A 115,343-nucleotide genomic window follows, 5' to 3' on the forward strand; every position below is an offset into this window, starting at 1 on the left:
AGCTGATATTATCAGCGGATATTTCGTTCCCTTTGTTCTATTGATTGCAGGTATAACTTTTCTGGTTTGGTTTTTGCTGGGGTACGGCTTCACCTTTTCCCTGACAATGATGATCTCTGTTCTCGTTATCGCCTGCCCCTGTGCTCTCGGTCTGGCAACACCAACGGCTATAATGGTTGGAACAGGTCGAGGAGCGGAAATGGGAATTCTGTTTAAGAGCGGTGAGGCTCTTGAAATGACCCACAAAGTGAATGCTATCGTGTTCGATAAAACCGGGACGATAACCGAGGGTAAACCTAAATTACTTGATATTGTACCTTTGAATGGCTTCGATAAGGCTAAAGTACTAAAACTCGCTGCAAGTATGGGTGTTAAAAGTTCACATCCGCTGGATAAAGCTGTTGTCGAGGCTTATAAAGGTAATCTGCACAAAGTAGAAGATTTTGAGGCTATTCCAGGAAAAGGGATAGTTGCCAGGGTTAATGGGAAAGAGGTAAAGATTGGCAGCGTAAAATTTAATAAATCAAATACCAGAGAACTCGCTGACATCATCAAAAAGTTATCTGATGATGGGAAAACGCCTGTAGTTGTCACTTATGACGGTAGAGTAATCGGGGTACTTGGAATAGCAGATGTAATCAAACCTACTTCCAGAGAAGCTATAAGAAAGCTCAAAGAAAGAGGAACCAAAACCTTTATGGTTACGGGTGACAACAAAAGGACAGCACTCGCTATTGCACGTGAGGTAGGATTAGATGATGTGATGGCTGAGGTACTGCCTGAAAACAAAGCTTCCGTGATTAAGAAGCTGAAGAGCGAGGGCTACATAGTCGGAATGGTTGGTGATGGAATAAACGATTCGCCGGCTCTTGTAGAAGCAGATGTTGGAATTGCAATAGGTTCTGGTACCGATGTTGCAATAGAATCTGCGGATGTTGTTCTGATGAAGGACGACCTGAACGACGTTGTAAACGCGATAAAACTCTCAGATGCCACGATTAAGAACATCAAACAGAATCTTTTTTGGGCATTTTTTTACAACATAATAGGGATCCCCATAGCTGCAGGCGTTTTTTACATGATCTTCGGTCTAAAACTGAACCCGATGATCGCTGGAGCGGCTATGGCCTTTTCAAGTGTGAGCGTAGTTATGAATGCCTTGAGGTTAAAAAGAGTGAAGCTTGACTAGAATGATTCTCAACTCGAAAACACGGAGGTGTTAAAATGAAAGTTTTTATTGATGGAATGACCTGTAATCATTGTAAAATTAGAGTTGAAAAAGCCCTTGCAGAAATAGAAGGAATCAAAAGAGCGGTAGTAAATCTTGAAGGGGGCTTTGCCGTAGTCGAAACAGAAAAAGATATTCCAGTGGAAGTGTTGAAAGAAGTAATTGAGAACACAGGTTACACTTTTGTAAGGATTGAAAATTAAAAAAAGTTCTTCCTGATATTGGGGGTAAAATTATGGATTATTCAAAGCACGAACATCCAAAGCATTTTAAGGCACTTAAGGTTCTAAAAACTGCGCGTGGACAGATTGACGGCATCATTAAGATGATTGAAGAAGAGCGGTATTGTGTTGATATTTCCACCCAGTTGCTCGCGGTTATTGCGCTTTTAAAACGTGCTAACATTGAGATAATTAATAAGCACGTTGAAACCTGTGTTAGAGAAGCTGTTGAATCTGGAGAGGTGGAGGAAAAACTCGAAGAGCTTGAAATGCTCATGAAGTACATAGGAAAAACTTTCTGATTAATTGGAGCAACATAGGAGTAAAAACTAACGCTGAGATATTCAGCGTTAGTTTTTTATAAGGTTTATTAGTTTAGTGTGAGATGTGGTAGAGTAAGATTGAAAAAATTCAAGTAATTGCAGAAAAATTCAAAGGGAGTGGTAGAAGTGGATGTGAAGATCAGAGCGATGGAAAGGGAGGATTACCCTGCTTGGTATGAAATCAGGAACCTTCCGAAAGTTTGCGCCAACACTATGTCCATTCCTTACATATCTATGGAAAACGCAAAAAAGTATGTCGAACTCGATCTCGAAAACAGGGAAACAAGAACCCTGGTAGCTGAAGTAGACGGCAAAGTTGTCGGTTTTGCCAGCATTCATTTTATGAAAGGAAGACGGCGCCATATTGCCGGAATCGGTATGATGGTCCATGACGACTTTCACGGAAAAGGTATAGGTACCAAATTAATGGAGGCACTGATCGATCTTGCAGATAATTGGTACAATATACGCCGAATCCAGCTCGAGGTTTATGTGGACAACGAGCCTGCGATAAAACTTTACAAGAAATTCGGGTTTGAAATAGAGGGAAGGTTAAGAGACTTCTCTTTCCGAAATGGTGAATATATAGACGCTTACATAATGTCAAGGATAAAGAAAGATTGTGACTAAACACCGGTAGGGGTATAAACCTCTGTTGGGGAATGAACGGGGGTGTTTTTATGGCGAAACTGATGAGAGTAATAAACAGAGATCAATGCATTGGTTGTTATAGCTGCATGTACGCCTGTTCGAGAACATGGCAGCAAGTTATAACCGTTGAAAAAGCTGCTTTGAGGGTTAAAAATTACCCCGGTGTGGAAGGGGCGTTTTCGGTGAGGATATGCTACGGGTGTGAAAATCCCGATTGTGCAACGGCTTGCCCCACTAAAGCTCTCACCCCGAGAAAAGGCGGAGGAGTCGTTCTGGACAGCGAAAAATGTATCCACTGCGGGAAATGTATCGAAGCATGTGTTCCGGGAGCGCTGCAATGGGATACAGAGTTTGAAATTCCAATAGTGTGCCGTCATTGTGGCGTTTGCGCTTCTTACTGCCCGAACGATGTTCTCGCCCTTGTGGAGGTGGGAGAATGAGACGCTTCTACATGCTCGATATTGACCTGACAGATAATAAATGGGAAACTGTTGATGTTACCGAATTGTTCGAAGAATGGCTTGGTGGAACAGGCGTTGCAACGAAATTGCTCGTTGATTCCTGCCCTCCAAATGTGGATCCTCTTTCTCCTGAAGCTCCTGTAATATTTGCGATAGGCCCTTTAAACAACATGTTTCCTGTCATCACAAAAACCGTGTGCCTCTTTAAGTCACCCCTCACAGGTAATCTTGGTGAATCTCACGCTGGCGGGAGGCTCGGGTTGTCTCTCTACGAAGCCGGTTATCATGTTTTACGCATTCGTGGTAAAGCAAAAGAACCCTCTTACATAGTCATAGAGAACGATCGGGTAAAGCTTAAACAGGCCTATTCTTTAAAGGGAATGTCTGCACTGGCAACGGAAAGAGTTCTCAGAGATAGGGAGCATGGTATAGGAAAACGCTCTATTATCAGGATTGGCCCGGCGGGTGAAAGGCTTTCCCCCATTGCCTGTGTTACAGTTGATTCTTCGAGGCATTTTGGAAGACTCGGGCTTGGAGCTGTTCTCGGATCTAAAAATATAAAGGCACTCGTTATATCCGGGAATAAATACTGGAAGTTAACTGACAGGAAGCGCTACAACGCACTTTATCACAGGATATACAAGCAAGTTGTGGAATCAGAGGCGATGGCCAAATACCATGATCTAGGTACCGCAATGAACGTTGTCCCACTCAGCAAAATAAACGGACTACCAACACGAAACTTCTCTCAAGGTTTTTTCGAGGGTGCCGATAAGATCTCGGGCGAAGCTTTTGCAGAAAAGCATCTGGCACAGCAAATAGCCTGTGCGGGCTGTCAGATAGGTTGTATCCACATAGCAACATTCAGAGAAGCCTTTGACGAGAGGCACCATATGTATAAAACCTTGAAAGTATCATATGACCACGAATTGGTTTTTTCCTGGGGTTCCAATCTTTCAATAAATTCTACGGAGATGATCCTGAAGCTTCTACAATTTGTTGAAAAACAGGGATGGGACGCTATAAGCATGGGTGTAACCCTCGCATGGGCAACTGATGCTTTTCAACACGGCGTGATAAATGGAACACATACACTTGGTGAAATTTTGAATTTCGGTGATGGTGAAACCTATCTAAGAGTGTTAACCAGAATTGCACGGTCAGAAAATGAGTTTTATTCAGATCTAGAAAAGGGAGCCGCCTTTTGCTCACAGAAATACGGTTCCGCTGAGAACGCCATAGTATTTGGAAAAAACGAAGCTCCGGGATACATAACCGGCGTGAATGCTTTCCTGGGATACGCAACAGGTGTCAGACACTCTCATCTTGATAGCGCCGGATATTCCATCGACCAGAAAATGATTAATTCACCGGTTACCTTCGAAGAGCAGATTGAAGCTCTTTATAAAGAAGCACTCTGGAGAACCATCTTTAACTCCCTTGTCGGTTGTCTTTTTGCAAGAAAGATTTATGACAGAGAAACTATTCTTGAAGCTCTCGAGAGTGTCGGGATCGAAGGTTGGGATAAAGAAAGGATGGATATACTGTCTCATAAGATTCACGGATTGAAATATAAATTCAAATTGGATAACGGCTTCGATTTTGAAAGTCTAAGGTTGCCGAGGAAGCTGGCCGGTGTTTATACAACGACAGGCAAGTTAAGCGAAGAGGCATTTAATAAAGGGATAGCAATGTATCACTCTTTTGTTGAGAAAGATATAGAAATGGTAAGCTGAATATGAAACTCTAAAAAACAATAAGGACCCGGTAAGGGTCCTTATTTCTTATTATGCTTATTATTTTACTCAATTCCCGCGTATTCTTTTAAGGTGTCCAGGAATACGGGTGAAAGAACAATTCTCGTAAGAACCTTCTCTGCTTCCATTCTGAGATTTTTCATTCTTGGGTCATTCGTTGCTCTTTTAAGTAATTCCATTTTTTCTTGGGGTGGCAAGTCCCTGAAATTTTTGAGCCTTTCTTGAATGTATGGTGCATCTTTCAATGGCTTTTCTCTTAGCCCGTTTATGAACATTTCGCGAAATTGTGGGGAATTTCTCAGTCTGTCAAATACTCTATCTCTTGCCATTCGCATAAGTTTTTCCATTTGAGTCACCGTTAGGTTGTCTTTGATGACCTTTTGAGCGCCTTTAAGTGTTTCGAAGGTTTCACGGTTGTTTGCAATGAGTTTTTCTCTCAGTTTTTCGATAGCAGCGGTATCATCTTCGAGCATAGCCTTTTTCAGTTCGAGAAGAAGCTCTTCTTTTTGCTTCAAAAGAGAATCCAATTTCTCTCTCACTTCCGTGAGACCTTCAAAGATCTTCGTCGCTTGTTCTTTTGTTAATTCCATTTGTTTGAACACTTCGATAATTCTGATGCTTGCTTGTAGCTTGATGAGCTCCACTCTTTGAGCAATGTCACCATTAGCCGGTGGAACCGCAAAGGACATACCTACAAGAAGAACCGCAAACAACAAAAACGCAAGTGTCTTCTTCATAATTCAACCCCTCCTTTTTTGGAATCACACTGTTATGATTCGTTGAGAAAAAAGGAGGTTTAGATTCTAATAATTTTCTAATTTTTTGGAATAACTATAAAGGAGATAACGCTTCAGGATTGTTGGGGGTCTTCTTCGTTTTTTTTATCTTCATCTTCTTGATCTTGTTCTTTCAACACTGATCGGTAAATAAGATATCTTACATACATAGCAAAACCAATGATTATGATGCTCAAAAGAACAAGCAACCAGCGCCCGGTGAAAAATGAGCCAACGAGCGATAGGGTAAGGATGAAAACGAAGGGAAAATATATGAGGTCGAACAGCTTTCTCAGATTTTTCACTGTCAATCACCTACCATTTCCGTTTACAATCTCTGCTATCTTATCCCTCTAAGTAGATACTTCCATTTGACGCTACATTGACGTATAAGATTAAATCATCTAATTCAACAGATTTCGCCATGATGGTAACATCATCGTGAATGAATGAGAACTCTTCGGTAGGTACAAAGTGGACTCTACCAAAACGCATGTAAAGTTCGGTGATATGTGATCCTGTTACGGGTCTTCCAATGGTGGCAGAAACGCCGCGAAGAAAAAGGTACTCGAGTTCCTCGGGGGTTGGGAATCTTTTATCCAGAAACAAAACCTCATTTTCTACGGTTCCCAGGACAACTATCTCCTGTGACAGGTCAACCAGAGGCGCTCCCTCCAGTTTTTCATATTTTGCAAACAATTCAAGAGAGGTGCAGGTAAAACAAAAAGCTTTTCCAGCGTAAGATATAAGATCCGAAGGCTTCAGGAGCCTTAGAATTTTTCGGGATACAGGGTATTTTATTCTGACGGTAGGTTTTGTCAATATTCTCGCTCCCTCAGAGATCATTATTCGCTACAAAGTTCTCTAAAGAATCTATCATCGTCTGGATAGCTTTAAAATAATAATGGTAGAAATGTTCAAGATTCTTCAACCAGTAGGTTGAAGCGATCAGCGGGATTTCAAACACCGTTGCTGCGGGTTTTGCAAGCTTCATATCCGGTGTGATACTTGATGGTTTCAGTGTATCGTATTTTTCAATTAATTTCGTTCTCACAAACCTTGATAGTTCTATGATCGTTGAGATATCAATCTCTTTTCTTAGTCGTGGAATACCAAAAATTATCTTTACCCTATCCTGATACGGAAAGATAAAACTATCGCCCCATTTGAACTGTATCCATCTGCGAAAGGTTTTGACGTATATGTCGTAGAGTTCATCATCTATTTCTTTTGCCAGGCGCAGGTATCCTTTACCGGAAATCGAATCCTTTAGAATCTCTCTTTTCAGCAACCGCTCATTTCCTAAATATGAGATGAAATACAACCTTAGAGGTGCCTGAAGGATTGTTCTGACAATCTTTAGCTCCGTGGATTCTGGAAAAAGGTTACGATAGAGTTCCATGAGGGGTTCTGATACCTTTGATTCTTCTACTCGATAAATGGAACTTGTGGTTTCATAAGGCGATGTTGAAGAAATCGCAAAAAATCCCCTTCCTTCTGAATCCACAAAAAGTGAAAGTACCGGGAACATTTCAAGTTCGTCCTGTACTATCGTGGTGAGGAAATGCCCAAAACTCGTTTCGAGCACATCTTCCTTGTTTTTTAACAACTTGGCTTCTTCTTTGAACTCGAGTTCAAGTTCTACGTAGTACTTTTCTAAAATACCTTTGATTGACTCTGGTCCTTCGAACAATATCATCTTAATACCACCACCGATGAACGACCATAAACTTCTTTTGCTTCTTCCACAAATTCTTTATTACACTGCCTGGATAAAACGAAAAGAACCTTGCGCTTTACCAGAGGCAAATCAGTGTAACCATCGGTGAAAACTATGATACCTTCAGGTCTCAGGTTTTCCTGGGCGTAATCGATGGCTGGTTGTAGGTCAGTTTCACCGCGCCCTATGAGTTTCAAATCTTTCCACATTCCTTTACCGTATTTCATTACAGATTGCACGGTTTCATCTACCTGAACAAGCCAGATCCGCGAATCCGTCAATCTTGTGACAATATCTATTTCACTGAAAAAGGCATTGAATTCGTCTTCAATTATGCTTCCGCTGGTATCGAGAACGACAACAATTTTTGCCGCGTAATCGTTTCGCCACCCCGGTTGATCGTCGTATCTTCTATTTGGTCTCAAAGGGGTTCGATATCTTCCAACGTGTACCGATGAACCAAAGAATCGTCTGATCATCGTTCGCCAATCGAGTATTGGCCTATCGAGGAATAAAGTTACAACATGCTCCAGGCCTTCAGGAAGACCGTCTTTTGCCTTTCTGTAGGTTTCCGCAACAACGTTATTCAACAATTCCTGAACGAATTCTTTTGGGAGCTCGAAGTTTCCGAAGTCCTCGTGAGAATCGGTTTTTTCAAGGTTGGTCTCTATGAGCTCGAGGTCTATCGTTTTATTCTTTTTCATGAATTCTACTGCCCAATCGTGGTAATATTCAGCGGTTTGGTTTGGTAGAAATGCCGGTGGAGCAATGAACATTCTCTCATTATCTGTTCCGCACCCTTCCATCAAAAGTTCATCAAGGGGAAGGCTGAAAGCGTCGAGAACGGGTATGAATTGATTTATAGCTGCGTCCATGCATAAGTCCCAGAGTAGTCTGTCTCTTTTTTCCTTTACCGGTATCAAAATGTGGCCGTTGACTATATGAAGGGCCTCATGTTCAAGCAAGGCAACAACAAGTTCTAACGGTTTGTCTCTTAGTACTTCCGGATTGTACAGAAGTTGTAGATTACCTCTCGATGAAACCCTGAGCTTGAATGTCCTGACGGTGGAACTCCGAACTCTTTCTATAAATAAAAACAAATAGTTGTAAAAGGGACTTCTTCTTCCCAGCTCTATGACCGCTTCTTCGACGATATCCCTTCTAAACAAATCAATTCTCCCTCTTTTCAAGATAGTTGAGGACATCGGAATCTGTTGCCAGTTCTTCCAGTAAATTCTCAAAAAAGACTCTTTTTAAACCCTTTTCGTTTTCGAGTTGATAAGCGATGTGCCTTATTATGGCGAAGAAAGAATCTCTCGGAATAACCTTGCTCAACTTGAGGAGGTTAGAAGCTATCCTTGGTACACGTTCAAAGTATTCCTGAACCGCTTTATCATCGAGTTCAGATAGGAACTTCGTCAGTCTCGATACCATCGCGCTTACACCTGAAATATCCAGAGAAGACAATCGATTTAGCAATGGTTCGTCTAACTCAAGAAGAATCTCTTCTGCTTTGGGTAGCAGCTGTTTTCCACTTATCTGATCGATGAACGTTCTCGCTGCTTCTGGGCCGAGAATTCCGGCTGCAAGTACGTAACCGTATTTCTTGAGATCTTCAGAGCTAAAGGTTTTTAAAACCCTGCCGAGTTTATACCAGCTTCTTGGACTGGGACGAAGCTCCAGCCTCATGGAGACTATTGTATCCCTTGATAAAAATTCAGGATATTCCTTTATGAACTCATTGATTTCATTCGGAACTCCAACCTTTTTTGCCCATTCTATCCATTCCGTCGGTGTAGGTGTGATTTCAAGATGGAAAAAGCGAGACATGAAGGCAGGGTCGGTTATCAATTCGACCTGGTCGTATTCTTCATCTGGCGGGTTTGCCGCTGCCATTATCCAGCAACCCTCCGGAAGGAGATGATTGTGTATCCTTCTATCTATAAGAAGCTGCATGATAGCGTTTCTTATAGATCTATGTGCCCTGTTTATTTCATCTATCATAAGAATGACATTTCCATTTTCCGGCCACCAATCAGGTTTGAGGAAAACAGTTTTATTTTCATCTCGTGCAGGAAGACCTATCAGGTCTCCAGGCTCCATTTGTGAGATAACAAGTATTATGAGCTCTCTACCAGTTTCCTCCGCTATCTCCCTTGCAAGATCTGTTTTTCCGACACCGAAGTGCCCCCATACGAGAGGTATTTCTCCGGCCTCCATTATCTTTTTGCTCAGATATTTTACCTCTTCGACTCTCAAATCTATCCCTCCAGGAATTGCCAATGTACTTCTAAAAACTAGCTTAATTTTACTGCAAAACAGTGCTCTAATCCTCATTATAGCACAAGATTTTTAACGACCACCATGCGCTTGTTACCCACAGGGTAACGGGAATAAGCACCCCAAAGAAGATCTTCATTTGAGGTGTTTCTGGAATCCTCAAGAATTTGAGAAAGGTTCCCAGACCATCCGTAACATATAAAGTTAAAGGAAGGGATGTAAAAAGAGGTATGACACTGCTGAACAGAAAAGAAACAATAGCTCCTGTTATGGTGAGAGCTTTGAACACATTCTTGCTTTCGCCTGTCCCGTGGTGTTTTTCGAGTGTTCCTCCAACAAGGGAGAGTACAAAAATTGTAGGAATCATGAAAGGTGTGAACAGCCTCAGGAAGTTGCTTATGCTTGGAATTTTGATCGTAAGGTACTGATAGATGCCAAAGACAATTAGCGAATAAATGAAAGTTATAATCAATGCTTTTGCCAGTACCGGTTTTATGCCCTTTCGCGGCAGTGCTGCATTATAATCGCCAACCTGCCTTTCGAAGGCAGAAATGGCCGTTGAGGAGATCGTTGTGTAGTTGCATATGAGGAAGATCAGCAGGCTCAAAAGCTGCAGTATCCCTCCTCCCCTTAACAAAGACGGATTTGTCAGAACTATCGCTGGAATAAAAAAGGTTGGATACAAAAAGGCGAAAGCCAGCTTTGGCTCCCTAAGGATTAAAAGCAGATCCTTTCTGAGAAATGCCAAGAAAGGCAAAGGCATGTACAATCCTCTGAATCCTCTGCGGTATTTCTCCCCTGTGAACTTGACCACAAACGATTCAGGGTCTTTCTGTATAGCGCAATATTCAGGAGCTCTAAAGCTCTAAATACCAATCCGGTGTATGCAAGAAACAGTATCCGTTCTTTTAATCCCCGGTTAACGCGTTCACGAAGGGAGACCAGGGCAGGTGTTTTTGGGCAACGAGTGTCTGGAGATTCTTCAATTTCTCAGCAACTTCCAGAGGCTGGGCAATATCTATCGCTGAAAAGTCCATCAATCTCAAGGTAAAGACGAAGGCAAGGAGGGTGATCCCCGTCATGAGGGTTGATATCACCTTCATAAAACGTCCCCTGGCTATGAAAACGATCCCGAATGATATCATTGTGGCTATTGCGAAGATGAAGAGGATATATATCAGGAGAAGCATGACGGAGATCCAGAAACGTGTCCCAACAAAACCGAGCCCATAGAGAGCACTCAAGAACACGGGGACGAATAGAGTTATCGGTAATCCACCGGTTGCAAGGACTTCCAGCAACTGTACCTTAAAGATCGTTGTTGATTTCACGGGTGTCGTTCTGAGGAACTGAAGGCGTTCTGAAAAAAACAGGTTCGATATGGTAACAGGAAGTTCGCTTCCCAGCATGATGATGAATATGATTGAGGACAAAAACGAGATGATAATGCGCTCAAAATCAATCCCGGCAAGCTCATCGAGTTGCCCGGAAAGACCGGCAATTTTCTGAAAGCTGGGTATAAACACCTCTGTCAAGTAAAAGAGAAAGGGGACAGCAAGAAAAACTAAAAGAGCAAAAGTTGTTATAATTACTGCGAGCCCTTTTATTCCGTAGCGGGATAGCATATGGAATTTTTCCTTTGATCTCCACTTTATAAGAGAAAGAAAGATTTTCATACTTTAATTTTACCCGAGGTACAGAATATGTGGATTATAATTTTGCTCTTTGGAATCACTTTAGTGGTTGCTCTTTTAGTTAAAGGTTATCAGGAGCCGGATGAAGAAACTGATCTTGCCGATTTGGGCACGTTCGATATAACATTTTCACCCCACGCACTGAAACGAATAAAGGAAAGAGAGATCAATCCTGAGGAGATAATAAAACTCCTGAAGGATAAAGATTCTCATGCTGAAATAGAAGCAGGTGGAAGGATAAAAGTGACAAACGGAGATTTGACCGTTATAATTACCAAGAACGGATCATCGCTTTACGTACTCACAGTCTTTTGGGAAGAGACAAAATAGTGTTAAATCACTGAATTTACTGGTGGGAGGTTTGTTATGAAGAATTTTTTTGGGCCTGTGTTGCTGTTTTTGGTTTTGCTCTTTGCTTCCTGTCATCCAATTGATAACCCAATTGACGGTGATGGCCTGATTCTTTTTGACGAAGGTCACGCCCAGACAGCCGGGAATGCTGATTGGGTGATCGACGGAGGATATTCGGAATTCGCGGATGCCCTCAAAGAAAAAGGGTATTCAGTTGAAAGTACCGATGATCCTTTTGATTATTCCACACTTGCACGTTATGATGTCGTTATTATCCCTGAGCCCAATATCCGATTTAGCTCTGATGAAATAAGTGCGCTGAAACGATACGTTGAAAATGGTGGAAGTGTCTTCTTCATTGGAAACCATAGCGGAGCAGACAGGAATAATGACGGCTGGGATCCGGTTGAGATCTTCAATGAGGTTGTTAATGATGATTTTGGATTTAGATTTGACAGCAATACCGTCAGCGAGGACCCAATTGAAGATATTTTAGTAACACCGATTACTTACGGTGTGAATGCAGTAGGAATGTGGGCTGGCAGTACCATAACCATTATCAATGATTCAAAGGTCCATGTTGCTATTAGGGCTTATGAGAAGCCTTATGTTGTTTATGGTTATTACGGAAGCGGAAAATTTGTAGCGATTGGTGACAGCTCGCCCTTTGACGATGGGGATGGCGATCCCGGAGACAATCTCTACGATAATTGGTATGATTATGATGATAGCGTTCTGGCTGTGAATATCGTTGATTGGTTGAGCAAGTAAGGGAAAAACTGTTTTGTGAAAGAGTTTAGTCAACGAGAGAGAATAATTATGTATGTAGCATTTAGTTTATGTGGCAGCACTGTCTGCAATAAAAAGGTGTAATATTTTAAAAACCATCCCAAATTCGTAGTAGAAGAAATAAAAGCATACTAAAATAATTCAGTTAAAAAGGGGATTTCCGAAGAGTAGCGTCACGGCGCTAAAAGATGGAAAACAAAGGTGATGGATATAATATATTTGAAAGTGTTGCTAAACGGAGTATAATAGATTAAGAGTCACATGATTTTGATGAATTCTTACGAGTTGCGATTCAATCCCTGACTTTGTTTTTCAAGGAATTTATGCTTGACGAAAAGAGTTTAACCATACCACATAGAGGGGGGGAAATTAGGTGAAAAGGATTTACTTGATTTTGGCTCTTTTGGTTGTTTTAGTACTTTCGAGTTGTATGCTTTTCAAGAATGATCCACCACTTATTTCACTTCACAGTACAGTTACGGAGGGGCAGGAAATTGCTCCAAAGACGATGGTTAGTTTTTCCTGGTCAGTATTGGATTCCGCAGACGATCCCCTTACGGTTAAATTTACCCTGAAAAAAGATGGCGAAGTGATTTTAGAAGAAGCGGGGATCAATGAAAAAACCGTGGCTATAGAAGAAGAAGGGCATTATACGGTTGTAATAACTGCTAACGACGGAAAGAATGTAACCACTGAAGAATTGAACTTTAAAGCAACGAACCTGGTCACGGAGCTTTATCAGTCAGACAGTGGCCTCATATATTTAGACAGGAATCAATGGTTTGATTATGCTGAAGATGCTGAAGGTGACATCTTAATTCGTTTTTACAAGGCAGAGGTTGATGAAACGGGAGAGGGTACCTATACTCGCATAAGATTGAACCTGGTTGATACGGACGGAGATGGATTGGGAGATGCCTGGGAAGAAATACCGAATGATCGTCCGGATCTGCAAGACTGGATTTCTTGCCCAGCAACTCTCACAGCATACGATACAACCTGGCAATTCTATCAGTTGATGTACGGTGAGGATTTCATACGCTGTAGATATTATGGAACCAGCGGTACTTATCAAGGTTACGTGTTAGTGGACACTTTAGCAGAGGTTGGGTTCGAACTTGGAGTCCCCTATTCAAGGTATATTTACATGGATACCCCATATGGTCCCATTGGGGATTATAAAGGGTTCATGTTGAGGGAGAGGTATGATTCGGATTCAAAACCTGTTTTTAGTATTGAAGCCACACCTACCAGTGTCTCTACCGGTGCTACATTCACAGTGAAGGTCGTTGGGAAAAATGTAGCGGATTTTGCAAAGCTTTATGATACAAGGTACATGCAGCTTTCCCTCTGGAAGGATAGTGGAATAACGCTCGAGAGCGTTGATTTTAGCGACTTTATGGATGGTTTTGCCGATGTTTCCGCATACAATGTTAACGACAACTCAGTAACCCTTTATAAAGGTTTTACCGTTGATAAGGATGAACCGGAAGAAGCCTCGGATGTTTTTGCTGTTTTGACCTTTAAAGTCAACGATGACTTTGATGGTTCCGAGATTTCCCTTGGCTTGGCGTATGAAGGTTGGTGGACAGGTTATGGCGATTATGTTGACCTGCCCAATCCGATTTTTAGGGATAAAGACAACAAAGCGCTTGATGGGTTCGTAATTGACTACGTTCCGGTAACAGTAAGCGTTGAGTCAGCGGACTAAGGGGGTGAAGACATGAGGCGAACAATTCTTTTGCTTATCGTGGTGTTGGCTATTGTTTCAATAGGATTGGCTGATTTGAAGTCCGAGGCTTCTGCTAACCAGTCAATCATAAACGAGTCGATTAGATCCGCTGGCCTATTGTGGAATGCAGGGCTTAGCGAGGAATTTATAGAGAAATACGAGGCCTTTAACCTAAACAGCCTCGAGGAATTGTTTTCTAGACTCAGCGGATATGTATTCCTTCCTGGCGAGGTTCAGTTGAAAATAGATGAATATGTCAAAAAAATCTATGAGCAGGGGTTAAAAGGAAAGGTCACAATCGATGGCATGACCACGACCGATGATCTGATAATGGCTTCATACGTGTTCTTGCAACCTGAAACAGTGCCAGATGATACTTTTTACAGGATTGAGCCTGTAAGGGATCAGTACTATCATGGCAGTTGTTGGGCTTTCGCGACGTCTGGTTCCTTTGAAAGCGCTAGAGCCGTACAGGAGCTCGGTGAAATAGACGGGAATGCCGACAACATTTTTGATTACTCCGAGCGATGGTGTGCTTATCATAACATCGACTGGGATGTTTATTATGCTACTGGATACGAATATGTGCAGGACAGGAACAGCCTTGAGGGCGGTAATAGTTACTTCGCTATGTATAATGCTGTAAGATATGGAATGATGGAAGAACAGTATGCCCCATATTCCGAAGTTTTTATGGTTACTGACGAGGTTATACCGCTGCCTCCATCAGCGTACGGTGCTCCCAGAGTGAGGTCGTCCAAGACAATAATGATCCCGAGCGCCTATACTTTCAAGGACTTAGGGTATACATACGAGCAATATCTTGACATTATCCAGCTAGCAATTGCAGAGTACGGTTCCCTTGCTGTATCATTTTATGTCCCTTCTGATCTTTACTATTATGAAAAGGGCATTTACACCCCTTCTCCAGGAGCATACAACACCGGAGGACATGCGGTAACGTTGGTTGGTTGGGCAAAAGCGGAAGATCTGGACGATATAGTTCTGGCGGGCAAGATAAACCCTGATGCAGCACCTGTTATCGAAGAAGAGATCGAGTCTTATGAATATTATGATCCTACGTTAGATGCTACATTTGTCGCTGATATGTTCTGGATAATCAAAAACTCCTGGGGCTATTCCTGGGGGGATGGCGGCTACTTTGTTGTTCCTGTTATCACTGAAGAACAATATAATAGTGAAGAAATAGGTTGGTGGCAGATAGAATCCCGTTCAATGTTTGTCCCTGTGTTTGATACCCTTGAGGAACACGCTGCCGATGATCTTGATATCAATGGAGACGGGGTCGTTAATCTTCAGGACTTCAGTGCACTGGTTAATTACATCGGTAGCGAAGATGAGGAAATAATAGCCAAATGTGACCTTTCTTACCCGAAAGATGGAGTAATAAACGGTGAAGATGTGGCTGCCTGGATATATCTTTACAACAATAGATAAGGCAGATTTGTAGCAGATAAAGCGGAACCTTTTTATAAAGGTTCCGCTTTTTTGCTATTTTGTATTAATGCATCATCGATACTTATTCTTGTTTTGAAATCAGGTATCTATCTTGGCTTTCGTGTTCTTCCCTCTTCTGACCTGTTGAATAAAAAATACCAGGGAACCCACAACGATCACAAAATGATAAGTCAACAACCTCCAGAGGGTAACGCTTATAGCTATAAGATCTTTGGGGACAGCGTCTTTCAGCATGAAAAAAAGCCCTGCTTCGAGCGCGCCGCTCGCACCGGGGGTCGGTACATAAAAAGCCACAAGAAACAGCAGCTCCTGGACCCCCCAAACATCAAGAAAAGAAGCCGTTACAGGTTTTCCAGAGGTCTTTGATAGCCCGATGATGAGGAAATACAGGATGAATTTGAAAACCATGCTGAAAAGAATAGCGAGCCCAACATCCACGAACATGTAGTGAGGGCCTTTGCGCCAGATGAAATGCATGTAATAGTTAAATTCCTCAAAGTTTTTAAGCAGTCTCTCGCGAACTTCGTCGGGTTCGCAGTTCAGCCACTTCGCAAATAACTTACGTAAAAACTTTGGTTTTACAAGAAGATCTACGAGTCTTGTGAGAAGTTTCCGGGAATAAGAGAGAGTAGTCAACAACACCAAAAGGGCAAAGGTAAAAAAAGCACCCAGAAAAGCAAGAATTCCAATTCCTGGTATATTCAAAAAACTTCTCCAGTATTTAGGAAGAAAGAAGATCGCCAGGGTAAGTATGGCTATATTTGTCATAACATAACGTGAGACGATTACAGCCGCGGCTGTTGTAACGTCTATGCCTTTTTTGGTTAAATCGTATATCTGGAATGGCTGCCCACCAGCAGCGAAGGGAGTTATGTTGTTGAAGTACTGCATGAGGAGATTGTTAGTGAAAGCATATGAATATTTGAATTTTATTCCAAAGGCTCTGAGAAGCAGAAGGGTTCTGAGGGCGTTTATAGACAATGCTATCAAATACAACAGAAGTGCGCCAAGGATCCACTGAAACGGAAGCTTCAGGAAAAGAGAAAGATCCAGTTCTTCTCCTGTAAGAGCCAATATAGCTAAAATAACGATAACACTTATAAGAATCGCGTAGACTATATTCTTTGATGAGGCTTGCCGTTTAACTCCCTTTTCTTTCATACATGCTCCTTTTGGCATTTTTTTGCTTTGAAATTATAACATGCCAACTATTTTTCGCTTTTTAGTGTTTCCAGTACGTGAGGTCATTACCACCGAATATTTTGAAAACGATTTTTCATTCAATACCCGATTTTAAATAATGGCAAGGGATTTTTGGATAATATGGGATAATCAACGTCATTGAGTGAATATTGGTTTTGTAAACGTTTGACACGCTTTCGATTCTGTTGATAGAAATTGTGCAAAGTGGGTGAGATGCACGCTAAAGTAATTAGTTTTAGTAATTGGTTAGTTACTATAAAAGGAATTGATAATAGAGCATTTCTTTTTAGTTTTATTAATGGGCGTTAGGTAAATTTTGAAATGCTCTGATTATTTTAATTTAAAGCCTCCCTATGGTATACTTTCAGCTAAAATACGGCAAAGATTAGCCACTATCTATTGGGGAGGTGTTGTTGTGAGAAGACTAGTTGTAGTATTGTTGATTTTATCCATGGGGATTATATCGCTTGGGGCGATCAAGATAGGGGTTGTCTTGCCGATGACAGGCGGGATTGCCGCTTTTGGAAGAATGGTCTGGGAAGGAGTAGAGATTGCACGTGAATTGTTTCCTACCGCTCTTGGACAGGAAATAGAGCTTGTGTTGCTTGACAATCGTAGTGACAAGGTTGAAGCTGCCAACGCCGTAAGGCGTGCAATTGAACACGAAAAAGTGCTGGCAATTCTTGGGGAAATTGCGAGTTCTCACACTCTGGCTGGAGGGGCTGTTGCTGAAGAAAAACGTACTCCGATGGTTTCACCTTCTTCGACCAATCCTCTTGTGACCTCAGGGAAAAAGTATGTTTCTCGTGTGTGTTTTATCGATCCATTCCAGGGTTGGGCTGCAGCCAAACTCGCTTTTGAAAATCTTGATGCGAGAAACGTTGCGATCTTCATGGATGTTGAACAGGACTATGCTGTTGGTCTGGCAAACTTCTTCAAAAAGACCTTCCTTGAACTTGGAGGCACTGTTTTCTTCGAATACTACAAAACTGGAGACCAGGATTTCTCTGCACAGGTGTATGACGCTCTTATGAGAGGTGCCGATGCTTTCTTCATTCCCGGGTACTACCAGGAGATTGCACTTATAGCTATTCAGGCAAGGCAACTGGGTTTCTACGGTCCGCTCGTAACCGGTGACGGTGCGGATGCTCCCGAAACTATCTCCATCGGTGGAGATGCTGTCAATGGTCTTTACTTCACAACCCATTACCATCCAGATAGTCCAGCTGTTACAGAAAATGCCAAGCTCTTCTTAGAAAAGTTCAGAGAAAAGTATGGAAAAGAACCGGCAGCTCTCAGTGCTCTTGGTTTTGATGCGTACATGGTTATAAGGGATGCCATAATCAGGGCTGGATCTCTCGATAAAGATGCTATCGCGGAAGAAATAAGAAAAACGAAGAACTTCCCGGGAGCTACCGGAATCATCAACATCGATTCCAACGGGGATGCGGTAAAATCTGTGGCAATAGTAAAAATAGAAGACGGCAAATTCAAGTACGAGACCACTATAAATCCATAACATGATTTAAGAGAGGGAATGCACATTCTTCCCTCTCTTTTCCCGTTTTTCTTTTCTTTTTTTTCACTTCATCTTTCTTCTGTGATGTTCGGAGGTGGACTTTTTGGATTGGAGGACATTATTGCAGAATTTTGTTAACGGTTTGAGTCTGGGTTCACTGTATGCACTTATAGCGATCGGCTATACTATGGTTTATGGTATTTTAAGGTTGATAAACTTCGCCCATGGCGATGTTTTCATGATGTCTGTTTATTTCGCTTTCTATTTCGTTACTATCGGAAAGCTTCCATGGTGGCTTTCATTTGCTTTGGCGATTCTTGGAGCGGCTCTGTTGGGATTTGCTATAGACAGAGTTGCATATAAACCTATAAGAAATGCACCTCGTGTTTCAGCACTTATAACAGCAATTGGTGTATCGTTTTTTCTTGAAAGTCTGGCGGTAGTTGTATTTTCCGGTATTCCTAAATCTTTCCGCAATATCTATCCGAATTTTCTGAACAAAATGATAATTATAGGTGGCCATGAAGAAATCAAGTACGGAAGAAAGGTCATAATGGGAGGATTGCGTTTTCCTCTGGTTTCTCTGGTCACATTGATCATAACAGGAATAATACTGGTAATTCTGTGGTGGATAATTTACAGGACAAAAATAGGAATGGCAATGAGAGCAGTTTCAGTTGATATTCCTACAACAGCTCTCATGGGAATAAATGTAGATAATGTTATTGGATTTACTTTTGCTTTTGGCTCAGCATTAGCGGCAATAGGAGGACTGCTCTGGGCTAGCCGATACCCGCAGATCTGGCCGTATATGGGCTTTATGCCAGGATTGAAAGCTTTCATTGCAGCCGTTTTCGGTGGTATTGGCTCCATTCAGGGAGCTGTAATTGGTGGATTGCTATTGGGGTTAACAGAGATAATGTTGGTGGGGATCTTCCCGAGCCTGGCTGGTTATAGAGATGCGTTCGCTTTTTTCATACTCATCATTATTCTTTCTTTGAAACCCAATGGTTTACTGGGTAAGAAAATTATCGTAAAGGTGTGATGTCAGTGAGATTATCTAAGAGAGTTAACTTAATACTGACGATAACATTTTTGCTTTTCATCGCTCTTTTGCTTTACCTGGCCGACGGGAATCTTAACACCTATTATGTAAGGATTATCTCTCTCATTGGTATATACGGAATAATGGCGGTTAGCCTGACTTTAATCAATGGAATCACAGGTATTTTTTCACTGGGACATGCCGGATTTATGGCCATCGGTGCCTACACTTCTGCGCTGTTGACCATGTCCGTACAACAAAAAGAAATGACTTTCATTCTAGATAAGCTCATCTGGCCGTTCAATTCGATACAGATCCCATTTCTTCCGGCAACGTTGATCGGCGGACTTGTAGCTGCTGGTTTTGCTTTCTTAATTGGATGGCCGTCTCTTAGGTTGTCCGGAGATTACCTTGCGATCACAACATTAGGATTCAGCGAAATAATAAGGATCCTGGCACTCAACCTGAGATCTGTAACAAATGGTGCTCTCGGGCTTAAGGGTATTCCAACCTACACCAACGTGTGGTGGGCCTGGGGCTGGTTATTTGTTACGGTGTTGTTCATAGCTAGCTTGGTCAACAGTAGTTATGGAAGAGCATTGAAGGCAATACGTGAAGATCGTGTCGCAGCTGAATCGATGGGGATAAACGTTTTCAGGCATCAGTTAATGGCCTTTGTCGTAGGAGGATTTTTTGCCGGTATTGCGGGTTCTCTTTATGCCCACTGGTTATCCACAATTGATCCCAGAACAACCACAATAGGAGTCCTACTGACTTTCAACGCTTTGATAATGATAGTTATAGGCGGTCTCGGCAGTATAAGTGGTGCCATCATTGGTGCAGCTCTTTTCGCTTTCCTGACCGAGTGGCTGAGATTCCTAGAGGAATCTATAAAGATTTTCTCATTCGAATTCTCCGGTATTCCTGGCATGAGAATGCTGGTACTTTCGGCTCTCTTCGTAATCGTGATGATCTTCTGGCCACGCGGCATAATGGGAAAAAATGAGTTGACATGGAATAATCTGTACAACTGGATCTTTAGAAAAAAGGGTGAAGCCAATGAGTAAACTGTTAGAACTTAATCACGTAACCATGAAGTTTGGTGGGCTTGTTGCCGTAAATGATTTCGATAATTACATTGAAGAAGGAGAAATTCTCGGCTTGATTGGCCCCAATGGTGCAGGAAAAACAACTGTGTTCAATGTGATCACAGGTGTTTATGTTCCAACAGAAGGGCGAATAATCTTTAATGGTGTGGATATCACACCTTTTAAGCCTCACCAGATCACGCATCTTGGCATTGCTAGAACGTTCCAGAACATAAGGTTGTTTGAAGAAATGACCGTTCTGGAAAATGTTATGGTGGCCCAGCATCACGAGCTTGCTACGACAGATGCTGAAAAATTGTTGCGGCAAGCAGGTAGGGAACCTTACGGTGCTGGTGGGATGTGGTTCTGGAAAGCTGTTTTGAGATTGGGTTATCTAGACAAAGAAAAAAGCATAATGAAAAAATCAATGGAGCTCTTAGAACGGATGGGATTGGCGGAATTTGCAAACGAAAAAGCGAGTTCTCTTCCATACGGTGCACAACGGCTTTTGGAAATTGCAAGGGCTTTAGCAACTGATGCAAAACTTCTCTTGCTGGACGAGCCTGCCGCCGGAATGAATCCATCCGAAAGTCATGATTTGATGAATATGATCCGGAAAATCCGGGACGAATTTGGTGTTACTATTTTCCTTATAGAACATGATATGAAAGTCGTCATGGGATTGTGTGAACGTATTTTAGTCATGGATTACGGAAAACTCATCGCAAACGGAACACCCGAAGAGGTTCAGAAGAATCCGAAAGTAATAGAGGCTTATCTCGGGGAGGAATGGCAGAATGTCGGAACGTGATTTCTTATTGACAATAGAAGATCTCAGGGTAAACTATGGAGCAATAAAAGCTTTGAAAGGTATAAGCCTCAACGTTCCCCAAGGGAAAATAGTTACATTGATCGGTGCAAATGGTGCGGGAAAAACAACCACGCTTTCGGCTATTAGTGGCTTAGTGAAAGCTGCATCTGGAAAAATTACTTTTAACGGCGAAGATATAACCAATCTTCCACCTCACGAAATTAACCACAGAGGAATTTCGTTAGTTCCTGAAGGCAGGAGAATATTCCCAAATCTGACGGTACGGGAAAATCTCCTCATGGGAGCCTACAACAGAAAAGACAAAGATGAAGTCCAGAAAAGTATGCAATGGGTATTCGACTTATTTCCCCGTTTGAAAGAACGTATAAACCAGCTTGGTGGAACGCTTTCAGGCGGTGAACAGCAAATGTTGGCCATAAGCAGGGCTTTGATGTCAAAACCAAAGCTCCTCATGATGGATGAACCATCTCTTGGCCTTGCTCCCATGCTGGTAATGGAGGTTTTTGAAGTCATAAAAAAGATAAACGAAGATGGCGGAACAATTCTCCTAATTGAACAGAACGCAGCTGGAGCACTCAAGGTTTCTCATTATGGCTACGTTCTCGAAACAGGAAGGATAACGCTTGAAGGCCCTTCAAAAGAGCTTTTAGCTAACGAAGAGGTTAAAAACGCTTATTTAGGAATTTGAGCTTAAAACACTTGAGAGGGTTGAAGATATGCGTATAGGCATAATTGGTGTAGGAAACATTGGAAGTATCCTTGCCAGAAAGATTCATAATAGATTTTCAATGGACGTGGGAATGCTTTTTCTGTGCGACCGTTTTCCCGAAAAACTCAGGGATTTTGCCGATAATGATAAAGTTAAAATCTCTGACGACCCAGAGAAAGTTTGTGAACAGTCGGATGTGATATTTCTTGCCGTCAAACCTCAAGACGCAGATAACTTGCTATCACAGATAGCAAGCATAGACTTTTCGGAAAAAGCGGTTGTGAGCACGATGACGGGAATTTCCGTGTCGACAATTCAGAAAGCGTTGGATGCAAAAAACGTCGCCAGAATTATGCCAAATATCCCAATAGATATAGGAAAAGGTGTAATCGCGCTTTATTTTTCTGATTCCTTTGAGAAAGCCAGAAGGGAACTCATTCTTAAACTTTTGGACCCTCTTGGTACAGTTATTACCGTAAACGAGAAAGATTTTCCGGCTGTTACGGCGTTGAGTGGTAGCGGCCCGGCGTTCATTTTTGTTATTATAGAGGCATTGATTGACGTTGGGCTGAAAATGGGGCTTTCGTATGATACTTCTAGAGCACTGATTCTTGATATGATTCTCGGCTCGGTAGAGCTGTTAAAAGTGAAAGGGAACCATCCTGGTGAGTTCAGGCACATAGTGACTTCTCCCGGAGGGACAACGATCGAAGGGATCTATTCTTTGGAGCGTGAAGGTCTCAGGGGTACGATTATGAAAGTCCTTTTTGACACCTACTCTCGAGCTATCGATATAAGTAAGAAGGCTTCAGGTGTAGATAATACATAATTTTTTTCATTTTTCGGACTATTTCCTGTATAATTTCTAATATCCTTGCGCTATTTTCATGGTGCCCTTGTCTTCTGTTTAATAAGAAGATAAGGGCACCAAGATTTCAGGCAAATGTTTCTAATATCCTTCCGTAACTACAAAATTTAGGTTAATAGGAAAAGATTCTTAGAAATGAACGGTAAAACTCGCTCTTGTAATAAAAGCATACTTGAGTAGATATTCTTAGTTCAATAGTATGGTAGAATTTTGGTGTGACATTAAGTCATGTCATCCACGGTTTGTTCTCAATTTAGGAGTCTATTTCGTATTTTTTAACATATAAAAACGATGAACTACTTCTTTTCTTATTTTAACTGGGAAGTAGTAGGGTTTATTTGCCTAAAAAACATTATGTATGCTTGAAGCATACAACTTTTTATGTCTGATATTATGTATAATGATATTGATTGGTGGTGAAGTGTTTTGGTAAGCTTTGTGTACGGTGTGATCATAGGATTTGTATTTGCGTTTATTGGGTACGTGAAAAATCACTTCACAAAAAAGCTTCTGGACGTTAATTATTCAGACGATGTTGATTACTCTGTTGTGGCTGTCATTGCCGCAAAGAATGAAGAAAGTGTTATAGAAAATACCGTTCGCAATTTGTTGACTAATTCCCCCCGATCTTTTCGGGTAATTGTTGTTGACGATAAATCCACGGATTCCACATATAAAATCCTGAGCGAGTTGTCAAGGGAATTTCCAAATTTGACCGTTGTTCGTAACACTGGTGCTCCAGGTAAATCTGAAGCTTTGAATGTTGCTCTTGATCTGGTCAAAGAGGATATTGTACTTTTCCTTGATGCTGACGCGCGTGTGGATTGGGATTTTATTAAGGAGTATTCCAAACTCTTCCGCTCCCCTGAAATTAATGTTGTATTCACAGACTTCGAATCATATAATCAATCACGTACCCTGGCAGTTATTCTCCAGGATCTTTATTTTTCCTTTATAAAAGCATTCGTATATTCTGGACTGTTTTCACCAACGATCTTCATGAACAGCGGCGTTTTCATCAGGAGAAAGGTTTTCGATATTGTTGGAAAGTTCGATCCACAAACTCTCGTGGATGATTTTGATTTAGCTCTTAGGCTCTGGAAGAGGAAACTCAAAGTGAAATTCGTCAGAGGCAAAAGGTGCAAGATACAGTATGCTTTCAGACTACAAGATTTATTCAAACAACACTGTCGCTGGTACATTGGGGGCATCAAAAAAATCTTTGAACAGTTCTCTGAGGGTTACTATCTCGGTATTATAGCGATAGTAGCAATTGGAGCATTTGTGCTTTTTCCTATTTTGATGCTTGTATTAGCATACTTGCTAAAGGCTGATTATCTACTCAGCACAGTTATGCCGTTGTTCTGGGGCATTTTATACTCAAGTTCTTTGTTCAGCTATCTTTTCCACGATGGCCACAGGCCAAAAGAAATACTTATTAACACCATTATAGGTGTTCCTGTAATGTACGCTTTCTTCCAAATCGCTATTCTGGTTTCTTTTGTCAGGTCTTTTGAAAAGAAATCTACGTGGTATAAGGTCAAGCGAGAAAAGATATGAAGGCCATGGGTTTACTTAAGGGTGTGTGAAAAAATGGCTCCATTGATTACGATAATCGTACCGGTCTTCAACGAAGAATTCTTTTTGGAAGATACATTGAGATCAATTCGGGCACAAAGCTTCAAAAATTACGAGCTCATCGTTGTTGACAATGGCAGTACCGACAAAAGTCCTGAGATTGCGAAAAAGTACGCTGATAAGGTGGTATTTGAAGAGCGAAAAGGCTCTATCTATGCAATGCATAAGGGATTCGAAATGGCGGCTGGAGATATAATAACCAGCTGTGATGCTGATACGCTTTATCCAAATAATTGGTTGGCAAAAATGGTTCAAGCCTTTCAAAAAGACAAAGTTGTGGCAGTATACGGCCCCATGGCTTTTAGAGAGAATGGACCGGTTTTAAGAAGGCTTACTGTATTCAGTTACTGTTTGCTTAATGGACTTTCAAATCTCGCAGGTGTAAGTTTGTCAGGTGCGGCAAATCTTGGGATTAGAAAAGATGCGTATTTTGCTGTTGGCGGTTACAAATTGAATAGCAAAGTCGCTTCCCAGGATTTTATTCTTGTAAAAAAACTCAAAAAAATAGGCAAAGTCAAATTTTGTCCTTCTATGATATGTTACACTTCGAATCGGCGCTATACAAAGGTAAACTTCATGCACGGGCTCAAAGAAGCCTTTAGGTTATGGCTTGATGTGGCTCTCAACAGAAACAAGATTACCTATGACAATTATTATGATGAAGATTACTACAAGAAAAAGGAGAAACGATGAAAAAGAAGAACTCTTCCTTGCCCATTAGAGGAATGTTCGCTGGTATTGCTATAAGCATCATTATATTACTGGTTATACAAAAGATTTTTGGAGCCAAAATTGATTCTAGCTTACTAAAAAGTTCCTGGCCTATAGTTGTTGCTGCAATTTCTCTACTTTTCCTGAGTTTGGGCGTACCAGCTCTAAGATTGCTCCTTCTCCTGAAAAGTTTGAATGAGCGTTTGTCTTATTTTAGATCGTACAGGAGTACAATCTTAAGCTTGTTTTTTAGTGCTATTACCCCATTCGCTGCAGGTGGGCAACCATTTCAAATTTATGATTTAACAAAGGCTGGAATCAATGTTTCGCATGCATTGGCTGCCGTAATCTCACAGTACCTGATATCAAATTTCTCCACAGCTTTCCTGGCTGTTCTTCTATTACCACGTTATCTCAGTTACTTTGCTAAGCTAGAAACCACTGGTACAATATTTGCTTTTGGCATTGCTATAACGATTACTGTTGGAATATTCTTTACCTTTCTAGCTCTTTCAAGAAACCTGCTAATAAAATTTTTGAATTTTATTTCACATCGAAAGTTCTTACTCACTGTAATTGGAAAGTTGGCTAAAAAAGACAAAGAAACTATCGTGGGTGTTATCCGTGAGAAGTTTGAAAGATACAACGCTGGAATGCAAAACATTTGGTCTAAGAAACCTTTAACGCTTGTAATTGACTTCTTCTTAGCCCTGGGTTACCTGTTGATAAATTACAGTATTTTTTATGTAACCGTGGTTGGTATTTTGATGAATAAAGGTCAAAACTTCAATTTCTCTCTAATTGATAGTATAGCCGTGCAAACGCTTTTGAGCTTTGTAGTTTACTATATTCCTACCCCGGGATCGAGCGGAGGTTTTGAATCCGGGATGTTTGTTATGCTAAAGGGTATGCTTCCAAACCAATCACTGATTATCGCTATTTCAATCTGGAGATTTGTTACCTATCACTTTCTGATTCTGGTTGGGCTTATAAACTTTTTGCTGAGCTTTGGCCAAAAAGGCCAGAAGGAGTTGAACTAAACATGATCAAAAAACTATTACTTTCTCCAGTATATGAAATTATCTGGTTGTTTTAGTCTGGAATTATACTCTTCATTCTTCCTATGATCGCAAAGTCAAGATCTAAAGGAAAACTTCCGGAACCTCCCTTCATAATGTGCGTGACCCACGTTGGTAACTTTGACCCATTATTTGTTGTACGAACATCAAAACGTTACAGAGCAAAGGCTTTGTATCAAGTAGATGGACCATACCCGTTAGTGAGATTCCTTTACAAGGCATTTTGGCGATTTAGAGTTTCTCAAGATCCAAAGATAAAACAGACTCTGAACAAGAAAACCATACGGGACGTGATCCTGTATCTTAAAAAAGGTGGTACTGTCATGATATTTCCAGAAGGTTACTGGAACTGGGAAAAAAGACTTTACCCCGGAGTAGCTGTTGTTGCCCATAGAGCAAATGTACCGATCGTACCCGTTGGAATAGAGAATGGATATGTTTTCAGACCTGAACTTGATCATGAACCACCTCTAAAAGCCGTGAAACGTGTTATCAAAGATTACCGCAAACGTGGAACCATTACGGTCCATTTTGGTGAACCAATATATCCTGATCCGCTAAAAGAAGAAAAAGAAGATGTTGATCGAATGATGAAACTGATAGAGAGAAAATTCGGTGAGTACTACAATAGCTTCTATGACATGGAAGGCCCAAAGTGGATAGGATAACCTGTCCTCGTTTCGCAAAAAAACGGGTGGTATGACCACCCGTTCTTTAGCAGCTTGAATTTTTATCAGAGTTTGTATTTTCTCAACAGGTCATCGAGGGCTTCTCTAAGAAGCGAAGATTCCGTTCTATTGAGCATTTTTGCCAATTTCGAGAGTCCATCGAGTTGAGACTTAAAATAATAATTGGATTTTAAGACCATTTTTTGTTCTCTTTCCATAGGTGCGAAGACTATCTGGTTCAATTTCTCCTTGGCTTTTCGCATTCCTTCTGAAAGGAGATTGAGTAATTTTTCTATTGACGAAGCGTTCCTTGGGTATTCCCCTACGGATCCGGAAACGGTGAAAGTGATCTCTTTTCCATTACATTTAACCTTCCCATCCTCGATAATCTGCCTTATTTCCTGTATTTCCATGAACAGATTTTCAAGGGAGTATTCAGTAGAGTATACGAAAAATTCGTCACCAAAACGTACAAAAGATACCTTTTCTGGAAGATTTTGTTTCAGGATTTCTCCAAAAAATTTCAGTATTTTGTCTCCACACTCACGCCCGAATTTCTCGTTTAGGGGCCCGAAGTTGTCTATGTCCAGATTTCCGATGGTGAGGCGCCCTCCTCTGGCTGCCTGTTCGAGTTCGAGTTTCCATTCATCAAAAGTCATAAAAACACCTCTTTATATATAGATATATGTACATATATCAATATACATATCCAATATTTCCGATTCAGTTCATTTGTGTAAATTTGGGGTGAACTTAGTATTTATAGCAAAAAAGACAGGGGAGCCAAACGGCTCCCCTGTCTTTTTTTATTAAGATTTAATACAGGTTACAGTACCGGTATATATCGAACGTATGGAACGTATATCGTGATTTTTTGACCCGGGTATATAAGATCAGGATTTTCGATCCAGGGATTCCATCTGAGAATGTCTTTAACGCTTACTCCATAGATCTTGGCAATCTTGCTGAGCGTATCACCGTAGGTGACTTCGTGAACCTTTTCAACGACGACGTGCCAATTGTTATCTGTTTGTGCCTCCACGACTTCGTGCTCCATTACATAATCCGCTATGAGTTCGGCAACTTCCATCATAACTTCTCTTACCACGGGTTTCCCTTTGAACATGGTGTAGCCACCGCCACCACCTGCTCTGTAATTGTTGAGAACGATTTCGTATTCGGCTTCCATATCGATGGGTTTACCCTGGAATGTCAGTTCTACGATTCTGTCACCGACGGGCCTGTTGACGGCTATCGTGTAGTTTATGCCTTCCCACATGTCGTAGTTATAATGCCTTGGTTTGGGATCAACCCATGATTGGTTGACTTTTATTTGGTCATCTTCGAAAACGAAGTAATCTGCGCTCTTTTCAAGGGCATCTTTTATGTCTTTACCCTTAACCCTTAGAACTTTCAATGTATTTGGATATATGTACACCGCGTTAATGTCTCTCAGTGTTATTGGGCCTTCTTTCCAGCCTTTTATATCGTTGTTGAAGAGAGCGGAAGAAGAGATCGGGGCACCGCTGTAGTACATCTGGACTCTATTGATGAATTCTATCAATGGGTTATCTGCAAGACGTGCTATTAAAGGATCATCAATGTAGAAATCACCTTTTGCAAGTCCCACCGGCTGGTCGAGCCATTTCTGTACTTTGTCTTCGTAGGGCTGAACGAGTTCGAGAACTTCCTGATCGGCGTCAACAGTCTTTGAGCTGAGAAGTTCTACCTTTTTATCCACTACTTCCCATTTTCCGTTGGAATCGTCGAGAACGATGTCAATCTTACCGAGGGCTTTCCCCCAGTTTCTTGGCTGGGTAACAGCCACACCGTTGATGATTTCAGCTATTGATCTGTGCTGATGTCCGGTGAGAAGAGCATCGATTCCGGGCACTTCTTCGATCAACTGGTAGCCCTGATTTTCGCCAGTTAGTTCCTCTGTTGGTTCGCCCGTTTTTGGATCGCGTTCCAGTCCACCATGATAGCCAACTATCACCACATCGACGCCTTCCTCTTCCCTGAGGATTTTAACGTATTTTTTCGCTACTTCCACAGGATCAAGGAAATCCAGCTCAGCGATATTCTTCGGATCTTCCCAGTTAGGAATAAACTTTGTAGTCAATCCCAGAATCCCGACCTTTACACCGTCAACTTCAGTGATCAGATACGGCTTGAAATAAGGTTCTTCGGTCCCTTTTTTGACTATATTGGCACTCAGGAATGGGAAGTTAGCTTCTGAAACAGCCTTGTTTAGAATATTCATGCCGTAGTTGAATTCGTGGTTCCCGAGTATGCTGCATTGATACCCCATGTAATTCATAACAAGAACCATAGGGTCTACCGGTTCGTTATCGATACGAGCGTGGTAATACTCTAAAGGAGTTCCCTGAATCAGATCGCCTGTGTCGATGAGAAGAATGTTTGGATTTTCAGCTTTAACTGCTCTCACGAGGCTTTGAATCTTTCCAAGCCCGACGTAGTAAGGTTTATTGGTAGCGTAGTTGATGGGAAAGATGTTTCCGTGCAAGTCACTGGTGTGCAAGATTGTTAGAGTGACGGTTTTGGCCAGCATCGACAAAGCGAGCAGGAGTATTAAAAATACCAAAAAGGTTTTCCTCATACTTATTCCCCCTTGTCAATTTTTTTGACAACAGTATATTATACAAATTTACGGTTTAGCAGCAAAGTTTTGTGAAAAACGCTGTGTTACAGAATGGTTTCATTCGTGATGTACGACTTTTTTTATTGGAAGTTAGATGTTATAATTTCCTTCGCTGCCGCATTTTGTGTCTTCGATAAGTTCGCTATTTTGCTTGAACACTGCGTTATCTACCCTTTTCTTCACCTTGGGAACCGCTCCGTCCGAAAGGAGGAGTTTTTTGTGCGTGGTCTAGCAATTGCCAGAGCCTCTTTCTTGCGGAACCAGGTTTACCTGTTGAATCACGTCGCTGCCAACATCGGAAGTTTTGTTTTTGGCTATATCTTCGTCTGTATATGGAAAGCCGTTCTTGGCGATTCACCCGAAGCCTCGACCATGATTACTTACGTTATGGTCAACCAATCTGCACTCTGGGTAACCATGTTTCTTCCGCGCGGTGCTTTTTTAATCCGTAAGGTTTACGATGGAACGATCGTGTTCGACCTCATTCGACCCTATGGCCTGATGTACCAGAGTTTCTTTGAAGTTCTTGGGCATATCGTTTATAACTTTGTTTTCAGATCATTGCCCATTTATCTCCTGGGAGTAACGTTACTTGGCGTGAAGTTTCCGGATGCAGGAAGGATAATTCCTTATATGGTATCGGTTTCCAATGCCTTTGTAATCTCATTTTTCATGAACTATTTTGTGGGCTTATGGATGGTCAAATTTCTTAACTACACAGCTGCTCAGGGAATGTACTACTTTTTTATGAACCTTTTCGGAGGATATTTTTTACCAGCACAGTACTATCCAGCATTCCTGAGAAAGATAATGCCGTTGCTCCCTTTCGCCTCAACAAGCTATATACCGGGAAGTGTTTATCTTGGAAAAATTGATCCCATTAAGGCTTTTGGGATCCAGTGGTTCTGGATACTCACGTTGGGGCTTACAGCTTTTGGACTTACCGAGCTTATAAAAAAAGAAATCAGGATCCAGGGGGGATAAAATGGGTGTATTCAAAGCTCTTCTTGTTGCAAGTTTGAAATCTCAAATCGAATACCGCGTCAATTTTTACGTTGATATGATCGTAAGCGGGCTCGCGATGTTCAGTGATTTTCTCATAATTGCGTTTATGATGCTTACCTTTAAAGATATGGGAGGATGGTCACTTTCCGAAGTAGCAATTATCTACTCGATCGTAGAAGCTGGTTGGGGGATCTTTAGAATTTTTGGAGACGGCATCCTTCGTTTCCAGGATTTGATCATCACCGGACGTTTTGATGCTATTCTTGTCAGGCCGATTTCAACGATCAAACAACTTATTCTCCAGCGAATAGAACTAAGACGAATGGGCGATATTATTCAGGCTGTGGGTCTCGGTGCATTTGGAATCACGTACGCTGGTATGTGGAATGTTAGATTCATTCTGTGGTATATCGTCCTGGTAGCTTTTTCAGCAGTTATTCATTTCTGCATCAATCTATTACTCGCAACGGTAGCTTTCTGGTCAGTTAGGAATGAAGATATCAGGGTTGTGGCTTTTTATTCTACAAAAGCGGCGGCAGCTTATCCGATAAGTATCTACGGCCCTTTTCTGAGAAATATACTTACCTTTGTTATTCCATTGGCAACCATTGCTTATTATCCTCTCGCCTATTTGTTGCACAAAACGAACGACATCTTTGCTCTCTTTGCCCCATTTATTACGGTTTCCGTGCTCGTCCCTGTAACATTTCTACTCTGGGGAACCGGAGTAAAACATTACACCAGCACGGGAACGTAGCGGTTACACAGGAGGTGATCATTATGGATGATTTTATTGAAGTGAAAGAGCTACAAAAAAATTACACGGTTTATGAAAGAACAGGACTGAAAAGGAAGAAAAGAATAGTTAGAGCATTGAGAAATGTAGATTTTACCGTAAAACGCGGAGAATTCCTCGGCTATATCGGTCCAAATGGTGCCGGAAAGTCAACTACAATCAAAATTTTGACCGGGATCATGGTTCCGGATCATGGAACGGTTAGGGTAGATAAATGGTGTCCCTGGAAAAACAGAAAAGAGTATGTGAAAAACATAGGGGTTGTTTTCGGCCAAAAAACGCAGATGTGGTGGGATCTTCCGGTAAAGGACACCTATACTTTGTTGAAAGCGCTTTACAAAGTTCCTGACGATAAATATAGGAAGCATATTAAATATCTTATTGAGAGGCTGCACCTATCTGAAATCTTGAATCAACCAGTCAGGCAGCTCAGTTTAGGACAGCGTATGCGTGCGGAGCTCGCGGCAGCAATGATCCACGATCCAGATATTTTGTTTCTCGATGAACCGACAATCGGCCTGGATGTTGTTTCCAAACATAGAGTTCAGGATTTTTTAATGGAGCTAAACAGGCAAGGGAAGACAATATTCCTCACCACCCATGATCTGAAAGATATAGAGACCCTTTGCAACGAAATTTTGATCATAAACCACGGTACCCTCATTTACAAAGGAAAAGTCCCCGGATTGAAGGCGCTCACAGACATTCCGACAGTTATCAGGGCTACATTAAAAGAGTCCTACAAAAAAGTTTCCTCAGAAAGCCTTAGGTTCCTATCTGAGATAGGTGGAACATATCATCAGGAAAGGGACGAGATCGTTGTAAAACTACATAATAAAGAACGTCCTGGTGAAATTGCAAAGAGACTTTTTCAGAAGTTTGAGATTGAAGATTTCCGGGTGGAAGAACCTGATATAGAAGAGATCATAAAAGCCATTTACAGACAAAATTAGAAGGCAAAAAAACAGGTGGGGGGTGCCCACCTGTTTTTTATTATGTTTTCTATTTCTCAATCCTCAAGTTCTTCTACCAACGGTTTCTGTGATTTCGAGTTAGCAATAGCTTTTGCAGATTCATAAATCATCCAGGCGGTAATGAGCAATGTGACAACTGAGATGAATATCAGCAGCCAGTTCTGGGTTGCGATAAATTTATTCAGGTTGTAGAAGGTTGCCCATATTGTCATCGTCAGCATGAACACCATTGGAATAAGAGTAACGTAGAAAGGTCTCTTCTTCTTTGCGAGATAAACCGTTGCAATCATAAGAGCAAGACCGGCGAGAAGCTGGTTAAGAGCACCAAAGAGTGGCCAGAGTATGAGAGCACCCTTACCACCGGGCTTCAAGAAAGCGAGGACTGCTGCTGCAAAAACTACCACAAATGTTGCAACGTATCTATTGTCAAAGGGTTTGATAGTTTTACCTTTGCGGTTTTTCAAAAGTTCCTGCAACGAAAATCTCTGAATCCTCGTAGCTGAATCGAGAGTTGTCCCAGCAAAGGAGACGATGAAGACCGCCATGATGGAAGCGGCCAGATCTCTAGGTATACCGAGAGAAGCCATAAGGTTGGCAGATCCATCAACAACGGCCGCAAGCTTTGCACCAAGCCCACTCGCGCTCGCCCAGCTTGCATATCTTTCAGTGAATACCTGAGCGCCTCCTGACATACCGAGTCCGGCTGTAACGGCTATGATAACGAGTGTGGCAAGAACGCCTTCCAGAATCATTCCGCCGTACCCAACAGCCAGCGTATCCGTCTCTTTGTCAACCTGTTTTACCGTTGTTCCTGAAGCAGCCAGACTGTGGAATCCAGAAATCGCTCCACATGCGATAGTTATAAATAGCATTGGGAGTATTGGCGGGGCATCCGGGACGCTATTGAATGCAGGAGCCACTATGGTTGGGTGTGCCACAAATACGCCAGCCGTTAAGAGCCCCATAGCTATTAAGAGTTCGTGGGAGTTTATGTAATCCCTTGGCTGTAAGAGCCAGTGAACGGGAAGTGTCGAGGCTATGAAAACGTATACGAAGAGTATCAACGACCATGTGATAACGGATGATCCTGCTATTGGAGGAACCGTTATCGGGAGATACAGACCTATCCAGATCGTAACATACATGGCTATTATTGCTATGATTGACCATACGACATCGCTCTTGCCTTTTTTGTAAATCATGTAGGAAAGGAGCAAAGCTATGGGAATTTCCATCCAGACGGGGAATACTGATGCCGGGTACATGTTAAAAAGTATACCCATTATCATGGCGAATATGGCTATAACGATCCACAGCAAGAACTGGATGAGTATGAGGAATACAACAGCTGTTCGATTGCTTATGAGCCCTCTTGTGAGTTCGCCTATGGTTTTCCCCTCATGCCTTGCAGAGATTACAAGGGCTGAGAAATCATGAACAGCTCCCATGAAGATCGAACCAAAGAAAACCCAGATAAAAGCTGGAACCCATCCCCAGATAACACCTATTGCGGGGCCAACTATCGGACCGGTACCGGCAATGGTTGTGAAGTGGTGCCCGAGTATAATATGACGCTTTGTGGGAACGTAATCGACCCCATCTTCGTACTTGTGGGAAGGCATCACGTTTTTGTTGTTTAGTTTGAAGATCTTGTTTCCTATCCATCTGCCGTAGGTGTTGTAGGCGATGATATACCCAACAAACGTGAGTATAGCCAGAAACAATGAGTTCATAAGCTCTCCTCCTCCATTGAGATTAGTAAACCCGCAATCTTAATTTTATTAATTGAATTTGTGAACGATCAATTCTTTTGGAGCAAAAGGCGCAGATTTTGGAGTGAAAGGCGGGCTAGAGGTGGAGGAGCTTCTTAATCTTACTTTTGTAGTTCTTTCCTATCGGGATTTCCTTTCCATTGGAAAGAGTGAGAAAGTATGAACGGCTTCCTGGCCATGAGGAGAAACGTCTAACTTTTTTTAGGTTTACAATAAATGACTTATGTACTCTTGCAAAAAAAGATGGAAGACTTGATTCTAATTCTGAGAGATTGTAACGATAAACTTCAAGCTCATCTTCTTTCGTGTGGAGATAAACTTTTTTATCCATAGACTCGAAATAGAAAATCTCTTCAAGATCAACCATCTCAAGAAGATTATCTTCTTTCACCGGAACTTTTTCCAGCACTCCCTCTTTAGCCAGAACCTTTTCGATGCGTTCAACTGTTACCGCGAACCTTTCCGGACTTACCGGTTTCATCAGGTAATCCACTGCATCAACTTCAAAAGCATCGAGAGCATATTCATCATAGGCAGATATGAAAACGACAAGGACCTTTTCTTCAAGTCGATTCAACAGTTCAACAAATTCAACTCCATTGAATCCAGGAAGCTGGATATCGAGAAAAACAACATTCGGTTTTTTTGTTTTAATTATGTCCAGGGCCTCTTCCGCCGAAGAAGCTTCGCCCATCACTTCAATATTTTGATAATCTTCGATAAGCTCGATAATTGCTTTCCTGGCGATTATTTCATCGTCGACAACGATAGCTTTTATATTCATAAGCTTTTGGCGTTTAGATTTTCAATTTCAAAACTCGGAGAAATAAACGCCTATGCCTCCCTTCTTCAAGCATACTTAGCTTATTTCACTAACCTTTTTCTTTGCCAGTGATTCCGGTATTCTTATCGTTATGGTCGTCCCTTTCATTGGTTTGCTATTAACTTCCAAATGGGCTTTTTCTCCGTACAGGTTAGACAATCTTTCCCTTATCAATTTTAACCCAATACCTGTTTGAAGCTTATTTTCATTTTCTATACCCTTTCCTGTGTCGAATATCAAGATCTCGACATTCCTTGATTTAACTTTCACACTGATTCTTACGAATAGCTTTTTGTTTGGTATCATGCCGTGCTTGATCGAGTTCTCTACTATCGGTTGGATTGTAAAAGGTGGAATCCAAAATGGTTCTTTGAGGTCCTTTTCCATTTTGAAGTCCAAAAGCTCGCCAAAACGGATTTTCATGAGTTGCAGGTAATTTCTTACAAAAGAGAGTTCGTCGTCCAGAGGAACGAAGGTTCTCTTTTCGCGAAGTGTATATCTCATCATTTCTGAGAGTTTTAGGATCATTTCTCTGGCTTTTTCTGAATCGTGCCTGGTTAGGTAAGCCAGAGCATTGAGTATGTTGAAAAGGAAATGAGGATCTGTTTTGGCTACAAGTTGCCTGTAACGCGCTTCCGCGTTGTCTCTGGCTTCTTTGCTGGTTTTTGAAAGTTCGAGTTCAAGAGAAAGTATCTGTCCAAGGCCCTTTGCAAAGGTTATCTCGTACTTCTCTATGTCATTTTCCTTTGTTTTGTATAACTTCAACGTTCCAATAGTCTCGCCATTTGTGAATTTTATGGGAATGAGAATGCCTCTGAACAGGGGACAGTTTTTATGACTGCAACCAATACCTGAACGGTGTTTTATTAGTCTAGCTTTACCTTTTTGAATGGTTAGTCTTGTGGATTCTGTGAGATTTGGATTTCCCGGGGTGTGGTGATCTTCGCCGGCGCCAACGTGACTCAGGATTTTTTCTCTTGTTGTGAGCGCTACAGCGTCAAAACTTGTCAATTTCTTTATCGTTTCACATATCTGTCTTGCTGTGGTCTCATTGAGTCCTTTATCTATAAGACCTATCGTGTTCTCTACTATTTTGAACATCGATTGAGTGGTTTCTTCGGTTACATTCTCTTTTTCTATTTGGAGGTTTCTGAATATGAGTGAAAGCAATAAGACGCCGATTGAATTTCCTAAAACCATTGGAAGCAAAACAGTGGTCACTATGTCTGCGGCAATGTCTTTTGGGAAGGTTACCAGATAAACAAAGCCAAGGTGTAAAAATTCCATTCCAATTGTCAAGGGAACCACAAACTGAGGACGTAGAAGCTTCGGCCCGAAGAGTTTTCGTGAAAAACCTGTTAGAACACCAACCATGATGGTTGCTAATGAACACGATATCCCGGTAACTCCTCCAAGGGTCATCCTGTGAAGTCCAGCGATAAGGCCGCTTATAGTTCCGGATATCGGCCCGCCTATGACTGCTGCGATTATAACCCCCATATCTCGATAGTTTGTTATAGCCGTTTTATACTCTATTCCGAGAAAGGTTCCTATGATACCGAGAACTCCCCCAAGAATTCCTATAAAAATGGTTGATTGTGGTTTGGAACGTATGATTAGGTGTCTTTGAGAGAAAGAAAAAGTGAAAATAATATAGATGGTCATGGTGATTATGGCTACTCTCTCAATCAGGATGAAAGCGATGTTTTCAAACATACTCTCCCCCTAAACCGGATCTCCACTCATGCCTCTGTATCCAAATTCGTCGCTGGCTATGATAAACACCTTTTGTCCTGAGGCTTTGAGTTTTTTAAAAAGTTTCTTTGCTTCCTTTCTGGGGTTCTCAACGACTTTAACATCGCAATAGAGAAGTTCTTTGATGAATTCTGTCGCCGCTCCTACAGGTTCCCTGCTAACGAAGAAAATAAATTTTGTTGAAAACCCTTTTTCAAAGTAGTCTTTGATAGCTCTAAAATCTTCAACTCCCGCTAATCGCCCATAAATTATTGCAACCTGGTACTCTGCCACTTTATCTCCTCCGTTTGGTTCAGCAAGAACAAATTTATTATACACTAGCTGTAATTTGAACCTTTATCGCGTATCATTATTTCTCATTTGCGTTACTTTAAGTGCCAAGAAAGATTATCCCTCTTTTTTGAGTAGATTTATTTTTGACGCAACGTTCCCTTTTCGAGTAGATTTTTTATGAGGCAATTCGGTTTCTTGACTTTTATGGAAGAAAAGTAGTATAATAAATGTAGCAATTTAGATGTGTTATAAATTGTAACAAACAAAATTGGAGGTGAGTTTATATGGAAGAAAGAATCCCATTGATAGGTGAAAAATTTCCGGAACTAAAAGTCCAAACAACACATGGAGTTATGAAGCTTCCGGACGCTTTCAAAGGCAAATGGTTCATTCTCTTCAGCCATCCTGCTGATTTTACACCGGTTTGTACGACCGAATTTGTTGCTTTCCAAAAGCGATACGATGAGTTCAAAAAGCTAAACACTGAATTAATAGGTTTGAGCATTGACCAGGTGTTCTCCCACATTAAATGGGTTGAATGGATCAAGGACAATCTTAATGTAGAGATTAAATTCCCTGTAATCGCTGATGATACTGGTAAAGTTGCTTCCAAGCTTGGGCTAATCCATCCCGGAAAAGGGACGAATACTGTCAGGGCTGTTTTTATCGTTGATCCAGAAGGAACCATCCGTGCTATACTTTACTACCCGCAGGAGCTTGGCAGAAACGTTGACGAAATCTTAAGAATGATCAAAGGATTCCAGGTTTCTGACGATAAGGGCGTTGCTATTCCTGCAAATTGGCCCAACAACGAGCTTATTGGTGATGAGGTTATTATTCCACCTGCAAGCGACATGGAAACTGCAGAAAAGAGAAAAGAAGAATATCAGTGCTTCGATTGGTGGTTTTGCCACAAAAAAGTTGATTAATTGACTTCAATTGCCCCCTATATCAAAAAGCACAGTTAAGGCGAGGATTTATTCCTCGCCTTTTCTATTTCTTAACCTGTTGTATTTTTCCTTAAATTCCGAAAGGACCTTTTCAAATTCCAGAATATGGGAAGCAGCTTCATCGAGAAACATCATTCCAGAATCTGTTATACGGTAAATCTTTTTTGCTGGACCGGGGGCAGAAGTATCCCAATCGGCAATTACAAAACCATTCATTTCCAGTTCTGCAAGCAGACGGTAGAGATTCCCCATGTTACTGATTCCCTGTTTTGCCAGGCCAAGTTCTCTAAGCCTTTCGGATAATTCGTAGCCGTGGCCCGGTTTCTCTGCTATTAAAAGTAGTAAAAAGGCACTTTGCCACCAGCGCCACATTCCTCTACCTCTGCCAAAACCTCTACCAAAACCAGGCATATACATCACCCCTAAGTTTATCCGGGTATAAAATAACTGGGTTGGAATCTAAGGATCCCAACCCAATTATACATGGGTTCATCTTACTATTCAGCTCTAAGTTTTCTTATAGCAGCTTCAGCTGCAGTTATAATTGGATATACAGTGGGAGCAGATGTCAAAAGTGGATGGGTGCCTATCTGCATGGTTACCAGGTCGTTAGCCGTAACTCCCATTTGTAAGCCAAGTCCAAGAATATTTATCATTTCGCCTACACTCTTTCCACCAGCTATCTGTGCACCAAGCAGTATTCCACTCTCCTTTGAGAAGATCAACATTACATAAAGGCTGCTTTTATCTGGAAGTGTACCAGGATGCCTATCTATGCTTTTTGCCTCTCCAACTACACATTCGAAACCTTCCTCGCAGGCCGTTTTGTATGTCATTCCAGCAGCCCCAAGCGTCAATCCTTCGACCGAGGTTGAGAATACTCCCAGATTTCCATGATTCTCTCTCACAACTTTAAGGGTGTAAAGATTCGCTCCAGCAACTCTTGCGTCAAATGCAGCTGTAGATGCCAGCATGAGTTTACTTGGCTTTCTGGTGAAGAAATCCTTGTGTTCCGCACAATCTCCGACAGCGAAAACATCTTTAACGCTGGTTCTCATGTATTCATCCACCCAGATGGAACCACTGTATCCGAGATGGATAGGAAGCTTCTTCACAAGTTCAGTATTCGGTTTGTACCCCACAGCAAAAATGACCATGTCTGTTGAGAGTTTTTCACCACTGGAAAGTTCAACCCCTTCGACCTTATCTGTTCCAAGAATCTTTGTTACAAGGGTTTCGGTCATCACAACGACATTTTTTTCCTTAAGATTTTCTTCCATCAACTTGCCAAAAGATTCGTCGAAAGCGGCAGGAAGGAGATGAGGCTTAGCTTCAATTATCGTAACTTTCTTTCCCATCTTTCTGATTTCATCGCCAACTTCGACGCCGATGAATCCTCCGCCAATGATTATTACATTATGCGCTTTCTTAGCCGCTTCATAAACCTTCTCTATCTCTTCTTTATTCTTTGGAACTGCGTAAACACCGCTTAATTCCGCTCCTTCTATTTTTGGGATAACCGGTATGGAACCAGTAGCGAAAACAAGTTTGTCATACTGGACGCTTTCACCTGACGCTGTTTCAACTATTTTGGCTTCGAAATCTACGCTGGTAACCTCCGCAGTCATGAATTCCACACCGAGGTTTTCTGCGGGTTTGGTTCCCATTATGTTGCCGTCAACCGAACCTATGGTACCAAAAATGTACGGAATACCGCAGGGAACAAGTCCGACTTTTTCTTTTCTGATTATCAGGATTTCTTTGTCTGGATAGGTTTTCTTTGCTGTTGTTGCAGTAACAAGCCCGGCGGGGCCTCCACCGATTATGATAACGTCCCTTTTCATCGAAGTTATCCCTCCTTTATGAATCTGTAGAATACAGTTCCATTGTAGACAATCTTTTTTACGTGACCAAGGCTTTCGAACTCTCTCAGGAATTGTTCGCTGTTAATTTTCCTTTGTTCCAAAAAACTGCATATATCACTTTTTGACATTGGATGGCGCTTTATAATCTCCAGAAGAGCACTTTCAGCATCACTCTCGGGAGAAACGAATTTTCCGGGAGCACCTTTTTCAATGCTTATAGCATTGAATAACTCTCGTGCCTGTTTTATCGTTACCTCATCGGGCTTTTCAACCCATGGTTCTGCTGGAGGGCGTAGCGGAACATTGACATACACCCTATCAGGTTTTAGTCTTGCGATTCGCTCAGTTAATCTTTCTAATTGCTCTTTAGAGTCATTAAGCCCCTTTACAAGCATGACCTCGAGCCATACTTCACCCGGGAATAAATTTCTTAATTCAAGAAGGCCTTTATAAACCTCCTCGAAACTCAATTTGCCGAAGGGCCTGTTAATGCGCTTGAAGCTTTCGTCATCCCAGGCATCAAGAGTGGGCATTATAATATCCGCTTGTCTGACTTCATTTCTTACATTTTCATCGTAAAATAAAGAGCCGTTGGTAATGACCACAACGGGTTTTTTTGATAATCTCTTTATCCCGGATATTATGATATCTATGGGTCTATACAACAACGGCTCTCCTTCCGAAACGAGGGTTATAACATCATATTCGTTCTCATTGTGTACTTTTAAAAATTCTTCGAGTTCACCCAAAATTTCGTTTGTAGGATAAAAGCTCTGTCTTGTGTTACACACCTTCGTGGTTCTTCCAAGTTGACAGTAAACACAGGAATAATTGCAGACCTTGAAAGGAACGGTGCTCACACCGAGGGATCTTCCCAGTCTTCGTGAAGGGACGATTCCATAAACATGTCTCGAATTCTTATTTCTGGCGTTGGGGTGGTTCATATGGCTCCGCCTCGCCCCCGACCAATTCCTCTTCCAAATCCGCGTCCCATGCTGCGGCCTCGGCCCCGTCCTCCTCCGCCTATTCCTCTTCCACGTAGAAAGGGGTTTTCAGAATTGGGATGGATTGCGTTTTTGGGGCATACATCAAAACACTTTCCGCAGCGCGTACAGACGGAATTGTCTATCACGGCTTTTCTGTCTTTCATTTTAATTGCGTTCTCAACCGGGCAAGCCTGTACACAAAGGCCGCACCCGATACAATCGTTTTCTTTAACCCACGGCATTGAACTACCTCCTCATCCATGGGAAGGCCCGGGAGTTTCAAGTGCTGAGAGATCACCGTTCATGGCGCTTTCTATGTTCTCCCTGGCTGTTCCCTCCTTAGCGAGCAGAACCTTCATTCCAACCTGTTTCAAAGCGGAAAAAGCATTTTGACCGACATTTTTCGCTATGAGGACTTCGGCTCCTTTGCTTGCCAGAGTTTCAACCATTTTTGGTCCGGCACCGTGAGCCTGAGTTCCTTCATTTTCGAAAAATTCCGCTTCTTCTGTATCTGAATCGTATATAACGAAAAAGGCTGCTCTTGCGAATCTATCATCAACCTCCGCATCAAGGCTCTTATCTTTAACTGGCAAAGCGTACTTCATCTTCTATTCACCTCCAGGTTCTAAAGAATCAATGATTATGGAACTTCTTATCAGGTTCATAATTAACACTTTTCAACTGCCCTTCAAGATAACCATCAATAATTTCTTTTAGAGAACCACTTGCGCCTGTCAACACTTCAACACCAAAACTGCTGAAAAAAGCTTTAGCTCTAGCACCCATTCCCCGAGCTATAAGAACTTTCGCACCCTTTCGATAAATATACTCGGGAATCTCACCTGGTCCATGATCTTCAAATGGATTGGGTTCAATTTCCACTGAAGAAATTTTATTGTCTTCAACTTTTACAAAAGCAAAGTATGGAGCATGCCCGAAATGTTCAGAAATCTTGGCTTCAAGACAAGCATCATTCATTACAGGAACGGCAATAATCACAGTTCCACCTCCTAACTAAGTTGATCTTTGATTTTTTTGTATATCTCCCTTATTGCTTTGGCGGCTTTTGAATTTTCGTTAATAACTACGGGTTCCGCTTTTATAGTCGCTTCACGTACCATGGGATCGAAAGGTATTTTCCCAAGAATCTCAATGTTTTCTTTTTTGCACCAGTCAATAATCTCCTGGGTCTTATCCAGGTTGAGGTCAAATTTGTTTATCACGATCCCAAATTTCCTTCTAAAATGACGGACAGTTTGAACAATTCTGTCGAGATCATGGAGCCCTGAGACTGTAGGTTCCGCAACAATAACAACGTAATTCGCTCCAGTAATAGAAGAGGTAGCGGCACATCCGATACCTGGGGAGCCATCTATTATGATCGTTTCCCTTTTCTCATCTTCTGCAGCCTTCAAGGCCAATTTTCTTACTTCGGCTATCAATCCACCGGAGGTTTCTTCCCCGGGATCGAGTAGTGCATGGCTTAACGGAAGATCATCGACTTTCGAAAGGTAATAAACACCAGAACGGTTGTCATTTAAGGAGATTGCATTTATCGGGCAGGTGAGAACGCATGCTCCACAACCTTCACAGGCGTATGGATCCACAGAATAAGGATTTCCAGGTCTTATGGCATCGAAGCGGCAGGTTCGTTCGCATATGCCGCAAGCAATACAAGTATCATTTATTTCAGCTTTTTTCCCGCCGATATACTCATGAATTTCAAGTGTTTCTGGTTTCATAAGAAGATGAAGGTTCGGCGCGTCCACATCACAATCAGCCATTACATGATTATCGAAAAGATATGAAAGCGAACCTGAAAGAGTCGTCTTCCCCGTTCCACCTTTTCCGCTGACGATGGCTATTTGCTTCATTTCTTCATCACTCCGGTTATGTTATCAAAGAGTTTTTCGAAGCGTATAAACCACTCAGGATCTTCTTTTGTAAAGAGAAGTCCGCGAGAGTAGCATTCTGCTATATCTCTATCAAAGGGAATCCTTTCTAAAACTGGAATGTCTTTTTCTTTTGCGAATTTCTCTACTTCAGTGTAATCATCAGATGCTCTATTTACTATGATTCCCATGGGAATTTTCATTTCTTTCACAACATCTACCGCCAGTCTTAGATCGTGCAGTCCAAAAGGAGTTGCTTCGGTTACCATAAGGGCAAAATCTGCACCACGCAGTGTTTCAACAACAGGACAGGAAGTTCCTGGGGGTGCATCGATAATCGTTATCCGGGAACCATCTATATGTTTTTTCAACTGACGTATAACCCTGACACCAGAAGGTTCTCCTATATTCAACAATCCCATTCCAAAGGATAGGTTTTCATCTACTTTACCCAGTTTAACAACACCTATTTCTTTTGGTACTTCATATATTGCTTTGGTTGGACATATTATCGAACAGGCGCCGCAACCGTGACAAAGGCTGTCAAAAACCATTACCCCTGTTTTGAAAACGGATATAGCGCCGAATTGACAGACTCTGGCACATTCACCACATAGCGTGCATTTATCTTTATTCACCTTTGGAAGCAAAAGAAGGACCTGCTCCTCATGTTCGAACTTTACTTCGAAGAAAAGATGGGAATTCGGCTCTTCTACGTCAGCGTCAAGAAGCTGGACCGGCGTTGCTCTTGAAAGAGTCCATGCTAGATTTGTTGCTATGGTAGTTTTTCCTGTTCCACCCTTTCCACTGAGCACAGCTATTACCAAGATTCAACCCTCCTAAAAAAGATGATTAGAGGTAAACTCTTCATACAAAGAAAGAGGCCTCGATGAACTTTGCATGATCCATAACAATGGTTTATAGCACAGCTATTGGAGGCCTCTTTCAAGCCATGAATATTTTGTCTAAAAAATTACCACCATCCACGGCCCCAACCTCTACCGAAACCATAGCCTCTTCCGAAACCAGCTCCTCTACCGTACCATCCGTGTCTCCAGGCCAGACCGGGTCCTCTGAGCCCTGTCCATCCGTAGCGCGGTGCATTAGGGTTGAACCATACAGAACTTCTTAAAGGAGAAAAGCCTCTACCGGGGTAAAATCTTGTCGAGCACCAACCAAGTCCACGTCCGGTCATTGGACCGTATCCCATGGGGCCAGTTCCATCACCAAAGGGCATTTTTTCACCTCCCTTGATTCTGGAGTTCTTTTAGCTTTTTTTCAACTTCAGCTAATTCTTCTTCAAGGAATGCTTTGTATTCCATTAACATCTGCTCTTCTTCCTTAGGATCGGGTCCCCAGGGGCCATAAAGGTCATATACAGGACCGCGGAAATAATCACGCTCGAGTCCATAATCATATCCATAACCACCATAACCCCAACCGGCCATTCTACCGTAACCTCTGCCGTAGCCTCTGCCAAAACCGCGTCCATAGCCTCTGCCATAACCTCTTCCGAAACCATTTGGCATATAATTCACCTCCTTGAATTGTATCATATATATATGTTGTCTACATATATAATACTACGATACCCTTCTTGATGTCAAGGAGCGTTTTGGAGATCATAAAACATGGCGCTCGCGAGGCTGTCAGATTGTAAAACGACGCGAACCGCAAGCGGTTGTTGCGAACTCTTTCAGAGTTGTTTCGAACCACTACGTGGTTGCTACGAACTGCTTCGCAGCGATAAAAACCGTTGTAGGTTGTGGGTTGTAGGTTGTGCGTAAGAATCGAGAGAAAACGCGGACCGTACCATCTTCTCACAAAACAGTCATTCTGGAGATGTTCCATCCAGAATCTTGTTTTCAGGACCGGATCCTGAATCAAATTCAGGATGACGAGCAAGATTTGCGAGGTTGTAATAAATCGCTGTTTTTCATTGTGGGCTAGAACATTTTCCGCCCTTTGTGGTTACTATGATTTGCTATTGGTCGTTTTACCTTCTCGGGTTCTCGATTCTCGGCTCTCGAGTTTTATACAGCATGCTGTGCCCTTTTTATACCAGCGACATAGTCACTTCAAGCCTCGAGGCTATCAACTAACAACTAGCAACTGACAACGGCTTTTCTTGAACTCTCGGATTCTTAGCCCTCGAAGAAATTATGATGTAAAATTGAAAATGACGGAAAGAATTGAGAATTTTTGATCGATTTGTTTATCGAGCTTTCTAGTGTTAAAATGGCACAATGAAAAGAGATTTTGAAATCGGGAGGAGATATCAATGGTTGTTACAGTGATGGTTGAAATTCCCAAAGGTAGCAGAAACAAGTATGAATATGACAAAGAAAAGAAAATGATTCGATTCGATAGAACTCTTTTCTCATCTGTTCATTATCCAGCTGACTATGGGTTCATTTGCGATACGCTTGCGTTAGATGGAGATCCGCTTGATGCCATGGTTCTTGTTTCAGAACCAACCTTCCCCGGGTGCATTATAGATGTAGTCCCAGTTGGTGTTTTCAAGATGTGGGACGAAAAAGGAACTGATGAAAAGATATTATGTGTTCCCGTGAAAGATCCTCTCTGGAATCATATTGAGAATCTAGAGCAAGTTCCGCCACACCTCCTTAGAGAGATAGAAAACTTTTTCTCTATTTACAAACAACTTGAAAACAAGGTCACTGGTACCGAAGGTTGGGAAAGAAGAGAAGCTGCTGAAAGGATAATAGAAGAAGCTCAAAGACGCTATCAAGAAGTGAAGAAAAAGAATAAGTAACGCTTTTGCGTCTATCGGTCTTTATCTTGGTGCAGTTCGTATGTACGCTTTACTTCATCCAGAACATCAAAAAACGCATCAAGAACAACAGGATCAAATCGTTTTCCGCGATCCTGGCGCAACATTTTAAGCGCTGTTTCAAACTTGAAGGCCGGTTTGTAAGGCCTTCGTGATGTTAATGCGTCAAAAACATCAGCAACTGCTACTATGCGCCCAGCAAGGGGAATCTGTTCGCCCTTCAACCCATAAGGATAACCACTTCCGTCCCATTTTTCATGATGCCCTATTATTACATCCCTTGCAGTTTTCATAAAGTCAATGCCAACTTTTGATATAAGATTTTTGCTCATCTTTTGCAAAACACCTTCACCTATAATTACGTGAGTTTTCATGATTTCAAATTCTTCTTTGGTGAGTTTTCCAGGTTTCAGAAGTATTTTGTCTGGGATCCCCACTTTTCCGATGTCGTGTAATGGACTGAACCATAGTACTTCGCGAATGAACTTTGGCGTGAGTCTGTCGTCGTCTTTTGCAAGTCTGGAAGCAATTAAATACGAATACATCGAAACCCTTGTTAAATGTTCGCCGGTCTCGAGGTCTTTTTTTTCTACGATATCAGCAAAGGTTCTCGCGGTTGTCGCAATCAGCTCCTGGTTTATGTAAGAATTGTAAATAAGACCCTTGATAATCCTTACAAAACGTTCAATTCTGGAAGCATTTTCCTCTGTAAAAAAGTTCGCTTTTGTACTGTTCACGAAGAAAAAGCCTATGCACCTATGATTAACAAATATAGGAACGGTTATGCTCGATCTCATGCCTTCTTCTAAAATAAGTCTGGTTACCTCGGACTTATGTACATTTTCATAGTAATGTTGGAGATCGTTAATTATACGTGGATGCCTGTTTTCTATGATTTTGCTGAGTGTTGTGTGATCAAGCCTATAGACGAAACCTGATCTAAGGCGTATTTCACCCGCTTTTGACACGGCCGTTTCTGCGATGACATTTCCTAACTCATCTAAAAAAGCAAATGCTATCCGATCCACATTCACATATTTATTCAATGTCTCAAATATGTTGGGAACGATATCCTCCAGAGTTCCAACGGTTGGAATATTCAACAGTTCTTTGTCAAACTTCAGCTCATTGATAATCTTTTCTGTACTTTCACGGACCCCTTCTGTTTCCTTCAACGTTGATTTTAGTTGTGTTTTTAATTTTTCATGTTCAAGAAAGGAATCTATATTTTCCATACTCTGCTGAACATATTCCAAATAGTGTTTAAAGCTTCTCCAGATAAATAGTAAGACAACCACCATGCTCCCAAGACTGGCAATTATGATATACAACGCTACATTTTTTAATTTGTTAACAAACCGGACCCTGTCGTATACCCAATTTTCCACTTTTCTCTGCAAATCTTTAAGAATCGTGGCAAACCGTAGGTACTGATATTCGTCTGTTATCAGCGGAAGCATTTCATCGGAAGAAAAGGTTATAGGGATTTGCGAAGAATATTTTTCAAGTTCCCTTAATTCTTTGGATAGTTTTGATAGTGTCTCCGCGTACTCTGGAACTTCTTGTATTTGTCCCTTACTATCATGATAGAGATTATGAAGTTTTCCAACTTCCAAAACCATTGCGTTAATTTTCGAGAAGTCATTTGCGATTTTTTCATAGTACGCAAGCCTTAAGCTGGCTAATCCGAATAATAGAAGCATAGCCCCAATTGCACCGAAAGAAACAATGGTAGCATAGAGTAAAATGTTTATGTATGTTCTCACACTTTTTTTCATCAGCCATCATCCTATTTTCTATTAAAACTAAATCCTTCCTTGAAAATCTTCAAACAAGCTTGCACCACATCTGGATCATACAGCTTTCCAGCATTTTTATCAATTTCTTCAAGAGCATTATCGATCCCCAGTGCTGGTCTATAAGGTCTGTGTGAAGACATCGCTTCAACTACATCAGCAACGGCTAAGATTCTTGCTTCTAAGAGAATTTCACCGTTTTTCAATCCTTTAGGATATCCTGAACCATCCATTCTTTCGTGATGCTGAAGAACAATATCTGCGATTGGCCACGGAAACTTAATTTCTTTGAGGATTTCATAACCAGCTTCTGGATGGCTTTTTATTATTTGCCATTCAATCGGTGTAAGTGAACCCGGTTTTACTAATATTTCGGACGGTATAGATATTTTTCCTATATCATGAACTAACCCGGCCATAGCAACAGCGGTAACTCTATCCTCTGGTAAATTCAATTCTTTTGCAATCTTGTTAGCCAAAATAGAGACCCTATGTTGGTGTCCCGCAGTATAAGGATCTTTCTTTTCAACGATCTTTCCCAGAACGCGGATAGCTCCTCGTAACGTCTCTTGAAGTTCAAAGTGAACCTTTTTATTTTCCGTTATATCTCTTACTGTTCCAACCATTCTTACTGGCTTACCATTTTCATCCCATTCGACAACTTTCCCGCTGATGAAGGCCCACTTCCATTCTCCTGATTTTGTATACAGGCGAGCTTCTACTTCATATTTATCCGAAAGTCCTTTCAAATGATTTTCCAACATTTCTTTGGTTCTTCTAACGTCTTCCGGATGAACAATAGCAAAGAATTTCCCGATCGCACTTCCGCTGATCGTCCCCGCGTTATCCCATCCGAAAAGAACGGCGAAACGTTCATCCAAAAAAACTTCATTTGTTTTAAGATCAAGATCCCAGATACCCGCTTCAGTTCCCTCAAGAGCCAGATCAAGACGTTCTTTAATTTTTGTCAGTTGTTTCAATTCCATTTTTTCTTTGGTCACATTCACAAGAGTGATAACAAAAGCTTCTTCATTACCAAGAAAAACCTTTTCTGCATTCATCTGGACAATTTTTTTGCGGTTATTTGGAAGGTTTAACACAAATTCCTGGATCCTTTCATTCGAAATGGCATAATCAAAAGTAGAATCAATGAGTTTTCGACCCTCAAAAAGTCTTTCTGCGGCGGGATTAGCATAGATTATTTTGCGGGTCTTTTTTGGCAGTATAAAATAAATGCTGTAAAAATAAAAAAAGCCCTGTATCCTAGAATAGGAAGAACACATAAACCATACAAAGGAGGGATACAGGGCCCATGGAAATCAAAGATATTATACTCCAATTTCTCACAGAAAATGAAGAAGGCGAATTGCTTCAAAAAAAATCTACTCGAAAAGGGAACGTTGCGTCAAAAATAAATCTACTCGAAAAAGAGGGATAATCTTCTCGAATACCAAAGAAGGTAGGCGAGAAGATGAAGAGGTTAGATATGAAAAATGTGGTGGAAGATTATTCAAAAAGGTACAGAAAAGCTCGCAAAAAAGAAAAATCCGAGATTCTAGATGAATTCACCCGAGTTACCAAGTATAATCGTAGTTACGCATCGTTTTTACTACGAGGAGCCTTGAAAAAGCGAAAGACAACCTCACCCAGCAAGAAAAAAGGCCGAAAGAAAAAATATGATCGTAAAGTCTTCGTGAAACTCGTGAAGATATGGGAGATAATGGATTTTCCGTGTGGTAAAAGGCTCGAAGCAGTGATGGACGAAGTAATAGATAATCTTGTTCGTAATGGGCATCTAACATTGACTGAAGAAACAAAGAGGAAGCTTCTTAATATAAGTGCTTCCACTATCGATAGATTGTTAACCAGCGAGAGGAAAAAGATGGAACTCAAAGGACGATCTCATACAAAACCCGGAACTCTTCTGAAAAAGCACATACGAATAAAAACACATTACGAGTGGGACGATACAAGACCAGGCTTTGTTGAGATTGATCTCGTTGGGCATGATGGCGGGAGTGTAAGTGGTGATTTTTGCTACAGCCTCAACATGGTAGATGTAGCAAGTGGTTGGAGTGTAGTGGCACCAATAAGAAACAAAGCGCAAATCTGGACATTAAAAGCTATAATTCAGTTGAGGAAAACGCTTCCTTTCACTTTATTAGGTATTCACTCAGATAACGGATCAGAATTCATTAACAGACACCTATACCGTTATTGTGAAGATGAAGGGCTTCTATTCACCAGAACCCGGAGTTACAACAAGAATGATAATTGTCATGTCGAACAAAAGAACTGGTCTGTTGTAAGAAGAGCCGTTGGATATTACAGATACGATACAGAGGAAGAATTCCAAATACTGAAGGAGTTGTACGCGTCGCTGAATCTGTACAATAATCATTTTCAGCCAAATCAGAAAATCGTTGAGAAAATTAGAAAAGGAAACAAGGTAAGCAAGAAATACGACCGTCCTACTACACCATACGAAAGGATCATGCGATCTCCCTGGGTTGACCAAGATAAAAAAGACAGGCTTCGCAGACAACACGAAGCCCTAGACATTTACAAACTCAAGAGTATAATAACACATTTGCAAGAGCAATTACTGAGCATCCAGATTGACAAATCGAAAGGAGGGATCCTCAACTATGTCCCTCTCAATTTCAAGTAGATTCTATTTTGAGGCATCCAATCTATTTCAAGTAGATTTATTTTTGAGGCATTACGGAAGGAATGAGAAATCTTCTAACCTGGTTTTTGAATACGGTTATGGAATATGAAGCCCGGATACAGGCTGGAGCAGACTACTACGAGAGAACAAAAAACAGAAGAGCACACCGCAACGGTTATAGAAAAAGAAGTTTGAACACCAGATTAGGAAAATTGGAGTTGAAGAAACCCCAATTCAGAGAATTCCCCTTCGAAACCAGGGTCTTTGATAAATACTCAAGAGTAGAGAAAGCATTAAAGAACGCTATTGTCGAATCATATCTTCAGGGTGTTTCTACTCGCAGGATAAAGGAAATAATATCCACCTTAGGAGCAGAAGAACTTTCACCTGGAACAGTTTCTAATATAGCCAGGGAACTGGACGAAAAGGTGTATGAGTTTCTTAACAGGGAAATAGAGGAGGAGATACCGTATCTTTTCGTGGACGCCAGCTATTTCAAAGTCAGGGACGGGGTTAGATACGTCAATAAAGCTCTTTATGTGGTAGCCGGTGTGAGAAAAGATGGACATAGAGAGATACTTGGTGCAAAGATCGCCGATGTTGAAGATGAACTCTTTTGGGAAGACTTCTTCCAAGAATTGAAAAACCGTGGATTGAGAGGAGTAGAACTTGTCATCTCAGATGGTCACAAGGGGATAATCTCAGCGGTGAAAAAGGCCTTTATTGGAGCGAGCTGGCAAATGTGCCATGTACATTTTGTGAGGGATGTGCTGAAAAAAGTACCTCGTAAACGCTGGAAAGAGATAGCAGAACGGTTGAACGAGAGCCTGGAAAGTGCGAAAAAATTACAAGCCTTTATTGAGGAACTTGAAGAAGAAGGCTTCAAAAAAGCGGCGGAAACCTGTGAAAGATTCATATTCGGCTTGTTTAATTACCAGAAATATCCACGGGATCATTGGAAAAGGATAAAAACGACGAATATGCTGGAACGGATAAACAAAGAACTAAAAAGGCGTACTAGAGTGGTAGGAGCTTTTCCAAATGATGCGGCACTTTTGAGGTTGGCTGTCGCAATCTTACTTGACATTAACGAAGAATGGCTGCTTGGAAGGAGATATCTAAACATGGGATCTTAGCCTGTTTTAGGATACAGGGATATTTTTACAGCACTTTCTTGACATAGCCTCTTTTTTACTACGAGTATCGAAGCAGAGGTATTATTTAAGACCATTTTTAGTAATTTGATTTCTGGTACATCTGTCTTATTGTTTCTAAGCAAATCCACCATCCCCTTCATATACCGTATTCCAGGACTTTTAAACACGGAGAATGATGCTATGACATTTTAGTTTACCACTAGTTCGTGTCTATAGAAAACACTAACAATTGAAATATGAGTAAGCATTTCTATGCTAGAATTATTTTAGTCCTTATGTTGATTATTCATAATTCGCATGAGGAACTCTTAAGGGGGGGATAATATGGAATGCACGAACTTTAAGCAAAATCTTCAAAAGTGCAATTGTAGTTATCCTGGTTGTCCAAGAAAAGGGAAATGCTGCGAGTGCCTTTCTTATCATCGTTCCCGCGGAGAGTTACCTGCGTGTTACTTTACTGAAGCACAGGAAAGAACCTGGAACAGGAGCATTGAGTACTTCATACAATCTCGTTGAAAAAGCTGCTTTCTTGTGAAAAAGAGTCTGAGGAATTAGAAAGTTATTCATTAATATAAATAAATTAAACTATTCAGTAGTCGAGTAATAATAGCTCTTAAAATCAGAGTTCTCTTTCGAACAGAAGTTCAATATTCTTCAAAAGGTAGTCAGTAACATTCTTAAGAGCTTCAAGGCTTGCAAGATTGTTCTGGTATCTTTTTAGGTTGAAAGCAAATCGTGGATCAAGGTGAACAATTGTTCTATCTCTGCATCGCTTTACTTGTTCAATGTACGAAATTGTCTCATTTTCAAGATTTTCGAGGGAGTCAAGCAGCGGATAAACCTTGTACCTGAGCTCTTTTAGGACATTTTGCCGTATGAATCGTCTTAGTTTGTCGAAGGTATAGCCACTGTTTCGAATGAGCTTGGCAGCTCTTACAACAGCACTTTCATAGGTTGAAAGAAGCTCGAGATCTTCAAGTTCTTCAGGAATTTTCTCTTGTGCTTTCTCTAATAGTATCTGAACTTCCTCATTTAGAATTTCAACTTCCCTTTTTAGCACCTTTTCTCTTAAACAAAAGGCTTTCCTTTTTTCTGGTTTTATAGTATCTACGAGTTTCATTTGGCATACTCCTAATCCCTGGTCATAGCATTTAATCCATAATGATTATAACGTACCGGCATCTAAAACCGAGATCCGGTGTTCGAGATCCGACAACCGAGAGACCAAGAAGATGAGAATCGGCTCTCAAAGCTCTTTCTACACCCAAGACCCTTAACCCCATACCCGATTTTTATCTAAACTCCAGTCTCCAACATCCAATCTCGTACTTTAATTTTTGTTCACAAGCTCTCGGATTCTCTGTGTTTTCGAACAACCGACAACGATTTCTTACATCCGCCGAAGGCGCTTACCCCTGACATAGTCAGGCTTACCCCCAGCGCAGCTGGGCACACCCACGCGAAGCGTGCTTACTCGCCGCGTAGCGGCCCTCTCGGGTCTCGGCTCTCGGACTCTCGGATCTCGATTAAGTCGAACAGCAATCCCCTATGAAATGAATTCACACATTGCGAAGGAACTGGTAAGTTTCCTGTAACTTGACAGGTGGGGAAGGTGATGGTAATATAGTTAGCGCTGGAGATAAGAGGGTCATTGAAAAATGGATAGCGGTCCCAAGGAAGAAAACTTTGAGTGGAAAGAGAGCCATGGATGGAGGGTTTGATCCTGGCTCAGGGTGAACGCTGGCGGCGTGCCTGACACATGCAAGTCGTACGGGCGGACCCCCTTCGGGGGGCGAGCCAGTGGCGAACGGGTGAGTAACACGTGGGAACATATCCGCTGGTGGGGGATAACTACCCGAAAGGGTAGCTAATACCGCATAAGCCCGAAAGGGGAAAGGTGCAACAGCATCGCCAGTGGAGTGGCCCGCGGCCCATCAGCTAGTTGGTGGGGTAAGAGCCCACCAAGGCGACGACGGGTAGCCGGCGTGAGAGCGCGACCGGCCACAAGGACACTGAGACACGGGTCCTACTCCTACGGGAGGCAGCAGTGCGGAATATTGGACAATGGGCGAAAGCCTGATCCAGCGACGCCGCGTGCGGGACGAAGGCCTTCGGGTCGTAAACCGCTGTGGTAAGGGACGAATAGCCGGTGGAGTGGAAAGCCACCGGAGGAGACGGTACCTTACTAGGAAGCCCCGGCTAACTACGTGCCAGCAGCCGCGGTAATACGTAGGGGGCGAGCGTTACCCGGAATCACTGGGCGTAAAGGGAGCGTAGGCGGCCCAGCAAGTCGACTGTGAAAAACCGGAGCTCAACTTCGGTCCTGCGGTCGAAACTGCTGGGCTTGAGGACAGTAGAGGGAGACGGAACTGCCGGTGTAGGGGTAAAATCCTTAGATATCGGCAGGAACGCCGGTGGCGAAGGCGGTCTCCTGGGCTGGACCTGACGCTGAGGCTCGAAAGCCAGGGGAGCGAACGGGATTAGATACCCCGGTAGTCCTGGCCCTAAACGATGCTCACTAGGTGTGGGGTGCGTAGAGCACTCCGTGCTGAAGCAAACGCGATAAGTGAGCCGCCTGGGGAGTACGCCCGCAAGGGTGAAACTCAAAGGAATTGACGGGGGCCCGCACAAGCGGTGGAGCGTGTGGTTTAATTCGATGCTAAGCGAAGGACCTTACCAGGGCTTGACATGCTGGTGGTACTGAACCGAAAGGGGAAGGACCCACCGTTAGGTGGGAGCCAGCACAGGTGGTGCACGGCCGTCGTCAGCTCGTGCCGTGAGGTGTTGGGTTAAGTCCCGCAACGAGCGCAACCCCTGCCCCTAGTTGCCAGCGGTTAGGCCGGGCACTCTAGGGGGACCGCCGCCGACGAGGCGGAGGAAGGGGGGGATGACGTCAGGTATCGTGCCCCTTATGTCCTGGGCGACACACGCGCTACAATGGGACGGACAGCGGGGAGCGAGGCAGCGATGCTGAGCAAATCCCTGAAACCGTTCCTCAGTTCGGATTGCAGGCTGCAACCCGCCTGCATGAAGCCGGAATCGCTAGTAATCGCGGATCAGCCATGCCGCGGTGAATACGTTCCCGGGCCTTGTACACACCGCCCGTCAAGCCACCCGAGTTGGCAACACCTGAAGACGGGTGTCCCAACCGAAAGGGGGGAGCCCGTTTAAGGTGGGGCTGGCGAGGGGGGCTAAGTCGTAACAAGGTAGCCCTACCGGAAGGTGGGGCTGGATCACCTCCTTTCTAAGGAGTCAAGTGCGGACCGCTATCCATCTTTGAGTGACTCTCAGGTCATTGAAAAGTGCATAGGGAAGGTAAAGGTACAGAAGGCGCACGGTGGATGCCTAGGCAGCAGGAGGCGAAGAAGGGCGTGGCAAGCTGCGAAAAGCCACGGGGAGGTGCAAACGACCGTTGATCCGTGGATGCCCGAATGGGGAAACCCACCTACCTGAGAGGGTAGGTATCTCCGAAAGGAGAGGCGAACCCGGTGAAGTGAAACATCTCAGTAACCGGAGGAAAAGAAATCAACCGAGATTCCCTGAGTAGCGGCGAGCGAAAGGGGAGGAGCCTAAACCGTGGTAGTGTAGAAGCCTGCGGGCGTTGCTACCACGGGGTAGAGGGACGCAACTGGGCGAGGCCGCAGACTCGCCGGGGAGTTACAAACCTTGCATCTAGCTGAAGGGTCTGGGAAGGCCCACCGGAGAGGGTGAAAGTCCCGTAGGCGAAAGGTGCGAGGCTCCCTGGGTTGTGATCCCGAGTACCACGGGGCACGAGGAATCCCGTGGGAATCAGGGGGGACCACCCTCCAAGGCTAAATACTCCCTGCTGACCGATAGCGCAAAAGTACCGTGAGGGAAAGGTGAAAAGCACCCCGGGAGGGGAGTGAAAGAGGACCTGAAACCGTGTGCCGACAAGAAGTGGGAGCCCGAAAGGGTGACCGCGTGCCTTTTGATTAATGAGCCTGCGAGTTATCGTAGCTGGCGAGGTTAAGCCGGGAGAGGCGAAGCCGAAGGGAAACCGAGTCTGAAAAGGGCGAGGAGTCAGCTGCGGTAGACCCGAAACCGGGTGAGCTACCCATGGGCAGGTTGAAGGTGGGGTAACACCCACTGGAGGACCGAACCAGTTGGCGGTAAAAAGCCATTGGATGACCTGTGGGTAGGGGTGAAAAGCCAACCGAACCCGGTGATATCTGGTTCTCCCCGAAACGTGTCTAAGCACGGCCCTGCATGGTCAGTGATGGGGGTAGAGCACTGGTTGAGCTAGGGGGGCAACCTCCGACCTCAGCCAAACTCCGAATACCATCACTCAAAGTGCAGGAGACAGACTACGGGCGATAAGGTCCGTGGTCGAAAGGGAAACAGCCCAGACCACCAGCTAAGGGCCCGAAGAGGTGGCTAAGTGTTAAAGGAAGTGAAGAGTCGAAGACAGCTGGGATGTTGGCTTAGAAGCAGCCATCATTTAAAGAGTGCGTAACAGCTCACCAGTTGAGGCTCTTCGCGCCGAAGATGTAAGGGGGCTGAAGCCACCCTCCGAAGCTGTGGGACAGCAGCGAAAGGCTGTTGTCGGTAGGGGAGCATTGCGCGGTAGGGCGAAGGCAGACCCGCGAGGGCTGCTGGACGAAGCGCAAGAGAGAATGCAGGCATGAGTAGCGAGAGGAGAGTGAGAATCTCTCCCCCCGAAAGCCTAAGGGTACCTGGGGAAGGGTCGTCCGCCCAGGGTTAGTCGGTACCCTAAGGTGAACCCGAAAGGGTTAGCCGATGGGAAACCGGTTAATATTCCGGTACCAGCTAATAGTGAGGCTTGGGGCGTGACGCAGGAGGATAGGCCTCGCGTACTGGTTGCACAGTGCGTCCAAGCGTCAAGGCCGATGATGGAGGTAGGCAAATCCGCCTCCGGAGGCTGAGGCGTGATGGGGAGCTTCTTCGGGAGCGACGAGGTTGCGTTCACACTGCCGAGAAAAGCGTCGCAAGCCGCTTGAGCTATTAGCTGACCGTTCCGCAAACCGACACAGGTAGGCTGGCTGAGAAGGCTAAGGGGAGCGGGATAACCCCCGTTAAGGAACTAGGCAAAATGGCCCCGTAACTTTGGGAGAAGGGGTGCTCTCTGGTGTGAATAGCACCGGGGAGCCGCAGTGACAAGGCTCCGGCGACTGTTTACCAAAAACACAGGACTCTGCTAACTCGAAAGAGGAAGTATAGGGTCTGACGCCTGCCCAGTGCCGGAAGGTTAAGGGGAGGGGTTAGCCCGAAAGGGCGAAGCTCTGAACCGAAGCCCCGGCAAACGGCGGCCGTAACTATAACGGTCCTAAGGTAGCGAAATTCCTTGTCGGGTAAGTTCCGACCTGCACGAATGGCGTAACGATCGGAGCACTGTCTCAACGGGGGGCCCGGCGAAATTTCAGTCTGGGTGAAGATGCCCAGTACTCGCAGCTAGACGGAAAGACCCCGTGGAGCTTTACTGCAGCTTGGTATTGTACTTTGTTGTGGTGTGTACAGGATAGGTGGGAGGCTGAGAACCCGGCTCGCCAGGGTCGGGGGAGCCGCCGGTGGGATACCACCCTCGCCACAGCGGAGTACTAACCTGGTGGTGTGAAGAGCACCACAGGGACAGTGCTAGGCAGGCAGTTTGACTGGGGCGGTCGCCTCCAAAAAGGTAACGGAGGCGCACGAAGGTCGGCTCAGGTTGGTTGGAAACCAACCGGAGAGTGTAAGGGCAAAAGCCGGCTTGACTGTGAGGCTGACAGGCCGAGCAGGAGGGAAACCTGGTCCTAGTGACCTTGCGGCACTGAGTGGAAAGGCCGTTGATCAGCGGATAAAAGTTACCCCGGGGATAACAGGCTAATACCGCCCGAGAGTTCACATCGACGGCGGTGTTTGGCACCTCGATGTCGGCTCATCGCATCCTGGGGCTGGAGCAGGTCCCAAGGGTTAGGCTGTTCGCCTATTAAAGCGGTACGTGAGCTGGGTTCAGAACGTCGTGAGACAGTTCGGTCCCTATCTGCTGCGAGCGGAGGAGGCTTGAGGAGGGTCACCCCTAGTACGAGAGGACCGGGGTGAGTGGACCACTGGTGAACCAGCTGTCGTGCAAGCGGCAGTAGCTGGGTAGCCAACGTCCATGAGCGATAACCGCTGAAAGCATCTAAGCGGGAAACGTGCTCCAAGACGAGGCCTCCAAGGGTCGTCCGAGAAGAGGACGTAGATAGGCTGGAGGTGTAAGCCCCGCGAGGGGTTGAGCCGACCAGTACTAATCACCCGAGACCTTTACCTATCCCTATGCACCTTTGAGTGATTTGAGAGTTATCCTGGGTGCCGATACCGGAGTGGGAAACACCCGGATCCATCCCGAACCCGGCCGTTAAGCCACTTCGGGCCGATGGTAGTGCGGGGGCAGCCCCGTGCGAGAGTAGGTAGCGCCCAGGGTTTTATGGGAAAAGGGAGAGCGAAATGCTCTCCCTTTTTCGTTGTGCGTTGTACGTAACGACCGAGACTCGGGAGTCGAGAACCGAGATCCGGTGAAGAAAAATTAAAGAGCGAGAATGGATGTTGGAGACTGGAGCTTAGATAAAGATCGGGTATAGGGTCTGGGGTCTAGGTTGTAGAGAAAATATTGAAAAGCAGAGATCTGAGAAAAAGATCGTTGTCGGTTGTGGGTCGTGCGTGAAGGCTAAAAAAACGAGAATCCGAGATGGCGAGAAGGCGAGAAGGCCGCTACGCGGCGGTACGAATCCCTTTCGGGATTGACACGAACTCCTGCGGAGTTGACTAGAACCACTACGTGGGGGCGTGTCACATATTTTGTGTAAACCCCAAACTCCGGAAAAGATCAGACATAGGATTTCACCCAATCAAATTCTATCATCAAAGTGGCAAGGATTTTATCCCATTCATTTATTCTCACGGTCCATTTTCTAGTTATATTGTTAATGGCGAGATATGCCAGTTTCATGAGAGCCATGTCATTGGGAAAAACACCTCTGTTCTTTGTTACCTTCCTGAGTTGGCTGTTCAGGGATTCTATTGGATTGGTTGTGTAAATCAATTTTCTAATCTCTTTGGGATATTCGAAATAGGTCGTGAGGGATTCCCAGTTGTCTTTCCAGCTTTTAATGCTGAAAGGATACTTTTCTCCCCATTTCTCTTCAAAAGCCATAAGGGCGTTCCATGCTGCTTCTCTTGTGTCTGCTGTGTATACCGATTTCAGGTCAGCAGCGAATTTCTTTTTGTCTTTCCAGGATACAAATTTCATGGAATATCTTATCTGGTGTACTACGCATCTCTGGATTTTAGCCTGGGGATATACCGCTTCTATTGCCTCTTCCATTCCCTTTAATCCGTCTATTGAAAAGAACATCACTCCTTTGACACCTCGGTTTTTCAGCTCATTTAGCACACCAAGCCAGTATTTTGAACCTTCACTCTGAGCTATCCACATTCCTAGGACATCTTTCATTCCTTCCAGATTTATCCCAAAGGCTATATACAAAGCCTTATTTCTTATCTGGTTGTTCTCAGAGACTTTGAAAAAGATAGCATCCATGTAGATTATGGTATATACCTCTTCAAGGGGTCTGTTTCTCCATTCGGAAACGATGGGTATTATCTTGTCTGTTATCCTGCTTATGCTTTCAGTTGACAATTCAGAGCCGTATATGTCCTTAAGATGTGCCTGTATGTCCCTGTATGTCATTCCCCGGGCATACATAGACAATATCTGGTCCTCTATGGAAGCTATGCTTCGCTGGTGCTTTTTAACCACTATTGGTTCGAATTCACCTTTTCGATCCCTGGGAATTGAAAGCTCTATTTTGCCATATGAGGTATTCACTGTTTTTTTCGAATAACCGTTTCGGGAGTTATCCGTTTCTTTGTTCCTATAGTCATGCTTGGAATAGCCCAGTTCTTCTTCAAGTTCCGTTTCCAGCATCTCTTTAATGATGTCTCCAAATAATTCTTTTACAAGATTTTCCGCGTCTTCTGTTGTCTTTAATTTCCTCTCTCGTACCAATCTCTTCATTGCTTCTTTGTCAAAGTTTCCCACTGTTCTCCCTCCTTAGCTTTTTGTTATTTTCTCATATTTCGGAGGGAGTTTACACAAAATTGCTAACAGACCCCTACGTGGTTGTTCTGAACCGCTTCGCGGTTGATTTATTACAACCTCGGAAATCTGGCTTGTCATCCTGAACTTGATTCAGGATCTCGTCAATGGATATTATCCAATGGATATTAACCGCCGCAGGCGCATGTCAACTGCGAAGCAGTTCGAATCAACTCCGAAGGAGTTCGTAACACCGGCGTAGCCGGTCATGTCAATCCCAGGAGGAATTCTTGCCGCTGCTTCGCAGCGCACAGACTTGCGAGCCTCCGGGGCGCAACTCCGCACTTCACTTCTCAATCCCATAAATCTCTTTCTTAACTTCCTCGGGATCTCTGTTTTCAAGTACAGCTATTCTCATATATATTGGCGGATGGGTGCTGAAAAGCGAAGAGAGTTTTGAAGTTTTCTCATTAACTTTTCTCTTCAAGGGATCTGCGATGAAGAGATGAGCCGTTGCGACATTTGCAACTTTAAGCTTTCGAGAGTTTTTAGCTATCTTTCTCAAAGCATTCGCCAGTCCGTTTGGATTTCGTGTAAGTTCTACCCCTAGAGCATCTGCAAAGAATTCTCGTGTTCTAGAAACAGCAAAAAGCGACAAGCGTCCCAGAAAAGAAAAGACAGTCGCAAGTCCTGCTACCGCGGCGAGGAATGCCAGGATGGCTGCGGTAGAATTCCCTTCTTTACCTTTTCGACTTCCTCTTCTTCCGCCAAAACGCAGGTATCCCCACAGGGCTCTAACGGCGAAGATCTGGATTATAACAACAGCACCTAAAAGAGCCGATATAAGAGTCATTATAAGGATATCTCTATTTATAATATGGCTCAATTCGTGAGCGATAACGCCGGATGTCTCTTCTCTATTCAGGTTTTTAAGCAACCCTGAAGTGACACAGATTACACCGTCTTCTTTTTTCAATCCGGTAGCGAAGGCATTTATCACGGAATCATCATCTATTACATAGATGTCGGGAGGTTTGGGAAGACCGGCGGCAATTGAAAGTTCCTCCACGATGTTTTTTAGCTGTTTTTCTTCGATATTATTCAACCTCAAAGGTCGGGCATTTACAGAGTGCAAAACGATATTCTTCCCGGAGATCAGGGAAACAAGCAGCTGTATTGTTGCAATGCTCCCAAAGATAGCGGTAAAAATTGGGAAGATATTGAACATAAAGTCTATTACAAGACCAAAGAAAAGCATCATGAGAAAGAAAATTAAAATCAGAAGAACGCTCTTGCGAACGTTCTTCTTTTCTTCAGTATAGAAATCGACCGTAAAAGCCATAGTTAACCAAGATCTACCTTCGGAACTTCTCTTTCGGACTCGTCCGTTATCTCAAAGAGAGGAAACGGCTTGAACTTGGAAGAATACATACCGGCAACGATGTTATTAGGGAATATTTCTATCTTTGTGTTGAATTTGGTTACAGTATCATTGTAGAACTGCCTGGCGTAGGTTATCCTGTTTTCAGTTGTGGTCAGTTCTTCCATGAGTTGTTTTACGTTTTCATTTGCCTTCAACTCGGGATAATTTTCCACAATGGCAAGCAATCTGCCGAGAGCACCACCAAGAACACCTTCGGCCTGAATCTTTTCATCTATGTTTTTTGCCGAAACGGCTTTGGTACGTGCTTGGATCACTTTTTCCAGGGTCTCGCGTTCGAATTTCATATATCCTTTCACTGCGTTGACAAGGTTTGGGATCAAATCATGACGTCGTTTTAATTGAACGTCTATCTGGGCCCAGGCATTTTCAACGCGTTTTTTTGATGCCACGAGGTTATTATAAACGCCAATAAACCAGAAAATGATGACAACAGCAATCACTAGCACGATCAACCCTATTATCATTGAATCACCTCCTACAAAATTATAATATATCCTGGTTGTATTGTAGCATGCTACAATATTGGAGATTGGTTTCTACGTTATAACTTATTCAGACCAGATTATCAACATTGGAGGTGCACTGTGAAAAAACTGTTTGTGCTGGATATGGATGGGACATTCTACCTCGGAAATACGCTTTTTCCTGAAAGCCTCGAATTTGTGGAAAGAATTACAAGTACGGGTGCTAAGCTTGTTTTTTTGACAAACAATTCTTCGGCTACTCCTGAAGAGTATCACGACAAACTGGTGCGCCTCGGTGTTCCAGAAGGTTCTTTTTCGGTTTATACTTCAGGAGAAGCTACCATGCGTTTTCTCAAGGATAACTATCCAGGTTCTTCCGTTTACTTGCTTGCCACACCGTCAGTTGAAAAGATGTTCGTTGATTCGGGGATAATTTTAGATGAAAAAGATCCAGACGTTGTTGTTTTAACCTACGATAAAACCCTGACCTTTAAGAAGATTTCAAAATTTTGTGGTTTTGTAAGAGATGGCATTTCATATATAGCATCACATCCGGATATAAATTGTCCAACGGAAAGAGGATTTATCCCGGATGTGGGAAGTTTTATGGCTTTGATCAAAACATCTACCGGTAGAGAACCAGACCATATTGTAGGAAAGCCAAATCCAACTATTCTCGAAATGCTTATAGAGGAATTTGATGTGAATAGAGCCGACGTCATAATGGTTGGTGACAGACTCATGACCGACATTGAGTGTGGTTTGAGAGCCGAAGTTACAACAGCGTTGGTACTTACAGGGGAAACAACCAGAGAGATGGTACCAGACAATCCCCCTTTCATTGTAGCGGATAACCTGCTTGATCTTCTTAAAAAGTTAGGATATTGAGATAAATAACGCGGTTTTTAACACAACGACTGTTCTTAAATAAAATCTTGAAACAGTTCGATTTTTTAGCTCTTATATTGTAAAATAAAAGTATGAAAGTTATTTTTATCCTGTTAAAAGAGGTGGGATAGAAAATCATGAGCTAAGTTGTAAAATGAAAGAAATCCAATAAAGAAAACATATTGGTTAATTTAGAAGGGGGGATAAAAATGCGCAAGGTACTGATTCTTTTCTTTTTAGTGTTAATTTTCAGCCTGTCAGTTTTCGGTGTTTCGAAAGGTCCAAAGACAGTTGCTGAAATTACGGCAGAATTGATTGAAAAGGGTATTCTTGAAGGCGTATATACAAAAGAAGAAATCAAAATGGATGGAGCTGTGACGCGTTATGAACTTGCACTCAGCCTGTACAATGTCATTAATTATACAGACAACTCAATGGCACAACTTCATAAATATTTCAGTAAAATGGAGATTCTCTCTGGAAAAATCGATGAACTTTTCACTACTACAAATGTGCTTTCATTGAAAATCGAAGACAATAGGAGATTGATTACAAAATTACAGAATGACTTTTCCGAAAGGTTTGATAATCTCGAAAATGATGTTTCTCTTTTGGAGGAAAAGGTTAAAAGCTACGAAGAAACAATAGCGAAACTGCAGAAACAGTTAGGATTTACCCTTGTTGGTCTTTTGGTAGTAGCTGTTGTAGCTATTTATGAACTGCTTCAACCATAATTGTTCCAGGATTATCGATCAACGGCGGGCTTAAAGGCCCGCTTTTTTATATTCTTCGATCAGGAAAGAAAGAATGCTTTCACGGTTCCTTACAGTAACTTCTATGGTTTCAAAACCACCCAGCGTGAGCAACTCTTTTATAAAAGGAAATTTTCCTTTTCTCAAAACGCAGAGGCAATTGTCTGAGTGTTCGAGCAAATTCTTAACAGCTCTTCTGAACTCTTCACAGCACTCTTCCAGGAAGCCTATTTCATCTATCACAAGTAGTTTTGAAGAAGTTTCAAGTTCCGGGATCTCTTTTGATGCTTTAAGAAACCCCTCCGGTATCGGTTGTATTTTCTTTTTTTCTCTTTTACCTATAAGATATTCAGGTCCTTGAATAAATCTAAGGTACAGTTCTTTTCTTCGTTTGTCAAAGCGCGTGAGAAAACCCGTGACACGGTATAGCTCTATAAGTTTTTCAACAATGTGGGATTTACCCGTACCCCTTTCGCCGGTAAGGAAATATTTTGGCATCTAAATCCACCTTTTCAAACCTTTGATTCCTTTTTATTGCTCCATAAAATTATTTGCTCTATGAATACTCCCATAAGGATTACAAAAATGATTGTTAAAGAAAGTCTCATTGCCATAAATTTTGGTCCAAGGAACTGAAGTTCTACCAGCTCCTGAGGAATCTTGATGCATGCCCATGCTGAAAGAAAGATAATAATGTTGGAAATACGCGCGCCTTTTTTAAGCAAAGCAGAAGCCATAGGAAAAGCCACATAAAGAGGGCCCGTAGGCAATGCACCCATAAATATAGAAATGAAAATACCTTTTATCCCGGAACTTTTCCCTAAATATTTCACAACCATTTCTTTTGGGACAAACACTGCAAAAAGTCCCATCAATACCATTACCGCAGGGAGTATCAGAATCATTTCAATGAGGAAATTCCATGAGGTTGTGATCACCGCTTCGCGCTTATCAGGAAAAATTGATAGCAAAATTATCGCGGTTACCAAAGTAATTCCTAAAAAGATCAAATCTCGCATAATTTCTTTTTTTTGCTTTTCCTTTAGAGACTCTTTCATAGTATCACTCCCATAATAAGCGCAATAATAATTGCTATGATGAAGCTTATCCCGTTTCTGAGTAAAGCCATTTTCTTTCCTAGTTCTTTTATTTCTACCGGTAGGGTAACTACTCCAATCATAGTTAATGTGGTAATAAAAACTGCAACTGCTGTAACTGAAGCTCCACTTTCAAGAAGCGACGCTCCTAAGGGAAATGAAATTAAAGAAGGGATATGTAAGATCGCTCCCAATGATGCAATAACGAGTATTCCAAAAAAACCTGCCTGTTCACCAACAATCCTGGAGATTTGGCTTTGTGGCACAAAACCTAAAAGCAAACCTATAAAGACAATGATAATAAGCATAGTTGGAAGAATACGAAAGAATGACTTCAGTGATATCATTAATGATTTTTTTGCTTTTTCCCTATCTTTGATTAAAGCAAAAATCAAGCAGCTGAGAGCAAAGATGTTTATAAGTATAGTAGTCATAATATATCCCCTTTCATCTTTTTTCATCTTTGACGTTCGCATATATGTGCCTATACTATAACAGCAATATTTCTTTTGTCAAGATTTTTTCGATTCTATTTTTTCCAAGTTTTTGTGTGTACAAGATGAAAGGGGATTTTGAAAGAGTTTAAAACAACTATCAGGATTGCTCGACATATTTCATGAATATCTTTTCGAAATTTACCGTGTCCTGTTCGATAGATTTTATTTCAGTGCCCATGGTTTTCAAAGCGTCCATGAGATCGAAAAGTTTTTGCGGATTTTCCAGGTCGATCTTGAATTCAAAAAGCCCATCTTCCTTTTTTATATCTACCGCTCCGAATTCTTTGAGATGGGGCTCGAGCTCTTTTCCTTTGTTAGAAACTTTCAGCACATATCTTCGAGCTCTGAACATATCCATGAGTTTCTCCTTTTCTTCACAGACAACGATTTTTCCTTTACTCATGATAGCTACTCTGTCAGCAATTGCCTCAACAAGGTTCATGTCGTGAGTCGATAGAAGGATTGTCTTTCCTTCCTTTTCCGTAATGTTTCTTAAAATGCTCCTCAATTCAATAGAAGAAGCAACATCGAGGCCGAGAGTTGGTTCATCGAGAAGCAGGATATCAGCTCCTGTGGCGAGACACACAGCCACAGCTGATTTTTGCTGCATTCCTCTGGAAAGTTGCTGTACAAGGTCGTTGGCTTTTTCCTCAAGATTAAATTTTTTGAGGATTTTCAGTGCTTCCTCCCTTGTGAGTTTCTTTCCACGTATCCCGGAGAAGTAGATCATGTTCTCTACCGGTGTCATTCTCCAGTAAAGATTTCTGTTTCCTTCCAGAACGGCGCTGATATGTTTTAATGCTTCTCTACGTCTTTTTAAGAGATTTTTCCCCATTATCTCTATTGAACCTGAATCGGGAAGCAGTAATCCGCAAATACTCTTTATCGTTGTTGTTTTTCCGGCACCGTTCGGCCCAAGAAGCGCAAAAATCTCACCCTGTTTAATTTCGAAAGATACTTCGTCAACAGCTACGAACTTTTCCCTGGTTTTCCTTCTCTTATATGTTTTCACAAGATTCTTTACTTTAAGAACTTTTTTATCTGTCATATTATCACCCCGTCAATACTGGCTGAGCGCGCCTGTTCTCATTGCTTTTTTCTCAAAAAGCCTGAAGATAAAGATTCCAAGAGAAAGATACAGGAGAGAAACCAGCCAGAGATACAAATGTTCTATAAACGGAAATTCCATGATACCTATTTTGTTTATAGTCATCTGTCGCATCAGATACGATACTTGAGACATCGGTATAAATTTCATGATCGGAGTTTTCGGATCGATCATCGTGAAAGCAAGCGAGCCAAAAGTCACGATTTGAACGAATGATGAGACCCTCTTGAAAATCAGGGCAATACCCCCGATGATCATACCTATTCCCGTGGCGCACATAACCCCAACAATAAGAAGATAGATAAGCGTCAAAAAATCGAAATTCAAAGTCCTGCCGGTGGTGAAAGCGGCGAAATACATCAGGACAACTACCATAGAAACGTTGAGAACAAAATTACCAATGATCCTGGAAAACAGCTGAAATTCAAAGGGTATGGGCGACATAAAAACCTGTTCCAGAGTCCCCCTTTGAGCCTCTTCAATTATTCCCCAGCTGACACCCTGAAAAGAAAAAACAAACATGAGCCACATGAAATAACCCACAATAACTCCATCGAGAGTTTTTCCAAACCCGGGAGTTCCCCCACCGATGGTCTTAACCCCAAAGAATATAAGATAAAAGAAAACCAGAATCGTGAGTATCCCGGAGATGGAATCGAAGTAGTAACGCTTGAATTCTATCAAGTTTTTCCAAAAATTCGCCCAGAAAGCTCTAAACATTTCAACCAACTCCTTAGTTTATCCGAATTACTGATTGAATAATATCATATTTGATTAAAATTTTTCAAGCACCTTATGCTTCCGACTTTATTTTTTTAATTTCAATAAGTATTATTTGATTTTGAACTTAAAAAAGAATCATAAATAAAGAAGAGAGGAAGAAATCCTCTCTTCTGTTTTTTAAATTTCTAAGTTATCATCTCGAGAATCCTAATAGCTGTAATGATCTACCTCTATCCCTTCACTATCATACAACTTTGCTTCATCGTAGTAACTTGCTGAAAAGAGAAGCTGATTTTCCGAAATATTCAACAGGCTTTCTTGGATGAACACTTTCCGGTGTATCGACTCCTATCAAGCGAATTGTTTCGATTTCTGAATCTAAAATCACCTTGATCGTATCTCCATCTATATTGGATACACCTCTGCAGAAGCATATTCGGTTGGTTGTAACTACTTTAGCCATTCTTCCGCATAGATGAATTGGATAGAGCCGGTACTAAGAATGATGGGCGTCATAGTGAAAGCAATATTGATGAGAAGCAAATACATTACTAATAGCCATTTGGTTCTCATGAAATCCCCCCTTTTTGAAGATATATTCGAACCAATTTTTATCGGAAGAGAAAAAAGGAAACTGTGTAAAGCTAAAATGGCCAACAAAAGCTTTGGAAAGACTTATAAGCGAACAAAAAACACAGGGGACACAAAGTCCCCTGTTTATGTTTAAGCTTGGAGGCGACGGAGGGATTTGAACCCTCGAATAGAGATTTTGCAGACCTCCGCCTTAGACCCCTTGGCTACGTCGCCCAACCGTCTTGTATTTTAACATGTTATCCAGATCTATTCAACTACAAAGTGAAGCTATCGTACTGACGCTGGGAATGGCTAACGCTGTTGAAGTGCTGGACAACGTCCTGGAGGGTCACGACGTTGACGCTTGCAAGGCTGTCAGCTGGTGGAGCGACGCTCGAAGACTGAGGCTTGCAGACGCTGATGAAACCCGTTGTCGGTTGTGCGTGAAAATCTGGAGAAAACGCGGACTGTATCATCTTCTCGCAAAACGGTCATTCTGGAGGTGTTTAATCCAGAATATTAATCCGCCACTGTCATTCTGGAAATCTTCTATCCAGAATCTGGGCTTTTTTGATGATTAGATCCTGAATCAAGTTCAGGATGACAATCTTTATTTTCTTATTTTCAAGGCGCGTTTACTGGTTTTCGTTTTTTGGGTTCTATTCCGCCGAAGGCGCATGTCAACTGCACAGCAGTTCGTAACAACCACGAAGTGGTTCGAAACAACTCCGCAGGAGTTCGCCCCACCGGCGTAGCCAGTCGCACCGAATCTCACTATTCTCCAATCTCCAACATCCGATCTCGCTTTTTAATGTACTCAGCCGCAATTCCGTTGCGCAGCGGCCGTCCCGGATCTCGGGTCTCGAATCTCGTGTATTATGAAACCAGTTGACAGAGTTACAAGCATGATGTAAAATCATTAGCGTCGGGGACGTGGTGAAGATGGTTATCATGCCGGTCTGTCACACCGGTGGCCGCGAGTTCGAGTCTCGTCGTCCCCGCCAGGGAAAGAAGGGATATCTGATGATATCCCTTCTTTTTTTACACTCACCTGAGGCGTTAGGAGGGGGTTTTTTTATTTTCTTGATTTCTAAGGATATTTTGCGTTGTAAAAGCATTATTTGATGTTGCTTTTGGAATGATGGCAATTTGATTGTCAGAAAATTTGTTATAGACTAAAAATACTGTATAAGGGAAATTCTTTTTTTGAATAAGAAATAATCTTGAATGACCCGATAAGTGGGAAAGTGAAAAACCTTTCCCTGCCAGATTTAGGAGCCGACTCCCATCGGCTCCCTTTTTTCTTTTAGATGAGCTATAATTTGTTCAAATGACGAAAGAGTGGTGTTTATATGAGAGCCGGTGATATAGCCGAAAGCACTGTAATGGAATTATTCAAAGTTAATGATTATGATTGTCCTGTATGCAGAGCTGTTAATGACGCTTCGATAGCATGGCTTGCCAGTGTCCTTGCAGATCTTCTCCATAATTTCGAATCCCGGGAAAAACTCCTTCATGGTGGACTGTGCCAGACGCATAGAGGCAAAATAGTGTCTCTTGCCAGATCGACGTCAGATATTGGAGGACTGCCGGTGGCAATGCTTCTGGAAGAAATGCTGGAACGCCAGCTCAAAGCTCTGGAAAATTCAGGGAAAAGAAGGTTTTTCAGAAAAAACAACAAAACCCATTCTAAAACATGTTACCTGTGTTCCTTTGAGAAGGAAACGGAGATGAGATATATCATAGCATTGCAAAGTGCATTTAGAAAAGCCGAATTCAGAAGAGCCTATGAAGAAACCTCAAGGATAATTTGTATTGATCATAGCGTGATGATTCTGGGAAGACTTACCGCAACCGAATGGTTTAAGGAAATTCAAAAAAAGAAGTATAGATTCATGTTAACTCAACTGGGGCATTATATTTCAAAACACGATTATCGAAATAAAGAACCTTTTGGTGAAGAAGCCCTTTTCTGGAAGATTGCTACTAAACTTACCGGGGAAATAGAAACAAAAGGTTAGCCAAAAAAACCGGTAGCAACGATGGCTACCGGTTTTTTTCTAATTTTATTGCTTTATTACTTGCCCTGAAGGATCAGTTCAAGATCTTGTTCGACAGTTGATATCGGTTTTATATCAAAATTCTCCACAAGAACTTTAAGAACATTCGGCGAAAGGAATGCGGGCAAAACCGGTCCGAGCCTTATGCCTTTGACACCGAGGTAAAGTAACGCGAGAAGAACAGCAACGGCTTTTTGTTCATACCACGCGATATCATAAGAGATCGGTAGGTCGTTAATATCATCAAGGCCGAAAGCTTCCTTCAATCGAAGCGCTGTAACAACTAGTGAGTAAGAATCATTACACTGCCCCGCATCTATTACTCTTGGGATACCATCGATATCACCGAGATCAAGCATGTTGTATCGGTATTTTGCACACCCGGCTGTCAATATGACGGTTTCTTTGGGTAATCTCTTAGCCATTTCTGTGTAGTATTCACGCTCTTTCGCTCTTCCATCACATCCGGCCATAACGACGAAGCGTTTAATCTTTCCAGCTTTCACTGCTTCTATTATCTTGTCTGCTACTTGAGCTGTTTGTTCATGAGCGAAACCGATCACTATTTTCTTTCCGGGTTTTTCTTCCAATCCACCCAGTTCAAGGGCTTTTTCGATAACAGGGGTGAAATCTTTTTGACCTCCATCTGTTCGATTGGGTATATGCTTCACTCCAGGCCAACCAACAAGACCCGTTGTGAATATCCTATCTTTATAGCTCTCGAGAGGTTTCTGGATACAGTTCGTTGTCATAACAATTGCACCGTTAAATTGAGCAAACTCTTTTTGCTGGTTGTACCAGGAAGTTCCGTAGTTTCCAACAAGATGCTTGTATTTCTTGAGCTCTGGATAGGCATGAGCGGGAAGCATTTCTCCATGAGTATAGACATTTATTCCTTTGCCTTCCGTTTGCTTCAGGATTTCTTCGAGGTCGAGAAGGTCGTGTCCGCTCACCAGTATCGCGGGTCCGGGGAGCGTACCGGTATAAACTTCAGTAATTTCTGGATTTCCGTAACGGGATGTGTTCGCTTCATCCAGAAGCTGCATGGCTTTAACAGCAAATTCTCCAGCTTTCATTACAAGAGCAACATAATCATTTACCGTCAATGAGTCGTCCAGGGTCGCAGCGAGACCTTCCTGTAAGAAGTGGAGAATCTCATCATTGAACTTTTGCAGAATGTAAGCATGGTCTGTATAAGCGGCGATTCCTTTCAATCCATAGGTAAGCAGTTCCCTCAGGGATCTTATGTCTTCATCTTTTGTGGAAAGAGCGCCTACTTCTGCACCTTTAAGTTCCCAGACACTTAAATCTCCGGGAACATACCATGTTGCAGCTTCAGGAACTTCTTTAGAGAATTCTTTTCCGTACTGTTCTTTGTAAGCCTCTTTTGTGGCCTTCATGATTCTTTCCCTTAATGCAAAAGCCTTTTCGATTTTCTTACCGATGCTTTCGGGATCGAAATTCACGTTGGTTATAGTTGTAAAAAGTCCTTCTGCCACAAATAGGTTCACTTCTGGATCATCTACACCGAGTTTCCTCGCTTCGGTAGCCCAGAAGGAAATTCCCTTTAGAACCCATACAAGAAGATCGAGCAGGTTAGATGTTTCCGGGTCTTTCCCACAAACTCCTGCCACTGTACAGGCCTTTCCGTTGAGAGTTTCAGAACATTGGTAACAGAACATACTCATTCAAAGCACCCCCTCTATGGATGTGTTAAGATTCAAGATCATCATATATTCTTTTTTCACCTGTTATCTTTTGTATAGGAACAATATCCTGTGTTATTTCCAGTGTTCCCAGATATTCGCCCTTTTCGTTTCTGACAGCGAGGTATCTTATATAGACGTATTTATCGCCGAGCTTCAGCCAGAAATCGGCACTATCACGTTTACCGGATTTGAAGTCGTTCAAGATCTTGTTGACCACATGAACGCTCTTTTGAGGATGACAGTTCTGTACCTTTCTGCCGATGATCGCTCTTGTCCTTATGAAGATCCTATCCGAGCTTTCATTGAAATATCTGACTGTGTCGGTATCATCCACGAAAGTAATGTCTATCGGGAGGGTATTGAGCATGGCTATAAGTTGTTCTACACTCAAATAACCGCTTCCGAGGTTTAAGAGGCCATCTTTGTTATCAACAGTGCTCTCCTGTGACTCAGCCTGAAGGAAGAAAGGAATGGGTTTGTAGGCGAAATAACCAAGCTCCTCGAACTGCTTCCTGATTTCCTTCCATTCAGTGTCAGTTATAAGCTTTAATGCCGTCGGGAAGAGAACTTTATGTTCTTTGTATATGTGGTTATAAAAGAGCTCGCTTATACCCAAAGCAACTTCCTTTATCTTCATTTTAACCTCATTCAAGGGCGAATTAAGGAGTTTTTTGAACTCTTTGATGAGTGCCCTTATATCATCATGCTCTTTCCACATGATAGCTGGGGGTTGAACAACGCCGTGCTTCTCCAGATAAGGGAAAAGGACGTCTTCTTCTTTGTGAAAATATTTTTCTATCTCAGAGAGGTAATCCGCAAACTCCTTCAGTTCTTTGAGAAATTCTTTACTATTAACTTCATCAAGTTCAGAATTTACAATTTTGTTGGTGAGTTCTCTTAAAGCTTTTGTCTTGTTGAGTATATCCTTGTGTTCTTCCATGAGAATATGAATTGGGTGCCATGGCTCCACATCCAGCTCATCTTCTATCAGTGCTTCTTTAAATAGATCGAGATGGACGTCGCACATTAACTGTATGGTTTCGGCAGGGGTTCCTTCATTTATAAGTTCTTGCTCTACTTGAGAGATCTCAATTGGCGTTAGTTCTCTTATTAAATGTTTGAATTGTTCCTGGATCTTCCCAAAATTTTCATTTGGATTTTCATGAAGTTGTTTGATAAGATTTTTTAGCACCTCTTTTTTATTGAACAGTTCGCTCATATAAATTCCTCCTTTTTTAGTTGGTTTTTCTTTTCAATTCCAGTATAATTTTTTTGAATCATTCAATCGGTAACATATGTTACGGAGGATAGAGATGAATCCACTAATTCTAAACCTTGCACGTTCAAAGCTTTTTAAAGGATTAACCGTTGGAGAACTTGAAACAATTTTTCGAGAAATTTTGTATCGTATCGAAAAGTACAAAGCCGGTGAATTTGTCCGTTTTCGTGGAGACAGTTGTGATGATCTCCTGATTCTTCTGGATGGTAAGGTTAAAACGGAGATGCAAGACTTTAATGGAAAAGTCGTCAGGATAGAAGTAATGGACGCACCAAGCCTTTTAGCTTCAGGTTTCTTATTTGCCACCGATAATGTATTTCCCGTTGACGTTATCACGATTACTGATTGTTCATTCCTGACAATACCGAAAAAATCAGTAATTAATCTTTGTAGAAAAAACGAAAAGTTTCTGTTGAATCTTCTGCAAGATATGGGGGATAGATTGGTATTTCTCTCGGAAAAACTCTATATGCTGACGTTGAGAACCCTCAAAGAGAAGATAGCTGATTATATCCTTTCGCTTTGCAAAGATAAACAATGTGAAGTATCTGTTCCTCTAACAAAAGAAGAGCTTTCACAGGTATTTGGGGTTGCAAGGCCTTCGCTTTCACGTGCTTTTGCCGATCTTGCAAGAGATGGAATTTTAGAAATGGATGGAAGGAAGATAATCATAAAGGATTTTGAAAAGTTAAAGGCCCTTATAAAATAAGATTTTTAGCGAGGCATCATCGCAAATTAAAACTACGGCTGATGCGTTGTGCCCGGTGTGTAACAGTGCACCGGGCAAATTAATGCGGTATTATAGGAAGAGACATTGTACGCGCTCTGATTATCTGAAAAGGAAAAAGGTAGTGATTTCAAAATGGAACTACGGAACATTCGTACCTTTGATAAATTGAACGAAGCTGAGATCAAATACATTGAAAAAAACGCAAGGGTGGTGAAGGTCAATGAAAATAAGATTCTGTACAGTCCCGACGAAGTATGTGAACAGGTTAGCGTAATACTGAAAGGAAAACTCAGAGTTTCGAAACTCTTTCCCTCTGGTAAAGAGCAAATATTGAAATATCTTCAAGAAGGCGATACCTTTGGTGAAACCCTTGTTTTTCTCAAAGTACAATATCCTGCTTATATCATAGCTGATACAACTGCAAAAATATTGGAGATCCCTGAAAAGGTTATATTCAAACTTTTTGATAACAAAACTTTCCTTGTTTCTTATCTGGAGAGCGTTTCAAAGAAGATGTTAAACCTATCGAATATCATAGAGATGCTTTCTTTGAAGAGCATTAAGCAGCGAGTTGCAAAATATCTTATAGATCTATATTATTCTCAAGGTTCTTCTGTTATAAATCTCAAGAAAACAAAAAAACAAATAGCACAGGACATTGGGAGCGTCAGGGAGGTAGTGTCCAGGGCATTCGGTGATCTCGAAAAAGCTGGAATGATAAAACTACTTGATAAAAATCGTGTCAAGATAACAGATCTCAAAAAACTCGAAGAAATTATCCTGAAGTCGTAACTATAGTCACGGACGTTTCTATGGAGAGCCCCTATAATGAAGTAAATCTAGAATTGGAGGTGCTGAATGACAACAGTAATTCTAGCAATAGTTGCAGGGGCTTTTTTGTTTTGGTCGCTTTTGAAGAGTGTGGAAAAAACAAAAAAAAGCTTGAAGATTGCCCGAAACTTACTCGCAAAAACTTTCCTTCAGATAATAGGAGTCATGGCACTCATAGGGCTCGTCCTTGCGGCAGTACCACCGGAGCTTATCAAAAAATTGTTGGGGGGGTCAAATGAGGTTTTAAGTACTCTCTATGGGGCAATAATCGGTACAGTGACGATTATTCCGGGCTTTATAGCTTTTCCGCTTTCCAAGTCTTTATATGAAAGTGGCGCGCACTTGATTGCAATAGCCGCTTTCATAACAACACTTACCATGGTAGGGTTCGCTACGATTCCCATAGAAGTACGTCATTTTGGTAAGAAATTTACCTTTTATAGAAACGCTTTGAGTTTTGTTTTCGCTATTGGTATAGCGTTGGGTATGGGGGTGTTGCTATGAAGAACTTTATAAAAGAAAATAAACTGCTGGTTATTACCGCTGTCCTGTATTTGGTGGTTTTCTTTTTTAATCCAGGATTATTCAACAATGCGGTTAAAATGACTGGTAAATTCCTTCTTGAAATGATCGAGGTAATGCCTCCAATTCTTTTGTTATCGGCTCTTATAACGGTTTGGGTACCTTCAGAGGTTATTACAAAGAACTTTGGTAAAGAATCGGGGATCAAAGGAAAACTCATATCTGTTTTTATAGGATCTGTGTCTGCCGGTCCGATATATGCAGCTTTTCCAATGGCGCTAACACTTTTTTACAAAGGTGCTAGCGTATCGAATATAGTTATCATAATAAGCGCATGGGCTGTGGTAAAAGTCCCTATGTTTATGATCGAATCGAGCTTTCTTGGACTTAAATTTGCCGCGATAAGGTATCTCCTGACAGTGCCGGCGATTGTAGCTCTTGGGTACCTGATGGACAAACTGGTTAAAAGAGAAGATATCCTAAAAGAACAAAGTCAAATTGAGAAAGAGACAAACCTTACTGAAAAGCACATCTTGCGGAAGCTTCCCCGCTTTGACTGTGGTGGTTGTGGCTATAAAGATTGTGCCTCATTTGCGAAAGCTGTGTACGCAGGCGAAGCAACCATAAGTGAGTGTGTTATTAAAAGCAAAAATCGAGAATCAGAAACCGGAGTTCAAGAACCGTTATTAGAGACTGGAGATTAAGCAATAGAGATCGGTACCATGGGAATCGGGAAAAATATGCCATCTCCATCAAAGCGTTTACATTTTCACTCTTTCGGTATTCGTACATTTTATTCCTCCTGAATGCAATTTATAAATTTATTTTTTTATATTTTAAGAACAATTCTGTTAGCGTTGTGGATATATCATCATTTTTTTGGTGATTGAAATCCTATGTTGTCAATTGTGGTTGTTTTTCTTCTATTGGGTCAATGGAAACAGCATGGTAGAATTTTAATACAGAATAACAGAAATGGAGGGACAACAATGAAGAAAACAGTATTTTTGCTAGTGGTTGCACTTTTGATTTCAGTAATTGCACTAGCACAATTTGAGAATTTCAATCTTTATTTTGGGAACCTGCACTCTCATACGAGCTACTCAGATGGGAAGGGGACTCCAGAGATAGCTTACAATTATGCGAGAAATGCCGGCCATCTTGACTTTCATGCAGTTACCGATCACGCACACTATTTTGAGCAAGAGTTGATGGACGGCAGAGACAAGTTCGATGCCATGAAAGAAGCAGCCAGAAATGCTTCCGATGAAAACTTTCTTGCAATAGCTGGTTTTGAATGGACTGCCACTGGTTGGGGACACATAAATATCTTTGAGACTCCAGATTGGACAGACAGAAACGAATCTCCGAACCTCGATGTGCTTTACAAATGGATCGTTGAACGAAAAGCTCTCGCTCAGTTCAACCACCCAATCTCAACATTCGGCATTTTTGATGATTTCAAATACGATCCCAGAGCAGACGAGTACATAAATCTCGTGGAAGTTGGAAATGGAAACTGGTCTCTGGGGGATACCATTTCCCCTGAAATGTTTAATGCGGTTAGATTGGCTTTTGCCAAAGGATGGCATCTGGGTACTGCCGTAGGACAGGATAATCACAAACCCAACTGGGGAACTGCTAACGACTCCAGAACAGCAGTTTATTCTCCAAGCTTAAAATGGGAAGATTTTTATGAGAGTCTCATGGCTAGAAGAACTTACGGAACAGAAGACAAGGACGTAGTCGTAGAATTCTCAGGTAACGGTTATCCGCTTGGCTCCATAATATATGACGCTAAAGAAGTGGAGTTAAAGATTAAAGTCAAAGAAAGCGATGATGACATTATTTCCAAGGTTGTGCTTTACAACAAAACCGGCATATATCGCGTCTTTGATGTGAATTCAAACAGTTTCGAACATGTTGAAAAGATTTCCCCGGATACCGGTTATGATTATTACTTCCTCTATGTTCTCGAAGCGGATGGAGAAGAAGTAGTGAGTACACCTATCTGGGTTCAGAGCTCTTCAAAAACATATCTGTTGAATCCAGCACTTTATCCATCTAACGTAAAACCAGGCGAAATAGTTAAAGCGAAGTTCCAGCTTGTAAACGCCAATGAAACGGAAAAGAGCTTGCACGTGGCAATCAAAGCTTCAACGGGGAACATTCTTTCTGAAGAAACTTATACTCTTAATGGCATGACTTCCCGGGAATTTGTGATCGAATTTGCACCTGAATCCGTCGAAGACAGTCCTATTGGATTCTATGTAAACGATGAGCTTTACTATAAAGTGGATCTCACCATAAGATCTGGAGAGTCCATGAACATCGTTATAGACAAAACACACGACAACCATGGAATGAAGAATAGAGAAATACTTAAGGCCACTCTCGATGCTGCAGGTAATAAAGTAACTGAAGCTGAAAGGATTCTTAAACCTACCAACTTTACGAACACAGATGTTTTTATTCTCCCTCTTCCGGGAACAGAAGGTTACTTTGAAACTGTTAAGATTCTCATGCCTCCACACGCTAAGATGATAGAGAACTTTGTTAAATCAGGAGGTACGCTTATTGTTCTCGGAAACGGTGTGGAATTGAGTGATAAAATTCTGGGTTCTTACAACAGCCTTTTAAAACTCCTGGGCCTTCCCGTACAATTTGGTGATGTTAATTCCTCTGAAGTTGAAGAGATATCTGGTATTTACTTCGATGGATACAGAGAGATTGAAGGAGCAGGAACCTATTACGAAAAGGCTGTTGGAAAAGGTAAAGTTATCCTCTTTGCTGGAGACCCATTCACAGATGCTGTCATAGAAAAGAACGGAGAATTACTTAAGGAACTCTTTGGCGTTGAAGATATCATTGCTCCTGAGGTTACAACCCTTCCGGTGGTTCTAATTGATGTTGCCCACGGGAACGACTATTCCAGAGAGAAACTCAACGATTTTTCCGCGGCAATTGACAGTTGGGGCTATTTGAGCAAGTTCTCCTACGGGAAACTCACCGAAGATGTCTTGAAAGAGGTTTCGTTGCTTATTATCATGGATGGAACGGGATTTACCGATGAAGAATATAGAGCGGTGAAAAAATTCTTCGAAAATGGCGGAAGACTCATTTTAACTGGAAAATCTGATTTCAGAAACGGAAGCCATCCGCAGGCCATGAACAAATTCCTTGAGCTTATAGGTTCGTCCATAAGGATAAATGACGATCAGATAATCGACAGAACGGATAACTATGGCGCTTATTATAAAGTAGAAATAAAAACCTTCCCGGATAGTCCTTTGGAACTGACGGAAATCAGAAAGCTGGATGTTTACAGCGGTTGTTCGTTGATTGTTAAAGGAAAAGATGTCCTGATATTCGCAACCGGTGATGACGATACCGAAAGTGTCGATCAGGATGGTAGAGGAGATGCGGTGAGAGTAGACAGGGTTATATTTGCTGCCGGAGAGGTTATCGGCAATTCAAAAGTAGCCGTTCTCGGAAAAGCGGTGTTCAGCGATTATGATTTCAAACACCCGAAAAACGATAACTACAAATTTACGAAGGCGTTAATCGATTGGCTGATGAAATAATTCTCAAAGAAAACTGTTTGCTTTTCACGAATCATTATGTTATAATCTGTTTCGCAATTATTCCGAAAGGAGGTGTGGCAATGTTAAGGAGCTTTGGAACTTCAAGAATTTTCAGAATCCAGTCATCTGGAGCAGTCATGCTTTGCCACGCCTTGGTACGATTACGGGGGTATCAATTTGTATAGTATAGAGTAACCCGTTGTACGAGGGCCGTGGCGAGAGTCACGGCCCTTTTTTATTTGAGTTCAAATCATGAGGAGGGGAAAATATGAGAACGAGAGGCAGAGAATCTTGAAAGTGTAGCTATTTTGAAGGACGGCTATTTGAGACAGAAAAGACAGAGTTGAAGAAAAAGGGGTGATACTATGAACTACGCTCTTAATGCGGAAAATGTTAGAAAGTACTTCAAGAAAAATAAAAAAATTGTGCATGCGTTAAAGGGAATAGATTTGAAAATAAGAGAAGGAGAAGTCTATGGTCTTTTAGGACCGAATGGCTCTGGAAAATCGACTTTTATCAGGATAGCGTCTACACTTTTAATTCCCGATTCCGGACGCATAGAGATATTTGGGTATGATGTTGTGAAAGAAGCTTCAAAAGTCCAGAAGCTAATAAACAGGGTCTCAGTTGAAGCAAGTTTTTTCAGAAAGCTCTCCGCACTCGAGAACTTGCTCTTTGCGGCTGGAATTCACGGTATGTCTAAAAAAGAAGCTTTGATGAAAATAAACGATATTGTGGAGAGAGTCGGGCTCGACAAAAAGAGATTAAACGATCCTCTGGAAAACTTTTCCAGAGGTATGCAGCAGAAAGTCGCAATAGCGAGAGCTTTCATGACCGAACCCAGAATGATGCTGCTTGATGAACCCACCACCGGACTTGATCCCAGAGCTAAACGTGAGGTTCAGAGGCTGATAGAAGACATGAAGCACAAAATGAAAGCAACAATACTTTTGACCACCCATGATATGGAAGAAGCCGAAAAACTCTGTGATTATGTAGCGATAATCCACAGAGGGAGAATAATCGTCAAAGGTCGTCCGGAAGAACTCAAGGCGAAAATTTCCGACAAAGTTCATAATCCAACTTTTGAAGATGTCTTCATGGAATTCACTGGTGTAAGATTCGACGAAGCGGAATATGAGGAGGTTGAAACCCTATGAGCGTTCAAGCAATAGTTCAAGAAATGAGGGCATCATGGGCTTTTATTGTTAGAAATTTCAATCTGTCAAAACGTTACTGGAAATGGGAACTGGTGTTTCTCGTTTATACAATTGCAAATTCGGTGACCATGGGGTTCATCGGAAAAGGTGTCGAGTCCTTCTCTGATGGCTCTTTCGATACCAACTATCTGATACTCTATATGTTGCTCGGATCGATTCTCTGGGGTTATCTTTCAGTTCTTTTCGCAATAGTTGCCGAAACAGTTGCCTGGGAACGCTGGGAAGAAACGATAGAATACACCTTCATGGCTCCGGTAAAAAGAGCAACGCACCTTTTAAGCGTTTGTGGATACGCGATACTTTACGGAATATTGAGGGCTGGTTTAATACTGCTCGTGGTTTCAATCTTTTTCGATCTCAACCTGGCTAATGCGAACCTGTTGTCCGCAGCGGGAATCCTAGCTGTAGCTAGTTTCTCTTTCATAGGTCTTGGGATGGTTGCGGCAGTACTTCCGCTAATATCCCCTGAAAAGGGCGTACAGGTTGTGCATATATTTCAGGCATTACTACTGATGTTCTCAGGGGTTTACTATGAAATAACCGTTCTCCCTGACTGGATGCAGAAAGTGGCGAAACTATCACCGGCAACTTATGCGTTAGCCGGTATGAGAAGTGCCATATTGCATGGTAAGAGTTTCTCTGAGTTATGGAGTCAGGTGTGGCCGTTGATATTTCTAGGGGCGGTTTTGCTCCCCTTTGGGATCTATTTCTTCAGCGTGATGGAGTTCTGGGCGAAGAAGAAAGGCGTACTAAAAAGGAGCGGGTGAGCTTTCCCCGCTCTTTTCTACGTCTGCTAAAATATAATGGTATAAAAACTTACGGAGGTAATTATGATACTATCTCTCAGCAAAGTCGGACACGATTATGGTGAAGGATTCCTTTTTCAAAATTTTTCCGCTTCCGTTGCCAAAAGAGACAAGATTGTCTTGATTGGTCCGAATGGAAGCGGAAAGTCAACGCTCTTAAAGATTATAAAAGGGCAATTACAACCAACAGAGGGAGAGGTCTTCCTCGCTTCTGGAACCAGAATAGGCTTTCAGAAGCAACAGCGGATTGAACATCCGGATATGGCTCTTTTCGATTACTACATGCTGGAAAAGGAAAACCTTGACGAAGAGACGGAAGAGTATTACAGCTACGAAAGAAGGGTAAGAAGCATTCTCAGCGGTCTTGGCTTTAAAGAAGACGCCTGGAACAGAAACCTCGGGAGTTTCAGTGGTGGAGAGTTAACAAGGATAGCGTTAGGAAAACTCTTTCTGGTAGATTACGATCTTTTGCTGCTCGATGAGCCCACAAACCATCTGGACCTCGACTCCGTTGAATGGCTCCTTTCTTTCCTGAAAAGTTACCGTGGAGCTATCATTCTTGTCTCGCATGATAGATACCTGATTCGAAATGTAGGAAACCGTTTCTGGGAGATAAACGGTGGAAAAGTATGGGATTTTAGCGGCAACTTCGATAAATATATAGTCGAAAGGGAAAGAATCTTAAAAACAGGCATCAGACGCCGCGAGAATTTAGAACGCGAAATAAAGCGTCTTGAAGCTGTTGCGAAACGTTACAGGTCTTGGGGAAAGGAGAAACTGATCAAACAGGCCATCAGCAAAGAAAAACAGGCTGAAAGGCTCCGACAGGAATTGGAAGAAATCCAGCTTCCAGAAGAAACGGTAAGAGAACCGGAGATAAGAATTCCCGAACCGAGCAGAACGGGTCTGGTTGTTCTGGAAGTTAAAGACCTTTCCTTCTCTTATGATGAAAAAAAGATCTTTGACAAAGCCTCTTTAACGGTTAACAGGGGCAACAAGATAGCCCTGCTTGGCCCAAATGGAAGCGGTAAGAGCACCTTTTTGAAGATAATAACGAAAAGGATTCGAAATTTTTCCGGAACCGTTTCATGGGGCTACAACGTTAAATGGGGCTATCTTTCCCAGATGACCGAAGATCTAGATCCGGAGAAAGAGGTTATTGAAGAATGCTGGCAATTAGTGTCGGATTGGCCAGACTACCAGATCAGAAGGTATCTCGGAAGGTTTAATTTTGTTGGGGAAGATGTTTTCAAGAAAGTTGGTCAGCTCAGTGGTGGTGAGAGAACAAAACTCGCTCTCGCCAAGCTGATACTCGAAAGACCAAATGTTCTAATAATGGATGAACCGACGAATAACCTAGATATCTGGTCCATCCAGAGTCTGGAAAAAGTGCTGAAAGAATACAAAGGAGCTTTGCTTCTTGTATCACACGATAGGGAATTCACAAATAACGTGTGTCAAAGTTTCTACTCTATAAAGAACTTTAAGATCCGTCCAGTTTCATCGATCGAGGAATACCTTTCCTGGGGAAAAATCTCTTTGCCTGAAAACAATAAAGTCCAGAGATCCAACATGGACTATACAGAGAAAAAGCGTATAAAAAATAAGCTAAAATCCCTTCTCAGGGATATTGAAGATCTGAACAGCAAAGAAGAGGAGCTTGAAAAGCAAATAGATGAACTCAACGACGAAATAAAAATATATAGCACAGATTTTAACAAACTCCAGCAACTTCACGAAGAGCTTTCTAAAAAAGAAGAAGATCTTCTCGAACTATTGCAAAAGCGAGAAGATCTGGAAGAAAAAATTAGAGAACTAAAAGAATTGGTTGAAAGTTAAATCAGATGGGATGAATCATTGTTGCAAGTATAAGAACCGTTGAGAATATCAAAAAGATATTGAAATAGCTTCCACCAATTACCCTTTTGACGTCTCTTTCAGTCATGCTCAAAGGGTTATATTCGTTTTGTTTCATGATTTTGAAAATGGTCAGTGTCCAACCTATATGAATAAGAAAAATGGCTATAGAAATGAAAATACCGGGGGTAAAGAAAATCTCTTCGGGAAGTACTTTATTAATGCTGATTCCAATGGTAAAAGTTCCCGTTAACAAGGCCCAGCAACCGTACATAATTATTCGATAACTCCTGTAAAAATTAAAAATCAGTCCACGAACCTCCGCGGTTGTTTTTTTCTCCAGTAGCGGCAGAAAAAACAATGTGAAAGTAATGGATACTCCTCCCCAGATGATTGTGGTGATAATGAAAACGTATCTGTTGATTAAAAGCAGGATTTCCATAGAATCCCTCCTATAAAGAATTCAAAATGATTATAGCATTTTAACGGTGAACAAAGGTATATGGTAGAGATCCTTTACAACAAAAAAAGCCTCCCACATGGGAGGCTTTTTGTTATTTGAATTCATCAATAGACTACAAAGCTGAATTCGTAGAATACTGTTCCGCCAGCTGTGCTGCTAAGACCACCACTCAGGAAAGTGTAACCACTGGTACCTGGATCGGAAGATACCGCATCCTTCAGGATTCCCTGAACAGTGTTGAAGTCGACATCTTCTGTTGTGAATACTACGACTGTGTAATCTCCGGCGGACTCTGTATAAGCAACACCGTACTTGGTTGTGTCGATGTCTCTTCCAAGATCGCTGATGGATGATGGAGCTACGCCATCAACATATGCCTTGTTCTCAAAGGAGCTAGCAAGTGTTTTCAGGTTCTGTGCAACCTTTGTAGCCTGCGCCTTCTTGATAGCGTTCAAAGCAACCGGTGTGATTGTAGCGATTAACGCAGCGATAACCGCCAAAACGATCAAAAGTTCAACGAGTGAAAATCCTCTTTTTCTCATTTAATACCCCTCCTCTAAAAATTGGAATTTTTGCCTCGACTATTTATATACAAAATCGTGCCAACTGAATACACGAGAATCCGAGAACCGAGAGTCCGAGAGAGCCAGCAAAGCTGGCCGAAGTGCTGAGCTAGTGCTCAGGAGGTTCACGACGTTGAGGCTTGTTGCAGAGACGCTGTGTCCGGCTTCGCCGGCGCTATGCTGGGCTTACGCCCAGGCTATGCGTTCCTACGGAACGGCCATGCGCAACGGAATTGCGGCTGAGTACATTAAAAAGCGAGATCGGATGTTGGAGATTGGAGAATAGTGAGATTCGGTGCGACTGGCTACGCCAGTGGGGCGAACTCCTGCGGAGTTGTTTCGAACCACTTCGTGGTTGTTACGAACTGCTGTGCAGTTGACATGCGCCTTCGGCGGAATAGAACCCAAAAAACGAAAACCAGTAAACGCGCCTTGAAAATAAGAAAATAAAGATTGTCATCCTGAACTTGATTCAGGATCTGGTCCTGAAAACAAGATTCTGGATGGAACATCTCCAGAATGACTGTTTTGTGAGAAGATGGTACGGTCCGCGTTTTCTCTCGATTCTTACGCACAACCTACAAAACGGTTTTTATCGCTGCGAAGCAGTTTGTAGCAACTCTGAAGGAGTTCGCACCACCGGCGCAGCCGGTCGTACCCACGGCGTAGTCGTGCTTACCCCCGACGCGAAGTGTCGAACCGGAAACCCATTTCCAAAATTGCAAAAAAAGAGGAAATCCATTTCTGAAAAGTATTGAAATACGTATGCTTATACATATGTTCAGGCAGTTGCGAGGTGTTTATCAAGGAATTCCAGAATTTTTTTGTAGGCTTTTAATTGATTAGCCTTCTTCGTGAATCCGTGACCTTCATCTTCGAATACGATGTATTCCACGGGAACACCATTTTCCTTGACCTTTTCAACGATTTCATCTGACTCTATTTTCAGGACTCTGGGATCGTTAGCTCCCTGGAGGACGAGCAGTGGTTTGACAATCTTCTCTGCATGGAAGAGAGGTGAAATGCTTCTTAAATATTCCTCTTCCTTGTATGGGTCACCAATTTTCCTGTAAAGAGCATCTTTCATAGCTCCCCACCATGGTGGAATCTCTTTCAGCGTGCGCAACCAGTTGGAAACACCGAAAATGTCGATACCGACCTTAAAAACTTCTGGTTTGAAAACGAGGGCGGCCAGAACCATATAACCGCCGTAGCTGGCACCGATTATTCCTATCTTTGTTCCATCGATAAAATCCAGTGTTTCCAGAAAGCGTTTAGCCTCGACGCAATCTGCCAGGTCGAGTTCTCCGTGCCTATGATCAGCGGCCATGAAGAAAGTTTTTCCATAACCGCTGCTTCCGCGGTTGTTTACAGCAAATATGGCATAACCGTGATTCACAAGATATTGAAACATCGGTGAATAACTTAGAATCGTTTGCCCGCCGGGACCACCGTGAACGTAAACAAGTGCAGGGACTTTTTCACCTTTTTTAAGCCCTTTCGGTTTGTAAAAGATTCCCGGTATTTCCAATCCATCAAAGGATTTGAATCTTACAACCTCTGCCTCTACGAGATCTTCTGGATCTATTTCTGGATTGAGTGAATCCGTGAGTTTTTTGATTTCGCCTGTCTGGAAATCCAGAAGGAAAAGATTTCTCGGGGAGTTCGATGCGTCTGCTACCAACGCAAGGAACCTCTCATCCCGGGAAAAGTCAAAATCAGAGACAACGCCTTTCGGTAATTCCGGCAAGTCGATTTCAATATCTTTTTTAAGATCGTAGATCTTGAGTTCTATCCGTGCATCGTTGTTTATTGCCAGCGCTAAGAATCTGTTGTTTTTTGAAAATTTAGCGAAGACTACGTCCCATGCGAAGACTTTGAAGGGTTCACTTGTCCCGGAACTCAAATTGTACTTTTTTAGGTACTTGAATTCCCTATCCTCATCCGTAATGAAGTATAGAATCTTTGAATCCCTGGAAAAACTCACGGGGTCGTAGAATACTTCACCTTCATGGGGTGTTATATGTGTCAGCTCACCGGTCTTAAGATCTTTTATGTACATTTCAACATCGTTCATCGTAACTGTTTTAGAAAGAGCAATAAACCTTCCATTGGGAGATACTGGCCCGGGGTTAAACCCTTCGTTATTCTCAAGAATCAGATCTGCCTCGAGGCTTTTAATATCCATATAGTAAATATCGAAATATTTAGGATCCCTTTTATTTGAAAGAAAATAGAATCCCTTGCCGTCATCGCTCCAGCTGTGGAACATAGCTTTCGCTTTTTCATCTGGAGTTAGATCCTTTTCATTTCCATCGGCATCTTTAAGATAAATATGGGAAATCTCGTTTCCGCCGTTATCTTTTTCAAACAAAAATCCATTACCTTCCGGAAGATATCCTACGATGAAAACGCTATCCTGAGAATCTGTAAGTTTGGATGCTTTACCCGTTTCCAGATCAATTTCGTGTGCGTTGAATATTCCACTTTCATCGCTGGAAAAAAGGATCTTTCTTCCATCTGACGATAAAGCGGTACCGATGATAGTTATGTTCTTCATAAATTGATGGATTGTGTACTTTTTTACCTGTTTTTTCATAATGCTCCCCCCTCTATAAACAGCTGTTCTACCTATACAGAAAGAATTGAGCTTTCATATTCGAAACTAATTATACTCTAATTCTGGCATACAAAGATAACAAGCTACAGATAGAAGCTTTCTCAGAAGAGTTGTTTGAGTCAGATGTGTTCTTTCTTCATCTCATAGCAGCTACAGAAAAGGAAGAAAAAGAGAAAATTCTGTGTAAGTTCGCAATAATGAGAAAAACAAGAAAGTAAAACTTTATTGTTTATACTTAAAGTTCTGTTTTTGAATAACGATAAAAAAACACAGAATATGGCAAATATTATTTATAATCGCAGGTATTTTTAAATATTCAGAGCTGAAAACACACAACAAGTTTTCTTGGTGGTGAAACGAATGATTATAATGGAAGCGGTTCCAAAATTATTAGTGAGGTATTCATATGAAAAAGAAGATAACTATCAGAGAGATCGCTAAAATTGCTGGTGTTGGTGTTGGTACCGTTTCCAGAGTTTTGAATGGTGGTGCTGTAAAACCTGAAACAAAAAAACTTGTGATGGATACTATTGAGAGGCTTGGTTACATTCCCAATGCTTCTGCAAGAAAGTTAGCTGGGGGAAAAACTAAGAGTGTAATGATGCTAACCCCGGAGATCAAAACGGAATTTCACTGGCGATTGATAAAGAGCATGGACAAATATCTTGATGAAATGGATTATCAGACGATTATATATCCCCTAATTTCTAAAAATCGCTTTGAAAAGTTATTTGCCAGCCATAACATCCACGAAGTTGATGGGGTTGTTCTCTGTACCCTCACATTTGAAAAGACCTTTGGACAAAAGAAGAATATAGATTTTCCGATTGTTTTACTTGAAGGTTTGGTAGAAAGTTATGACAGTGTTTATCTTGACAATTATCTTGGTGGGGTTCAAGCTGCGAAAGTGTTGCTTGAGGATGAGGCTAGTGAGTTTTTTGTTCTTTACTATGAGGAGACAAATCCGCTTTTGTCAAATGACAATATACTGCAGCGTCTCAAAGGATTTCAGGATAGGTTGAGAGAATCGGGGATTGAGTTGCCAGATGAGAATGTAATAAACGTAGATTTCTTTCTGGGTTCGGCGCACGAAAAAATCGTGCAAGTACTCACCAAAGTTGAAAAACCCGGTATTTTCGCAACGACAGATAACTTTGCCCTCAATGTTCTGGAAACGGCTAAAACTCTCGGTAAAACTCCTGGCAAGGATTTCTTTCTTATTGGATATGATGATCAGTTTTGGGCAGAGGAACTTGGTTTAACAACAATAGGTCAGCCTATTGAGGAAATGGGAAAAACTGCGGGAGAACTTATCCTTAAAAGGATAGAAAATCCCATGGGTTCAATCCAACATATTAAATTTCTTCCTGCCGTCGTTCGAAGAAATACAGCATAAATAATTGCCCCACTTTAGGGTTATTTTTTAGGAGGTGTAGGCTGTGAAAAAGGTAGTAGCGGTGTTGTTGGTTGTTCTTTTGGCTACTTTTGTGGTAGCCAAGGTTAAGATCACGTTCTTTGGCGACAATGATCCCAATAGTGCAGATGGCCTTTTGACAAGGCTCTTCAATGCATCCCAGGATGAAATTGAAGTTGAGTTTCTTATTCAGTCATGGTCAACTGATGACAAACACACGGCTCTTGTTACAAGGCTGGGTGCTGGTGATCCAAATCCCACGGTATTCATGGGAGATGTAATTTGGCCGGCAGAGTTTGCGGCAGCTGGTTGGGTAATGGATCTTACAGACTATGTTTCTGAGGAAGAATTGAAGGATTTCCTCCCTGGGACAATTCAGGCGTGTACCTATGAAGGAAGGCTGTATGCTCTTCCATCTTTTACTGATGCTGGTCTTTTGTACTACAGGAAAGATCTTCTTGAAAAATATGGCTATAAGGTTCCAGAAACCTGGGATGAATTGGTCAAAATTGCAAAAGATATATCCGAAAAGGAAGGCATTTACGGCTTTGTCTTCCAGGGTGCCCAATACGAAGGACTTGTTTGTGATGCAGTTGAATACATAGCTGGAAACGGAGGCGCTATAATTGATGCCAATGGGAAAGTCACAGTGAACAGCCCTGAGGTTATTGAAGCGCTTCAGTTTATGCATGACATGATTTACAAATACAAGATTGCTCCAGAATCCGTTCTTTCTTTCATGGAAGAAGATGCAAGAACAACCTTCCAGCAGGGAAAGGCTGTTTTTATGAGAAACTGGCCTTATTGTAACTCTCCGACAAACCTCAATAGTCCTCAATCAGCTGTTAGAGGAAAATTCGGAATGGCTCCAATGCCCAGAGGGCCCAGAGGAAAATCTGGTGCTGCTACGCTTGGAGGTTGGAACATCTTTATAAACAATTTTGCCTCTAAAGAGGAAAAAGAGGCTGCCATTAAATTCGCCAAGTTCCTTACATCAGAAACAGCTCAGGTTATAAGAGCCATTATTGGTGGAAATTCTCCAACAAGAATTTCCGTTTACAGCAACCCTGCCGCTTTGAAAGCCAATCCTTCCTTAAAAGATTATTATCCAATTATGATTAATGCTGTTCCGAGACCAGTTACTCCCTGGTATGCTGAAATAACTGATGTCATGCAGGAAGAGTTCCATGCCGCTCTCACTGGTGAAAAGACACCAGCTAAAGCTGTAAGGGATCTTGAAAAGAAGATCAAGGCAATATATTGGTGATAATGTTTATAAGATCTTTTTGCCTCAAATCTGGCCCCTTAAGGGGCCAGATTTATTGAAGGAGGGTTGAAGCATGAAGAAGTACTCAAGAGAACGGCGTGAAACTCAATTGGGAATGCTTTTTGTTATACCTTCGCTCATTGTAATTGCTCTTGTGATTTTTTTCCCAATTGGGCGCACCTTTTACCTGTCTTTGTTTAAATACAATTTAAAGTTTCCAAGACTGATGCGGTTTATTGGTTTGGGTAATTACATGAACCTGTTCCAGGATGATAGATTCTGGAATTCAGTAAAAGTTACGTTATCTTTTACTTTTACAGCCGTTGCCTTCGAAACTGTTCTTGGGATTCTTATTGCACTTGTTATAAACAAGAATTTTAAAGGCAGAGGAATAGTAAGGGCTGCTACACTTGTGCCCTGGGCTATTCCAACGGTTGCCTCTGCACAGATGTGGCGTATGATGTTTTCAGACCAGTTTGGAGTTATAAACGACATTTTTATGAAGTTGGGAATTATAAGCGAATATGTGAATTTCATAGGAAAGCAACCTCATGCTTTTTGGGCAATGGTTGCTGCTGATGTTTGGAAGACCACACCTTTCATGGCGCTGCTTCTTCTCGCTGGACTTCAGGTGATTCCCATGCAGATCTACGAAGCGGCAAAAGTAGATGGTGCTAATAAATGGAAGCAATTCTGGTCGATTACCTTGCCAATGTTAAAACCGACAATACTAGTTGCTTTGATTTTTAGAACGCTTGACACTTTTAAGGCTTTTGATATTTCACTGGTTTTGACAAATGGTGGACCTGCTTCGAGTACTGAATTACTCTCGCTTTACAACTACAAGATAATGATTCAGCAGTTGAATTTTGGAAAAGGATCGGCTATCGCCATCGTGTTATTCGCCTTCACGATGCTTATAGCCTTTTTCTTCATAAAGATTCTTGGGGCAAATCCATATTCTTCAGGGAAGTGATTGAATGAAGCGTAGAAAACTCAATCAGTTGCTTTTACTTATAACGGTGATGGTGATAGTAATTTATATGTTTTTTCCCTTTTACTGGCTTTTTATATCCTCTCTTAAAGGAGACATGGAGCTTTACAAGATGCCTCCTAATTGGATAGTTAAAGAACCACAATGGGAGAATTACAAAGCTATTTTCACTGTTCAAAAGTTAGGAAGGAATCTCATGAACTCTTTTATTGTTGCTTTGAGCACGACCCTGGTGAGTCTTGCGATTGGAGCAAGTTCAGCGTATGCTCTTGCAAAATTCAGGATGAAATTCAAGAATCTCATTTTATCTATTATATTATCGGTTTCTATGTTTCCTGGAATCGTTGTTGTATCCCCCCTTTATATCATGTTTAAAGAAGCAAAATTAATAAACACTTATTGGGCACTAATTCTTCCTTACCTTACTTTTTCTCTCCCTTTAACCATCTGGATTTTAACAACCTTTTTCAGGCAAATTCCAGATGAATTGGTTGAGGCTGCTGCTATTGATGGTGCTAGACCTTTTACCACATTTACAAAGGTAATTGCACCACTGGCGGCACCGGGCGTTTTTACCGCTGCAATATTAACTTTTATAGGAGCCTGGAATGAGCTGTTATTTGCGAAAATATTCGTAACCTCTGCTGACAAATTCACTGTTCCCGTTGCTTTAACACTATTTCAAGGTCAGTATACCTCTTCCTGGCAGCTCATTGCGGCCGCTGCGGTGGTAATAACTCTTCCTTTAATAATAATGGTCCTTTTCCTTCAAAGGTGGATAATTGCCGGGCTTACTGCTGGAGCTATCAAAGATTGATAAATTCTCATCGGAAGGAGAGATCATTTTGAAAGAACCATGGTGGAAAGGTGCAGTAATTTATCAAGTTTATCCACGTAGTTTTAAGGACAGTAACAATGATGGAATTGGAGATTTAAAAGGAGTCTCATCAAAACTGGATTATATAGCTGATCTTGGGGTCGACGCCATTTGGCTTTCCCCTATTTATAAATCACCGATGAAGGACTTTGGGTATGATATTTCAGATTACTATGCTATTGACCCGATTTTCGGAACAATGGAAGATTTCGATGAACTATTGGAAGAAGCCCACAAGAGAGGATTAAAGGTTATTTTAGATATGGTCTTGAATCATACCTCAGATCAACATCCATGGTTCATTGAATCGAGGTCTTCAAGGGATAATCCAAAAGCTGATTGGTACATATGGGTAGATGGAGAGAAGGGAACACCACCGAACAATTGGCAGTCGTACTTTGGTGGTAGTGCCTGGAATTGGGATGAGACACGAAAACAGTACTATCTCTGCTTATTTACAAAGGAACAGCCAGATCTCAATTGGAGAAACCCTGAGGTGAAGAAAGCTGTTTTTGATGTAGTGAGATTTTGGCTTGAAAAAGGTGTTGATGGTTTCAGATTGGATGTCGTGAACCTTTACTACAAAGATGCAAAGCTTAGGAACAACCCCAGGAAAAAGAGAAGAACGGAAATCGAGTTCGAGAACTACTACAATATCTTCACCCGTGATAGGCCCGAGACTTTGCTCGCTGTCGAAGAACTCCAGGAGATTGTTGATAGCTTTGGTGACAGAGTTACGATTGGTGAAGTTGCAACTGATTTAGGGGTTATTCAGTATTATGAATACACAAAGCCCGGTAGATTAAATCTGGCTTTCAATTTTGAATTTAAAGATGTAAACATTTTCAGTGCACGTGCTTTTGGAGATGTGATTGATCTTACCGAGCGTATCTTTGGTGAGGTTGCTTGGCCCAGCTATGTGCTGGGAAACCATGATTCCCCCAGGTTTATTTCCCGTTTTTCGAATGGAAAGGACGATGTTCAACGTGCAAGGGTGCTGGCAGCTATGTTACTAACTGTCAGGGGAACCCCCTTCCTTTATGCAGGTGAAGAAATTGGGATGACAGAAGGAGATATACCTTACGAGAAGCTTCAAGATCCATTGGGAGTAAACCTTTGGCCGAAGCATAAAGGAAGAGATGGTTGTCGTACACCGATGCAGTGGGACGACAGTGAATTTGCAGGGTTCTCTACTGTGGAACCATGGTTACCCGTCAATGAAAACAAGAACGAAGTAAATGTTGAACATGAAGCCAGAGACCCGAATTCAATGTTGAATTATTATAAAGAACTTCTAAGGTTGCGAAAAGAATCAAACGCATTGAAATTTGGTGATTACAGGAAACTCGAAACTAGTAATACCGAGGTTCTTGCTTATCTCCGCGAATATGAGGATGAAAGAAAGATTGTGATCTTGAATTTCAATGATCAAGAAGTTGGACTTGAATTGAAGGGCACAGATTTCAAGGGGTTTTCTGTTCAATTTGGTACGCATAGGCAAGAGGGAATTTTGAGCTTAGAACTAACGCTTGCCCCTCTGGAAATTATAATCGGGGAAGTTTTAGGTCCATAGTACTGTTGAAACCAAAACGCCTCCCGCAGAGGGAGGCGTTTTTTCTAGACTGACTAGGGAGGTTGGCGATATATCAAGAACTTGAAGGTGTCGTGTAATCAAAGAGCTTCAGGATTCCTTTTGTTCTCACAAGCACTTCCATGGCGAAATCCCGTAGAGCGCTGCCGCAGCACAGGGTATTCTGCCCCGTGAGTTCAGATAGATGCTTTTGGAGAGCGAGAATAGCTTCTTTAATCTTGTAAAGATCTTCTTTTTTGAACTTTTCAGTGTAAAGTACCTTTCGAACCTCGAGCACTTTTACGATAAATCCAAGTATTTTTCCCCATGCTTCATATTCTTTCAGCCAGGGCTCTATATCCCGCAACATCTTCCTGGAAATATTTTCTCTGAGTTTCTCTGCATTCTTTATGAATTTTTCAGCTTCGTTTTTTAAGTGTTCTATTGCCTCATCAAATTTTCCCATTTTGAATAGACCATGGAATTTTTCAACGATTTCTTTCGTTATTTCAGGCTCTTCAGGATATAAAGGACTGGTTAGATTGCAGAGAGCGAAGTGCTTCGCTTCTTCGTGAGCCTCACCGAAGATTTCTTCTAGAGCTTCTTCCCACGCTTTCTCAGCATTGTAATTGTATGGATCCAGTAAAAATCTAGAGGCCGCAGCGAGAACTACCTTAGAAGCTTCCGGCAGGTTCATTGGATTCAGGAGAAGTCCGGCTGAATAATTCACGAGTTCAGGGGCTCTCCCGGTATAAGGACCGATATGGAGTTCCGGGACCATGTAGGAATCATTTACCGGATAGTTGTCCCAGTACAGAGGTTTGCGTTTGATGGTTTTAGATATCATTATTGCGTCACTTTCGGGGATGTCCTTCGAACAACATTCGGGTCCGGTCCAGAATATGTGTATTTCCGGGTTGAGTTTTTCACCGTATTTTCGTAGGTATGGAGTATCGTAGTTTGTGCAATATTCGGTTGGACAGACTATGAAAAGAGTATTTTCAAGATTCTTTTTCAGTTCCTCATAGACCGAATTTGCGAAATATATTTGGGCTTCGGCTAGATTGCCAAATTTTTCAGCATCTTCAGGTGAGAGACTTGGCGGGATGTCGTCATAAAAAAGGCAAAAACTCCTGACGCCGAGTTTTGCGAAGCTCAGGTACTTTTCAACGATGGTCCTCAATTCTTCGGGATCACTGTGGACAATTGAAAGGCCAGGGCTGATGGCAAAAGCGACCTCAACACCACTTTTCTCACCTGTTTTGACAAGCTTCTCAAAATCTTTCATAAAAGAATATGAATAAGTTTCACGCCATCTGTACCTGTGAAACGAATCATCCTTTGGAGCGTAAATATAGAGGTTATAACCATGATTCCCCAGGAAAGGAATCATTTCCATTCTGTCTTCCATAGACCAGGGCTTTCCATAGAACCCTTCGACAACACCGCGAATTTTGAAAGCATTCATTTCCTATCTTTCCCCTCACATTCAAATTTTTGCGTTTTTATACATACTGTAGAGTGCTGCACCTATTATACCCGCATCGTTGCCAGTTTTTGCAAGTTTGATGTTAGATGGTTCATATAAAGAATGTTTAGCGTAAGGAGCAAGTTTAGAGCGTAATATTTTCAAGAAATCTTCTCCAAGTTCAGCAATTCCTCCACCCACTATGACGTTTTCAGGATCGATGAAATTGAATATCCAATCGACGACCTGGGCCAAATCGGAACAGACTTCTTCGACAGCTTTAATGACTTCCGGATCTTTTTCGTTGAAAGCTTTTATAAGCTCGAAGCGGTCTAAACTTTTCCCTTTACTGGAAGCAACTTTTTCGTGGATTATACGCATAGAAATATATTGTTCAGCGCAACCCTTTTTACCGCAATTGCATTGTTTTCCATCACTGTGAAGGATTACGTGGCCGATCTCTCCAGCTTCTCCTCTTTCTCCCTCAACAAGCCGCCCATTTATCACGATTCCGCCACCAAGTCCTGTTCCGATCGTCAGCAGAACAAGGGAAGATGTATCTCTATAATGAAGGAACCACTCGCCAAAAGCGGCAGCATTTGCATCATTGATGACAACAGTTGGAAGGTGGAATGAATCTTCGATAACCGTTTTCAGAGGGACATCAGACCAATTGGAAAGATTCGTGGTAGCAAATCTGACATGACCAGTTTGCGGATCTATTCTCCCTGCAGAACCGATTCCAATACAGCTAATGTTCCCATTTTTCATGAGAGTCCTGATAATTTCTTTCAACTGTTCCATTAGAGATCGATTTGTAGGGACAATCTTTCTTAAAAGTAAATTACCAGTTTCATCGATAATACCTGCTTTAATTGTAGTACCACCTATATCGATTCCAAGTGCTTTCATTTCCTGCCTCCATTTGCACTTTCCTCTGAGTTTCTTAAAAAGCCTATTTCAAACGGCCGATGCCAGGGAAAGAAAGGGTCTAGATAATCATAAATCCGGCCAAAAGTCTTTTCAATTCTTTCTTTAAAAGGGTTTAATTTTTCTTTTACGTATTTTGTTGCCCACCCTTCCAGAGGTATGACGGTGAAAAGATCGCCACCTCTTTTTGGGGCTTCAACATCCCTGAGAATTTTTCTTACATTGGCTTGATAACCCCAATGTTCCAGCAAGAAAATCGCATTGAGCTCATATAACTTGTCTAAATCAAGAGTGATGAACCCTTTTTCTGCGAGAATCCTGAGAACAAGTGAACTACAAACCGTTCCTATAGTGTTCCCGGCTGTGTTCCAGGCAGCATAGATAATCTTTGACCAATCAAATCTTGGATTGAGAATGCTTTCTACCAATTTATTATCTGCCCCATTAGCGAAGGCGATGTCGCATATGCCAGATATCTCTCTTCTTGTAAGTACCTCAACAATTCTCTGATAAACAGATTCGTTCGCTTGTACCTGCTGTTCGCTTTCACGTCTGTCATTGGGGTTATGAACGATTAGAAGCCCATCTTCATTGTTAGGCACCACTGTTGCACCGCAGGTTTCTAGGTGAACAGGTACACTTTCTTTAACTGGGGTGCCTTCATATGGTGGTATTAGATCAACAAACTCTGGTTGCGAGTAAAAGATTCGAATTTTTGGATGGTAATCGACATGTTCAACCATAGCCCTGGCAAGCAGGGTTAAAAGCGACTCATCAGCACCAGGATGGATTGAGATACGATCTACGACTCCAAGTTTTTTGACGTAATTGGCATGACGTTCCGCTTCAAATACGGACAAACTACCTGGTGCATTATCATCCAACACCAAATTCAAGAAATCTATAGAATTTTCACTGAGTAGCTTTATTGTGAGCTTTAGAATGTTGAAGTTTCTTTCTCTACGCCATAAAAAGTCTTTTAAAATCCAGGTTGGAAGAGTGGCCTTAGCCTTCTTAAGATCTTCTGCCGACAAAATTCCACGTTTAAATTGTACAATCTTCTTCGAATACTCGTAGATTTTCACTCCAAAATAGTCCCAGTAATCTGGTTCTTCGTCTGCATAGTTGTAGGCTGGTATTCTTGTTACAGTAGCAGACAGATAGATTTTATTGTTCGGTTGTTTAATGTTCTTCAGTTTACTCAGACGCTTTCGTATTGTTTCAATGGAATCGATACTTATGCGAGAAGGAATCAATCCCCCATATAAAATCATGTCGAGTGAAATGATGAGTAGATCGTCATCTTTTGTCTCTGTTTCCAGCCAGTGCCATATTGCGTCTATATCTGCGGGAATTTTCTTCCTTCCAAGCATTTCTATTGGAGGTGTCACAACCTCTATGTTGAAGGTCTCAGCCAGTAGTAGGAAATAGTCCCGTGTACAAAATCGTTCATCAACCGGTATGAAAATTATTCTCACAGTACGTACACCTCAATCCTTTACTCATTTGAAAATAACATAACCGAATCTATCAAGTGTATGGAATGAACCATAAGTACAGCTCCAACCAGTGTACAGCGGAGTTTTACCTCTCCAGCGACTTCTATTGAAATTCATTCTAAAAGGGCGGTTACTGGAAGGATCTATTCCTAATTCCTCAAGATCAAGCTTTATTTCAACAATCCAGTGATCTTCGTAAACCTTTGAGGCTGCCTTGATATAACCATTCCATTTACTGTCGAATCCTATCTCATCGTAAACCGTGCCATCAGCAGAAATAACGAAATGGTAGTAAACTTTATTCTTTTCATCAGGCCACACGAAACACTCAACAGAGTCGCCCAAATATACTCTAGTGTCTCTTTTGCCTGAGACTATTTGCATTCCACTGATATCGGATTCTTCGGCTTTATACAGTACATACAGGTATTTATCATCATAAACCAGCTTAACGTATGTCTTATTCATTACTTCCTTTCCATGGTCGTAGGTAACAAAAGGACTGCTCCAGGAAGCGTGAGTCCAGGCGATGTCGTTGGCATTACCATCGATTTTGGGGGCAATATCTGTCTTAAATATTTCCATTCTTGGAATAGGAATGGGCTTTTCAACAACTATCATTTGCTCTGGTTTGACGGCTTTGTAGGGTTTTTTACCCTTTCTACTCTGAATGTACCACCTGGGTCTGAAAGTATCGGTTATACTGTAAAGTGTATCAATTATGACTCTGGCATTTGTCATATCTTTTATATTGGAAGAAACCTCTCGCTTCATTTTTATAACAGCGTTCCAGATATCGTCAAGTTTTTCGTCATTTTTCGCCATTTCCAGAATAGCTTCAAACCAATTGTTAAACCAACTAATTTCTTCTCTGGTAATTGAACCCTTTTCCAGCCATATTTCTGTTAAGTTCTTCAGTTCTTCGTAGTAAGCAGGAATTATCTTTACGGGTTCCGAATGTGCAGGAACAGCTTTTTTCCTGAAAAGGCCTTTTGAGAGAATTGTATTGTCAAAATCATCAATATAGGAAAGCGCAAACATAGACAGACCATCAAGTTCCTCAGAGAGTATTTTCAGCTGCTTTAAGACACTTTCTGTATCCCTATTTACAAATAATGACATACCAGGATAGAGGAAAACCTTTCCACTGACAGCGCTTTTTTCTGCTTCAATCATTATTCTAAGGTCATCAGAAGAAGGGGTGTAAGCCATTGGAAAAAGCGCGTCGACATAACCATTTTTTGCCCAGAGGACCCAATTCTGCTTGAATTTATGCTGTGCTCCTGTTGGTAAATTTATAACATCGGCGCTGATTATTATAGTTGGCTTTATGGCTTTCAATTCTTCGGAGATTTCTTTTACAAAGGAAGTTACCTGATTCTCTCTCCAGAGATGCCACAAAACCTCTTCTTTTGTGTATTTCTCAATCTTGAAAGGATCTATTCCTGTTTCCTCTTTGAAAGCTTTGACAGAATAATCATCGTAACCGTGGTCTATAATATCACTGTTTTCGTAGCGTATGTAATCGAGGTTTATACCATCTATTTCAGGGTATTTCTCAACGACTTCTTTTATGGCACTTTTGATTAGCTCACGGGCTTTGGGATTAGAATGAGAGAAAAAGCCCGCTCTTTTCACATTATCACCTTCAGCGAAAGTTCTACCAAATCTGTCTTTTTCAACAAGATGCGGGTTTTTATTCATCAGCTCATTTGATTCTCCTAGATAACCTACTGCAAAAGTCCAGGTCCACGCATGTACCTCCATGTCGTATTTGTGAGCTTCTTCTATTATGATCTCAAGAGGGTCTTCTTCCCAATCTTTGAACTCTTCGTTTTGTGGATAAACAGTTAGTTTGGGAGAAATAGTGGTTCCCTTCCAGATTACTTCAGGAAGCAAGACGTTAAAGCCAAGATGTGCGAGCTTTTCTATCGTTTTTCTTAGGTTTTCCGGTCCGCCTGTAGCTGCCATCGCACCATGATCAAGCCAGATTGCTCTTGTTTGTACTACGCGTGAAGGTAACAGTGAATAGGAAAAAGTGGTTAGTTCTCTGCCCAATTCTTCAATTTGCTCTAAAACTGTATTTTCGTTTAGGCTAAGTGTTTCGATACGCTTTTCTATCTGCGATAACTTCAATTTCATAGATTCAAAATCTTTGGATTTCATCGCTTCTTCCAGAAGATAAAGAGATTGCTGGACCGTTAAGAGCTTCTCTTTGAGTTTTTGTAGCTTTATTTTTGTCACGTTAATATCTGCGGGTGGGAGTTCGGCAAGTTTTCTAACGGCAGTGTTAAAGATGGTTGTTAGCTCATCACTGGCTTCTGCAATAAGAAAAATATTCTCTCCAAAAAAGATTCCTGATTCCGTCATCGCAATCGCGCAATTTTTTTTGCTTGAAGTTGGTGTACCTTCCGTATCCTTTGTCCATACAGCGAGTGGTTTAGCACCATCCAGATCGAAGATAAAGGTAAATCCGCGTGGCATCTTTATATACTCTGGTACATTGTTTCCAAAAAACTTTTTGCCTTCTTCAGTGAGTTTCATGTATTTGTATTCTCCTCTAGCCCATTGCGGACTTTTTATTCCAAGGTAGTTGCCCAGAGTATAATTTGGTCTCAGATTGAAGTTAGGATAGCGTAAAGTAGCCTCATAGCCAGCGACAACTCTTCCACCTCTTAACAAAAACTTGTCAAGAACAGCAGCTTCATCATCAGTTATGGCAGCGTTAGAGGGTATTATCAAAAGACTGATATCTTCAGGGACACCTGACAGAATTTCGTCGGTTGTGATGATTTTGTAAGGTATCATGCCTTTATCAAGGGCAGCGAATGTCCCGTTGAGAATGTCCATGTAAGCGGCCCTGCCATAGAAATTTTCCGTTGTCTTAGAGACAAAGACAGCAATATTGCTGTAAGCAAGAACAGAAATCACCAATACAACTACAAGCAGAAAATATCTCTTCATCACCATCACCTCGTTTGTCATTGTTTTAAAGCACCCTGGTAACCTTCAATAAAGAACCTCTGGGTGAAGAAAAAGAAAACCAAAATGGGCACTGCTGCGATAATAATACCTGCGGATATTTGTCTGAAGTTTCCTTCGAAGGTGCTACTAAGATAGGATAGGCCCACTTGCAAAGGATATTTGTTGGAGTCTTGCAAAACGATTAATGGCCAGAGGAATGCATTCCAATAAGCTGCAAATGAGAATATTGCAAGTGCGGTGATGGCAGGTCTGACCATGGGGAGCATGATTTTCCACCATAGCTGAAATTCATTGCAACCATCGATTCTTGCAGCATCCTCTAGCTCCTTGGGGACGGACTGGTAATGCTGTCTCATTAAGAAAATCCCGAAGATTGAGACCGCTCCAGGCAACACAACTGCCAGAAAAGTATCGTATAGATGTAATTTGATTATAGTAATAAAATTGACTATAAGCCCCCCTTGCATGGGGATCATCATTGGCAAAAGTATTATTGCAAATATAAGGTTTCTACCCTTAAAATTCAACCTCGCTAGCGGATAAGCGGCTAATGCAGCAAGAACAACGTTAAACAGAATACCCATTCCCGTTATTATCAATGTGTTTAGGAAATACCTGAGTATAGGCAGTTTTTTGAGAACCATTTGATAATTCTCCAGAGTTGGTGGGTTGGGTATCCATTTGGGCGGCCAGCTGAATACATCCACAGCTGTTTTTAGAGAGGTTGAAAGCACCCAGAAGAATGGAAAAGCAAAAAACACAGCAAGTAAAATCAGAATTGTGTAGGAGAATAAAAACTTTGCTAATCTTTTTGTACTTATTTTCTTCATGTTTTTTCTCTCCCTGCGCCGAAGAATTTGAAGTTAATCACCGTAAACACGGCGATCATCATTGAGAGCACAATAGCTATTGCCGCTGATTCACCAAAGTTGTATCTCACAAAAGCTCTGTCGTATATTTCATAGGCCAGAGTTGATGTATCAGCTGCTCCCCTGGTCAGGAGGAATATCTCTTCAAACACACGGAAAGCAGCCATAGTTGAAAGAACTGAACACAAGAGTATAGACGGTCGCAATAGGGGCAACGTGATGTAAAAGAATTTCTTTTTTCCTGTGGCACCATCGAGGGCTGCTGCTTCATATAGTTCGTTAGGAATATTCTGCAACCCTGCAAGGTAAATGACCATATAATACCCAAGGCCTCGCCAGAAGGTTACGAACATTGCTGCCCAAAGAGCTACACCTCTATCTGTCAGCCAAAGGACCGGTTCCTTTATTACATGCAAATTCATCAATATATAGTTCAAAAGACCATCTTCAGCGTATATCCATCTCCATGTCAGAGATACGATAACCGCACCTGTTATAACAGGTATGTAGAAAAGAGTTCTAAAAAGCTTTATACCGGGAAGCTTTTGATTAACAAGAACAGCAAGAACAATTGAGAAGAACTGTATGGGAGGGACTACAATCAAATATTTGAAAGTGTTCCTTAGTGAAATGAAGAAATATTTATCCTGAAAGATTTCCCTATAGTTTTCAAGACCTATCCATTTTGTTCTACCTGTTAACATATTATATTCCGCAAATGATAATACTACTCCTTTGATTAGAGGATAAAAAGTAAATATCCCCATTAACAGAAGCGGTAAGAAAAGAAAGCTATAAGCGATTATGTATGTTTGAGCCTGGCGTTTGTTCATATTAGATATGATGGTGAGAAAACCTGTTATAAGAAGTAAGATAGCGATAAGATACAAATAAAAAGGGTTGAATTCTAGATATTTACCAGCAATTACAGTTCCCAGAACCAACAACAGCGAAGAAACAATCATCAAGACCCCGCTTGATATTCTAAAAAGGAATATTGTGATTATTCCAAAAATACTGCTCCAAAAAGCAGCGGCAATAAATATTGCCCCCCATAATTCACCGCTTGAAACACTTTCCGAAAATTTGCTCCACTGGACAGGGGTAATAGGTACATAACCAATTATTAGAGCAAAAAGAGAAATACAGGTCAAAATTCCTACGATAAAAGCAACTGTCCTCACAAGATCCCTCCCAAAAAAGTCCAGAAACTCTCTACGAAAAACCTCAACGGAAGTCATACTTAAAACACGGGGGGAGGAAATCCCCCCATGTCAAATTTGATCATCAACTACTTTTTAAGGAGCTTGTTGATTTCTTCTTCAGCTTTTGCAAGAGCTTCTTCGGCTGTATACTCTCCTTTAATAGCCTTCACGAAGTAATCGTTCAGTATTCTGGTGAATTCGCCATGTTTTTCTGGGTCAAGCCCAGGTATTCTGCTTATATCAGCGGCATAACCGGAAGCTTTAGCGGCCATAACCTGAGCCTTGATGAGTAGATCAGTTTCAGCATTTTCAATGAACCATATGTCAGAATCGTAGCTGATCTTGGTTGAGGGAAGTATGGTCGCATATCGACCGAATTGAATCTGCCAATAGGGCGAAGTCATCCACAGTACAAACTTAACAGCTTCTCTTGGATGCTTGGCATTAACTGGAATAGAGAAATTCATGATAGAATTCTTCAAGATTTTTCCGTCTCCTATCGGATGTGGTGCAACATCGGTAACCGCAAAAATACTTGGACTGTTTACCTGGATATGCTTCAGCATTGTTATTCCAACAGGATACATGGCAATCTTACCAGCGGAATAGTCTTGCTTACCAGCGATGTAGCCACCAAGTGATCTGGGTATGAGTTCCTCATTGTAAAGAGTTTGATACCATTTGAGTTTTTCAATTGCTTTAGGGGTATTAAATGCAGCTTTCTTGCCATCCGGGGTAACCATTGGTACTCCTTCTGCAATTAAATCCATATATCCATTGATGTTAGGTTCAAATCCGTATACACCAGTTCTTTCTCTGATTATTCTCGATACCTCAAGCATTTCTTCAAAAGTTTCTGGTGGATTATCGGGATCAAGACCTGCTTCGTCGAAAATCTGCCTGTTGTATATCAGAACCATAGGACTGCCGTACCACGGAACGGCATAAGACTTTCCATCAATCACTGTAGCATTCCACAATTTTTCCCAATAAAGGTACTTTTCAACTTCCGTAACGTAATTATCGATTGGTTGAAGAGCTTCCATAGCTGCCAGGTCTATTGTCCAGGGGGTATTTAAATTAACAGCGTCTGGAGCCTTTCCAGCGGCAATAGCAGCTTGCAATTTTTGGAGTGCTGCACCATAAGGTATGTCTACAAGGTTAACCTTGATGCCAGGATTTGCTTTTTCAAAACTTTCAACGACAGCATTAAGATAGTCGTCAAAGGTTGGGCTCAATGAGAGGGTCCAAACTTCGATGGTCACATTCTTTGCCATTATGAAAGTGGTAAGCATCACCACACACACAAGCACTAACCATTTTTTCATAGTACGCACCTCCCGAGTTTCCCCAAAATCAGGGGTAGTTTGGAAAAGATCTATTACTGATAGTCTTAAGTACTGTTTTGACGTTTTTTGCGTTCACGTCTTTAAGTGGTAATGATTTTTTATATGCTAAAGAAATTGCAGCACCTATTGCTTGTCCCATTCCCGCACAGGTTGGCATTATCCTTGCGGCACTGTGGCCGGCAAAGTCAGAAGAAAAACATCTTCCAGCTATGCCCAGATTTTCAAAATTTGCACTTATCAATGACCTGAGAGGAATTTCATAGTAATCTTTGTATGCTGGAATAAATGTTTTTTCATTATCATCAACATCGGGAGAATTGTGAATGTCTATGCCGTAGCAAGCTTTCACTACCCCATCTTCAAATTTTCTATGTGACATAACATCAACCCCTGAGAATTCATATAGTCCTTTGATTCTTCTGCTTTCTCGAACGCCAACAACGTCAGCTATTTTCTCTATCCTTGCTTTTTCAAACCCCTTAATGTATCTGTTAGCGAACTTTTTTAGAACCATAGCCTGTTCGGTGCAGTCTACCATTGCAAGTGAAACATCGAAGGGATTGGTTGTCGATAAATCATATACATGAGTGGTATTTACAGTTACCCTGCTTTCGCCTGGAAGCTGGATAAAGAAGAAATAATCCTGAAGCTTTTCCAGGCCATCCTTTTTTGCTTGTTCTATTTCGTCAAAATAACCGGCAACAGAGATAATAGTTTGTTTTGGCGAAACCCAGCTGAAGAAATTCGAAGGGTTATTTCTTATATCTTCGATTACTTTCGAAAAATCAACACCGGACATTGTGAACATAACGGTCATTGCCTGATTTATACCATTTGAATCACCGCTAAAATACTCTGCACCCGCAAGAAATCCTAGAGAGCCGTCTCCCGTAGAATCAACAAAGTATCTTGCTTCCATTTCGAAAGATGTTCCAAGAGAAGTGAAAAAACGCACACTTTTCAAAATTGACTCTATTGTTTTGACTTCAATAGGAATTGTGTTGAAAACCACTTCTACATTTGCTTCTTTAAGCATGCTTAGCATACAAGCTTTCATTATTTCAGAATCAAAAGAGTTTATTAAAAGCCCATTTTCTTCCTTTAGTCTATCGAGAAGTTCGCCAAAAATACCATCAATAAGTTTTTCGGAGCCGAGCCAATATCTCATGAAAGGATTTACTAGACCCATGGTAGAAAGGCCACCAATAGTAGAACCATGCTCAATTAATGTCGTTTTCAAACCAGCTCTTCCACATGCTATCGCTGCATGTACGCCGGCGATTCCTCCACCGACAATTACAACATCTCTTTCTAACTTCATTTTCTTTGAACCTCCGACAATCCCTTATTCTTAGTCCAATTCTGAATAAATTTATTGAATCTAGCAGTAACCAAATGTGGTCGGGTTATAGCGCTGCCAATGGTAACGGCAAAAGCTCCGGCTTTCATTGCCTCTAACACCTGTGAGGGTTCCCAATAATTACCTTCAGCTATAACAGGGATACTGAATCGTTCTGCCAGAATCTTGACTAACTCAATATCAGGTTTAGGCCTATTACGCGTTTCCTTGGTATAACCAGATAGTGTTGTGGCAAGAAAATCCGGTGATAATTGGCTTACAAATTCAGCATCTTCGACAGTTGCTATGTCAGCCATGATCAACGCGTTTGGATAATTACTTCTTATATTTTCGAAAATATCCTTTAAGGGCTCAGGCCTCGGCCTTTTTGTGCAGTCAAGGGCTACTATATCAGCGCCTGCTTCAAGGACCTCGAGTGCTTCTTTGGAAGTGGGGGTAATGTAAACCGAATAACCCTCTATATGTTTCTTTATAATCCCTATTACAGGGACATCCAGAGCTTCTTTTATTTGTTTAATGTCTTTAACTCCATTCGTTCTTATGGCCTTTGCTCCGCCTATTACAGCGGCGTTGGCCATTCGAACCATGATGCCATCCCCGTAAAGAGGTTCACCTTCAAAGGCCTGGCATGAAACTATCAATCCACTTTTTAATTTTTCAAGTAATTCTGTCTTCAAACGAATCACCTCGACTTATCGAGCTAATAATACTACGAATGGAGATTTTCTCCAAAATGATAAATAATTTTTGAGAACATCTCACGATGTATTAGCACCGAATGTTCATGAATATCACCAAAAATCTTGCTTATGCTTTGTTTTGTTAGACTTTACATTTTTGAGGTGTGATATTATCATTGTGGAGAATACGCATTAAGGCGGTGAGCAACATGCAGGGAAAAGAAAATGTTCTTCTGACAATAGAAACGCTGAAAGATTCCTTTACAAAAACAGAGAAAAAGATAGCCACATTTGTCGTAAAAAATCCACAGAAAGTGGTTTACATGTCCCTTACGGAAGTATCAGATATTCTTAAAGTTAGTGAGGGATCGATAGTCAGATTTTGTCAAAAACTTGGTTATACGGGCTTTCATCCTTTTAAGATTGCTTTGGCGGTTTCTGAAAATCAAGAGAGCTTTTCGTCTTCTGAGTTTGATTTTAATTCCAGAGATCTTTCCAGTCTCAAAAATTATGTGGCCCAGAGGCACATAGATGTTATTAAAAATACCAGTGAATTCATCTCAGAAGAAATACTGGAAGCCTGTGTAGAAAAGATCTTAACTGCCAGAACCATATTAATTTCTGGTGTGGGAGCTTCTGGAAACACAGCGCATGATGCCTTTTACAAATTCATGAGGATTGGTCTCAATTGTAAGACATCGCATGATGCTCATATACAGGCAATGATTGCATCTGAGTTGAGAGAAGGCGATGTTTTGCTGGCTATATCTCAAAGTGGCAGTACACTCGAGATTGTGGACATAGCAGACATAGCCAGAAAAGGTGGTGCAACCGTGATTGCCATAACAGGATATGCCAGATCACCTTTAGCGCGGTTTGCTCATCATGTTCTCCTGACGCCAACCCGTGAGTCACCGTTTGAAAGTGGTGCTTTGCGATCGAAAATAGCACAACTCTATGTTCTTGAACTATTATTTACTGCGGTTTTCCATAGAATGGAAGAAAAAGGTAGAAAATTTATAGAAAGAACAGCTGATTCGGTGGCAAAGTGGATATATTAAAAAGATGGTTGGAGGTGCTTATGGAAAACGTTACTTTGAGCGAAATAAAGAGAACTCCGGAGCTCTTGAAGCAGGTTGAATCTGTTCCTTTCAAACTTGAAAAAGGAAAGCGTTATCTTTTTGTTGGTTGCGGCTCTTCATATAATCTCGGATACATAGCGGCGGAAATGCTTAACAAAAACGGTTATGAGGCAGATGTTGTGACCGGGGGAAAGATAGTTGCTTTAGGAGATTTTCCAGAAGCGGATGTTGCGTTTTTTATATCTCGTACAGGGGAGTCTACCGAGACAGTGCTTGCTGCAAAAGCGTTAAAAAAGAGGGGAATATACACGATCAGCATTGTTTGTGCGAAGGATGCGGAGCTTTCAAAGACCTGTGAGGAAAACATAGAGCTGCCCTTCGCAGACGAAGAAAGTGTCGTCATGACAGGGTCATTTTCAACGATTCTTTACATGATTTTGCGCGGAATTAAGAGATACTCCATTGATGGGATAGAAGGGTTCCTGGGAAAGTCCTTTGAATATGTTGATAGGTTGGAGCTGAAAAAATTCAGTCATTTTGTATTTTTGGGATTTGACGAACTTTATGGGCTCGCTAAAGAAAGCGCCCTTAAGGTTCAAGAGATGGCCCTTCAATGGGTGGAGTTCCACGAACCTTTGGATTACAGACACGGTCCAAAGGCCACGCTTACTGAAAAGACACTTGTTGTTATGTATTCTAAAGACACCGCGTACGAGGTCGAACTTGCTAAAGAACTCAAGCAGATGGGAGCAGGCGTGGTTTATATTGGTAAAGAAGGTGATATAGAGATTCCATATCAAGACGGGTTTGAAACGCCGGTAAGGATATTGCCAGTACAATATCTTGCGTATAAGAAAGCAGTTTCTCTTGGCTTGAATCCGGACAAGCCAAAAAATCTTACAAAATCGGTGAAGTTGTAACAATAGTGCTTGGTTGTTAGTTGGCGGTTTATAGTTGACAGTAGTTAGTTGATAGTTGGTATTGAGACAAACGAGCTCCCGGAATTAAGAACGGGAGCTTGTTTGTTATTTGATTATGCTTTCCTTGAGTCTTTCAATTGATGTTACTGCTCTCATTTTTTTGGCTATGATGTTGAAAAGATTAATATTTATTTTGTGGATTTAAAAATTATCGCCTTTACACAAACAAATGTCCATCGATGAATCGTATATATAAATTGCAGATTCTTTGCATGAAAGATTCTTCTTTTGAGCACTTCTTATAAATAGACTTAGAAAACCTGTTTGCTTTTCATATCACTTCAGATATGAGATATTTTTTGAGGTTTGATTATATTTTTTAAGCTATATACTTGATTTTTTTAATCAATAATGCTATATTACCAATAAATCTTTTGAAATTTAGTTTTGCATGGTTGTTTTTTTGTTATAAGCGTTTGTTTTATACATCCATAATTTCATAAATTCAATTCCAGTTTAATTGCTATATAAGTAGTCATTTTATGAAGAAGAAGATCAAGATTCTTTCATCTCGGATGAAAGCGATTGTTTAAGTAGTAAAAGAAGTGATGGTTTATATTAAATTCGTTTCGTTAGGAGGGGATAAGGATGATATTAAAGGGCGAGAAAGTCGTACTCAGACCTTTGGAGGTAGAAGACGCTCGAACAATTGTGCCACTAATAAACGACGCGGAACTCAGACAGTACCTGTTACAGGTTTTCCCGATAAACAAGTTCATGGAAGAGAACTGGATAAAAAACCATTCGTCATCCTCAAACGAAGTCAACCTTGCGATAACTACCGATGACGAATTAATAGGTGTTACTGGATACATGAATATAGATTGGGTGAACAGGTGCGCTGAATTTGGCATAGGCATATTCAACAAAAAATACTGGGGGAAAGGATACGGGACAGAGACTACAAAGCTCATGTTGGAGTATGCCTTTCGTAAACTTAATCTGAACAGAGTATATCTCCGGGTTTTCGATTACAATGAACGTGCAATCCGGGCGTACGAAAAATGCGGTTTTGTTTTAGAAGGGAGACAGAGACAGGCCGTTTTTTCGAATGGGAGATACCACGACGTCCTCATGATGAGTATTCTTGCTGAAGAATACTTCAAACCCTGAATTAGGTAAGGGAGGGAAAACAATTGGTTAAAAGAAATCTTGTTGTTTATCCTCTTTACAGGTTTTTCATAAATATGCTTATAATAGGGCCAATATTGGTTCCCTTTATGCTCTTCAAGGGATTGAGCTACTCTCAAATTATGCTGCTTCAGTCCATAGCAGCTATATCGGTATTTGTATTTGAAGTGCCTACTGGTGCCATTGCGGATAAATTTTCAAGGAAAATTTCTCTTTTCCTTTCAGGGGTATTTGCGGCCATCGCGACACTACTCTATATACTTTTCAGAAATTTTTATGTTTTTGCCCTGGCGGAAGTATTGTTCGGGCTTGGTTTGACACTGGCCAGTGGAGCTGATTCAGCTCTTTTGTTTGAGAGCTTGAAGAAGATTGGGAAAAAAGAAGAATATCAACGCAGGGAAGGTAACGCCGCATCGTATATCTTCATTGGGCAAGGAGTGGGCGCTGTTCTAAGCGGGTTCCTTTACAAATACAATCATTTTCTCCCGTTCTGGATTAGCTTTGTAAACCTTTTGACGGCATCCCTGATAGCTCTGGCATTTGTTGAGGTGGAGCGCGAGAAAAGTGAACACAAATATACCGCTCACATCCTAAAAAGCTTTGGTATAGCCTTCAAAACCCCGCGTATATTATGGGCTGTGTGTTTTGCCGCGTTGATGGGTTTCATTGTAAGAGTTGGTTACTGGATGTACCAACCCTATTTTGCACAGGTGGATCTGGATATCGCATGGTATGGGATAGTTTTCTTCTTTTTCAATATGGTTGCAGCTTTCAGCTCTCACTTTCTTGTTAGGCGTTATTCGGATGAAAGACCCAGACGGGTGTTACTCGGCCTGAGCACCCTTATGGCGCTGAGCTTCATTTTGCCCATTATATTTGTGGCAAAATGGGCGATAGCTTTACTGGCGCTTCAGCAGATTGTTAGAGGATTGTACAGACCAACGATGAACTTCTATATAAACCACCAGATCCAGGACAAATACAGGGCAACGGTGATATCCACAGTGAGCCTTGTTTCAAACCTTAGTTTCGCAATTCTTTCGCCCGTTGTTGGGATTATGCTGGATGAAAAGGGAACGATACCAAGTTATCTGTTTGTTGGAATTGTTGCTGCTTCAGGAACGCTAGCATTGTACTTGTTGCGGAAAAAACAAAAAGCTATAAAAGTCAATTCATAGAAAATTTTGGAGGTGCTTGAAGTGAAGAAACTCGATCTTATCCTCTGCATTCTTGTGCTGGTTATGGTAATCCTCAACGGTGTGTTTTTGTACAGAAACTGGAATTTGTCTCAAGCCCTCTCTGGAATGATTGGATCCAATATTGCAAGGTTGGAATCAGAATTACTGGAATTACGACATTCTGTGAATACCGCTTTGGGGAGAATTCAGTTGTATTCTGAAAACAATTCTGGAAATCGGATCATGGGAACTGAGTTCAAACTTCGTGGATTTGATGAAGAGCAGGTAATACTGGACTGTCGTTTGTCATTTTCCAGAGTGGATAAAGATGAAAGAGTTTATCTTGTTCTTCACGAAGAGGGAAGTGATTTGTACCAGAAGATAGAGCTTACAAAACTGGAAGGGACCTTTTATACCGCGGAATTGTGTCTCGCTCCTGAAAAGGAGTACAAATATCAGGTTGTTTTTGAAAAGGACGGAACCACAATATCGAGTCAGGAATTTAAGGTTCTGGAGCATTATTACAGACCACAGGTTTGTAAAGTTACACCTGAATTTTTAATCAACAGTACAAAAGGAGAAAAAGTACCAGAACTGGTATTTAGGCTTGACATGGGTATTAAAGCCTATTTTGAAGAGTTGCAGGTGAAAACGGCTAAAGTAGTAGTATACGAAGATAGCACAAAGGTAAAGGAACTTTCTTTTTTTCAAAATCTTAAAGTCTCTAACTACGATTTTTATTACGGTTCCCGTAGTGTCTCCTTTGATCTTGATGGAAAAGATATAAGAAAGTATGATTTCTACTTTCTGGTTGAATACAAAGGTGGCCTGATAAAACGGGAAAAAATGAACGATGAAAAAAATCCCGTATGGGAGGCTGTGTTGAACAACTACGTGTGGTATCTGAAAAGTAATTAACGAGCGGCAATGCGTGTTATTACCCCTGACCGAATAGAAGGTGAATTGAGCATGTTCAAAAATACGATTTGGGATTTTGACGGTACTTTATGCGATACCTATCCTTCCATTGTTAGATCAATGAAGGAAGCATTGGAAGGTTTCGGCTATGAGGTTGCCGAAGAAGAGATTCTCTGGAATGTTAAGAAAACTCTTGGTTACGCTCTTGAGTATTACGCGGAGAAATTTGGACTGGGTGAAGCTCTGGAGAAAAAATTCGTGGAGCTTTCAAAGAAAGCTTCACCAACAGAGCGCCCACTGTATGATTACACCAAAGAGATTTGCGAACTCATCATCGATCGTGGTGGCATGAACTTCATCGTAACGCATCGGGATCTGGAATCTACCCTTAAGGTTACGGACTACTATGGGATAACGGAACTTTTTACGGAGATCGTGACCAGAGATCATGGTTTTGCGAGAAAACCAGATCCCGAGGCTTTCAATTACATTGTTGAAAAATACAATCTCAGAAAAGAAGAAACCCTGGCAATCGGTGATCGTGCTCTCGACATCATCGCTGCTAAAAAGTGCGGAGTCAAAACCTGCTATTTCAACGAATTTGGTGTTTCAATCGACATTGTGCCGGATATCGAAATTACGTCTTTCAAAGAGCTGTATGAGCTCATTAAAAACGAAGGAAAGGGGAAATGAATGGAAAACAGATATTTCACAATTGAAGAGATGGTTTCATTACCTGTGCTTAGAACCCCTGTTATAAATCCCGCAGGTAATAGAGTAGCTTACGTCAAAATGAATACCGATTGGGATGATAATGAATTTCGAAGCCAGGTATGGGTGTATGATGCGGAAAAAGATTCCTCTTACCCGATAACTGACTTCAAAACAGAGAGTACAATGCCTTCGTGGTCACCGGATTCGCAGACACTTGCGTATCTTTCAAACGCTGGGATAAACGGTGATAAAAAGAAGCAGATTTTCGTCAAACGTTCCCCTGAAGAAGCAGCAATTCAAATTACCAGTGCACCTGACGGAGTGGATTCTTACAGGTGGTCTCCAGATGGAAAGGGTTTCTTCTATCTCAGTACCCCTGAGGATAAAGCGATCAAGAAAAGGAAAGAACTCTACGGTGATTTTGAATATGTGGATAAAGAATATCGAACGAGATGTCTTTACTACGTTTCAATCGATAAGGCTATTTCGAAGTTTGAAGAAACTTTGAAAACCCCTAAAGATATGAGAAAGGGTCAAGATGACAAAGAAGTTGAAACTGAAGATTTAGCAGAAAAACTTTTTTGCCCGGAGGATTTTCTTATAGTCAATTTTGTAATAACACCAGATTCCAAACGGGTATTATTTATTGCTGTTCCGCCCCCTAGCACAGCAAACAACATGGAGGAATCGGAACTTTATGTATTTGATTTAGAAAGCAAAAAGATCGAGAAGCTCGGTATTTCAAGGCTCCGTCCAGATTTTCACCTTTCTCCAAATGGCAGGAAATTAGCATATACGCTTACCAAAGAAGAGTACCCGTGGCAATCAAACAATCCCCTGGAGATACTCGATCTGGAAACTGGAAAAAGGGAGAAGATACATATAGATGTTGATTCCATCATCGAAATTGTAGCTTACACGAAGAAGGGATTGTACATAAGCTGGAAAGAAGGTACAAGAATAAAGGTCGGTTGGTTGAATCCTGATGGAAAGATTGAAACTCTGACAGACGATAATTCCACGGTTTCCTGGTCTGCGGTGTCCAGAGATACAGATAAACTGGTTTGCATAAAAGCGACGCCAATAGAACCTTTCGACATATATCTTGAAGGCAAAAAGATAACTGACGAAGGAAAGATTTACAAAGAAAGGATAATTTCCAGAAAGCAGCTTATACGCTGGAAGAGCCTTGACGGTGTGGAGATAGAGGGCGTGCTGTCAACCCCACCAGACTTTGATCCTTCAAAGAGATACCCGTTGCTTTTGATAGTGCACGGTGGTCCAACGTGGCTATCCTTTGATATCCCAACTTTTAGTAAAGCGTATCCTTTAGAACAGTTTGTGGAAAAAGGGTTCATAGTTCTTGAACCCAATTATAGGGGAAGTGATGGTTACGGAGAAGAATTCAGAAGGCTCAATTACAGAAACCTTGGAATTGGTGATTACGCTGACGTCATATCCGGAGTTGATTATCTCATTGAGGAGGGAATTGCAGATCCAGAAAGAATAGGCATAATGGGCTGGAGCCAGGGTGGATACATAACAGCCTTCTGCTCTTTATACAGTAACAGATTCAAAGCTGCTTCTGTCGGTGCCGGGATAAGCGATTGGATAACGTATTACTGTGCTACAGATATTCATAATTTTACGGTGTATTTCCTCGGTGAAACACCCTGGAAAGACGAAGAAATCTATAAAAAAACTTCTCCAATGACATACATAAAGAACGCCAGTACCCCAACATTGATACAGCACGGCGATAATGATCAGCGCGTGCCCACTCCCAATGCCTATAAGCTTTATCAGGGTCTTAAAGATATGGGAGTGCCTGTGGAACTCGTTATCTTTAAGGGAATGGGTCATGGCATTCATAAGCTCGGAATCGCAAGAGCGATTATGAAACAAAATCTTATCTGGTTTTCGCATTATTTGCTCGGCGAACCAATGGAAGGATTTTACCTGAAAGATCATTTGAATGATTAGTTCGTAGAGAAAGGAGATTTTGTGAATTACTTCACTTTCTGATTATAATTGAATATAATAGATGCGGTAATGTTTATACAGGTGAAGTTGTGTACAAAACGAAATTCGCAGGAGGAAAATAAATTTGAAACTGGATGATCTCATCCCTTACGATTCTGAAAAAGGTGCGGGGCTGCTGATAAAAGTCGGTCCGCACTACATTTTTCAGGTGTCTGGTGAAAAGCATAATATTCTCAACGGAGAAAGGTTCTTTTCCGGAATAGGCGGACATGTCGAAGCAAGCGAAAGTTTTGTCGAGGCTGCAATTCGTGAAGCAATAGAAGAGATCGGTACTGAAGTTGAATTGCTCAGTTCGGAAAAAACCTATTACCTCAAACATACCGGACAGATCATCGAATTATCTCTTGATGAAGAAATAACACCCCTGATGATATACGAAATGGTTCACCCTAGGGGGACCCCAAAAGCGGGGAAACTATATTACATCGTAATCTTTATTGCGGAGCTCAAAGGAGATATAGGTGAGCTGGATTCCCGGGAAGTAAGTGCCATTCTTGGGTTGAAAAAAGAGCAAATAACGGAATATGTAGATAAAAAGGTATCCATCGAAAAGATACTTGAACAAGGGGGAGTAGTCCTTCGCGGGAAAATAAGTGCCGGTACCAAGCTTTTTCCGCTTGGTACTGCAGCGGCCTTTGGGAAAGTGATCCGATTTTTAAGCCGAAGAGGAGAAAAAACATGATATTGAAAGAGGTTGATCGTAAAGAATTGGAAGATAGGGTTGTGACCTTTGAATATGAGAGCGATTACTACTTCGATATTGAAGTCAGTAGAGAAAGCAATGGCTGGAAGATATCTTTGGAATTAAAGAAATTCGAAAAGCCGTTCAGGAAAGTACACATGGAAAAACTAGTGGACTATTACAAAGAGGATACCCTGATATACGTTGCTGAGGTTGATGGAAAAGAAGCGGGGATCATACAATTTGGTTGCATCCATGATGGTTCGGTGAGGATATGGGATCTCTATGTCTGGAAAGGGTTTAAGAGAATGGGGATTGGCACGGCCCTTATGAAGAAAGCTGAAGAAATTGCCCGATCTCAAGGGGCAAGGAGATTGATCCTTGAAACACAGACATCAAATTATGTCGCTATAAAGTTCTATGAAAGTTGTGGGTTCCAGCTTTGTGGTTTTGATCTATCCAGCTATTCAAATTCGGATGTAGAAAAACATGAAGTGAGATTGGAAATGGAGAAAAAGTTGAGGTAAAAAGTTATTTTAAAGAGAAATAGGTTGGGAGGTAACGAATAATGATCGAAGTTTCTCAGGTTCATAAGACCTTCAAAAGTAGAAAAAGAACGGTAAAAGCCGTTGATGGAATTTCTTTCAAAGCTGTTCCAGGGGAGATTTTCGGTCTTCTGGGACCAAACGGTGCTGGAAAAACAACAACGTTGAGAATGATAGTAACACTCCTTAAGCCTGATTCCGGGAAGATAAGCGTCTTCGGCTATGACACTGTGGAAGACGCCAGAGAGGTCAGAAAAAGAGTCGGCTTTCTTACAAGCGATATGAAATTAGCCGGTAGTCTATCACCCCGGGAACTGATGTATTTTTTTGGCGATCTAAATCATATTGAGAGAAGCGTAGTTGAAAAAAGAATCGAGGAACTGGCAGAGTACCTGGGCATGAAAGATTTTTTGGATGAGAGAGTAAGTAAACTTTCAACCGGTATGAAACAAAAAGCCGCGATAGCCATCAGCCTGATTCACGATCCTCAGGTTATTATTTTCGATGAACCTACAAACGGTCTGGATATAATAACCGCAAGAATGGTAACGGAGTTTATAAAGGACTTTAAAAAGCAAGGAAAAACAATCATTATTTCCACCCATATCATGTCAGTAGCGGAAAAACTTTGCGATAAAGTGGGAATAATCCTTAAAGGAAAGCTTGTAGAAAATGATTATCTGGAAAACCTCTATGAAAAGTATCAAATGAACGATCTTGAGGACATCTTCTTTGCTGTTGCCGAAAGAGAGGGGGAACTTGCAGATGTTTAAGGATGCACTGATCATATTCAAAAAAGAATTCAAGAGCTTGTTCAAAGATAAAAGAACGGTATTTTCCATTGTTATTCTTCCAATGGTTCTTATGCCAATGATATTTATGGCTATAGGTTTCTTTGGTTCTGTTCAACAAAAGCAGGTAGCTGAGACGGTTTATAGAATTGGATTTTAAATCTTCCGGATAAAGAATTTAAGATGATCCTATCGCAAATGCTTCGTTTTGAAGAGTTTGATGTGAATAACTATAATGTGGTTGGTGATTCAGATAATACTATAATTGTTGAATTCGATCATAGCGGAAATAAATTGACCGCAAAAATCTATTACAACTCAACTTCGAGTAAATCGCGCTTCGCTTCACAGATGGTAAAAACAGCTTTGAATAGTTACGAAAAGCTGCTAGTGGCAAAGCGTTTGAGCAAGTATTCCCTTAACCTCAAAGACCTTGATGCTATAGATATTACTGATGTGGATATGGCTCCAAAAGAAGCTCAAGGGACTGATTTTCTTGCAGTCATGCTTCCGTATCTGATTCTTATCTATATCTTCTCTGGGTCCATGAACATTGGACTTGCTACTACAGCAGGTGAAAAAGAGAGAGGCACGCTTTCACCGATTCTTGTGAATCAGGTTTCGCGGACATCGATAGCTCTTGGAAAAGTGCTTTATGTTATGTCCACCGGATTGATAAATAGTGTTTCTACCGTTATTGGTTTTATGATAGCTTTCAAAATCCTTGGCGACTCTTTGGGTGGAGCTCTGCCAATGAATATCGCAGCATTTACTCCTGGAAAGACTTTAGGTCTTTTGTTCACTATTCTTACGGTTTCAGCTCTTGCCTCTTCCATAATTGTTTTACTTGGAAGCTTTGCCAAAAGTATGAAAGAAGCTGGAACGTATATTATGCCGATTTATATTGGTGTTCTGGTACTAGGGATATCAACAATGCAAATGGATCCTTCCAAACAATTGAGTATGTATCTGATACCAATGCTGAATAGCGTATTCGTAATGAAGGACATTATAATAGCGCGGTTTGAACTCACAAAATTCCTTGTAATGCTTTTGAGCAATATAGCGGTTACAAGTGTTGTAATATATGCCATAGCGAAATTGTTCAATTCGGAAAGAATACTGGAGAGCAGTGAATAAAGCTCAAAAGAAAGGAGCTTAAAGTGGTTTTTCGAAGACTAATATTACTGGTGTTTATAATTTTCTCAGTAGGTGGCTATGCCACAGAAATCGTTGTGGAGAACCCCGCAGGGTTCTCTTTCTATTCATTGATTCATTACGATGCAGCCAAAGAACTTGAAATCCGAAAGGACATCATTATTATCCCCGGAAAAAGTCCCAATCCTGTGGTTTATTCAAAAGCCTGGGTTGAAAACGGCAAGGTTGCAAAGCTAAAACTGGAGAGACGCTTTGACTCTTCGTCCAGTTTCAAGGATCTTGTACTGATCGATGGTGGATACCTCTCTCAGGAACAAGTTGATCACATCATTCTTCCGGCGGATTTTCTCAGAACCTCCCCAATTAATTCCTTTCAGTTCTTGAAGGAGAATACAGCATCCCGAAAGGACCGATTTACTTATAACGAGCTCGATCCGTTTTCCGGAAAGGTTCTTGAGTTTGAATACGACTACGAAAATGAGATTACCGTTGACACAGAGATTGGGAAAGTAAATGTGGGTGTTTATAGAATGAAAGTAAAATCGATGGGGCTTGAAGGCGAGTACAGCTTCGACACTTCAGGAGAACCTGTTGTCGGGAAGTTTATGGGGTCAACGATTTATAATCTCAAATATTTCCCATCAAAAAAGATCGCTGTTAAATTTGATTACGAGAGTAAGGAGATTTCTCCCTACCTTTTTGGCAACAACTATTGGTCGGAAGCTTACATAAAGCAAACCTTGGGGTTTGTAAGAAACTCAGCGATTGAAATGATACGCTGGGGTGGAATTTACAGAGATAAAGAAAAAAGAAGACCAAACGACTTCGAGCTATTT

The 115,343-nt window shown here is 41.7% G+C and carries 110 protein-coding genes, 2 tRNA genes, 3 rRNA genes and 1 pseudogene (2 of these 116 cut by a window edge); 63 read left to right on the forward strand and 53 right to left on the reverse strand.

Annotation, left to right across the window (positions count from 1 at the left end):
* The 6 genes from KOLE_RS05460 to KOLE_RS05485 form a co-directional block, all read left to right on the forward strand.
* Positions 1-1,189, forward strand: partial view of a heavy metal translocating P-type ATPase gene (locus tag KOLE_RS05460; RefSeq protein WP_015868443.1) — the 3' portion only. The gene continues 1,247 nt to the left of window position 1, outside the view; 1,189 of the gene's 2,436 nt are visible here — the last part of the coding sequence; its start codon lies off the left edge, out of view; the stop codon is at positions 1,187-1,189.
* Positions 1,190-1,224: 35 nt separating this feature from the next.
* The gene (locus KOLE_RS05465) at positions 1,225-1,431 is read left to right on the forward strand and encodes a heavy-metal-associated domain-containing protein (protein WP_015868444.1); all 207 of its coding nucleotides are present in this window, start codon (positions 1,225-1,227) and stop codon (positions 1,429-1,431) included.
* A gap of 32 nt (positions 1,432-1,463) precedes the next feature.
* Positions 1,464-1,751 (forward strand): metal-sensing transcriptional repressor, encoded by a 288-nt coding sequence (locus tag KOLE_RS05470; RefSeq protein WP_015868445.1) that lies wholly within the window; start codon positions 1,464-1,466, stop codon positions 1,749-1,751.
* A 147-nt stretch (positions 1,752-1,898) separates the two neighbouring features.
* Positions 1,899-2,402, forward strand: a complete 504-nt coding sequence (locus KOLE_RS05475; protein WP_015868446.1) for a GNAT family N-acetyltransferase — start codon at positions 1,899-1,901, stop codon at positions 2,400-2,402.
* A 50-nt stretch (positions 2,403-2,452) separates the two neighbouring features.
* Positions 2,453-2,863 carry a 4Fe-4S dicluster domain-containing protein gene (locus KOLE_RS05480; RefSeq protein WP_015868447.1) on the forward strand — a complete coding sequence of 137 codons (411 nt, stop codon included), beginning with the start codon at positions 2,453-2,455 and terminating at the stop codon, positions 2,861-2,863.
* Positions 2,860-4,620 carry an aldehyde ferredoxin oxidoreductase N-terminal domain-containing protein gene (locus KOLE_RS05485; RefSeq protein ID WP_015868448.1) on the forward strand — a complete coding sequence of 587 codons (1,761 nt, stop codon included), beginning with the start codon at positions 2,860-2,862 and terminating at the stop codon, positions 4,618-4,620. The genes KOLE_RS05480 and KOLE_RS05485 overlap by 4 nt, the downstream gene beginning before the upstream one ends.
* Positions 4,621-4,685: 65 nt before the next feature.
* Here the strand turns inward: KOLE_RS05485 and KOLE_RS05490 are convergent, their stop codons facing one another.
* The 8 genes from KOLE_RS05490 to KOLE_RS05525 form a co-directional block, all read right to left on the reverse strand.
* A complete protein-coding gene (locus tag KOLE_RS05490; RefSeq protein WP_015868449.1) occupies positions 4,686-5,378 on the reverse strand; it encodes a hypothetical protein in 693 nt (230 codons plus the stop codon).
* Between the two features lie 113 nt (positions 5,379-5,491).
* Complete coding sequence (locus KOLE_RS05495; protein WP_015868450.1) at positions 5,492-5,722, reverse strand: hypothetical protein; 231 nt, start codon at positions 5,720-5,722, stop codon at positions 5,492-5,494.
* A 40-nt stretch (positions 5,723-5,762) separates the two neighbouring features.
* Positions 5,763-6,239, reverse strand: a complete 477-nt coding sequence (locus KOLE_RS05500; RefSeq protein WP_015868451.1) for a hypothetical protein — start codon at positions 6,237-6,239, stop codon at positions 5,763-5,765.
* A 13-nt stretch (positions 6,240-6,252) separates the two neighbouring features.
* Positions 6,253-7,116: a DUF4895 domain-containing protein gene (locus KOLE_RS05505; protein ID WP_015868452.1), complete on the reverse strand. Its 864-nt coding sequence runs from the start codon at positions 7,114-7,116 to the stop codon at positions 6,253-6,255.
* On the reverse strand, positions 7,113-8,306 hold the full coding sequence (locus KOLE_RS05510; RefSeq protein ID WP_015868453.1) for a vWA domain-containing protein: 1,194 nt from the start codon (positions 8,304-8,306) through the stop codon (positions 7,113-7,115). Before KOLE_RS05510 ends, KOLE_RS05505 begins: the two co-directional genes overlap by 4 nt.
* Before the next feature lies 1 nt (position 8,307).
* Complete coding sequence (locus KOLE_RS05515) at positions 8,308-9,396, reverse strand: AAA family ATPase (protein ID WP_015868454.1); 1,089 nt, start codon at positions 9,394-9,396, stop codon at positions 8,308-8,310.
* 67 nt (positions 9,397-9,463) lie between these two features.
* Positions 9,464-10,180, reverse strand: a complete 717-nt coding sequence (locus KOLE_RS05520; protein WP_015868455.1) for a hypothetical protein — start codon at positions 10,178-10,180, stop codon at positions 9,464-9,466.
* 145 nt (positions 10,181-10,325) lie between these two features.
* Complete coding sequence (locus KOLE_RS05525) at positions 10,326-11,093, reverse strand: putative ABC transporter permease subunit (RefSeq protein WP_049753254.1); 768 nt, start codon at positions 11,091-11,093, stop codon at positions 10,326-10,328.
* A 27-nt stretch (positions 11,094-11,120) separates the two neighbouring features.
* Here KOLE_RS05525 and KOLE_RS05530 point away from each other — a divergent pair, with 27 nt between their 5' ends.
* The 4 genes from KOLE_RS05530 to KOLE_RS05545 all read left to right on the forward strand — a co-directional run bounded on the left by KOLE_RS05530 (position 11,121) and on the right by KOLE_RS05545 (position 15,441).
* Positions 11,121-11,441: a DUF4258 domain-containing protein gene (locus KOLE_RS05530; RefSeq protein WP_015868457.1), complete on the forward strand. Its 321-nt coding sequence runs from the start codon at positions 11,121-11,123 to the stop codon at positions 11,439-11,441.
* A gap of 36 nt (positions 11,442-11,477) precedes the next feature.
* Positions 11,478-12,233, forward strand: coding sequence for a DUF4350 domain-containing protein (locus KOLE_RS05535; RefSeq protein WP_015868458.1), 756 nt, complete (start codon positions 11,478-11,480; stop codon positions 12,231-12,233).
* Between the two features lie 391 nt (positions 12,234-12,624).
* Positions 12,625-13,962 (forward strand): hypothetical protein, encoded by a 1,338-nt coding sequence (locus KOLE_RS05540; protein WP_015868459.1) that lies wholly within the window; start codon positions 12,625-12,627, stop codon positions 13,960-13,962.
* Between the two features lie 12 nt (positions 13,963-13,974).
* Entirely contained in the window at positions 13,975-15,441 is a 1,467-nt protein-coding gene (locus KOLE_RS05545) for a C1 family peptidase (protein WP_015868460.1), read from the forward strand.
* Between the two features lie 99 nt (positions 15,442-15,540).
* Here the strand turns inward: KOLE_RS05545 and KOLE_RS05550 are convergent, their stop codons facing one another.
* Positions 15,541-16,623, reverse strand: a complete 1,083-nt coding sequence (locus KOLE_RS05550) for a lysylphosphatidylglycerol synthase transmembrane domain-containing protein (protein ID WP_015868461.1) — start codon at positions 16,621-16,623, stop codon at positions 15,541-15,543.
* A 457-nt stretch (positions 16,624-17,080) separates the two neighbouring features.
* On the opposite strand from KOLE_RS05550, the gene KOLE_RS05555 reads away from it, so the two are divergent.
* The 10 genes and pseudogenes from KOLE_RS05555 to KOLE_RS05600 all read left to right on the forward strand — a co-directional run bounded on the left by KOLE_RS05555 (position 17,081) and on the right by KOLE_RS05600 (position 26,822).
* A complete protein-coding gene (locus KOLE_RS05555) occupies positions 17,081-18,184 on the forward strand; it encodes an ABC transporter substrate-binding protein (RefSeq protein WP_015868462.1) in 1,104 nt (367 codons plus the stop codon).
* Positions 18,185-18,287: 103 nt separating this feature from the next.
* The gene (locus KOLE_RS05560) at positions 18,288-19,229 is read left to right on the forward strand and encodes a branched-chain amino acid ABC transporter permease (RefSeq protein WP_041288675.1); all 942 of its coding nucleotides are present in this window, start codon (positions 18,288-18,290) and stop codon (positions 19,227-19,229) included.
* Positions 19,229-20,296 carry a branched-chain amino acid ABC transporter permease gene (locus tag KOLE_RS05565; protein ID WP_015868464.1) on the forward strand — a complete coding sequence of 356 codons (1,068 nt, stop codon included), beginning with the start codon at positions 19,229-19,231 and terminating at the stop codon, positions 20,294-20,296. The genes KOLE_RS05560 and KOLE_RS05565 overlap by 1 nt, the downstream gene beginning before the upstream one ends.
* Entirely contained in the window at positions 20,289-21,128 is an 840-nt protein-coding gene (locus tag KOLE_RS05570; RefSeq protein WP_015868465.1) for an ABC transporter ATP-binding protein, read from the forward strand. Before KOLE_RS05565 ends, KOLE_RS05570 begins: the two co-directional genes overlap by 8 nt.
* Positions 21,115-21,837 carry an ABC transporter ATP-binding protein gene (locus tag KOLE_RS05575; RefSeq protein ID WP_015868466.1) on the forward strand — a complete coding sequence of 241 codons (723 nt, stop codon included), beginning with the start codon at positions 21,115-21,117 and terminating at the stop codon, positions 21,835-21,837. Before KOLE_RS05570 ends, KOLE_RS05575 begins: the two co-directional genes overlap by 14 nt.
* Before the next feature lie 25 nt (positions 21,838-21,862).
* Positions 21,863-22,687 (forward strand): annotated as a pseudogene (gene proC / locus KOLE_RS05580) (pyrroline-5-carboxylate reductase); the annotation flags it as partial.
* 465 nt (positions 22,688-23,152) lie between these two features.
* Positions 23,153-24,286: a glycosyltransferase family 2 protein gene (locus tag KOLE_RS05585; protein WP_015868468.1), complete on the forward strand. Its 1,134-nt coding sequence runs from the start codon at positions 23,153-23,155 to the stop codon at positions 24,284-24,286.
* Positions 24,287-24,319: 33 nt separating this feature from the next.
* The gene (locus tag KOLE_RS05590) at positions 24,320-25,057 is read left to right on the forward strand and encodes a glycosyltransferase family 2 protein (protein WP_015868469.1); all 738 of its coding nucleotides are present in this window, start codon (positions 24,320-24,322) and stop codon (positions 25,055-25,057) included.
* Positions 25,054-26,115 carry a lysylphosphatidylglycerol synthase transmembrane domain-containing protein gene (locus tag KOLE_RS05595; RefSeq protein ID WP_015868470.1) on the forward strand — a complete coding sequence of 354 codons (1,062 nt, stop codon included), beginning with the start codon at positions 25,054-25,056 and terminating at the stop codon, positions 26,113-26,115. The genes KOLE_RS05590 and KOLE_RS05595 overlap by 4 nt, the downstream gene beginning before the upstream one ends.
* An 83-nt stretch (positions 26,116-26,198) precedes the next feature.
* On the forward strand, positions 26,199-26,822 hold the full coding sequence (locus KOLE_RS05600) for a lysophospholipid acyltransferase family protein (RefSeq protein WP_015868471.1): 624 nt from the start codon (positions 26,199-26,201) through the stop codon (positions 26,820-26,822).
* Between the two features lie 65 nt (positions 26,823-26,887).
* Here the strand turns inward: KOLE_RS05600 and KOLE_RS05605 are convergent, their stop codons facing one another.
* Together KOLE_RS05605 and KOLE_RS05610 are read right to left on the reverse strand one after the other, a co-directional pair.
* Positions 26,888-27,481 (reverse strand): GGDEF domain-containing protein, encoded by a 594-nt coding sequence (locus KOLE_RS05605; protein WP_015868472.1) that lies wholly within the window; start codon positions 27,479-27,481, stop codon positions 26,888-26,890.
* 167 nt (positions 27,482-27,648) lie between these two features.
* Positions 27,649-29,442 (reverse strand): 5'-nucleotidase C-terminal domain-containing protein, encoded by a 1,794-nt coding sequence (locus KOLE_RS05610; RefSeq protein ID WP_015868473.1) that lies wholly within the window; start codon positions 29,440-29,442, stop codon positions 27,649-27,651.
* Positions 29,443-29,703: 261 nt separating this feature from the next.
* Here KOLE_RS05610 and KOLE_RS05615 point away from each other — a divergent pair, with 261 nt between their 5' ends.
* Genes KOLE_RS05615 through KOLE_RS05625 form a run of 3 tightly spaced genes read left to right on the forward strand, consistent with a single transcriptional unit; the run spans position 29,704 to position 32,238 of the window.
* Complete coding sequence (locus tag KOLE_RS05615; RefSeq protein WP_015868474.1) at positions 29,704-30,468, forward strand: ABC transporter permease; 765 nt, start codon at positions 29,704-29,706, stop codon at positions 30,466-30,468.
* A 1-nt stretch (position 30,469) separates the two neighbouring features.
* Positions 30,470-31,246 (forward strand): ABC transporter permease, encoded by a 777-nt coding sequence (locus tag KOLE_RS05620; protein WP_015868475.1) that lies wholly within the window; start codon positions 30,470-30,472, stop codon positions 31,244-31,246.
* A gap of 23 nt (positions 31,247-31,269) precedes the next feature.
* Positions 31,270-32,238, forward strand: coding sequence for an ABC transporter ATP-binding protein (locus KOLE_RS05625; RefSeq protein ID WP_015868476.1), 969 nt, complete (start codon positions 31,270-31,272; stop codon positions 32,236-32,238).
* Between the two features lie 56 nt (positions 32,239-32,294).
* Here KOLE_RS05625 and KOLE_RS05630 read toward each other — a convergent pair whose 3' ends face one another.
* The 4 genes from KOLE_RS05630 to KOLE_RS05645 all read right to left on the reverse strand — a co-directional run bounded on the left by KOLE_RS05630 (position 32,295) and on the right by KOLE_RS05645 (position 36,882).
* Positions 32,295-33,992, reverse strand: coding sequence for a carbon starvation CstA family protein (locus KOLE_RS05630; protein WP_015868477.1), 1,698 nt, complete (start codon positions 33,990-33,992; stop codon positions 32,295-32,297).
* Between the two features lie 115 nt (positions 33,993-34,107).
* Positions 34,108-34,815, reverse strand: coding sequence for a LytR/AlgR family response regulator transcription factor (locus KOLE_RS05635; RefSeq protein ID WP_015868478.1), 708 nt, complete (start codon positions 34,813-34,815; stop codon positions 34,108-34,110).
* A gap of 75 nt (positions 34,816-34,890) precedes the next feature.
* Positions 34,891-36,570 carry a LytS/YhcK type 5TM receptor domain-containing protein gene (locus tag KOLE_RS05640; RefSeq protein WP_015868479.1) on the reverse strand — a complete coding sequence of 560 codons (1,680 nt, stop codon included), beginning with the start codon at positions 36,568-36,570 and terminating at the stop codon, positions 34,891-34,893.
* A gap of 9 nt (positions 36,571-36,579) precedes the next feature.
* On the reverse strand, positions 36,580-36,882 hold the full coding sequence (locus tag KOLE_RS05645) for a hypothetical protein (RefSeq protein WP_015868480.1): 303 nt from the start codon (positions 36,880-36,882) through the stop codon (positions 36,580-36,582).
* 284 nt (positions 36,883-37,166) lie between these two features.
* Between KOLE_RS05645 and KOLE_RS05650 the strand changes: the two genes are divergently transcribed.
* Positions 37,167-37,811: a peroxiredoxin gene (locus KOLE_RS05650; RefSeq protein WP_015868481.1), complete on the forward strand. Its 645-nt coding sequence runs from the start codon at positions 37,167-37,169 to the stop codon at positions 37,809-37,811.
* Positions 37,812-37,859: 48 nt separating this feature from the next.
* Here KOLE_RS05650 and KOLE_RS05655 read toward each other — a convergent pair whose 3' ends face one another.
* The 10 genes from KOLE_RS05655 to KOLE_RS05700 all read right to left on the reverse strand — a co-directional run bounded on the left by KOLE_RS05655 (position 37,860) and on the right by KOLE_RS05700 (position 44,104).
* On the reverse strand, positions 37,860-38,243 hold the full coding sequence (locus KOLE_RS05655) for a PadR family transcriptional regulator (protein WP_015868482.1): 384 nt from the start codon (positions 38,241-38,243) through the stop codon (positions 37,860-37,862).
* An 86-nt stretch (positions 38,244-38,329) separates the two neighbouring features.
* The gene (locus tag KOLE_RS05660) at positions 38,330-39,676 is read right to left on the reverse strand and encodes an FAD-dependent oxidoreductase (RefSeq protein ID WP_015868483.1); all 1,347 of its coding nucleotides are present in this window, start codon (positions 39,674-39,676) and stop codon (positions 38,330-38,332) included.
* Between the two features lie 5 nt (positions 39,677-39,681).
* Positions 39,682-40,641 (reverse strand): radical SAM protein, encoded by a 960-nt coding sequence (locus KOLE_RS05665; protein WP_015868484.1) that lies wholly within the window; start codon positions 40,639-40,641, stop codon positions 39,682-39,684.
* Positions 40,638-40,925: a DUF362 domain-containing protein gene (locus tag KOLE_RS05670; protein ID WP_015868485.1), complete on the reverse strand. Its 288-nt coding sequence runs from the start codon at positions 40,923-40,925 to the stop codon at positions 40,638-40,640. Before KOLE_RS05670 ends, KOLE_RS05665 begins: the two co-directional genes overlap by 4 nt.
* A 12-nt stretch (positions 40,926-40,937) precedes the next feature.
* Positions 40,938-41,288, reverse strand: coding sequence for a NifB/NifX family molybdenum-iron cluster-binding protein (locus tag KOLE_RS05675; RefSeq protein WP_015868486.1), 351 nt, complete (start codon positions 41,286-41,288; stop codon positions 40,938-40,940).
* Positions 41,289-41,316: 28 nt separating this feature from the next.
* A complete protein-coding gene (locus KOLE_RS05680) occupies positions 41,317-41,682 on the reverse strand; it encodes a NifB/NifX family molybdenum-iron cluster-binding protein (RefSeq protein ID WP_015868487.1) in 366 nt (121 codons plus the stop codon).
* 11 nt (positions 41,683-41,693) lie between these two features.
* A complete protein-coding gene (locus KOLE_RS05685) occupies positions 41,694-42,557 on the reverse strand; it encodes an ATP-binding protein (protein WP_015868488.1) in 864 nt (287 codons plus the stop codon).
* A complete protein-coding gene (locus KOLE_RS05690; RefSeq protein WP_015868489.1) occupies positions 42,554-43,402 on the reverse strand; it encodes an ATP-binding protein in 849 nt (282 codons plus the stop codon). Before KOLE_RS05690 ends, KOLE_RS05685 begins: the two co-directional genes overlap by 4 nt.
* 146 nt (positions 43,403-43,548) lie before the next feature.
* Positions 43,549-43,812, reverse strand: a complete 264-nt coding sequence (locus tag KOLE_RS05695; protein WP_015868490.1) for a DUF5320 domain-containing protein — start codon at positions 43,810-43,812, stop codon at positions 43,549-43,551.
* A 4-nt stretch (positions 43,813-43,816) separates the two neighbouring features.
* Complete coding sequence (locus tag KOLE_RS05700) at positions 43,817-44,104, reverse strand: DUF5320 domain-containing protein (protein ID WP_015868491.1); 288 nt, start codon at positions 44,102-44,104, stop codon at positions 43,817-43,819.
* A 752-nt stretch (positions 44,105-44,856) separates the two neighbouring features.
* Here KOLE_RS05700 and KOLE_RS05705 point away from each other — a divergent pair.
* Positions 44,857-45,351, forward strand: coding sequence for an inorganic diphosphatase (locus tag KOLE_RS05705; RefSeq protein WP_015868492.1), 495 nt, complete (start codon positions 44,857-44,859; stop codon positions 45,349-45,351).
* A gap of 11 nt (positions 45,352-45,362) precedes the next feature.
* Here the strand turns inward: KOLE_RS05705 and KOLE_RS11160 are convergent, their stop codons facing one another.
* Positions 45,363-47,147 carry an HD-GYP domain-containing protein gene (locus KOLE_RS11160; RefSeq protein WP_049753255.1) on the reverse strand — a complete coding sequence of 595 codons (1,785 nt, stop codon included), beginning with the start codon at positions 47,145-47,147 and terminating at the stop codon, positions 45,363-45,365.
* An 11-nt stretch (positions 47,148-47,158) separates the two neighbouring features.
* Positions 47,159-48,448 (reverse strand): HD domain-containing phosphohydrolase, encoded by a 1,290-nt coding sequence (locus KOLE_RS11675; RefSeq protein ID WP_015868494.1) that lies wholly within the window; start codon positions 48,446-48,448, stop codon positions 47,159-47,161.
* A 29-nt stretch (positions 48,449-48,477) separates the two neighbouring features.
* On the opposite strand from KOLE_RS11675, the gene KOLE_RS11810 reads away from it, so the two are divergent.
* The 4 genes from KOLE_RS11810 (at position 48,478) to KOLE_RS11745 (ending at position 51,509) form a co-directional block, all read left to right on the forward strand.
* The gene (locus tag KOLE_RS11810; protein WP_015868495.1) at positions 48,478-48,603 is read left to right on the forward strand and encodes a hypothetical protein; all 126 of its coding nucleotides are present in this window, start codon (positions 48,478-48,480) and stop codon (positions 48,601-48,603) included.
* Between the two features lie 48 nt (positions 48,604-48,651).
* Positions 48,652-49,836 carry an ISNCY-like element ISKol11 family transposase gene (locus KOLE_RS05720; protein WP_015868496.1) on the forward strand — a complete coding sequence of 395 codons (1,185 nt, stop codon included), beginning with the start codon at positions 48,652-48,654 and terminating at the stop codon, positions 49,834-49,836.
* A gap of 62 nt (positions 49,837-49,898) precedes the next feature.
* Positions 49,899-50,972: an IS256-like element ISKol5 family transposase gene (locus KOLE_RS05725; RefSeq protein WP_015868497.1), complete on the forward strand. Its 1,074-nt coding sequence runs from the start codon at positions 49,899-49,901 to the stop codon at positions 50,970-50,972.
* A 345-nt stretch (positions 50,973-51,317) separates the two neighbouring features.
* Positions 51,318-51,509 carry a DUF6485 family protein gene (locus KOLE_RS11745; protein ID WP_015868499.1) on the forward strand — a complete coding sequence of 64 codons (192 nt, stop codon included), beginning with the start codon at positions 51,318-51,320 and terminating at the stop codon, positions 51,507-51,509.
* Positions 51,510-51,612: 103 nt separating this feature from the next.
* Here KOLE_RS11745 and KOLE_RS05730 read toward each other — a convergent pair whose 3' ends face one another.
* Positions 51,613-52,113: a hypothetical protein gene (locus KOLE_RS05730; protein WP_015868500.1), complete on the reverse strand. Its 501-nt coding sequence runs from the start codon at positions 52,111-52,113 to the stop codon at positions 51,613-51,615.
* Positions 52,114-52,698: 585 nt separating this feature from the next.
* Here KOLE_RS05730 and KOLE_RS05735 point away from each other — a divergent pair.
* The 3 genes from KOLE_RS05735 (at position 52,699) to rrf (ending at position 57,412) form a co-directional block, all read left to right on the forward strand.
* Positions 52,699-54,237, forward strand: a 16S ribosomal RNA gene (locus tag KOLE_RS05735).
* 70 nt (positions 54,238-54,307) lie between these two features.
* Positions 54,308-57,261: ribosomal RNA gene (locus KOLE_RS05740) — 23S ribosomal RNA — on the forward strand.
* Between the two features lie 34 nt (positions 57,262-57,295).
* Positions 57,296-57,412, forward strand: a 5S ribosomal RNA gene (gene rrf / locus KOLE_RS05745).
* The 16S, 23S and 5S rRNA genes sit together here, the layout of an rRNA operon.
* A 404-nt stretch (positions 57,413-57,816) precedes the next feature.
* On the opposite strand, the gene KOLE_RS05750 is transcribed toward rrf, so the two are convergent.
* From KOLE_RS05750 to KOLE_RS05760, 3 genes are all read right to left on the reverse strand, one after another.
* On the reverse strand, positions 57,817-59,031 hold the full coding sequence (locus KOLE_RS05750) for an IS256 family transposase (protein ID WP_015868410.1): 1,215 nt from the start codon (positions 59,029-59,031) through the stop codon (positions 57,817-57,819).
* 343 nt (positions 59,032-59,374) lie between these two features.
* Positions 59,375-60,370, reverse strand: a complete 996-nt coding sequence (locus KOLE_RS05755) for a M48 family metallopeptidase (RefSeq protein WP_015868501.1) — start codon at positions 60,368-60,370, stop codon at positions 59,375-59,377.
* Between the two features lie 2 nt (positions 60,371-60,372).
* Positions 60,373-60,936: a LemA family protein gene (locus KOLE_RS05760; protein WP_015868502.1), complete on the reverse strand. Its 564-nt coding sequence runs from the start codon at positions 60,934-60,936 to the stop codon at positions 60,373-60,375.
* A gap of 120 nt (positions 60,937-61,056) precedes the next feature.
* Here KOLE_RS05760 and KOLE_RS05765 point away from each other — a divergent pair, with 120 nt between their 5' ends.
* On the forward strand, positions 61,057-61,824 hold the full coding sequence (locus tag KOLE_RS05765; RefSeq protein ID WP_015868503.1) for an HAD-IIA family hydrolase: 768 nt from the start codon (positions 61,057-61,059) through the stop codon (positions 61,822-61,824).
* A gap of 209 nt (positions 61,825-62,033) precedes the next feature.
* Entirely contained in the window at positions 62,034-62,558 is a 525-nt protein-coding gene (locus KOLE_RS05770; RefSeq protein ID WP_015868504.1) for a hypothetical protein, read from the forward strand.
* 30 nt (positions 62,559-62,588) lie between these two features.
* On the opposite strand, the gene KOLE_RS05775 is transcribed toward KOLE_RS05770, so the two are convergent.
* From KOLE_RS05775 to KOLE_RS05810, 8 genes are all read right to left on the reverse strand, one after another.
* Positions 62,589-63,074, reverse strand: coding sequence for a nucleoside-triphosphatase (locus KOLE_RS05775; protein ID WP_015868505.1), 486 nt, complete (start codon positions 63,072-63,074; stop codon positions 62,589-62,591).
* A 14-nt stretch (positions 63,075-63,088) separates the two neighbouring features.
* A complete protein-coding gene (locus KOLE_RS05780) occupies positions 63,089-63,634 on the reverse strand; it encodes a permease (protein ID WP_015868506.1) in 546 nt (181 codons plus the stop codon).
* A complete protein-coding gene (locus KOLE_RS05785; protein ID WP_041288676.1) occupies positions 63,631-64,107 on the reverse strand; it encodes a permease in 477 nt (158 codons plus the stop codon). Before KOLE_RS05785 ends, KOLE_RS05780 begins: the two co-directional genes overlap by 4 nt.
* Positions 64,108-64,267: 160 nt before the next feature.
* Positions 64,268-65,218 (reverse strand): ABC transporter ATP-binding protein, encoded by a 951-nt coding sequence (locus KOLE_RS05790; protein WP_015868508.1) that lies wholly within the window; start codon positions 65,216-65,218, stop codon positions 64,268-64,270.
* A 12-nt stretch (positions 65,219-65,230) separates the two neighbouring features.
* Positions 65,231-65,998: an ABC transporter permease gene (locus tag KOLE_RS05795; RefSeq protein ID WP_015868509.1), complete on the reverse strand. Its 768-nt coding sequence runs from the start codon at positions 65,996-65,998 to the stop codon at positions 65,231-65,233.
* A 262-nt stretch (positions 65,999-66,260) separates the two neighbouring features.
* Positions 66,261-66,464, reverse strand: a complete 204-nt coding sequence (locus tag KOLE_RS11870; RefSeq protein WP_041288677.1) for a thermonuclease family protein — start codon at positions 66,462-66,464, stop codon at positions 66,261-66,263.
* Positions 66,452-66,574, reverse strand: a complete 123-nt coding sequence (locus KOLE_RS11820) for a hypothetical protein (protein WP_272940766.1) — start codon at positions 66,572-66,574, stop codon at positions 66,452-66,454. The genes KOLE_RS11870 and KOLE_RS11820 overlap by 13 nt, the downstream gene beginning before the upstream one ends.
* 157 nt (positions 66,575-66,731) lie before the next feature.
* Positions 66,732-66,808 (reverse strand) — tRNA-Cys (locus KOLE_RS05810).
* Positions 66,809-66,882: 74 nt separating this feature from the next.
* On the opposite strand from KOLE_RS05810, the gene KOLE_RS11485 reads away from it, so the two are divergent.
* The 3 genes from KOLE_RS11485 to KOLE_RS05825 all read left to right on the forward strand — a co-directional run bounded on the left by KOLE_RS11485 (position 66,883) and on the right by KOLE_RS05825 (position 68,595).
* Positions 66,883-67,155, forward strand: a complete 273-nt coding sequence (locus tag KOLE_RS11485) for a hypothetical protein (RefSeq protein WP_158303009.1) — start codon at positions 66,883-66,885, stop codon at positions 67,153-67,155.
* Positions 67,156-67,501: 346 nt separating this feature from the next.
* Positions 67,502-67,578 (forward strand) — tRNA-Asp (locus tag KOLE_RS05820).
* A gap of 348 nt (positions 67,579-67,926) precedes the next feature.
* On the forward strand, positions 67,927-68,595 hold the full coding sequence (locus KOLE_RS05825) for a DUF6062 family protein (protein WP_015868511.1): 669 nt from the start codon (positions 67,927-67,929) through the stop codon (positions 68,593-68,595).
* Positions 68,596-68,651: 56 nt separating this feature from the next.
* On the opposite strand, the gene hcp is transcribed toward KOLE_RS05825, so the two are convergent.
* Both hcp and KOLE_RS05835 read right to left on the reverse strand, forming a co-directional pair.
* The gene (gene hcp / locus KOLE_RS05830; protein WP_015868512.1) at positions 68,652-70,322 is read right to left on the reverse strand and encodes a hydroxylamine reductase; all 1,671 of its coding nucleotides are present in this window, start codon (positions 70,320-70,322) and stop codon (positions 68,652-68,654) included.
* Between the two features lie 25 nt (positions 70,323-70,347).
* Entirely contained in the window at positions 70,348-71,562 is a 1,215-nt protein-coding gene (locus tag KOLE_RS05835) for a DUF438 domain-containing protein (RefSeq protein WP_015868513.1), read from the reverse strand.
* Between the two features lie 94 nt (positions 71,563-71,656).
* On the opposite strand from KOLE_RS05835, the gene KOLE_RS05840 reads away from it, so the two are divergent.
* The 8 genes from KOLE_RS05840 (at position 71,657) to abc-f (ending at position 81,154) form a co-directional block, all read left to right on the forward strand.
* Entirely contained in the window at positions 71,657-72,331 is a 675-nt protein-coding gene (locus KOLE_RS05840) for a Crp/Fnr family transcriptional regulator (RefSeq protein ID WP_015868514.1), read from the forward strand.
* Between the two features lie 153 nt (positions 72,332-72,484).
* Positions 72,485-73,144, forward strand: coding sequence for a Crp/Fnr family transcriptional regulator (locus KOLE_RS05845; RefSeq protein ID WP_015868515.1), 660 nt, complete (start codon positions 72,485-72,487; stop codon positions 73,142-73,144).
* 66 nt (positions 73,145-73,210) lie between these two features.
* Complete coding sequence (locus KOLE_RS05850; RefSeq protein ID WP_015868516.1) at positions 73,211-73,687, forward strand: permease; 477 nt, start codon at positions 73,211-73,213, stop codon at positions 73,685-73,687.
* Positions 73,684-74,409 (forward strand): permease, encoded by a 726-nt coding sequence (locus tag KOLE_RS05855; RefSeq protein ID WP_015868517.1) that lies wholly within the window; start codon positions 73,684-73,686, stop codon positions 74,407-74,409. Before KOLE_RS05850 ends, KOLE_RS05855 begins: the two co-directional genes overlap by 4 nt.
* A 285-nt stretch (positions 74,410-74,694) precedes the next feature.
* Positions 74,695-77,289: a CehA/McbA family metallohydrolase gene (locus KOLE_RS05860; protein WP_015868518.1), complete on the forward strand. Its 2,595-nt coding sequence runs from the start codon at positions 74,695-74,697 to the stop codon at positions 77,287-77,289.
* Positions 77,290-77,654: 365 nt separating this feature from the next.
* On the forward strand, positions 77,655-78,449 hold the full coding sequence (locus tag KOLE_RS05865) for an ABC transporter ATP-binding protein (protein WP_015868520.1): 795 nt from the start codon (positions 77,655-77,657) through the stop codon (positions 78,447-78,449).
* Complete coding sequence (locus tag KOLE_RS05870) at positions 78,446-79,276, forward strand: ABC transporter permease (protein WP_015868521.1); 831 nt, start codon at positions 78,446-78,448, stop codon at positions 79,274-79,276. Before KOLE_RS05865 ends, KOLE_RS05870 begins: the two co-directional genes overlap by 4 nt.
* Positions 79,277-79,339: 63 nt before the next feature.
* Positions 79,340-81,154, forward strand: coding sequence for a ribosomal protection-like ABC-F family protein (abc-f, locus tag KOLE_RS05875; protein WP_015868522.1), 1,815 nt, complete (start codon positions 79,340-79,342; stop codon positions 81,152-81,154).
* 1 nt (position 81,155) lies between these two features.
* Here the strand turns inward: abc-f and KOLE_RS05880 are convergent, their stop codons facing one another.
* The 3 genes from KOLE_RS05880 to KOLE_RS05890 all read right to left on the reverse strand — a co-directional run bounded on the left by KOLE_RS05880 (position 81,156) and on the right by KOLE_RS05890 (position 84,797).
* Positions 81,156-81,614 carry a hypothetical protein gene (locus tag KOLE_RS05880; RefSeq protein WP_015868523.1) on the reverse strand — a complete coding sequence of 153 codons (459 nt, stop codon included), beginning with the start codon at positions 81,612-81,614 and terminating at the stop codon, positions 81,156-81,158.
* A 125-nt stretch (positions 81,615-81,739) separates the two neighbouring features.
* Positions 81,740-82,177, reverse strand: coding sequence for a type II secretion system protein (locus KOLE_RS05885; protein ID WP_015868524.1), 438 nt, complete (start codon positions 82,175-82,177; stop codon positions 81,740-81,742).
* 802 nt (positions 82,178-82,979) lie between these two features.
* Entirely contained in the window at positions 82,980-84,797 is a 1,818-nt protein-coding gene (locus KOLE_RS05890; protein WP_015868526.1) for a S9 family peptidase, read from the reverse strand.
* 427 nt (positions 84,798-85,224) lie between these two features.
* On the opposite strand from KOLE_RS05890, the gene KOLE_RS05895 reads away from it, so the two are divergent.
* The 5 genes from KOLE_RS05895 (at position 85,225) to KOLE_RS05915 (ending at position 90,943) form a co-directional block, all read left to right on the forward strand.
* Complete coding sequence (locus tag KOLE_RS05895) at positions 85,225-86,214, forward strand: LacI family DNA-binding transcriptional regulator (protein ID WP_015868527.1); 990 nt, start codon at positions 85,225-85,227, stop codon at positions 86,212-86,214.
* Positions 86,215-86,257: 43 nt separating this feature from the next.
* Positions 86,258-87,499 (forward strand): ABC transporter substrate-binding protein, encoded by a 1,242-nt coding sequence (locus KOLE_RS05900; RefSeq protein ID WP_015868528.1) that lies wholly within the window; start codon positions 86,258-86,260, stop codon positions 87,497-87,499.
* A 73-nt stretch (positions 87,500-87,572) separates the two neighbouring features.
* Entirely contained in the window at positions 87,573-88,475 is a 903-nt protein-coding gene (locus tag KOLE_RS05905) for a carbohydrate ABC transporter permease (RefSeq protein ID WP_015868529.1), read from the forward strand.
* Positions 88,476-88,479: 4 nt separating this feature from the next.
* On the forward strand, positions 88,480-89,310 hold the full coding sequence (locus tag KOLE_RS05910) for a carbohydrate ABC transporter permease (protein ID WP_015868530.1): 831 nt from the start codon (positions 88,480-88,482) through the stop codon (positions 89,308-89,310).
* Positions 89,276-90,943, forward strand: a complete 1,668-nt coding sequence (locus KOLE_RS05915; protein WP_202795094.1) for an alpha-glucosidase family protein — start codon at positions 89,276-89,278, stop codon at positions 90,941-90,943. The genes KOLE_RS05910 and KOLE_RS05915 overlap by 35 nt, the downstream gene beginning before the upstream one ends.
* Positions 90,944-91,016: 73 nt before the next feature.
* Here the strand turns inward: KOLE_RS05915 and KOLE_RS05920 are convergent, their stop codons facing one another.
* The 9 genes from KOLE_RS05920 to KOLE_RS05960 form a co-directional block, all read right to left on the reverse strand.
* Entirely contained in the window at positions 91,017-92,408 is a 1,392-nt protein-coding gene (locus tag KOLE_RS05920) for a protein O-GlcNAcase (RefSeq protein WP_015868532.1), read from the reverse strand.
* Positions 92,409-92,429: 21 nt separating this feature from the next.
* Positions 92,430-93,320 carry an ROK family protein gene (locus KOLE_RS05925; RefSeq protein WP_015868533.1) on the reverse strand — a complete coding sequence of 297 codons (891 nt, stop codon included), beginning with the start codon at positions 93,318-93,320 and terminating at the stop codon, positions 92,430-92,432.
* Positions 93,317-94,816, reverse strand: a complete 1,500-nt coding sequence (locus tag KOLE_RS05930) for a DUF4127 family protein (RefSeq protein WP_015868534.1) — start codon at positions 94,814-94,816, stop codon at positions 93,317-93,319. Before KOLE_RS05930 ends, KOLE_RS05925 begins: the two co-directional genes overlap by 4 nt.
* Positions 94,817-94,840: 24 nt before the next feature.
* Positions 94,841-97,801, reverse strand: coding sequence for a family 10 glycosylhydrolase (locus tag KOLE_RS05935; protein ID WP_158303010.1), 2,961 nt, complete (start codon positions 97,799-97,801; stop codon positions 94,841-94,843).
* A gap of 17 nt (positions 97,802-97,818) precedes the next feature.
* Positions 97,819-98,652, reverse strand: coding sequence for a carbohydrate ABC transporter permease (locus KOLE_RS05940; RefSeq protein ID WP_015868536.1), 834 nt, complete (start codon positions 98,650-98,652; stop codon positions 97,819-97,821).
* Positions 98,649-99,875, reverse strand: a complete 1,227-nt coding sequence (locus KOLE_RS05945; RefSeq protein ID WP_015868537.1) for a carbohydrate ABC transporter permease — start codon at positions 99,873-99,875, stop codon at positions 98,649-98,651. Before KOLE_RS05945 ends, KOLE_RS05940 begins: the two co-directional genes overlap by 4 nt.
* 107 nt (positions 99,876-99,982) lie before the next feature.
* Complete coding sequence (locus KOLE_RS05950) at positions 99,983-101,224, reverse strand: ABC transporter substrate-binding protein (RefSeq protein WP_015868538.1); 1,242 nt, start codon at positions 101,222-101,224, stop codon at positions 99,983-99,985.
* A gap of 28 nt (positions 101,225-101,252) precedes the next feature.
* A complete protein-coding gene (locus KOLE_RS05955; protein WP_015868539.1) occupies positions 101,253-102,566 on the reverse strand; it encodes an FAD-dependent oxidoreductase in 1,314 nt (437 codons plus the stop codon).
* On the reverse strand, positions 102,563-103,282 hold the full coding sequence (locus KOLE_RS05960) for an N-acetylmannosamine-6-phosphate 2-epimerase (protein WP_015868540.1): 720 nt from the start codon (positions 103,280-103,282) through the stop codon (positions 102,563-102,565). Before KOLE_RS05960 ends, KOLE_RS05955 begins: the two co-directional genes overlap by 4 nt.
* A 212-nt stretch (positions 103,283-103,494) precedes the next feature.
* Here KOLE_RS05960 and KOLE_RS05965 point away from each other — a divergent pair, with 212 nt between their 5' ends.
* From KOLE_RS05965 to KOLE_RS06020, 13 genes are all read left to right on the forward strand, one after another.
* The gene (locus KOLE_RS05965) at positions 103,495-104,346 is read left to right on the forward strand and encodes a MurR/RpiR family transcriptional regulator (protein WP_015868541.1); all 852 of its coding nucleotides are present in this window, start codon (positions 103,495-103,497) and stop codon (positions 104,344-104,346) included.
* Between the two features lie 20 nt (positions 104,347-104,366).
* On the forward strand, positions 104,367-105,287 hold the full coding sequence (locus tag KOLE_RS05970) for an SIS domain-containing protein (RefSeq protein ID WP_015868542.1): 921 nt from the start codon (positions 104,367-104,369) through the stop codon (positions 105,285-105,287).
* 648 nt (positions 105,288-105,935) lie between these two features.
* Positions 105,936-106,460 carry a GNAT family N-acetyltransferase gene (locus KOLE_RS05975; protein WP_015868543.1) on the forward strand — a complete coding sequence of 175 codons (525 nt, stop codon included), beginning with the start codon at positions 105,936-105,938 and terminating at the stop codon, positions 106,458-106,460.
* A 23-nt stretch (positions 106,461-106,483) separates the two neighbouring features.
* Positions 106,484-107,656 (forward strand): MFS transporter, encoded by a 1,173-nt coding sequence (locus KOLE_RS05980; protein ID WP_015868544.1) that lies wholly within the window; start codon positions 106,484-106,486, stop codon positions 107,654-107,656.
* A 21-nt stretch (positions 107,657-107,677) separates the two neighbouring features.
* The gene (locus KOLE_RS05985; RefSeq protein ID WP_015868545.1) at positions 107,678-108,574 is read left to right on the forward strand and encodes a hypothetical protein; all 897 of its coding nucleotides are present in this window, start codon (positions 107,678-107,680) and stop codon (positions 108,572-108,574) included.
* A 51-nt stretch (positions 108,575-108,625) separates the two neighbouring features.
* On the forward strand, positions 108,626-109,267 hold the full coding sequence (locus KOLE_RS05990) for an HAD-IA family hydrolase (RefSeq protein WP_015868546.1): 642 nt from the start codon (positions 108,626-108,628) through the stop codon (positions 109,265-109,267).
* Positions 109,268-111,271 (forward strand): S9 family peptidase, encoded by a 2,004-nt coding sequence (locus KOLE_RS05995; RefSeq protein ID WP_015868547.1) that lies wholly within the window; start codon positions 109,268-109,270, stop codon positions 111,269-111,271. It abuts the gene before it with no gap.
* Positions 111,272-111,395: 124 nt separating this feature from the next.
* Positions 111,396-112,013 (forward strand): NUDIX domain-containing protein, encoded by a 618-nt coding sequence (locus tag KOLE_RS06000; protein WP_015868548.1) that lies wholly within the window; start codon positions 111,396-111,398, stop codon positions 112,011-112,013.
* Positions 112,010-112,540, forward strand: coding sequence for a GNAT family N-acetyltransferase (locus tag KOLE_RS06005; protein WP_015868549.1), 531 nt, complete (start codon positions 112,010-112,012; stop codon positions 112,538-112,540). Before KOLE_RS06000 ends, KOLE_RS06005 begins: the two co-directional genes overlap by 4 nt.
* A 41-nt stretch (positions 112,541-112,581) precedes the next feature.
* Positions 112,582-113,331 carry an ABC transporter ATP-binding protein gene (locus tag KOLE_RS06010; RefSeq protein ID WP_015868550.1) on the forward strand — a complete coding sequence of 250 codons (750 nt, stop codon included), beginning with the start codon at positions 112,582-112,584 and terminating at the stop codon, positions 113,329-113,331.
* Entirely contained in the window at positions 113,324-113,509 is a 186-nt protein-coding gene (locus tag KOLE_RS11170) for a hypothetical protein (RefSeq protein WP_049753256.1), read from the forward strand. Before KOLE_RS06010 ends, KOLE_RS11170 begins: the two co-directional genes overlap by 8 nt.
* 62 nt (positions 113,510-113,571) lie before the next feature.
* Positions 113,572-114,489 (forward strand): ABC transporter permease, encoded by a 918-nt coding sequence (locus KOLE_RS06015; protein WP_158303011.1) that lies wholly within the window; start codon positions 113,572-113,574, stop codon positions 114,487-114,489.
* Positions 114,490-114,512: 23 nt separating this feature from the next.
* On the forward strand, positions 114,513-115,343 hold the 5' end (the start) of the coding sequence (locus KOLE_RS06020; protein ID WP_015868551.1) for a GH39 family glycosyl hydrolase. Its footprint extends 966 nt past the window's final position; only the first 831 of its 1,797 coding nucleotides appear in the window; its start codon is at positions 114,513-114,515; the stop codon falls past the right edge of the window.

This window comes from Kosmotoga olearia TBF 19.5.1 (genome assembly GCF_000023325.1).
GTDB classification, from domain to species: Bacteria; Thermotogota; Thermotogae; order Petrotogales; family Kosmotogaceae; genus Kosmotoga; species Kosmotoga olearia.

What these genes read in the sequence shown, in the direction of transcription:
- KOLE_RS05720 (WP_015868496.1), top strand. Translation starts at nt 48,652, where the DNA reads ATGAAAAATGTGGTGGAAGATTATTCAAAAAGGTACAGAAAAGCTCGC.
- KOLE_RS05835 (WP_015868513.1), bottom strand. Translation starts at nt 71,562, where the DNA reads ATGAGCGAACTGTTCAATAAAAAAGAGGTGCTAAAAAATCTTATCAAA.
- KOLE_RS05880 (WP_015868523.1), bottom strand. Translation starts at nt 81,614, where the DNA reads ATGGAAATCCTGCTTTTAATCAACAGATACGTTTTCATTATCACCACA.
- KOLE_RS05700 (WP_015868491.1), bottom strand. Translation starts at nt 44,104, where the DNA reads ATGCCAAATGGTTTCGGAAGAGGTTATGGCAGAGGCTATGGACGCGGT.
- KOLE_RS11745 (WP_015868499.1), top strand. Translation starts at nt 51,318, where the DNA reads ATGGAATGCACGAACTTTAAGCAAAATCTTCAAAAGTGCAATTGTAGT.
- KOLE_RS05600 (WP_015868471.1), top strand. Translation starts at nt 26,199, where the DNA reads ATGATCGCAAAGTCAAGATCTAAAGGAAAACTTCCGGAACCTCCCTTC.
- KOLE_RS06010 (WP_015868550.1), top strand. Translation starts at nt 112,582, where the DNA reads ATGATCGAAGTTTCTCAGGTTCATAAGACCTTCAAAAGTAGAAAAAGA.
- KOLE_RS11160 (WP_049753255.1), bottom strand. Translation starts at nt 47,147, where the DNA reads ATGAAAAAAAGTGTGAGAACATACATAAACATTTTACTCTATGCTACC.
- KOLE_RS11810 (WP_015868495.1), top strand. Translation starts at nt 48,478, where the DNA reads ATGGAAATCAAAGATATTATACTCCAATTTCTCACAGAAAATGAAGAA.
- KOLE_RS05920 (WP_015868532.1), bottom strand. Translation starts at nt 92,408, where the DNA reads ATGAATGCTTTCAAAATTCGCGGTGTTGTCGAAGGGTTCTATGGAAAG.
- KOLE_RS05620 (WP_015868475.1), top strand. Translation starts at nt 30,470, where the DNA reads ATGGGTGTATTCAAAGCTCTTCTTGTTGCAAGTTTGAAATCTCAAATC.
- KOLE_RS05940 (WP_015868536.1), bottom strand. Translation starts at nt 98,652, where the DNA reads ATGAAGAAAATAAGTACAAAAAGATTAGCAAAGTTTTTATTCTCCTAC.
- KOLE_RS05885 (WP_015868524.1), bottom strand. Translation starts at nt 82,177, where the DNA reads ATGAGAAAAAGAGGATTTTCACTCGTTGAACTTTTGATCGTTTTGGCG.
- KOLE_RS05465 (WP_015868444.1), top strand. Translation starts at nt 1,225, where the DNA reads ATGAAAGTTTTTATTGATGGAATGACCTGTAATCATTGTAAAATTAGA.
- KOLE_RS05520 (WP_015868455.1), bottom strand. Translation starts at nt 10,180, where the DNA reads ATGCCTTTGCCTTTCTTGGCATTTCTCAGAAAGGATCTGCTTTTAATC.
- KOLE_RS05625 (WP_015868476.1), top strand. Translation starts at nt 31,270, where the DNA reads ATGGATGATTTTATTGAAGTGAAAGAGCTACAAAAAAATTACACGGTT.
- KOLE_RS05860 (WP_015868518.1), top strand. Translation starts at nt 74,695, where the DNA reads ATGAAGAAAACAGTATTTTTGCTAGTGGTTGCACTTTTGATTTCAGTA.
- KOLE_RS05570 (WP_015868465.1), top strand. Translation starts at nt 20,289, where the DNA reads ATGAGTAAACTGTTAGAACTTAATCACGTAACCATGAAGTTTGGTGGG.
- KOLE_RS05530 (WP_015868457.1), top strand. Translation starts at nt 11,121, where the DNA reads ATGTGGATTATAATTTTGCTCTTTGGAATCACTTTAGTGGTTGCTCTT.
- KOLE_RS11485 (WP_158303009.1), top strand. Translation starts at nt 66,883, where the DNA reads ATGGCTAACGCTGTTGAAGTGCTGGACAACGTCCTGGAGGGTCACGAC.
- KOLE_RS05635 (WP_015868478.1), bottom strand. Translation starts at nt 34,815, where the DNA reads ATGAATATAAAAGCTATCGTTGTCGACGATGAAATAATCGCCAGGAAA.
- KOLE_RS05610 (WP_015868473.1), bottom strand. Translation starts at nt 29,442, where the DNA reads ATGAGGAAAACCTTTTTGGTATTTTTAATACTCCTGCTCGCTTTGTCG.
- KOLE_RS05550 (WP_015868461.1), bottom strand. Translation starts at nt 16,623, where the DNA reads ATGAAAGAAAAGGGAGTTAAACGGCAAGCCTCATCAAAGAATATAGTC.
- KOLE_RS05545 (WP_015868460.1), top strand. Translation starts at nt 13,975, where the DNA reads ATGAGGCGAACAATTCTTTTGCTTATCGTGGTGTTGGCTATTGTTTCA.
- KOLE_RS05470 (WP_015868445.1), top strand. Translation starts at nt 1,464, where the DNA reads ATGGATTATTCAAAGCACGAACATCCAAAGCATTTTAAGGCACTTAAG.
- KOLE_RS05855 (WP_015868517.1), top strand. Translation starts at nt 73,684, where the DNA reads ATGAAGAACTTTATAAAAGAAAATAAACTGCTGGTTATTACCGCTGTC.
- KOLE_RS05990 (WP_015868546.1), top strand. Translation starts at nt 108,626, where the DNA reads ATGTTCAAAAATACGATTTGGGATTTTGACGGTACTTTATGCGATACC.
- KOLE_RS05935 (WP_158303010.1), bottom strand. Translation starts at nt 97,801, where the DNA reads ATGAAGAGATATTTTCTGCTTGTAGTTGTATTGGTGATTTCTGTTCTT.
- KOLE_RS05865 (WP_015868520.1), top strand. Translation starts at nt 77,655, where the DNA reads ATGAACTACGCTCTTAATGCGGAAAATGTTAGAAAGTACTTCAAGAAA.
- KOLE_RS05670 (WP_015868485.1), bottom strand. Translation starts at nt 40,925, where the DNA reads ATGCCGTGGGTTAAAGAAAACGATTGTATCGGGTGCGGCCTTTGTGTA.
- KOLE_RS05695 (WP_015868490.1), bottom strand. Translation starts at nt 43,812, where the DNA reads ATGCCCTTTGGTGATGGAACTGGCCCCATGGGATACGGTCCAATGACC.
- KOLE_RS05970 (WP_015868542.1), top strand. Translation starts at nt 104,367, where the DNA reads ATGGAAAACGTTACTTTGAGCGAAATAAAGAGAACTCCGGAGCTCTTG.
- KOLE_RS05790 (WP_015868508.1), bottom strand. Translation starts at nt 65,218, where the DNA reads ATGACAGATAAAAAAGTTCTTAAAGTAAAGAATCTTGTGAAAACATAT.
- KOLE_RS05850 (WP_015868516.1), top strand. Translation starts at nt 73,211, where the DNA reads ATGACAACAGTAATTCTAGCAATAGTTGCAGGGGCTTTTTTGTTTTGG.
- KOLE_RS05660 (WP_015868483.1), bottom strand. Translation starts at nt 39,676, where the DNA reads ATGAAAAGGGACGTTATCATAATCGGTGGAGGCCCCGCCGGGCTTGTT.
- KOLE_RS11675 (WP_015868494.1), bottom strand. Translation starts at nt 48,448, where the DNA reads ATGTGTTCTTCCTATTCTAGGATACAGGGCTTTTTTTATTTTTACAGC.
- KOLE_RS05795 (WP_015868509.1), bottom strand. Translation starts at nt 65,998, where the DNA reads ATGTTTAGAGCTTTCTGGGCGAATTTTTGGAAAAACTTGATAGAATTC.
- KOLE_RS05950 (WP_015868538.1), bottom strand. Translation starts at nt 101,224, where the DNA reads ATGAAAAAATGGTTAGTGCTTGTGTGTGTGGTGATGCTTACCACTTTC.
- KOLE_RS05685 (WP_015868488.1), bottom strand. Translation starts at nt 42,557, where the DNA reads ATGAAGCAAATAGCCATCGTCAGCGGAAAAGGTGGAACGGGGAAGACG.
- KOLE_RS05705 (WP_015868492.1), top strand. Translation starts at nt 44,857, where the DNA reads ATGGTTGTTACAGTGATGGTTGAAATTCCCAAAGGTAGCAGAAACAAG.
- KOLE_RS05565 (WP_015868464.1), top strand. Translation starts at nt 19,229, where the DNA reads ATGTCAGTGAGATTATCTAAGAGAGTTAACTTAATACTGACGATAACA.
- KOLE_RS05640 (WP_015868479.1), bottom strand. Translation starts at nt 36,570, where the DNA reads ATGTTTGAAAACATCGCTTTCATCCTGATTGAGAGAGTAGCCATAATC.
- KOLE_RS05650 (WP_015868481.1), top strand. Translation starts at nt 37,167, where the DNA reads ATGGAAGAAAGAATCCCATTGATAGGTGAAAAATTTCCGGAACTAAAA.
- abc-f (WP_015868522.1), top strand. Translation starts at nt 79,340, where the DNA reads ATGATACTATCTCTCAGCAAAGTCGGACACGATTATGGTGAAGGATTC.
- KOLE_RS05485 (WP_015868448.1), top strand. Translation starts at nt 2,860, where the DNA reads ATGAGACGCTTCTACATGCTCGATATTGACCTGACAGATAATAAATGG.
- KOLE_RS05890 (WP_015868526.1), bottom strand. Translation starts at nt 84,797, where the DNA reads ATGAAAAAACAGGTAAAAAAGTACACAATCCATCAATTTATGAAGAAC.
- KOLE_RS05590 (WP_015868469.1), top strand. Translation starts at nt 24,320, where the DNA reads ATGGCTCCATTGATTACGATAATCGTACCGGTCTTCAACGAAGAATTC.
- KOLE_RS05730 (WP_015868500.1), bottom strand. Translation starts at nt 52,113, where the DNA reads ATGAAACTCGTAGATACTATAAAACCAGAAAAAAGGAAAGCCTTTTGT.
- KOLE_RS05780 (WP_015868506.1), bottom strand. Translation starts at nt 63,634, where the DNA reads ATGAAAGAGTCTCTAAAGGAAAAGCAAAAAAAAGAAATTATGCGAGAT.
- KOLE_RS05535 (WP_015868458.1), top strand. Translation starts at nt 11,478, where the DNA reads ATGAAGAATTTTTTTGGGCCTGTGTTGCTGTTTTTGGTTTTGCTCTTT.
- KOLE_RS05725 (WP_015868497.1), top strand. Translation starts at nt 49,899, where the DNA reads ATGAGAAATCTTCTAACCTGGTTTTTGAATACGGTTATGGAATATGAA.
- KOLE_RS05825 (WP_015868511.1), top strand. Translation starts at nt 67,927, where the DNA reads ATGAGAGCCGGTGATATAGCCGAAAGCACTGTAATGGAATTATTCAAA.
- KOLE_RS05655 (WP_015868482.1), bottom strand. Translation starts at nt 38,243, where the DNA reads ATGCCTGGTTTTGGTAGAGGTTTTGGCAGAGGTAGAGGAATGTGGCGC.
- KOLE_RS05905 (WP_015868529.1), top strand. Translation starts at nt 87,573, where the DNA reads ATGAAGAAGTACTCAAGAGAACGGCGTGAAACTCAATTGGGAATGCTT.
- KOLE_RS05845 (WP_015868515.1), top strand. Translation starts at nt 72,485, where the DNA reads ATGGAACTACGGAACATTCGTACCTTTGATAAATTGAACGAAGCTGAG.
- KOLE_RS05870 (WP_015868521.1), top strand. Translation starts at nt 78,446, where the DNA reads ATGAGCGTTCAAGCAATAGTTCAAGAAATGAGGGCATCATGGGCTTTT.
- KOLE_RS05505 (WP_015868452.1), bottom strand. Translation starts at nt 7,116, where the DNA reads ATGATATTGTTCGAAGGACCAGAGTCAATCAAAGGTATTTTAGAAAAG.
- KOLE_RS05975 (WP_015868543.1), top strand. Translation starts at nt 105,936, where the DNA reads ATGATATTAAAGGGCGAGAAAGTCGTACTCAGACCTTTGGAGGTAGAA.
- KOLE_RS05480 (WP_015868447.1), top strand. Translation starts at nt 2,453, where the DNA reads ATGGCGAAACTGATGAGAGTAATAAACAGAGATCAATGCATTGGTTGT.
- KOLE_RS11870 (WP_041288677.1), bottom strand. Translation starts at nt 66,464, where the DNA reads ATGGCTAAAGTAGTTACAACCAACCGAATATGCTTCTGCAGAGGTGTA.
- hcp (WP_015868512.1), bottom strand. Translation starts at nt 70,322, where the DNA reads ATGAGTATGTTCTGTTACCAATGTTCTGAAACTCTCAACGGAAAGGCC.
- KOLE_RS05760 (WP_015868502.1), bottom strand. Translation starts at nt 60,936, where the DNA reads ATGATAATAGGGTTGATCGTGCTAGTGATTGCTGTTGTCATCATTTTC.
- KOLE_RS05595 (WP_015868470.1), top strand. Translation starts at nt 25,054, where the DNA reads ATGAAAAAGAAGAACTCTTCCTTGCCCATTAGAGGAATGTTCGCTGGT.
- KOLE_RS05665 (WP_015868484.1), bottom strand. Translation starts at nt 40,641, where the DNA reads ATGAACCACCCCAACGCCAGAAATAAGAATTCGAGACATGTTTATGGA.
- KOLE_RS05490 (WP_015868449.1), bottom strand. Translation starts at nt 5,378, where the DNA reads ATGAAGAAGACACTTGCGTTTTTGTTGTTTGCGGTTCTTCTTGTAGGT.
- KOLE_RS05755 (WP_015868501.1), bottom strand. Translation starts at nt 60,370, where the DNA reads ATGGCTTTTACGGTCGATTTCTATACTGAAGAAAAGAAGAACGTTCGC.
- KOLE_RS11170 (WP_049753256.1), top strand. Translation starts at nt 113,324, where the DNA reads ATGTTTAAGGATGCACTGATCATATTCAAAAAAGAATTCAAGAGCTTG.
- KOLE_RS05785 (WP_041288676.1), bottom strand. Translation starts at nt 64,107, where the DNA reads ATGACTACTATACTTATAAACATCTTTGCTCTCAGCTGCTTGATTTTT.
- KOLE_RS05910 (WP_015868530.1), top strand. Translation starts at nt 88,480, where the DNA reads ATGAAGCGTAGAAAACTCAATCAGTTGCTTTTACTTATAACGGTGATG.
- KOLE_RS05525 (WP_049753254.1), bottom strand. Translation starts at nt 11,093, where the DNA reads ATGAAAATCTTTCTTTCTCTTATAAAGTGGAGATCAAAGGAAAAATTC.
- KOLE_RS05840 (WP_015868514.1), top strand. Translation starts at nt 71,657, where the DNA reads ATGAATCCACTAATTCTAAACCTTGCACGTTCAAAGCTTTTTAAAGGA.
- KOLE_RS05895 (WP_015868527.1), top strand. Translation starts at nt 85,225, where the DNA reads ATGAAAAAGAAGATAACTATCAGAGAGATCGCTAAAATTGCTGGTGTT.
- KOLE_RS05575 (WP_015868466.1), top strand. Translation starts at nt 21,115, where the DNA reads ATGTCGGAACGTGATTTCTTATTGACAATAGAAGATCTCAGGGTAAAC.
- KOLE_RS05995 (WP_015868547.1), top strand. Translation starts at nt 109,268, where the DNA reads ATGGAAAACAGATATTTCACAATTGAAGAGATGGTTTCATTACCTGTG.
- KOLE_RS05955 (WP_015868539.1), bottom strand. Translation starts at nt 102,566, where the DNA reads ATGAAGTTAGAAAGAGATGTTGTAATTGTCGGTGGAGGAATCGCCGGC.
- KOLE_RS11820 (WP_272940766.1), bottom strand. Translation starts at nt 66,574, where the DNA reads ATGAGAACCAAATGGCTATTAGTAATGTATTTGCTTCTCATCAATATT.
- KOLE_RS05965 (WP_015868541.1), top strand. Translation starts at nt 103,495, where the DNA reads ATGCAGGGAAAAGAAAATGTTCTTCTGACAATAGAAACGCTGAAAGAT.
- KOLE_RS06005 (WP_015868549.1), top strand. Translation starts at nt 112,010, where the DNA reads ATGATATTGAAAGAGGTTGATCGTAAAGAATTGGAAGATAGGGTTGTG.
- KOLE_RS05605 (WP_015868472.1), bottom strand. Translation starts at nt 27,481, where the DNA reads ATGACTTTTGATGAATGGAAACTCGAACTCGAACAGGCAGCCAGAGGA.
- KOLE_RS05630 (WP_015868477.1), bottom strand. Translation starts at nt 33,992, where the DNA reads ATGAACTCATTGTTTCTGGCTATACTCACGTTTGTTGGGTATATCATC.
- KOLE_RS05675 (WP_015868486.1), bottom strand. Translation starts at nt 41,288, where the DNA reads ATGAAGTACGCTTTGCCAGTTAAAGATAAGAGCCTTGATGCGGAGGTT.
- KOLE_RS05925 (WP_015868533.1), bottom strand. Translation starts at nt 93,320, where the DNA reads ATGAAAGCACTTGGAATCGATATAGGTGGTACTACAATTAAAGCAGGT.
- KOLE_RS05770 (WP_015868504.1), top strand. Translation starts at nt 62,034, where the DNA reads ATGCGCAAGGTACTGATTCTTTTCTTTTTAGTGTTAATTTTCAGCCTG.
- KOLE_RS05775 (WP_015868505.1), bottom strand. Translation starts at nt 63,074, where the DNA reads ATGCCAAAATATTTCCTTACCGGCGAAAGGGGTACGGGTAAATCCCAC.